Annotated in this window: 93 protein-coding genes (1 of these 93 cut by a window edge); 57 read left to right on the forward strand and 36 right to left on the reverse strand. The window is 67.6% G+C overall.

Annotated elements, in window-relative coordinates; all coding sequences use genetic code 11:
• The 5 genes in view from LTH96_RS12030 to LTH96_RS12050 are tightly spaced (at most 47 nt apart) and all read left to right on the forward strand, a layout consistent with a single transcriptional unit that may run on beyond the window.
• A protein-coding gene (locus tag LTH96_RS12030) for an NAD(P)H-quinone dehydrogenase (protein WP_241466296.1) crosses the window boundary here: on the forward strand, positions 1-1057 show its 3' portion. Its footprint begins 398 nt before the window's first position; the window shows 1057 of its 1455 coding nt (coding positions 399-1455); the start codon falls outside the window, past its left edge; it ends in the stop codon at positions 1055-1057.
• Positions 1058-1062: 5 nt separating this feature from the next.
• Positions 1063-2775 carry a DUF885 domain-containing protein gene (locus LTH96_RS12035; RefSeq protein WP_241466145.1) on the forward strand — a complete coding sequence of 571 codons (1713 nt, stop codon included), beginning with the start codon at positions 1063-1065 and terminating at the stop codon, positions 2773-2775.
• Complete coding sequence (locus tag LTH96_RS12040; protein ID WP_241466146.1) at positions 2772-3428, forward strand: GNAT family N-acetyltransferase; 657 nt, start codon at positions 2772-2774, stop codon at positions 3426-3428. Before LTH96_RS12035 ends, LTH96_RS12040 begins: the two co-directional genes overlap by 4 nt.
• A gap of 47 nt (positions 3429-3475) precedes the next feature.
• On the forward strand, positions 3476-4528 hold the full coding sequence (locus LTH96_RS12045) for a hypothetical protein (protein ID WP_241466148.1): 1053 nt from the start codon (positions 3476-3478) through the stop codon (positions 4526-4528).
• Positions 4529-4539: 11 nt separating this feature from the next.
• On the forward strand, positions 4540-5814 hold the full coding sequence (locus LTH96_RS12050) for a phosphotransferase (protein ID WP_241466150.1): 1275 nt from the start codon (positions 4540-4542) through the stop codon (positions 5812-5814).
• Between the two features lie 10 nt (positions 5815-5824).
• Here LTH96_RS12050 and LTH96_RS12055 read toward each other — a convergent pair whose 3' ends face one another.
• Complete coding sequence (locus LTH96_RS12055) at positions 5825-6283, reverse strand: GyrI-like domain-containing protein (protein ID WP_241466152.1); 459 nt, start codon at positions 6281-6283, stop codon at positions 5825-5827.
• A gap of 75 nt (positions 6284-6358) precedes the next feature.
• The gene (locus tag LTH96_RS12060; RefSeq protein WP_241466154.1) at positions 6359-8098 is read right to left on the reverse strand and encodes a hypothetical protein; all 1740 of its coding nucleotides are present in this window, start codon (positions 8096-8098) and stop codon (positions 6359-6361) included.
• Between the two features lie 46 nt (positions 8099-8144).
• Here LTH96_RS12060 and LTH96_RS12065 point away from each other — a divergent pair, with 46 nt between their 5' ends.
• From LTH96_RS12065 to LTH96_RS12075, 3 genes are all read left to right on the forward strand, one after another.
• Entirely contained in the window at positions 8145-9107 is a 963-nt protein-coding gene (locus LTH96_RS12065) for a glycine betaine ABC transporter substrate-binding protein (RefSeq protein ID WP_241466156.1), read from the forward strand.
• Positions 9108-9222: 115 nt separating this feature from the next.
• On the forward strand, positions 9223-10461 hold the full coding sequence (locus LTH96_RS12070; protein ID WP_241466158.1) for a pyridoxal phosphate-dependent aminotransferase: 1239 nt from the start codon (positions 9223-9225) through the stop codon (positions 10459-10461).
• Between the two features lie 119 nt (positions 10462-10580).
• Positions 10581-11819 carry a pyridoxal phosphate-dependent aminotransferase gene (locus tag LTH96_RS12075; protein ID WP_241466297.1) on the forward strand — a complete coding sequence of 413 codons (1239 nt, stop codon included), beginning with the start codon at positions 10581-10583 and terminating at the stop codon, positions 11817-11819.
• A 153-nt stretch (positions 11820-11972) separates the two neighbouring features.
• Here the strand turns inward: LTH96_RS12075 and LTH96_RS12080 are convergent, their stop codons facing one another.
• Together LTH96_RS12080 and xseA are read right to left on the reverse strand one after the other, a co-directional pair.
• Complete coding sequence (locus LTH96_RS12080) at positions 11973-12248, reverse strand: exodeoxyribonuclease VII small subunit (RefSeq protein WP_241466160.1); 276 nt, start codon at positions 12246-12248, stop codon at positions 11973-11975.
• A complete protein-coding gene (gene xseA / locus LTH96_RS12085; RefSeq protein WP_241466162.1) occupies positions 12245-13546 on the reverse strand; it encodes an exodeoxyribonuclease VII large subunit in 1302 nt (433 codons plus the stop codon). Before xseA ends, LTH96_RS12080 begins: the two co-directional genes overlap by 4 nt.
• Before the next feature lie 74 nt (positions 13547-13620).
• Here xseA and LTH96_RS12090 point away from each other — a divergent pair, with 74 nt between their 5' ends.
• The 5 genes from LTH96_RS12090 (at position 13621) to LTH96_RS12110 (ending at position 19737) form a co-directional block, all read left to right on the forward strand.
• Positions 13621-14574 carry a hypothetical protein gene (locus LTH96_RS12090; protein ID WP_241466164.1) on the forward strand — a complete coding sequence of 318 codons (954 nt, stop codon included), beginning with the start codon at positions 13621-13623 and terminating at the stop codon, positions 14572-14574.
• Between the two features lie 107 nt (positions 14575-14681).
• Positions 14682-15806 (forward strand): 4-hydroxy-3-methylbut-2-enyl diphosphate reductase, encoded by a 1125-nt coding sequence (locus LTH96_RS12095; protein WP_241466166.1) that lies wholly within the window; start codon positions 14682-14684, stop codon positions 15804-15806.
• 96 nt (positions 15807-15902) lie between these two features.
• Positions 15903-16667: a sulfite exporter TauE/SafE family protein gene (locus tag LTH96_RS12100; protein WP_241466167.1), complete on the forward strand. Its 765-nt coding sequence runs from the start codon at positions 15903-15905 to the stop codon at positions 16665-16667.
• A 28-nt stretch (positions 16668-16695) separates the two neighbouring features.
• Positions 16696-17883 carry an MFS transporter gene (locus LTH96_RS12105; protein ID WP_241466169.1) on the forward strand — a complete coding sequence of 396 codons (1188 nt, stop codon included), beginning with the start codon at positions 16696-16698 and terminating at the stop codon, positions 17881-17883.
• Between the two features lie 192 nt (positions 17884-18075).
• Entirely contained in the window at positions 18076-19737 is a 1662-nt protein-coding gene (locus LTH96_RS12110) for a DASS family sodium-coupled anion symporter (RefSeq protein WP_241466171.1), read from the forward strand.
• A 126-nt stretch (positions 19738-19863) separates the two neighbouring features.
• Here the strand turns inward: LTH96_RS12110 and rmuC are convergent, their stop codons facing one another.
• Complete coding sequence (gene rmuC, locus LTH96_RS12115; protein WP_241466172.1) at positions 19864-21081, reverse strand: DNA recombination protein RmuC; 1218 nt, start codon at positions 21079-21081, stop codon at positions 19864-19866.
• A gap of 101 nt (positions 21082-21182) precedes the next feature.
• Between rmuC and LTH96_RS12120 the strand changes: the two genes are divergently transcribed.
• Positions 21183-21944 carry a histidine phosphatase family protein gene (locus LTH96_RS12120; protein WP_241466180.1) on the forward strand — a complete coding sequence of 254 codons (762 nt, stop codon included), beginning with the start codon at positions 21183-21185 and terminating at the stop codon, positions 21942-21944.
• 127 nt (positions 21945-22071) lie between these two features.
• Here LTH96_RS12120 and LTH96_RS12125 read toward each other — a convergent pair whose 3' ends face one another.
• Genes LTH96_RS12125 through betT form a run of 3 tightly spaced genes read right to left on the reverse strand, consistent with a single transcriptional unit; the run spans position 22072 to position 27285 of the window.
• Positions 22072-23628, reverse strand: a complete 1557-nt coding sequence (locus tag LTH96_RS12125) for a GMC oxidoreductase (protein WP_241466182.1) — start codon at positions 23626-23628, stop codon at positions 22072-22074.
• 9 nt (positions 23629-23637) lie between these two features.
• Positions 23638-25131, reverse strand: coding sequence for an aldehyde dehydrogenase family protein (locus LTH96_RS12130; protein ID WP_241466184.1), 1494 nt, complete (start codon positions 25129-25131; stop codon positions 23638-23640).
• 9 nt (positions 25132-25140) lie between these two features.
• Positions 25141-27285 carry a choline BCCT transporter BetT gene (gene betT, locus LTH96_RS12135; RefSeq protein WP_241466186.1) on the reverse strand — a complete coding sequence of 715 codons (2145 nt, stop codon included), beginning with the start codon at positions 27283-27285 and terminating at the stop codon, positions 25141-25143.
• 255 nt (positions 27286-27540) lie between these two features.
• Here betT and ychF point away from each other — a divergent pair, with 255 nt between their 5' ends.
• A complete protein-coding gene (gene ychF / locus LTH96_RS12140) occupies positions 27541-28626 on the forward strand; it encodes a redox-regulated ATPase YchF (protein ID WP_241466188.1) in 1086 nt (361 codons plus the stop codon).
• A gap of 196 nt (positions 28627-28822) precedes the next feature.
• Positions 28823-30934 carry a DUF262 domain-containing protein gene (locus tag LTH96_RS12145; protein ID WP_241466190.1) on the forward strand — a complete coding sequence of 704 codons (2112 nt, stop codon included), beginning with the start codon at positions 28823-28825 and terminating at the stop codon, positions 30932-30934.
• 212 nt (positions 30935-31146) lie between these two features.
• Here the strand turns inward: LTH96_RS12145 and LTH96_RS12150 are convergent, their stop codons facing one another.
• Positions 31147-31707 (reverse strand): hypothetical protein, encoded by a 561-nt coding sequence (locus tag LTH96_RS12150; RefSeq protein ID WP_241466192.1) that lies wholly within the window; start codon positions 31705-31707, stop codon positions 31147-31149.
• Positions 31708-32205: 498 nt separating this feature from the next.
• A complete protein-coding gene (locus LTH96_RS12155) occupies positions 32206-33078 on the reverse strand; it encodes a deaminase (RefSeq protein ID WP_241466194.1) in 873 nt (290 codons plus the stop codon).
• A gap of 728 nt (positions 33079-33806) precedes the next feature.
• Here LTH96_RS12155 and LTH96_RS12160 point away from each other — a divergent pair.
• Positions 33807-35255 (forward strand): HEPN domain-containing protein, encoded by a 1449-nt coding sequence (locus tag LTH96_RS12160; protein WP_241466196.1) that lies wholly within the window; start codon positions 33807-33809, stop codon positions 35253-35255.
• A 413-nt stretch (positions 35256-35668) separates the two neighbouring features.
• On the opposite strand, the gene LTH96_RS12165 is transcribed toward LTH96_RS12160, so the two are convergent.
• Positions 35669-36901, reverse strand: coding sequence for a trans-acting enoyl reductase family protein (locus LTH96_RS12165; protein ID WP_241466198.1), 1233 nt, complete (start codon positions 36899-36901; stop codon positions 35669-35671).
• Positions 36902-37170: 269 nt separating this feature from the next.
• Between LTH96_RS12165 and LTH96_RS12170 the strand changes: the two genes are divergently transcribed.
• Positions 37171-37824 (forward strand): SDR family oxidoreductase, encoded by a 654-nt coding sequence (locus LTH96_RS12170; protein WP_241466200.1) that lies wholly within the window; start codon positions 37171-37173, stop codon positions 37822-37824.
• Between the two features lie 137 nt (positions 37825-37961).
• On the opposite strand, the gene LTH96_RS12175 is transcribed toward LTH96_RS12170, so the two are convergent.
• The 3 genes from LTH96_RS12175 to LTH96_RS12185 are packed head-to-tail and all read right to left on the reverse strand — an operon-like array spanning position 37962 to position 40000.
• Positions 37962-38729: an SCO1664 family protein gene (locus LTH96_RS12175; RefSeq protein ID WP_241466202.1), complete on the reverse strand. Its 768-nt coding sequence runs from the start codon at positions 38727-38729 to the stop codon at positions 37962-37964.
• Positions 38729-39283, reverse strand: a complete 555-nt coding sequence (locus LTH96_RS12180) for a DUF3090 domain-containing protein (protein ID WP_241466204.1) — start codon at positions 39281-39283, stop codon at positions 38729-38731. Before LTH96_RS12180 ends, LTH96_RS12175 begins: the two co-directional genes overlap by 1 nt.
• Positions 39284-39307: 24 nt before the next feature.
• Entirely contained in the window at positions 39308-40000 is a 693-nt protein-coding gene (locus LTH96_RS12185) for a histidine phosphatase family protein (RefSeq protein ID WP_241466206.1), read from the reverse strand.
• A gap of 239 nt (positions 40001-40239) precedes the next feature.
• Here LTH96_RS12185 and LTH96_RS12190 point away from each other — a divergent pair, with 239 nt between their 5' ends.
• From LTH96_RS12190 to LTH96_RS12215, 6 genes are all read left to right on the forward strand, one after another.
• Positions 40240-40779 carry a hypothetical protein gene (locus LTH96_RS12190; RefSeq protein WP_241466208.1) on the forward strand — a complete coding sequence of 180 codons (540 nt, stop codon included), beginning with the start codon at positions 40240-40242 and terminating at the stop codon, positions 40777-40779.
• On the forward strand, positions 40776-41444 hold the full coding sequence (locus LTH96_RS12195) for a GNAT family N-acetyltransferase (RefSeq protein WP_241466210.1): 669 nt from the start codon (positions 40776-40778) through the stop codon (positions 41442-41444). Before LTH96_RS12190 ends, LTH96_RS12195 begins: the two co-directional genes overlap by 4 nt.
• Complete coding sequence (locus tag LTH96_RS12200; RefSeq protein WP_241466212.1) at positions 41444-42034, forward strand: TetR/AcrR family transcriptional regulator; 591 nt, start codon at positions 41444-41446, stop codon at positions 42032-42034. Before LTH96_RS12195 ends, LTH96_RS12200 begins: the two co-directional genes overlap by 1 nt.
• A 4-nt stretch (positions 42035-42038) precedes the next feature.
• Positions 42039-42239: a DUF3817 domain-containing protein gene (locus tag LTH96_RS12205; RefSeq protein ID WP_241466214.1), complete on the forward strand. Its 201-nt coding sequence runs from the start codon at positions 42039-42041 to the stop codon at positions 42237-42239.
• A gap of 429 nt (positions 42240-42668) precedes the next feature.
• Positions 42669-43442, forward strand: coding sequence for a heliorhodopsin HeR (heR, locus tag LTH96_RS12210; RefSeq protein WP_241466216.1), 774 nt, complete (start codon positions 42669-42671; stop codon positions 43440-43442).
• A 96-nt stretch (positions 43443-43538) separates the two neighbouring features.
• Entirely contained in the window at positions 43539-44138 is a 600-nt protein-coding gene (locus LTH96_RS12215) for a hypothetical protein (RefSeq protein ID WP_241466218.1), read from the forward strand.
• Positions 44139-44184: 46 nt separating this feature from the next.
• Here the strand turns inward: LTH96_RS12215 and LTH96_RS12220 are convergent, their stop codons facing one another.
• From LTH96_RS12220 to LTH96_RS12245, 6 genes are all read right to left on the reverse strand, one after another.
• A complete protein-coding gene (locus LTH96_RS12220) occupies positions 44185-44961 on the reverse strand; it encodes an alpha/beta fold hydrolase (protein WP_241466220.1) in 777 nt (258 codons plus the stop codon).
• Positions 44962-44964: 3 nt separating this feature from the next.
• Positions 44965-45468: an SRPBCC family protein gene (locus LTH96_RS12225; protein WP_241466222.1), complete on the reverse strand. Its 504-nt coding sequence runs from the start codon at positions 45466-45468 to the stop codon at positions 44965-44967.
• Between the two features lie 31 nt (positions 45469-45499).
• Positions 45500-46606: a N(5)-(carboxyethyl)ornithine synthase gene (locus tag LTH96_RS12230; RefSeq protein ID WP_370642762.1), complete on the reverse strand. Its 1107-nt coding sequence runs from the start codon at positions 46604-46606 to the stop codon at positions 45500-45502.
• 190 nt (positions 46607-46796) lie between these two features.
• On the reverse strand, positions 46797-47237 hold the full coding sequence (gene arfB / locus LTH96_RS12235; RefSeq protein ID WP_241466226.1) for an alternative ribosome rescue aminoacyl-tRNA hydrolase ArfB: 441 nt from the start codon (positions 47235-47237) through the stop codon (positions 46797-46799).
• A gap of 48 nt (positions 47238-47285) precedes the next feature.
• Positions 47286-48374: a glycosyltransferase gene (locus LTH96_RS13370; RefSeq protein ID WP_241466228.1), complete on the reverse strand. Its 1089-nt coding sequence runs from the start codon at positions 48372-48374 to the stop codon at positions 47286-47288.
• Positions 48375-48503: 129 nt separating this feature from the next.
• On the reverse strand, positions 48504-49262 hold the full coding sequence (locus LTH96_RS12245) for a YqjF family protein (protein ID WP_241466230.1): 759 nt from the start codon (positions 49260-49262) through the stop codon (positions 48504-48506).
• Between the two features lie 208 nt (positions 49263-49470).
• Here LTH96_RS12245 and LTH96_RS12250 point away from each other — a divergent pair, with 208 nt between their 5' ends.
• From LTH96_RS12250 to LTH96_RS12265, 4 genes are all read left to right on the forward strand, one after another.
• On the forward strand, positions 49471-50286 hold the full coding sequence (locus LTH96_RS12250) for a glycosyltransferase family A protein (protein ID WP_241466231.1): 816 nt from the start codon (positions 49471-49473) through the stop codon (positions 50284-50286).
• Positions 50287-50390: 104 nt separating this feature from the next.
• Positions 50391-51221: an endonuclease/exonuclease/phosphatase family protein gene (locus LTH96_RS12255; RefSeq protein WP_241466233.1), complete on the forward strand. Its 831-nt coding sequence runs from the start codon at positions 50391-50393 to the stop codon at positions 51219-51221.
• 136 nt (positions 51222-51357) lie between these two features.
• A complete protein-coding gene (locus LTH96_RS12260) occupies positions 51358-52614 on the forward strand; it encodes an NAD(P)/FAD-dependent oxidoreductase (protein WP_241466235.1) in 1257 nt (418 codons plus the stop codon).
• Between the two features lie 4 nt (positions 52615-52618).
• A complete protein-coding gene (locus tag LTH96_RS12265; protein ID WP_241466237.1) occupies positions 52619-54280 on the forward strand; it encodes a cryptochrome/photolyase family protein in 1662 nt (553 codons plus the stop codon).
• A 7-nt stretch (positions 54281-54287) separates the two neighbouring features.
• Here the strand turns inward: LTH96_RS12265 and LTH96_RS12270 are convergent, their stop codons facing one another.
• Positions 54288-54941, reverse strand: coding sequence for a hypothetical protein (locus LTH96_RS12270; protein ID WP_241466239.1), 654 nt, complete (start codon positions 54939-54941; stop codon positions 54288-54290).
• On the opposite strand from LTH96_RS12270, the gene LTH96_RS12275 reads away from it, so the two are divergent.
• From LTH96_RS12275 to LTH96_RS12290, 4 genes are all read left to right on the forward strand, one after another.
• Positions 54932-55156 (forward strand): hypothetical protein, encoded by a 225-nt coding sequence (locus LTH96_RS12275; RefSeq protein ID WP_241466241.1) that lies wholly within the window; start codon positions 54932-54934, stop codon positions 55154-55156. The two genes, LTH96_RS12270 and LTH96_RS12275, sit on opposite strands and share 10 nt — an antisense overlap.
• Positions 55157-55236: 80 nt before the next feature.
• The gene (locus LTH96_RS12280; RefSeq protein ID WP_241466243.1) at positions 55237-55455 is read left to right on the forward strand and encodes a hypothetical protein; all 219 of its coding nucleotides are present in this window, start codon (positions 55237-55239) and stop codon (positions 55453-55455) included.
• 95 nt (positions 55456-55550) lie between these two features.
• Positions 55551-55691 (forward strand): hypothetical protein, encoded by a 141-nt coding sequence (locus tag LTH96_RS12285; protein ID WP_241466245.1) that lies wholly within the window; start codon positions 55551-55553, stop codon positions 55689-55691.
• A 3-nt stretch (positions 55692-55694) separates the two neighbouring features.
• A complete protein-coding gene (locus LTH96_RS12290) occupies positions 55695-56144 on the forward strand; it encodes a peptidoglycan recognition family protein (RefSeq protein WP_241466247.1) in 450 nt (149 codons plus the stop codon).
• Between the two features lie 14 nt (positions 56145-56158).
• On the opposite strand, the gene LTH96_RS12295 is transcribed toward LTH96_RS12290, so the two are convergent.
• Entirely contained in the window at positions 56159-57394 is a 1236-nt protein-coding gene (locus LTH96_RS12295; protein WP_241466249.1) for a glutamate--cysteine ligase, read from the reverse strand.
• A 270-nt stretch (positions 57395-57664) separates the two neighbouring features.
• The gene (locus tag LTH96_RS12300) at positions 57665-58474 is read right to left on the reverse strand and encodes an aldo/keto reductase (RefSeq protein WP_241466251.1); all 810 of its coding nucleotides are present in this window, start codon (positions 58472-58474) and stop codon (positions 57665-57667) included.
• A 340-nt stretch (positions 58475-58814) separates the two neighbouring features.
• Here LTH96_RS12300 and LTH96_RS12305 point away from each other — a divergent pair, with 340 nt between their 5' ends.
• The gene (locus LTH96_RS12305; RefSeq protein ID WP_342357761.1) at positions 58815-59726 is read left to right on the forward strand and encodes an NADP-dependent oxidoreductase; all 912 of its coding nucleotides are present in this window, start codon (positions 58815-58817) and stop codon (positions 59724-59726) included.
• Between the two features lie 152 nt (positions 59727-59878).
• Positions 59879-62095 carry a catalase gene (locus LTH96_RS12310; RefSeq protein WP_241466253.1) on the forward strand — a complete coding sequence of 739 codons (2217 nt, stop codon included), beginning with the start codon at positions 59879-59881 and terminating at the stop codon, positions 62093-62095.
• An 82-nt stretch (positions 62096-62177) separates the two neighbouring features.
• On the opposite strand, the gene LTH96_RS12315 is transcribed toward LTH96_RS12310, so the two are convergent.
• The 3 genes from LTH96_RS12315 to LTH96_RS12325 form a co-directional block, all read right to left on the reverse strand.
• Positions 62178-63344, reverse strand: a complete 1167-nt coding sequence (locus LTH96_RS12315) for an aromatic ring-hydroxylating dioxygenase subunit alpha (RefSeq protein WP_241466255.1) — start codon at positions 63342-63344, stop codon at positions 62178-62180.
• A gap of 85 nt (positions 63345-63429) precedes the next feature.
• On the reverse strand, positions 63430-64611 hold the full coding sequence (locus LTH96_RS12320; protein WP_241466258.1) for an NAD(P)/FAD-dependent oxidoreductase: 1182 nt from the start codon (positions 64609-64611) through the stop codon (positions 63430-63432).
• Positions 64608-64955 (reverse strand): bifunctional 3-phenylpropionate/cinnamic acid dioxygenase ferredoxin subunit, encoded by a 348-nt coding sequence (locus tag LTH96_RS12325; RefSeq protein WP_241466260.1) that lies wholly within the window; start codon positions 64953-64955, stop codon positions 64608-64610. Before LTH96_RS12325 ends, LTH96_RS12320 begins: the two co-directional genes overlap by 4 nt.
• Before the next feature lie 187 nt (positions 64956-65142).
• Between LTH96_RS12325 and LTH96_RS12330 the strand changes: the two genes are divergently transcribed.
• The 4 genes from LTH96_RS12330 to LTH96_RS12345 all read left to right on the forward strand — a co-directional run bounded on the left by LTH96_RS12330 (position 65143) and on the right by LTH96_RS12345 (position 70786).
• Positions 65143-65913 (forward strand): IclR family transcriptional regulator, encoded by a 771-nt coding sequence (locus LTH96_RS12330; protein ID WP_241466265.1) that lies wholly within the window; start codon positions 65143-65145, stop codon positions 65911-65913.
• Positions 65914-66063: 150 nt separating this feature from the next.
• Entirely contained in the window at positions 66064-68694 is a 2631-nt protein-coding gene (locus LTH96_RS12335) for an FAD-dependent oxidoreductase (protein ID WP_241466266.1), read from the forward strand.
• Positions 68691-69860: an N-methyl-L-tryptophan oxidase gene (gene solA / locus LTH96_RS12340; RefSeq protein WP_241466267.1), complete on the forward strand. Its 1170-nt coding sequence runs from the start codon at positions 68691-68693 to the stop codon at positions 69858-69860. The genes LTH96_RS12335 and solA overlap by 4 nt, the downstream gene beginning before the upstream one ends.
• Positions 69857-70786, forward strand: coding sequence for an aldo/keto reductase family oxidoreductase (locus LTH96_RS12345; RefSeq protein WP_241466268.1), 930 nt, complete (start codon positions 69857-69859; stop codon positions 70784-70786). Before solA ends, LTH96_RS12345 begins: the two co-directional genes overlap by 4 nt.
• Positions 70787-70853: 67 nt before the next feature.
• On the opposite strand, the gene LTH96_RS12350 is transcribed toward LTH96_RS12345, so the two are convergent.
• On the reverse strand, positions 70854-71486 hold the full coding sequence (locus LTH96_RS12350) for a YitT family protein (protein WP_241466269.1): 633 nt from the start codon (positions 71484-71486) through the stop codon (positions 70854-70856).
• Positions 71487-71656: 170 nt separating this feature from the next.
• On the opposite strand from LTH96_RS12350, the gene LTH96_RS12355 reads away from it, so the two are divergent.
• Both LTH96_RS12355 and LTH96_RS12360 read left to right on the forward strand, forming a co-directional pair.
• Positions 71657-72178, forward strand: coding sequence for a polyketide cyclase (locus LTH96_RS12355; RefSeq protein WP_370642760.1), 522 nt, complete (start codon positions 71657-71659; stop codon positions 72176-72178).
• A gap of 11 nt (positions 72179-72189) precedes the next feature.
• Positions 72190-72672 (forward strand): (deoxy)nucleoside triphosphate pyrophosphohydrolase, encoded by a 483-nt coding sequence (locus LTH96_RS12360; protein ID WP_241466270.1) that lies wholly within the window; start codon positions 72190-72192, stop codon positions 72670-72672.
• A gap of 325 nt (positions 72673-72997) precedes the next feature.
• Here the strand turns inward: LTH96_RS12360 and LTH96_RS12365 are convergent, their stop codons facing one another.
• Genes LTH96_RS12365 through LTH96_RS12385 form a run of 5 tightly spaced genes read right to left on the reverse strand, consistent with a single transcriptional unit; the run spans position 72998 to position 78008 of the window.
• On the reverse strand, positions 72998-73930 hold the full coding sequence (locus LTH96_RS12365; protein WP_241466271.1) for a lysylphosphatidylglycerol synthase transmembrane domain-containing protein: 933 nt from the start codon (positions 73928-73930) through the stop codon (positions 72998-73000).
• Positions 73931-73934: 4 nt separating this feature from the next.
• Positions 73935-74903 carry a class I SAM-dependent methyltransferase gene (locus LTH96_RS12370; protein WP_241466272.1) on the reverse strand — a complete coding sequence of 323 codons (969 nt, stop codon included), beginning with the start codon at positions 74901-74903 and terminating at the stop codon, positions 73935-73937.
• Entirely contained in the window at positions 74858-75910 is a 1053-nt protein-coding gene (locus LTH96_RS12375) for a glycosyltransferase family 4 protein (protein ID WP_241466273.1), read from the reverse strand. Before LTH96_RS12375 ends, LTH96_RS12370 begins: the two co-directional genes overlap by 46 nt.
• Positions 75910-76728, reverse strand: coding sequence for a CDP-alcohol phosphatidyltransferase family protein (locus tag LTH96_RS12380; RefSeq protein WP_241466274.1), 819 nt, complete (start codon positions 76726-76728; stop codon positions 75910-75912). The genes LTH96_RS12375 and LTH96_RS12380 overlap by 1 nt, the downstream gene beginning before the upstream one ends.
• 47 nt (positions 76729-76775) lie before the next feature.
• Positions 76776-78008, reverse strand: a complete 1233-nt coding sequence (locus LTH96_RS12385) for an ROK family protein (RefSeq protein WP_241466275.1) — start codon at positions 78006-78008, stop codon at positions 76776-76778.
• Between the two features lie 222 nt (positions 78009-78230).
• On the opposite strand from LTH96_RS12385, the gene LTH96_RS12390 reads away from it, so the two are divergent.
• The 4 genes from LTH96_RS12390 to pheT all read left to right on the forward strand — a co-directional run bounded on the left by LTH96_RS12390 (position 78231) and on the right by pheT (position 84826).
• Positions 78231-79922: an alpha-amylase family glycosyl hydrolase gene (locus tag LTH96_RS12390; RefSeq protein ID WP_241466276.1), complete on the forward strand. Its 1692-nt coding sequence runs from the start codon at positions 78231-78233 to the stop codon at positions 79920-79922.
• 126 nt (positions 79923-80048) lie between these two features.
• On the forward strand, positions 80049-81155 hold the full coding sequence (locus tag LTH96_RS12395; RefSeq protein ID WP_241466277.1) for a hypothetical protein: 1107 nt from the start codon (positions 80049-80051) through the stop codon (positions 81153-81155).
• A 50-nt stretch (positions 81156-81205) separates the two neighbouring features.
• Entirely contained in the window at positions 81206-82255 is a 1050-nt protein-coding gene (gene pheS, locus LTH96_RS12400; RefSeq protein WP_241466278.1) for a phenylalanine--tRNA ligase subunit alpha, read from the forward strand.
• Positions 82256-82258: 3 nt separating this feature from the next.
• Positions 82259-84826: a phenylalanine--tRNA ligase subunit beta gene (gene pheT, locus LTH96_RS12405; RefSeq protein WP_241466279.1), complete on the forward strand. Its 2568-nt coding sequence runs from the start codon at positions 82259-82261 to the stop codon at positions 84824-84826.
• Positions 84827-84890: 64 nt separating this feature from the next.
• Here the strand turns inward: pheT and LTH96_RS12410 are convergent, their stop codons facing one another.
• Positions 84891-86087 carry an amidohydrolase family protein gene (locus LTH96_RS12410; RefSeq protein ID WP_241466280.1) on the reverse strand — a complete coding sequence of 399 codons (1197 nt, stop codon included), beginning with the start codon at positions 86085-86087 and terminating at the stop codon, positions 84891-84893.
• A 35-nt stretch (positions 86088-86122) separates the two neighbouring features.
• Positions 86123-87130 carry a quinone oxidoreductase gene (locus LTH96_RS12415; protein ID WP_241466281.1) on the reverse strand — a complete coding sequence of 336 codons (1008 nt, stop codon included), beginning with the start codon at positions 87128-87130 and terminating at the stop codon, positions 86123-86125.
• 103 nt (positions 87131-87233) lie between these two features.
• Between LTH96_RS12415 and argC the strand changes: the two genes are divergently transcribed.
• The 6 genes from argC to LTH96_RS12445 are packed head-to-tail and all read left to right on the forward strand — an operon-like array spanning position 87234 to position 93204.
• Positions 87234-88265, forward strand: a complete 1032-nt coding sequence (gene argC, locus LTH96_RS12420; RefSeq protein ID WP_241466282.1) for an N-acetyl-gamma-glutamyl-phosphate reductase — start codon at positions 87234-87236, stop codon at positions 88263-88265.
• On the forward strand, positions 88262-89461 hold the full coding sequence (argJ, locus tag LTH96_RS12425; RefSeq protein ID WP_241466283.1) for a bifunctional glutamate N-acetyltransferase/amino-acid acetyltransferase ArgJ: 1200 nt from the start codon (positions 88262-88264) through the stop codon (positions 89459-89461). Before argC ends, argJ begins: the two co-directional genes overlap by 4 nt.
• 12 nt (positions 89462-89473) lie before the next feature.
• On the forward strand, positions 89474-90418 hold the full coding sequence (gene argB, locus LTH96_RS12430) for an acetylglutamate kinase (protein WP_241466284.1): 945 nt from the start codon (positions 89474-89476) through the stop codon (positions 90416-90418).
• On the forward strand, positions 90415-91731 hold the full coding sequence (locus LTH96_RS12435) for an acetylornithine transaminase (RefSeq protein WP_241466285.1): 1317 nt from the start codon (positions 90415-90417) through the stop codon (positions 91729-91731). Before argB ends, LTH96_RS12435 begins: the two co-directional genes overlap by 4 nt.
• A complete protein-coding gene (argF, locus tag LTH96_RS12440; RefSeq protein WP_241466286.1) occupies positions 91728-92702 on the forward strand; it encodes an ornithine carbamoyltransferase in 975 nt (324 codons plus the stop codon). Before LTH96_RS12435 ends, argF begins: the two co-directional genes overlap by 4 nt.
• Position 92703: 1 nt before the next feature.
• Positions 92704-93204, forward strand: a complete 501-nt coding sequence (locus tag LTH96_RS12445) for an arginine repressor (RefSeq protein ID WP_241466287.1) — start codon at positions 92704-92706, stop codon at positions 93202-93204.
• 75 nt (positions 93205-93279) lie between these two features.
• On the opposite strand, the gene LTH96_RS12450 is transcribed toward LTH96_RS12445, so the two are convergent.
• Entirely contained in the window at positions 93280-93738 is a 459-nt protein-coding gene (locus LTH96_RS12450; protein WP_241466288.1) for an ankyrin repeat domain-containing protein, read from the reverse strand.
• Between the two features lie 164 nt (positions 93739-93902).
• Here LTH96_RS12450 and LTH96_RS12455 point away from each other — a divergent pair, with 164 nt between their 5' ends.
• From LTH96_RS12455 to LTH96_RS12465, 3 genes are read left to right on the forward strand one after another with little or no spacing between them, the layout of a single operon-like run.
• Positions 93903-95141 carry an argininosuccinate synthase gene (locus LTH96_RS12455; RefSeq protein ID WP_241466289.1) on the forward strand — a complete coding sequence of 413 codons (1239 nt, stop codon included), beginning with the start codon at positions 93903-93905 and terminating at the stop codon, positions 95139-95141.
• A gap of 2 nt (positions 95142-95143) precedes the next feature.
• The gene (argH, locus tag LTH96_RS12460) at positions 95144-96610 is read left to right on the forward strand and encodes an argininosuccinate lyase (protein ID WP_241466290.1); all 1467 of its coding nucleotides are present in this window, start codon (positions 95144-95146) and stop codon (positions 96608-96610) included.
• 36 nt (positions 96611-96646) lie between these two features.
• Complete coding sequence (locus tag LTH96_RS12465) at positions 96647-97432, forward strand: lytic transglycosylase domain-containing protein (protein WP_241466291.1); 786 nt, start codon at positions 96647-96649, stop codon at positions 97430-97432.
• Here LTH96_RS12465 and ykgO read toward each other — a convergent pair.
• On the reverse strand, positions 97392-97514 hold the full coding sequence (ykgO, locus tag LTH96_RS12470; protein ID WP_084479720.1) for a type B 50S ribosomal protein L36: 123 nt from the start codon (positions 97512-97514) through the stop codon (positions 97392-97394). The two genes, LTH96_RS12465 and ykgO, sit on opposite strands and share 41 nt — an antisense overlap.
• A gap of 60 nt (positions 97515-97574) precedes the next feature.
• Here ykgO and LTH96_RS12475 point away from each other — a divergent pair, with 60 nt between their 5' ends.
• The 4 genes from LTH96_RS12475 to tyrS all read left to right on the forward strand — a co-directional run bounded on the left by LTH96_RS12475 (position 97575) and on the right by tyrS (position 103144).
• Positions 97575-98669, forward strand: a complete 1095-nt coding sequence (locus tag LTH96_RS12475; protein WP_241466292.1) for a GTP-binding protein — start codon at positions 97575-97577, stop codon at positions 98667-98669.
• 41 nt (positions 98670-98710) lie between these two features.
• Positions 98711-99373 (forward strand): DNA-3-methyladenine glycosylase, encoded by a 663-nt coding sequence (locus tag LTH96_RS12480; protein WP_241466293.1) that lies wholly within the window; start codon positions 98711-98713, stop codon positions 99371-99373.
• A 124-nt stretch (positions 99374-99497) separates the two neighbouring features.
• On the forward strand, positions 99498-101762 hold the full coding sequence (locus tag LTH96_RS12485; protein ID WP_241466300.1) for an AAA family ATPase: 2265 nt from the start codon (positions 99498-99500) through the stop codon (positions 101760-101762).
• A gap of 65 nt (positions 101763-101827) precedes the next feature.
• Complete coding sequence (gene tyrS, locus LTH96_RS12490; RefSeq protein WP_241466301.1) at positions 101828-103144, forward strand: tyrosine--tRNA ligase; 1317 nt, start codon at positions 101828-101830, stop codon at positions 103142-103144.
• Positions 103145-103861: the final 717 nt, after the last annotated feature.

Genomic DNA, 103861 nt, shown 5'->3' on the forward strand with positions numbered 1-103861 from the left:
CGGCAAGCTCGTGCCGCCGCACAGCATCGAGGTCACCTCTGGGGAACATGCCGGTGACGTGGTCGTCGCCGACGCGATCATCGTGGCGACCGGCGCTCACCCGCGCGAACTCGGCTCCGCAAAGCCGGACGGCGAACGGATCCTCAACTGGACCCAGGCCTACAACCTCACCGAGGTCCCGGAACACATGATCGTCGTCGGCTCCGGCGTCACCGGCGCCGAGTTCGCCTCGGCCTACCGTCGGCTCGGCGCCGAGGTCACGCTGGTCTCCTCCCGCGACCAGGTCCTGCCCGGGGAGGACGCCGACGCCGCCACGGTGCTGGAGAACTCCTTCAAACGCGTCGGAGTCCACGTCGCGTCACGGACCCGCGCCGAGTCCGTGGAGCGCACGGAGGACGGGGTCGATGTCCGGCTCACCAACGGTGAGGTGCTGCACGGCTCGCACTGCCTGATGGCGGTGGGCGGGATCCCGAACACCGCCGACCTCGGGCTCGAGGAGGCCGGGGTCGAGATCTCCGAATCCGGCCACGTCCAGGTGGACACCGTCTCGCGCACCACGGCCAACAACATCTACGCCGCAGGGGACTGCACCGGGGTGATGCCGCTGGCCTCCGTCGCGGCGATGCAGGGCCGTGTGGCCGTGGCCCATATGCAGGGCGAGAGCGTGAAGCCGCTGAAGCTCCACCAGGTCGCCTCAAACGTGTTCACCTCCCCGGAGATCGCCACGGTCGGGGTCACCCAGGAACAGGTCGACTCCGGAAAGTACCAGGCCGACGTGATCAAGCTCGACCTGGCCACCAACGCCCGGGCCAAGATGATGAACATCCGTGAAGGCTTCGTGAAGATCTTCTCGCGCAAGGGCTCCGGCACCGTGATCGGTGCCGTCGTCGTCGCCCCGCGCGCCTCCGAGCTGATCTTCCCGCTCGCGCTGGCCGTGACGCACAAGCTGCACGTCGACGACGTCGCCACCACCTTCACCGTCTACCCCTCGCTGACCGGCTCGATCTCCGAAGCCGCCCGCCGACTCCACCTTCACGTCACCGACCCGGAGGACTGACCCGCATGAGCAGCCCCACGCCCCCCGAACCGGTGAAGCCGGGAAGCGCGACGCCGCGCACCCCGACCGCGGTGGATGCCTTCGCCGAGGACTACTTCGAGCGGCTGCTCGCCCTGGACCCGGAGGAGGCGACGGTGCTTGGCCGCCCCGGCGTGGAGACCGAGTACGCCGACTACTCCCCGGCCGGACGCGAAGAAGTCGCGCAGCTGCAGCGCGAGACGCTGACCCGGCTGGCCGGGCTGACGCCAGCGGACCGCATCGACGAGGTGACCCTGCATGCGATGGCCGAGCGGATCGGGCTTGACGTCGCGCTGCACGATTCCGGGCGGACCGAGCTGAACAACCTGGCATCGGCACCGCAGGGAGTGCGGATGGTCCTTGAGCTGATGCCCGCGCAGACCGAGCAGGACTTCCTCCACATCGCCGGGCGGCTGCACAACCTGCCTGCCGCGCTCGAAGGCTACTGGGCCTCGCTCCAAGCCTCCGCCGAGCGAGGCCAGGTCCCCGCCGTACGCCAGGTCCAGGCGGTGGCGCAGCAGTGCCGCAGCTACGCCCGCGACGACGGCGCGCTCGCCGGCTACCTGCACAGCGGCCAGCAGGCCCAGGTCAGCGGGACCACGCAGGACGCCCTGGCCGCCGGCACCGCCGCCGCGCAGCAGGCCTACCGGCTGCTGGCGCGGCGCCTCGAGGAAAAGCTGCTGCCCCAGGCTCCGGCGGCCGACGCGGTGGGGATCGAGACGTACCGGCTGGCCAGCCGGTACTTCACCGGCACCGCGCTGGACCTCCAGGAGACCTACCGGTGGGGCCTGGAGGAGCTCGCCCGGCTCGTCGCCGCTCAGGAGGAGGTCGCCCAGCAGATCAGCCCCGGCGCCTCCGTGGAGGACGCCAAGGCGATCCTTGACGCGGATCCCACCCGGCAGCTCTCCGGGACGGCTGCGCTGCAGGAATGGATGCAGCGGCTCTCGGACGAGGCGATGGCGGCCCTGAAGGACGTGCACTTCGACATTCCGTCCCCCATGGACGCCCTGGAATGCATGATCGCGCCGACCCAGGACGGCGGGGTCTACTACACCGGACCCAGTGACGACTTCTCCCGGCCGGGCCGGATGTGGTGGTCGGTGCCTGAAGCGGACGAGCGCTTCACCACCTGGGCGGAGACCACCACCGTCTACCACGAGGGGGTCCCGGGGCATCATCTGCAGATCGCCACCGCCACCCTGGTGAAGGACCGGCTGAACTCGTGGCGGCGCCACGGCAGCTTCGTCTCCGGCTTCGCCGAGGGGTGGGCGCTCTACGCAGAGCAGCTCATGGCCGAACTGGGATTCCTCGCAGACCCCGGAGACCTGATGGGGATGTATGACATGCAGCGGATGCGCGCGGCCCGCGTGGTCTTCGACATCGGGGTTCACTGCGGCTTCGACGCCCCAGCAGAATGGGGCGGGAAGCCCTGGACCCCTGAGCAGGGCAAGGAGTTTCTGCGCGCCCACCTTCCGATCTCGCCGGCGCAGCTGGACTTCGAGTTCACCCGCTATCTCGGCTGGCCCGGTCAGGCGCCGTCGTACAAGGTCGGACAGCGTGTCTTCGAGCAGATCCGCGCCGAGCGTGAGGCGGTCGCCCGGGCAGCCGAGGAGCCATTCGACCTGCGTGCCTTCCACACCGAGCTGCTGGGACTCGGCATGATCGGGCTGGACACGATGCGATTCGCGATGCGGCCATGAGACTGCGCCCCGGCCGGAACCGTGACTGGCCGGTGAGCCCTGCGGTGCAGACCTCCGCCGGGCGGGTGGAGCTGCGCCCCCTGCGGCCCGAGGACGAGCATCGCTTCATGGCGCTGCGCGTGCTCAACAGCGAGTGGCTGCAGCCCTGGGACGCCACCACCCCCGAGAATCCCGATCCCCGCGATTCCGCCGCCAGCTTCCGGCAGATGGCTCGCCACCTGACCCGCAGCGCCCGGACCGGCACGCACCTGCCCTGGCTGATCTGGTTCACCGCCGACGGCGGAGCGCCCCGGCTGGTCGGTCAGCTGACGGTGGGCCCGATCATCGCCGGCTCCGCGCAGACCACCTCCCTGGGCTACTGGCTCGACGAGGGACATGCCGGGCGGGGGATCACCCCGATGGCCGTGGCGCTCGCGGTCGACCACCTCTTCTTCGAACGCGGACTGCACCGGGTGGAGATCGCCGTTCGTCCGGAGAACGCAGCGAGTCTGCGGGTGGTGGAGAAGCTGGGATTCCGGGAGGAAGGAATGCGCCTGCGGTTCCTGCACATCCACGGGGCCTGGCGCGACCACAGGTGCTTCGCGCTGACCCGGGAAGAGATCGGCGACGGTCTTGTGGCGCGTTGCCGCGGATCACAATCCGGTGTCGGATAGGCTCACCCTGTACTTCATGAAGGGCAAGGGGGCCAGAGATGCTGGGCATGGAACACACCGAGAGCGGTTTCCTCTCCGCTGTGCAGGGCCTGCCCATCCCCTCCTCCGCGCTCATCGCCCTGATCGCCGTGCTCTTCCTGGGCGCCCTGGTCCTGCGCGGACGGCGCCAGGCCAGCAGCTTCACCGAGGCCGCGCCCACGGTTCAGGACGGCCCGACGATCACTCGGGAAACCTCCCTGCGGTCGCTGCCGGCCTCCACCGAGCCGATGACCAGCACCACCGCCCACCCCGACACCCACCGAGGGGCGACAATGTCTTCCACCACTGAGTCCTCAGCCACCGCGTCTTCCACCACCGAGTCTTCCACCACCGAGTCTTCACGCTCGGCCTCCGGGTTCCAGCTGCACTGGGGTCGCACCCTGGTGGCGCTCCTCGGAGTGCTCGCTCTGCTCACCGCCGTCGTCACCGGGATCCTCGCGCCGCTCACCGCGGTGCCCGCAGCGCTGCCGCTCAGCGCCGCTGGCGTGTTCCTGCTCGCACTGGTGGCCATGAGGACCATGGCGGTGCTGCGCCGACGCAGCCGGCGTCGAGCGCGCGTGCAGTCCGCCATCGAAGAAGCGATGAATCCGCTGCAGTCCAGCCCCTGGGTGAATCCGGCCGACGCCGGGCTCTTCGACGCGCTGAGCGCCGACGACCGTGGCGCCGGGGGCCCGAACTCCTTGCAGCAGATCGACGAGGACGGACTTCCCGTGGGACTGGAACGCACCTTCGGGGCTGAGGTGCAGACCGCGGGCCCGGTCCTGGGCGATGCCGCTGAGCCGGTCGGCCCCTGGCAGCCGCGTTCCGTGCCGCGACCGAAATACCTGGACCTGGACAAGGCCGAGCGGATCGAGCCGGAGGCGCTCGCGGTGCAGACCCCCGTGCCGCGCAGCGACGTCAAGCTCACCCAGCGCCGCTTCCTGGACACGTCGGCCCCCGCTGAGCAGACCCCGGCGGCCCAGCAGAGCTCCACAGAGCAGAACCCCCCGGTGGACCAGATCAAGGCCCCGAAGCATGATTCGATGAACCTCGACGAAGTACTCAAGCGCCGGCGCGCCTGATGTCGCGAGGCATGACCCCAGCAGAGCTGGAGGCCAGGCAGCTGGCATTCATGGAGTCCTTCGACGCGCACCCGCCGATCGCGGAGGCGATTCAGCACACCGGCGTCTACGCCACCAGCGTGCACCTGGAATCGTTGCAGCACCGCCCGGGAGCGGGGGTGACCGGGGTCTACCGGGTGGCGACCGGACGCCCCGTGATGCCGCGCGGCGGACCTGCGGGGGCCTATACCGAGACCTCTGACCACGTGGACGAGCTCTATGTGGGCATGACCACCGAGCCGGTGCCCGCTGACGCTGACGGTGTCGTCCAGTCACACAGCCCCTATGGCCGGCTCTCGATCTGGCAGCACCCGCTGGACCCCTCGCTGCCAGGGCTGCGCATCGCGACCGACCCAGACTCGGTCCGCAATGTCTGGGGGGCAGGCCGGGACCTGGTCAGCCTGGAGACCATCAGCTATCGGCCGTTGCGTCGGGCCGTGATCGCCGCGGAGTTCGACGACGGCACCCGGCTGTTCCTGAAGGTCCTGCGTGAGCGTCGCGCCCATCATCTGCACACCCGGCACCAGCTGCTGCTCGACGCCGGGATCCCCGCCGCCGTGCCGGTGCGTGAGCCGGTGCTCGACGTCGTCGCCCTGCAGGAAGGCTCGGGGGAGTCCCTGGCAGAGTATTTCCTCGCCGACGGCGCCGCCGCCGCCGCGCCGGAGCAGTTCATCGATCTGCTCGAGAAGCTGCCCGCGGAGGTCATGACGCTTCCGGCACGAGAGGCCTGGACCGATCGGCTCTCGGCATACGCCTCGGCGGCCTCCTCGGCTCTGCCCGAGGCGGAGGACCGGATCCGCGCACTGGTGGAACACATCAGCGCTGCGCTCCCGCTGACCGATCGTGGCCCGGTGGTGCCCACCCACGGTGACTTCTATGAGGCCAATCTGCTGATGCGCGGCGGAGAGGTCTCGGCGCTGTTGGACGTGGATTCTCTGGGGCCGGGTCACCGGGTGGATGATCTCGCCTGTTTCCTGGGCCACCTTGCGGTGCTGCCCGCCGTGGACCCGCGCTATGTCCACGTCCCTGCCGCGTTCGAGCGCTTCGCTTCCGGATTCGCCGCCACCGTCGATGCGCAGGGGCTTCGGGTGCGCACCGCCTCCGTGGCGCTGTCCCTGGTGGCCGGTGCGCGCGACACCCGTCGGCGGCAGTGGCAGGCGCAGGCCGAGCATCGGCTCAGCTGTGCGGAGGCCGTGGTCGGTCTGCGCCCCGCGGGCCCGGCGCTGCCGGAGTGGCCGAGGCTCTAGAACTGAACGATCACGCCGTCGGCCAGCAGATCTGGGTGTGCCACTTCTCAGGATCAGGCTCGGCCCCTGGATCCGTGAGGTAGCTCTCCCACATCATGTCGCCGGGCGTGACGTCGGCGTCGACGAAGTAGCGTTCCAGCTCGGAGTACGTGCGCTCCAACGTGTCGTATGACCCGATGTGGATCGCTTCGACCACACGGCCACCGGGGAGACTGCCCGGAGCGACGGGTCCGTCCGGTGTGATGGGCGAGTCGACGGGAAATCCTGCCTCGACATCCACCGTGTCTCCCGGGCGACCGTGATATCTGCCGAACGGGGCACCCGTGGGGCTGACGCCCTGGGCTTGCAGCACTCGCATCGTCTCTTCAAACGCCCGAGAGAAGAAGTCGGTCAGTCCCGTCATCGGCACCCGCTCCCTGATGCCGGCGGTGTGCTTCTCGGAGAGCTGGGTGAGTCTGATGTCTGTCATAGGGTGATGCTCGTCGGGGAGACGCGCCACGGGTAGAGCCGAAAGTCCCTGCCGAGGATCCGACGGCCGAGCAGATCAGCTGCGCATCCTGCGCTTCAACCGGGTGAGCTTGCGGCGCAGGTCCGCCGCGGCCTCGGCCTTGCCCTGCCGCATCAGCGCCTCGATCTGACCCTCCAGGGCATCGGCCATCAGTGCAGGGCTGGCCTCGCGCTCGTCGGTGGACATCCGGAAGATCGTCTCGGCCTCATCGGCCCGCCCCATCTCCAGCAGCACCTTGGCCGCGAAGACCTCTGCGTCCCCGGCCGCATCCTCGTCTCCGGCCTCGGCGAACAGGTCAGCGGCTTCCAAGCCGGCGGCCACCGCCTTGGTTCCTTCACCCAGCGCCGTCCATCCGCGTGCCAGTGAATCGGTGATGTCCGCGCGCTGCCAGGTGGTCCCGTGTTCTCTCGCCAGAGCCAGCGCGCGATCCAGATGATCGATTCCGGTCTGGTCCTCGGCGCGGGTGAGCAGGTGCCCCAGAGAGTGGAGCGCCTGCAGCAGCACCAGCGGGTCCAGGTCCTCGCTGTGCTCGACCAGCTCGAGTCCACGTTCGTAGTGGCCGCGGGCCACCTCGAGGCGGTCCAGGGAGGCGGCCAGCGCCCCCGCGGCAAGATGGGCGCGCGCTGCCTCATCGGTCTCCTGGACCTCGCTGAAGAGCTCTGCGGCCTCGTTCCAATGCGACATCGCCTCCAGCGGCCGCTTCAGATGGGTCACCGCGTGGCCGAGCCCCATCAGCGCCCGGGCCCGGGTGGACCGGTCCTCCGCGGAGCCGCCCAGCCGCACGGAGAGGGCATCGAGCACCTTCTCCGCCTCGGGATAGTCGTCCAGTTCCAGGAGCTGCTGGCCCAGCGCCAGGCTCAGCAGTCGCGATTCACGGAACTCTCCGAGCTCGGCCTGCTGCACCGCGACCCGCCAGGCCAGGACCGAAGCCTCGCCGTCGTCTTCTTCTCCGGTGAGCCCAGCCAGCAGCGCGGCAGCTGAGGCGGCGCCCTTGCGCACCCTGGCCGCGGCGTAGAGCTCCACGGAGCGCAGCGCTGACTCGATGGCTTCGAGATTGCGGTCTTCGTGATGGTGGATCGTGGCCTGCAGCATCGCCATGGCGCCGTGCACTGCACGATTCGCCGGCGCGGCGAGGACCAGCCCAGCTGTGGTGAGCGCCTCGGCGATCTCACCGGAGAGCAGCAGGGTGTGCGCCAGGAACATTCTGGCGCCGGCCAGCGCCTCGGGCCGGTCGAGAGCGGTGAGGATCGCACAGGCCTCCTGCACCAGCGGCAGGGTGGGTTCGGGTCCTTCGTCCTGGAGCCTGCGCACGGCCAGGGAGGAGAGCACATCAGCGAGCTCCACGGTGACATTCCCGGACGCCTGGTCCTCCGCGCGCAGATCTTCGGCGACCCGGGACAGGATCTCACCCTCCACCCGGTCAGGTTCGCGCAGCAACATCGCGCCGAGGTCGTCTTCGACCCGGGCCTGCCGGAAGCGGCCCAGCTCGCGCAGCAGGCTCAGCCGCTGGGCGATGAAGGGAGCTGAAGCGGCGGAGTCCCCGCGCATCTCATGGACCCCGGCCAGGATGCGCAGCAGCATCAGCCGGTTCTCGGGATCCTCGCCGCCGGGAGAGCGCAGTCCGGCCTCAGCGGCCTCAGCGGCCGTGCGGAACCGCTCACCGTAGGCACCCTCGTATGCAAGGTCGAGCCAGCCCGCGGCGTCGTCGGCGGGCACAGTCGTCCCACCGGCGGCCTCGAGGAGTGCCGTCAGACGCGGAATCAGCGGACTCGTCATCTGCACCAGAGTAACGCCGATCGAGTGCCGTCGTAGAATGGCGCTCATGACTTCTTCCCCTCCGGCGCCTCGGCGTGTCCGCCGCGTCACGGGGTTCACCGCGATCACCGCCGCTGGGGTCATGGCTCTGACGAGCTGTTCGTCGCCGCCCCCCACGGAGGAGCCCACCGGCCGCGCCGCCGAGGGGGCCTGGACCATCGCAGTCGGGGATCACCCGCTGGATCAGACCATCGCCAATGTCTACGCTCTGGCGCTGAACTCCCGGGACACTCCCGCCGTGGTGGAGACCTCCGATCGCCGCCCCGCTGATGTGGTCGCCGAAGGTGAGACCGATCTGGTCCTCGGGCGATCCCTGACCTTAGCCCGGCAGCTCGATCCCGAGGCGTTCGCCGAGCTGGAGCAGCCGAGCTCGGCCGAGCTGCTCGGCGTGATCGAAGACAGCCTCGATGATCAGGCCCAGCTGCTGGACCCGATCGCTGCGGTGCTCGGCAGCTCCCTGGTGATCACCTCGATCACCGCCGAGCTCAATGACATCGCCACCGAGGGGGAGGTGGATGATCCCGCCTTCGCCGATGCCTGTGACGAGCTGCGCATCGGGGTGCGTCCGGACCTGCCCGCCCCGGAGCCTCTTCTGGCCGAGGTCTATGACTGCGATCCCGCCGAGATCGTCGTCGCGGGGGAGAACGAACTGCTCAACGCGGTGATCACCGCCGAGCTCGACGCCGCGATCGTCACGACCTCGCACCCCGACATCCAGGAGCAGGGGCTCATCGCGCTCACCGATGCTGAGCGCGCCTTCCCGCAGGAGCAGTACGTTCCGGTGGTCTCCGCGGAGATCGCCGAGGAGGTCCCCGGGGTGGCGGTGGAGCTGGCTCAGGCGTTGAACGAGGACGCCCTGGTCACGCTGCGCCGACTCATCGACGGGGATCAGGGGCTGACCCCGCAGGAGGCCGCGGAGTACTGGCTGGTCCAGGAGGGCTTCGTCGCGGAGCCCGAGGACTGGGGCTGACGAGGCTCGTAGCTGAGGGCAGACCGCTGGGTTCGCGCAGCTGTGCGCAACTCGCCGAACGGGTCGAGGCTTGTAACGTCCCGACGCGGACCGTGTCATAGGGCACAATCTGTTCATGGAGGAATTCGAGGACTTCACTCAGGCCCAGAAGCTCCGCAACGTGCGGTACGACGTGCGCGGACCCATCGCAGTGGAAGCCGCGCGACTAGAGCGCGCGGGCCACCGGATCACCAAGCTGAACATCGGCAATATGGCGCCCTTCGGCTTTGACGCGCCGGACTCGATCCTGGTGGACATGATCAAGAACCTTCCCAGCTCCCAGGGCTACTCCGAGTCCCAGGGCATCTACTCGGCCCGCACCGCGGTGGCCCAGTACTACCAGTCCCGCGGCATGCGCGATGCCGAGGTGTCGGACGTGATCCTGGGCAACGGGGTCTCCGAGCTGATCACGATGGTGCTGCAGGCGCTGCTCAACCCCGGCGACGAGGTCCTCATCCCAGCGCCGGACTACCCGCTGTGGACCGCGATCACCACCTTGTGCAGCGGACGCGCCGTCCACTACGTCTGCGACGAGGAGAACCACTGGTGGCCGGACCCGGAAGAGGTCGAGTCCAAGGTCACCGACCGGACCAAGGCCCTGGTGCTGATCAACCCGAACAATCCGACCGGGGCGGTCTACCCGCGCGAGATCCTCGAAGCCATGGTGGACATCGCCCGGCGGCACAATCTCCTGCTGCTCTCCGATGAGATCTACGAGAAGATCACCTTCGACGACGCGGAGATGATCAACGCCTGCACCCTGGCCGACGATGTCTTCACGATCACCTTCTCCGGGCTGTCCAAGACCTGGCGCGTGGCAGGATTCCGCTCGGGCTGGCTCTACATGTCGGGACCCAAGCACCGGGCCAAGAACTACATCGAGGGCCTGAACCTGATGTCGAACCTGCGCATGTGCCCCAACGTCCCGGCCCAGCACGCGATCCAGACCGCGCTCGGCGGCTACCAGTCCGTGGAGGAGTTCATCCGTCCCGGCGGCAGGCTCTACGAGCAGCGCAATGTCGCGCACAAGCTGCTCGCAGAGATCGAAGGCGTCGACGTCCACCAGGCCGACGGCGCGCTCTACCTCTTCCCGCGGCTGGACCCCGAGATCTATCCGATCCAGAACGATGAGACCTTCGTGATGGAGCTGCTGCGCCAGCAGAAGATCCTGGTCTCCCACGGTCGGGCGTTCAACTGGATCGATGACAACCACTTCAGGCTGGTGTCGCTGCCTCCGGTGGAGGAGCTGGAAGAGGCCATCGCCGGGATTGCGGACTTCCTGGCCTCCTACCGAGACGCGTTCGCCCGCACCTGAGCGGCCCGCCGCGAAGAATCGAGCAGGTGACGAGCTGAGCCGGTGACACGCTCAGCATGTGAAACAGGGGGGCTCTTTCGCCCCGGAAGGTGCAGGATAGGACAGTGCGCAACTCCAGGATGCAGGAATTCGAAGACTTCACCCAGTCGCCCAAGCTTCAGGACGTCCGGTACGACGTGCGCGGACCCATCGCGCAGGAGGCCGCCCGGCTGGAGCGCGAAGGGCATGCGATCACCCGGCTGAACATCGGCAACCCCGCGCCCTTCGGCTTCGAGGCGCCGGACTCGATCCGGATGGCGATGATCAGCAACCTCCACGACGCGCAGGGCTACTCCGACTCCCAGGGCATCTACTCGGCCCGGATCGCGGTGGCGCAGTACTACCAGGCGCGCGGGATGACCGAGGCCGATCCCTCAGACATCTACCTGGGCAACGGGGTCTCCGAGCTGATCTCGATGGTGCTCCAGGCGCTGCTCGCCCCCGGTGACGAGGTGCTCATCCCAGCTCCGGACTACCCGCTGTGGACCGGCGCCACGACGCTGGCCGGCGGCCGGGCTGTGCACTACATCTGCGACGAGGACAACAGCTGGTGGCCGGACCCGGAGGAGATCGAGTCCAAGGTCACCGCCCGCACCAAGGCCCTGGTCATCATCAACCCGAACAACCCGACCGGAGCGGTCTACCCGCGCGAGATCCTCGAAGCCATGGTGGACATCGCCCGGCGGCACAACCTGATGCTGCTCTCGGACGAGATCTACGAGAACATCACCTTCGACGACGCCGAGATGATCAACGCCTGCACGCTCTCCGACGACGTCTTCACGATCACCTTCTCCGGACTCTCGAAGACCTGGCGGGTCGCGGGCTTCCGCTCGGGCTGGATCTATGTCTCCGGCCCGACCCACCGTGCGAAGAACTACATGGAGGGGCTGACCCTCCTGATGAACATGCGCATGTGCGCCAATGTGCCGGCACAGCACGCGATCCAGGCGGCTCTGGGCGGGCATCAGTCCATCAAGGACCTGATCGACCCGGGCGGGCGGCTCTTCGAGCAGCGCGAGACCGCGTTCCGGCTGCTGCGTGAGATCGAGGGGGTGCAGGTGCACCAGGCCGACGGCGCGCTGTACCTCTTCCCGCGGCTGGACCCGGAGATCTATCCGATCGAGAACGACGAGAAGTTCGTCATCGAGCTGCTGCGTCAGCAGAAGATCCTGGTCTCCCACGGACGCGCGTTCAACTGGATCGATGACAACCACTTCCGACTGGTGACCCTGCCCGGGGTCGAAGACCTCGAGCACGCCATCGCCGGGATCGCGGAGTTCCTCGCGGACTACCGCGACGCCGCCGTCCGGGCCTGAGCAGTCGCCTCGGGCCGGCCTCGTTGGACGGTGAGACGGTGAGACGGTGAGACGGTGAGACGGTGAGACGGTGAGACGGTGCCGGCGGAGGCCTGCGCCGGCTGGGCTGCGGTCCATGGTGACCGGCCAGGCCCTCACCGGCCGCCCCGGAGCTCAGCTGTCCTCGGTCAGCTCCGCGCGGACTTCCTCCAGACGGGTCCTGGCGCCGTCGAGCCAGCGCTCGCACCGGTCGGCCAAGGCTTCACCGCGCTGCCACAGCGCCAGTGACTCCTCCAGCGGAGCGCCGCCGGTCTCGAGCTTGGTCACCACAGAGATGAGCTCCTCCCGGGCGCGCTCGTAGCTCATAGTCTCGATGTCCTCGGTCTGCGCGGTGCTGAACTCGGTGGACTTCGAGGTCGGTGCTCCTGTGGTGCTGCCGTCGTCGGTCATTGCGCTGCCTCTCGGTTCTGGATCTGTGCATCGTGTTCGGCCTGAGCGGCCCTGCGGTCTCTGGGGAAGATCTCCTCGGCGCGGGCGGTGAGCTCGCCGGAGGCGACCATGATGCTCAGCCGATCCCCGACGGCCACGGTGCCGGCGTCGCGCAGGACGTCCCAGCCTGTGCCGCCCTGGGTCTGCACCACGGCGTAGCCGCGGTCAAGGGTGGACTGCGGGGAGAGCGACCGGACCCGAGCCCGGGTCTGTGCGACCCAGTCGGTGTCGCGGCGCAACGCGGTCTCCATGCCGAAGAGCGAGCGACGCCGCAGCATCAGCAGCTCTTGGGCGCGCCCGGTGATCATGTCCTGGGGCTGGGCGAGCACCGGCCGGGATCGCAGCGCCTGAAGCCATTCGGTCTCGCGACCGATGAGCCGTTGGACGCCGGCTGACATGCGTTCGCGGGCGTGGGTGAGCTGATCGCGCTCCTGGGCCTCATCGACCACCAGCAGCTTCGCGGCGCCGGTGGGGGTGGAGGCGCGCATATCGGCGACCTCATCGAGCAGCGGGCGGTCCGCCTCGTGCCCGATGGCGGAGACGACCGGTGTGTGGGCCGCCGCCACGGCGCGGATCAGGCGTTCGTCGGAGAAGGGCAGCACCACCTCCTCCAGGGCGCCGCCGCCGCGGGCGATCACGATCACCTCCACCGCTGGGTCGGCGTCGAGTTCGGCCAGGGCCGCCGCGACCTCCTGGGGCGCGCCGGGTCCCTGGGTCGCGACCTCACGGATCTCGAACTGCGCGGCGGCCCAGCGGGCGTGGGTGTTGCGCAGGATGTCCTTCTTCGCGTCGGAGTTCCGGCCGGTGATCAGCCCGATCCGCAGCGGCAGCACCGGCAGCGGCTTCTTCCGATCCAACCGGAAGAGGCCCTCGGCGGCGAGGCGCTGCCTGAGCTGCTCGATCCGGGCCAGCAGGTCACCCAGTCCCACCGGCTTCATCTGCTGGGCCACCAGCGAGAGCCGCCCGGACTTCTCGTAGAGGTTCGGCTTGACCAGGGCCACCACCCGAGAGCCGGGCTGGACGGTCCCGCTGAGGCTGCCGGCGACGGTGCGCCAGGCCACCGTGGAGAACGAGACCTCCTGCTCCAGGTCCCGCAGGGTCATCCAGGCGTTGCCGTTGCGCAGGTTGAACTCCACCAGCTGGCCTTCGACCCAGGTCGGCGGTGCCGCCTCGATATGGGCCTTGAGCTTGCCGGAATAGGTGCTCAGCGCCCACGGCGTCTCCGCCGAGGTGTCCTGCGCCTGTGCCGGCTCGCTCATGTTCTGCCTTCGATCATCGACGGTCTCCCCGGAAGGTTCGCTATGGTGCTTACAGCCTATGCCACCCCCTTGACATGGTTGAAGGAGTTATCCACATGCGCCAGGTGCTCAGTGTCATCTCGCTGCTGCTGGCCGCGGTGCTGGCCGGCTCGGCGCTGGCGGGGTTCCAGGCCGACCAGCTCCTGCGCGAGGACGAGCCCATTCGGCAGATCGCCGGCGAGCTCCCGCAGCAGGAGGGGTTCAGCGAGCTGGTCTCCGAGACGCTGCTGGATCAGATGGAGTCTGAGCTGCCCGGAGGGCTGGCGAATCTGCTCGGTGACCGGGCAGACTCCGCCGTGGACTCCATCGTGGCCTCCATGTTGGAGAACGAGGAGATCGACGCCGCCTGGGACGAGACCCTGCAGGGCACCCGGGTGGACTACGCCGCGCAGCTGGAGACCATGTTCGATCAGGGCACCACAGGGCAGTCCAGCGACCTGGACCTCGCCGTGGATCTGAGCCCGATGGCGGAGGCCATGACCGGGCCGCTGCGCGAGGGTCTGGACTCGGCCCTGGGCTGGCTGCCCTTCCTGGACACCGCCAGCTTCGAGTTCCTCGCCCCCGAGGTGGTGGTGGACATCGAAGCCACCACCGGAGAGGGCGCCGATCCCTACACCTGGGCGCTGCTGGCCGAGGTCAGCAGACATTGGCTGGTGCTCGCGGTCCTGGCCGGGGTGATGGTCGCGGTGGGCCTTCTGCTGGGACCGGGCCGCAGCCGATGGGTGGCGCTGGCCCTCGGCGGCCTGCTCGGAGTGGGCCTGGGGCTCGGGATCGCGCTCACCGTCGCGGCAGCGGAGTTCGGCGCAGTGACCGATGCGGCCACCCAGTCCCTGGTGGACCACCTCGAGGTGCAGATCACCGCATGGGCCCAGCCGGCCTGGTGGGTCTTCAGCGGCGCGGCGGGCGCCGCCGTCGTCGTCGGACTGCTCGGCAGTGTAGCCGCGCGGAGCAGCCGAAGGGTGACCTCGCCGCGAGGCCTCGATCGGTGACCTTGGCCGGCGGCTTGATCCGGTGACCCGAACTGGGGCTTCACCCGGTGACTTCAACCAGGGACACGGTGTGACGGCCCCAGCCACCCGCCGGTAGACTCAGCCCCATGACTTCCACCGCCACCGCTCCCGACGCTTCGGCCCGGCGACAGCACATCGCTGTCCCCATGCCGATGGTGCCCCGCCGGCGCCGCAGCCCCGAGGAAGTGGCCGCAGAGTCCACCTTCACCGGTCCGCGCAAGGTGCTGCTCGCGGCGCCGCGCGGCTATTGCGCCGGGGTTGACCGCGCCGTCGTCGCCGTGGAGAAGGCGCTGGAGACCTACGGTGCTCCGGTCTACGTGCGCAAAGAGATCGTGCACAACCGACACGTCGTGGAGACCCTGCAGGAGAAGGGCGTCATCTTCGTCGAGGAGGCCGATGAGGTCCCCGAGGGTGCGCTGCTCGTCTTCTCGGCACACGGAGTCTCCCCGGCGGTCAAAGACCTGGCCGACAGTCGGAATCTGCAGACCATCGACGCGACCTGCCCGCTGGTCACCAAGGTTCACCGCGAGGCCGTGCGCTTCGCCAGGGACGACTACGAGATCCTGCTGATCGGCCACGAGGGCCACGAAGAGGTCGAGGGCACCTACGGCGAGGCGCCGGACAACACCACGATCGTCAACGGTCCCTGGGAGGTCGATGACCTCCAGGTGCGCAACCCTGATCAGCTGATCTGGCTCTCACAGACCACGCTCTCGGTGGACGAGACCATGGAGACCGTGCAGAAGCTGCGCGAGCGCTTCCCGAAGCTGCAGGATCCGCCCTCAGACGACATCTGCTACGCCACCTCCAACCGACAGGCCGCGATCAAGAAGGTCGCTCCGCAGTCGGATCTGGTGATCGTGGTGGGCTCCGAGAACTCCTCGAACTCCGTGCGGCTCAAAGAGGTCGCCAAGGAGTACGGCGCCGCCCGCGCCGAGCGCGTGGACTACGCCAACCAGGTCGATGAGGCCTGGTTCCAGGAGGCCGCGACGATCGGGGTGACCTCCGGAGCCTCGGTCCCCGAGGTCCTGGTCGACGACGTCCTCCGGCTGCTCGCCGACTACGGCTACGGCAAGGTCGAAGAGGTCATCACCGCCGAAGAGGACATCGTGTTCTCGCTGCCCAAGGAGATCCGCAAGGCGCTCACCCAGGCCGGCCACGACGACGTCGGCACCGGTGGCCGCAAGCGCAGCGCCTGCTCCACCTCCTGAGCCCCCAAGAGCCTCCGAGTTCCAGTTCTGGGCCCTGTTCGTGGGGGAGCGGTGCGCCCGGTCCGGGCATGACCTGGGCTGACATACGATGAGGAGATGACGGTGCTGGGCATGACTGCGGTGATCGCGGCCGCGGTGTTGATCGGCACCATCCTCCAACGGGTCTCCGGCACCGGTGTGGGCCTGGTGGTCGCCCCGGTGCTCTCCATCCTTCTCGGCCCCGCCTTCGGGGTGCTGGTGACCAATATGACCACCTTCGTCTCCGGCGGCCTGATCATGATCGCGGTCTGGTCCCATGTCAGCTGGCGGCGCTTCTGGCTGATCATGCCCGCCTCGGTGCTGGGCGCGATTCCCGGGGCCTGGGTCGTCGGGCAGCTCAGCGCCGGCTGGCTGTCGATCATCGTCGGCGCGATCGTGGTCTTCGCGCTGCTGGTGACCTTCGCGCTGCCGAAGCTGCCGCATCTGCCCGGCCGCGGCGCCGGACTCTTCGCAGGGCTGCTGGGCGGATTCTTCAACACCACCTCTGGCGTCGCCGGGCCGGTGATGGTCATCTACTCCCGGGTCTCGCGCTGGGACCATCGCAGCTTCGCGGCCACGCTGCAACCGATCTTCATGACCATGGGTGCGGTCTCGGTGATCACGAAGCTGCTGATGGGCTCGGTGGAGGTCAACGGTCAGGCCGGGCCTCCGCTGGGATGGCTGTTCCCGGTGATCGTGGTGACCGTGATCGTGGGAATCCTGCTCGGCACGCAGCTGGCCAAACGCGTGTCCATTCCCACCGCGCGGACGCTCGCGATGACGCTGGCCGGACTCGGAGGAGCGGGCGCGATCATCCGCGGCACCATGGACGTCCTGGCATGACGGGTGCGCACACCACAGGGGCGCTCCCATGACCGCGCAGAGCGCACACAGCCGCCGACTGCTCATCGCGCTGTTCTTCATCGGGGTGGCGACCTTCGCCCAGCTCTACTCGCCCCAGGGCCTGCTGCCGCTGATCGCGACGGAGCAGGAGGTCTCCGCCGACCGAGCGGCGCTGATGATCTCCACCGCCACCCTCGGGCTCGCCCTCGGCGTGATCCCCTGGTCCTATATCGGGGACGCCCACGGGCGGAAGAAGGCCATGATCTGGGCGATCAGCCTCGCCTGCTTCTTCGGGATCCTTGCGGTGCTCATGCCCGTCCTCTTCGTGAGCCAGGGCTTCGAGCTCACCCTGCTGATGCGCTTCATCGAGGGGTTCATGCTCGGCGGGGTGCCGGCACTGGCCGTGGCGTACCTCAACGAGGAGGTCAGTCCCAAGATCGCGGTGGCCGCGGCGGGCACGTATATCTCGGGGACCTCGCTGGGCGGTCTGACCGGTCGCATCGTGGCGGCCCCAGTGGGGGAGCAGCTCGGCTGGAAGATCGGGATGCTCACCGTGACGCTGATCGCCGTGGCCTGCGTGGTGGTGTTCCTGCGGCTGGCGCCCATCGCGCAGAACTTCACCCCGCGCCGGGTCCGGCTGCGCGAGATCGTGCCGGCGCTGACCGGGAACCTGCGCTCAGCCACCCTCTGGACCCTGTACCTGCAGGGCTTCCTCACCATGGGCGGCTTCGTGGCCATGTACAACTTCCTGGGCTTCCACCTCTCCGCTCCGCCGTATTCGATCCCGTTGTGGATCGTCTCCTTCGTCTTCCTCGCCTACCTGGCCGGCACCTGGTCCTCCCCGCGGGCCGGACGGCTGGCCGCGCGATACTCGCGCAAACCGGTGCTGATCGCAGGGAACCTGATCATGATCCTGGGCGTCGGACTGACCCTGGTGCCGCATCTGGCGGTGATCATCCTGGGCACCGTGGTGCTCACCGCAGGGTTCTTCGCCGCCCACGCCGTCGCCTCGGGCTGGGTCGGTGCGGCCGCCACGGCCGGTCGTGCCCAGTCGGCCTCGCTGTATAACCTGGGCTACTACGGCGGCTCCTCGATCTTCGGCTACCTCGGCGGAACCGCGCTGAACGCCGCGGGCTGGTCCGGGACGGTCCTGATGGTGCTCGGACTCGCCGGGCTCGCGACCGTGCTGGCCGTCGTGGTCCTGCCCAGGGACTGAGCGCCCCACACCTGAGCGCCCCACACCTGGGCGCCCAGGCACACCACGGCGCCCAGTTCGAGCAGGGTGACCACAGCTCGCTCGTCATCATTTCGGTTCAAGGTCGCAACTTATCCTGAGTCCCCGTAGACTCTGTGAGCCCTGTCACCAGATAGAGCGCACCCCAGCACCCCACCAGCAGGAGTACCGGCAATGACGACGCCTCCGCGTTCACGTGTCTCAGGCGACCACCTGAAGAAATACGACCCCCGCACGCAGTCGGAGGCCGAGTCCGAAGAGCTCTCAGTCGGTGCTCGCGCCGAGGGCCTCGAACGCCCGGCTCTGCTGCGCCGGATGATCGGCCTCATCGGCGGCGTCGTCCTGGCGCTCCTGGTCTACACCGTGATGCCCGGGGACATGGAGGTCTGGCCCCGGCTGACCGCCGCCACCGCGGTGCTGATGGCAGTGTGGTGGATGACCGAGGCCATCCCGATCCCGGCCACGGCGCTGCTGCCGCTGATCATCTTCCCGCTGCTGGTCCCCGCGGGGGACTTCGGCAGCGCCGAGGAGGCGGTGGGCGGGGTCTCCGTCGACGACGTGGGCGCCAGCTACGGAAACAACATCATCTTCCTGTTCATGGGCGGCTTCATGCTCGCCCTGGCCATGCAGCGCTGGAACCTGCACCGCAGGATCGCGCTGATGACCCTGCGCGCCATGGGCTCCAAGCCGGTGAACCTGATCGCCGGATTCATGATCGCCACCGGCTTCCTCTCCATGTGGGTCTCCAACACCGCCACCGCGGTGATGATGCTGCCCATCGGCGTCTCGGTGCTGATGCTGGTCAGCAAGATCATGAAGGGCGAGGACCCGGCCACGGCCAAGCACGCCGACGAGGAAGAGACGAACCAGGCGCTGAAGTCGAACTTCGGCACCGCCCTGATGCTCGGCATCGCCTACGCCGCATCCATCGGCTCCCTGGGCACCATCATCGGCACCCCGCCCAACGCGCTGCTGGCCGGTCACATGTCGGCCAACCACGACCTGACCATCGGCTTCGGCCAGTGGATGCTCGTGGGTGTGCCGATCTCGATCATCATGCTGGTCATCGCCTGGGTCCTGCTGACCCGGGTGCTCTTCCGCCCCGAGATCGACGACATCCCCGGCGGCGGTGACCTGATCCGTGACGAGCTGCGCAAGCTCGGTCCGATGTCCGCCGCCGAGGTGCGCGTGCTGGTCATCTTCGTGCTCGCCGCGGCCTCCTGGGTCTTCATCCCGCTGATCTCCACCAACCTGCTCGGCATGGAGGATCCGTTCATCTCCGATGCGGGCATCGCCATGGTCGTGGGTCTGCTGCTGTTCCTGCTCCCCGGCGGCGCCGCCAAGGGTGTGCGCCTGCTGGACTGGGAGTACGCCGCGAAGCTGCCCTGGGGCGTGCTGCTGCTCTTCGGCGGAGGCCTGGCCCTCTCGGCTCAGTTCGGCAACTCCGGGCTCTCCGTCTGGCTCGGCACGCAGGTCGAGGGCCTCGCCGGGATCCCGGTCTGGGTCCTGGTCCTGGTCGCGGCCTTGGGCATCCTGGTGCTCACCGAGATGACCTCGAACACGGCGACGGCGGCCACCTTCCTTCCGGTCGCCTCCGGCGTGGCGATGGGCACCGGTGTCGACCCGTTGATCCTCGCAGCCCCGGTGGCGCTGGCCGCGACCTGCGCCTTCATGCTGCCGGTGGCCACACCTCCGAACGCGATTGCCTACGGCTCCGGCTATGTGACCATCGGGCAGATGATCAAGGGCGGCGTCTGGCTCAACGTGGCCGGCGTCGTCATCATCACCGCGGTCTGCATGACCATCCTGGTCTGGGTCTTCGGCCTGACCCTGTAGCACCGAGGAGCTCCCACATGCCCGTCCTCTCGAGGAGCAGGGCACTTCACAACAGCGAAGTCAGGGGCAGTGAACCGCAGCGTCAGCGCGGATCGCTGCCCCTGACTCTTCACTGTCCTTGACTTTTCACTGCCCCTGATTGCGCTCAGACTCCAGCCGGGGACCCAGCGGGTTGACCTCGGTGCTCACCGTGGTGGTGCTCAGCGTCTCGCCGAGGTCCTCCAGCAGACCCTCCGCGGAGGTGGCGGTGGGCTCACCGACCTCCAGCCGGCTCATCGCCTCCACCTTGGGCAGCACCTGACGCTCGATGTTGCCGATCAGCGAGTTGTACGCCGTCACCGCCTGGCGCAGCCGGTCCCCGGTGCGGGCCAGATGTTCGCTCATCTTGGCCAGCCGGCGGTAGAGGTCGCGGGAATGATCCACGACCTCGCGGATGTTCTGCGCCAGCCGCTCCTGCCGCCAGGCCGCGGAGACGGCCTTGAGCGAGGCCAGCAGCGAGGCCGGGGAGACCAGGGTGACGCCCTTGGAGAGCGCGTCATCGAGCAGCATCGGGTCCGCCTCCATCGCCGCCGAGAGCAGAGACTCGGCAGGGACGAAGCAGAAGACCACATCGGGGGAGAGGTCCACCGCCTCCCAGTAGCGCTTCTTCGCCAGCTCATCCACCCGGGCACGCAGCGCCTTGGCCTGGGCCTTGGGGTCCGTGGCGTTCAAGGGGGCCTTCGCGTCCAGGACCAGCTGGCGTCCACCGGGCAGGTGCACCACCATGTCTGGGATCAGCAGCTGCCCGTCGGTCCCGCGTCCGCTGTGCTGCTCGGTGAAGTCCACATGGGGGAGCATCCCGGCGGACTCCACCACCCGGCGCAGCTGCACCTCGCCCCAGTGTCCGCGCGCCGAGGTCGAATGCAGGCTCCCGAGCAGCGCCTGGGTGGATTCGATGATCCGCGCATCGGTCTCTGCGGCGGAGGTCAGCTGCTGGGAGAGTCGGGAGTGCTGGGCGGCCCGCTCGGTCTCGAGCTCCTGGACCCGGCGGTGCATCTCGGTGACGCCCTGACGCACCGGGTGCAGCATCTCTACCAGCGTCTCGCGCTCCCTGGCCGCCTCGGAATCCTCCTCGCGCCGCCGCTCGAGCTCCCAGAGCCGGCCTTCTGCGGTGGCCAGCTCCTGCTGCGCCGACGCGAGCTGGGCCTGGGCGTCGACGAGGTCCGTCTGTGCGCCGTGCAGCTGACCGCGCAGCGCGGCGGCGTCCTCGGTGCCGCGGCGCAGCAGATAGAGCACCAGCCAGCTGCCCAGGACGCCGAGCAGAACACCGAGCAGGACAGCGGCGAAGAAGTACAGATTGGTCATGACACCCAGCATGTCACCGGGCACTGACATAGTGTGGCGCGAGAGAGCCTGAGGTTGAACCTCCCCCGAGAATCCGAACGCGAGAAAGCCCGAGGAGATCCATGATTCGCATCCTGCTGGTCCGCCATGGCGAGACCGAGTGGAACAAGGCGCACCGGCTGCAGGGCCATTCGGACATCGAGCTGTCCGACTCCGGGGCGCTGCAGGCGCGCACCACCGGCGCCTTCATCCGCGCGCAGCACCCCGCACAGGCTCATGTCTCCAGCCTGGTCCGCACCCAGCAGACCTTCGCCGAGTTCGGCCTGGATCTGACCCCGCGCATCTGGGACGAGCTGCGCGAGCAGAACCTGGGCGAGTGGGAGGGCGCCTATGCCGCGCAGATCCGGGACGCCGAGCCGGAGAACTTCGAGGGCTGGCGCGCCGGCAGCTACACCCCCGCCGATGGGGAGACCCACCAGGCGCTGCAGACCCGGATGACCGGAGCGTTCGCGGACATCGTGCGCGCCACCGCGGAGACCGCACCCACGTCCTCGGCGGATCTGAGCTTTGAGGTGCGCACCGCCGTCCTCGTCTCCCATGGTGCTGCGCTGCGGGTGCTCTTCGAAGGCCTGGGGCTCATCGACCGGACCCAGTTCATCCCGCTGACCCCGGCCTCGGTCACGGTGCTCGACATCCCGCTCACCAAGGGCCCGGTCTCCTCCTCGCTGCCGAACTCGGGTCTCGACGAGGACCACGACGACGACGCCGAGGCCCGCGCGATCCGGGCGCTCACCGACGCCCAGATCGCCGATCACGCCAGGCTGCGGCTGATCAACCTCTCCCCGGAGCTGCTGAACCCGGGTGAGAAGACGACCGCGATCTGAGCGGCAACACCGCCTGACACAGACGAGTGGGCGATCTGAGGGATTCTTTCGCCCCTGAAGGCAGGAAGACTCACTCAGATCGCCCACTCGATGCGGGGTGTCCCGGGAGGCCGGGCCGGTGCAAGACCTAGACGTTGGCCGCCTTGATCAGGTCCGCGCAGCGCTCACCGATCATCATGGTGGTGATGTTCGGGTTCACCGTGGTCAGCTCCGGCATCACCGAGGCATCGGCCACGCGCAGACCCTGCACGCCCTTGACCCGCAGCTGAGAGTCCACCGGTGACATCGCATCGTCATCGGCGCCCATCCGCACGGATCCGGCCGGATGATAGACGGTGTTGTGCGTGCGGGTCACATAGTCCGCCAGCTCCTCGTCGGTCTGCGTGTCAGGACCCGGGAAGAGCTCCTGCCCGGCCCAGTCCGCCATGGCGGGCTGCGCGGCGATCTGGCGGGCCAGCTTGATGCCCTCCACCGCCACGCGCATGTCATGGCCCTCGGCGTCGGTGAAGTAGCGCGGATCCACCTTGGGCTTGTCCCGATAGTCCTTGGAGCGCAGCCGCACCGTCCCGCGCGATTTCGCGTGGGTGACGTTCGGGGTCAGGCAGAAGGTGTTGTCCGCGGTCGGGTAGCCCTGGCGCAGAGTGTGCATGTCGAAGGGCACCGAGCCGTAGTGCATCATCAGGTCTGGGCGGTCCAGACCCTCACGGGTGGGCGCGAAGATCCCGATCTCCCACCACTGGTAGGAGTCCTCCACCATGGGCTGCCTGGCCTCCCAGGCGATGACCGCCTCGGGGTGGTCCTGCAGGTGCTCGCCCACGCCGGGGGAGTCCACGCGGGGGTTGATGCCGAATTCGGCCAGGTGCTGCGCCGGGCCGATCCCGGAGAGCATCAGCAGCTTCGGCGAGTCGATCGCGCCCGCGGAGAGCACGATCTCCTTGGTCGCGCTGATCCGGTGCGCCCGGCCGAACGCGTTGTTGACCGCGTCCACGCCGACCGCACGGTCGCCCTCGAAGACGATCTCGCGCACCCAGGTGTCGGTCAGCACGCTCAAGTTCGCCCGCTCCAGGATCGGGTGCAGGTAGGAGACCGACGACGACGCCCGGGTCCCGTCCTGGCGTCGGTTCACCTGGAAGAAGTTCGCACCCTTGAGCACGGTCTCCCCGGAGTTGAACTGTACCCGCGGGATGCCCTGTTCCTCACAGGCGTCCAGCAGCGCCACGCCACAGGGGTCATTCGGCGGGATGGTCATCAGATTCACGGGGCCGCTGCGGCCGTGGTGGTCGCCGGGGGCGTCATTGGTCTCCAGCCGCTTGAACAGCGGGTAGGTGGACTCGGCGTTCCAGCCGGTGGCCCCCATCGCCTCCCATTCGTCCATGTCCTCGCGCAGCGCCCAGAAGGCGATGCAGGAGTTGTGCGAGGAGCAGCCGCCGAGCACCTTGGCGCGGGCGTGGCGCATGAAGGAGTTGCCGTTCTCCTGGGCCTCGATTGGGTAGTCCCAGTCGAAGCCTGATTCCAACAGCTCCATCCAGCGGTTGAGCTGCAGGATCTCTGGCTTGTCTGCATCGGTGGGGCCTGCCTCCAGCAGGGCCACCGTGACGTTCGGGTCCTCGGACAGGCGGGCGGCGACGGCGGCGCCGCCGGATCCGCCGCCGATCACGACGTAGTCGAAAGTGGTGTTCTCCACAGGGTCTCCTTAGTTCTCCGGCATGCTGAACCAGCCGGTGACGGCGGGCTCGGTGTTCTCGTAGATGTGCTTGGACTCGCGGTACTCGTCCAGGCCCATATGACCCAGCTCGCGGCCGACGCCGGACTGTTTGAAGCCGCCCCACTCCGCCTGCGGCAGGTAGGGGTGGTAGTCGTTGATCCAGATGGTGCCGTGGCGCAGCCGTGAGGACACCCGGTGGGCGGTGCCGCGGTCGGATGTCCAGACCGCTCCGGCGAGGCCGTAGATGGTGTCGTTGGCGGTCTCGATGGCCTCGGCCTCGGTGGTGAAGGTCTCCACGGTGATGACCGGGCCGAAGCCCTCCTCTTCCACGACGGACATGCCGCGCTTGACGTCGTCGAGCACGGTGGGGGCGTAGAAGTACCCGTTGCGGTGCTCCTCGCCGCCGAAGTGGTGTCCGGTGCGCAGCGTGGCGCCCTCTTCGATGCCGCGCTGGGTGTAGTCGTACACCTTCTGGCGGTGCTCGGCGGAGATCAGCGGTCCGGTCTCGGCGGTCTCTTCGAAGGGCCCGCCCATCCGGATGTTCTCGGCGCGGCGGACCAGCTCGGTGACGAACTTCTCCTTGATCGACTCCTCGATGATCAGCCGGGTGCCTGCGGAGCAGACCAGGCCGGAGTCCACGAAGCCGGCGTTGAGCGCGTTGTCCACCGCGGCGTCGAAGTCGGCGTCGGCGAAGACCACATTGGGGTTCTTCCCGCCCAGCTCCAGGGCGACCTTCTTCACCGTCTCCGCAGCAGTCGCGGCGATCTTGCGTCCGGTGACCACACCTCCGGTGAAGGAGACCATGTCCACATCAGGGTGGGAGGCCAGCGGCGCACCGGCGGTGGCGCCGGCCCCGGTGATCAGGTTCGCCACACCGGCGGGCAGACCGAGGGAGTCATAGACGTCCATGATCAGCATGCCGGTGTGCGGGGTCAGCTCCGCGGGCTTGAGGATGAAGCTGTTGCCCGCGGCCAGGGCGGGCGCCATCTTCCAGGCGGCCTGCAGCAGCGGGTAGTTCCACGGGGTGATCATCGCGCAGACCCCGACCGGCTCGTAGACGACCCGGGAGAGCACCGTCGGGTCCCCGGCGTCGACCAGGCGACCTGACTCGGCATCGGCGAGCTTCCCGAAGTGCCGGTAGCAGGCGATGATGTCGTCCATGTCGATCTGCGCCTCGACGAACCGCTTGCCGGTGTCCAGCGCCTCGGCGCGAGCGAACTCGTCCTTGCGCGCCTCGATGGCGTCTGCCACGGCCAGGACGAAGGCGCCGCGCTCGGCGGCCGGGGTGTCGGCCCAGACGTGGGAGTCGAAGGCCTTGCGGGCGGCGGCGATCGCGGCGAGGGTGTCGGCCTCACCAGCTTCGGAGACGACACCCACTTCGGAGCCGTCTGCGGGGCAGTGGATGGTGCGCGTCTCGCCGGACTGGGCCGGAACCCATTGCCCGTCGATGAACAACGTTGAGACCTGCTCTGCTCTACTCATATGTGTTCCTCAGCTTCCGGTGGTGCGGTCATGGTCCCAGTCATCTGGGATGTTGCTGCCGGTGTGCAGCGATGAGGACTGCCCGCCTTCTTCGCTCATGGTCAGGAAGGCGAGGTGGCGCTCGTAGGAGTCCAGGACATCGGCGATGACCTGGTCCCGGGTGTAGCCCATCAGGTCATGGCCTTCCGAGCCCGTGGCAGAGAACGTCTCCACGCGGTAGTAGGTCTCCTCGGTCGGGCGCACGCTGCGCGCGAAGCTCGGCACCGAGTAGGCGATCGGGTAGACCTGGTACTTGAACTCGGTCTGCTCGCCGAAGTAGACGTGCAGATCGATGTGCGGAATCTGGGTTTCCGGAACCAGGCCCCGTTCGCAGCTGATGTCTGCGCCCTGGTCGCGCAGCTCCTCGGCGACGTCTTCCACCGCCGGGGCGGCCACGGTGTCGATGAACTCGGTGGCCTGTTTCGCGGTGGGGAAGTGCATCCCCCGGGCGAGACGACGGCGCCAGCTCAGGCCGCTGCGCTCGCCGGCGTCCTGGCTGCGCTCCGAGACCATCCAGGGCAGGGTGGCCTCACGCGATTCACGGTTGTAGCGCTCCATCTGCAGCGCTCGCCAGATGCCCATCATCAGCACATACATGACCACCGAGAACGGCAGCCCGATGATCACCGTGGCCATCTGCAAGGTGTAGACCCCGTCGAGCATCAGCACCGCCAGAGTCAGGGCACCGGTGGCCAGAGCCCAGAACACGCGGAGCCACGGGGCGCCGTCGTCGGAGTGGCTCAGCGGTTTCGAGGTGAAGTTCGCCATCACCAGGGCGCCGGAGTCGGCGGAGGTGATGTAGAACAGCAGACCGGTGATCACCGAGAGACCGATGGTGAAGGTCGCGCCGGGGTACTGCTCCAGGAGCAGGTAGTAGCTGGACTCGGGGGCCTCGACGGCGGCGGTGATGAACTCGGTGTTGCCGCTGAGGAACTCCCAGATCGCGCCGTTGCCGAAGATCGAGATCCACAGCAGGATGAACCCGAACGGGATGATCAGGGTGCCGATGATGAACTGGCGCAGGGTGCGGCCGCGGGAGATGCGGGCCAGGAAGAGCCCGACGAAGGGGGCCCAGGCGATCCACCATGCCCAGAAGAACAGCGTCCACCATTCGAGCCACTCACCTTCCGGCGGGTCATAGGCGAAGGTGTTCAGCAGCATCGAGGGGAAGAATGCGGCGAAGTCGCCGATGTTCTTCACCAGGGCGTTGAGCAGGTAGGTGGTCTGACCCGCGATCAGCACGTAGATCAGCAGGATGACGGCGAAGATGACATTGAGCTCGGAGAGCCGGCGGATGCCGCGATCCACGCCGGAGACGCTGGAGAAGATCACGACGATGACCGAGAGGACGATCAACCCGATCTGCGCACCGGTGCCCTGCTCGATGCCGAACAGCCACTCGAGGCCGTAGTTCAAGAAGACCACGCCGATGCCGAGGCTGGTGGCGATGCCGAAGATGGTGCCCACGACGGCCGCAATCTCGATGCCGTCGCCGGTGACGCCCTGGGCGCGCTTGCCGATGATCGGGTAGAGCGCGCTGCGGATGCTCAGCGGCAGGTGGTAGCGGTAGGCGAAGAGACCGAAGGCCATGCCCATCAGCGCGTACATCGCCCAGCCGGGGATGCCGTAGTGGAACAGCGTCCACAGCACGGCCATCTCGGTGGCCGCGGAGGAGCCCACCTCCACGCCGGGGGCTGTGGTGAGATTCGTGGCAGGTCCGGAGATCGCGAAGAACATCAGGTCCACGCCGATGCCGGCAGCGAAGAGCATCGCTGTCCAGGTGAAGAGGTTGTACTTCGGTGTGGAGTGGTCGGGTCCCATCTTGGTCCGGCCCACGCGGGAGAAGGCGACGATGAGGACGAAGACCACCACGATGCCTGCGGTGAGGATGTAGTACCAGCCGAGGTTCGCGCCGATCCAGAGGAAGACGGATTCGAGCGTGGTGTAGGCGGCGCCTGGTGCGAGCCAGGCCCACAGGGTGAAGGCGATGATGATCGCCGCTGAGCCGAGGAAGACCGGCAGATTTACTTTCGAGTGTGCAGGAGCACCTTTCGAGCCGTCCCCCTGGACATCGCTCGGGACGTCACTCGGGACGTCTTGCGTGGCCGATGCCATGAAATTATGTTCCTTCCAGTGCTGAGTCAGTGCGCTTGTGTATCAGTAGGTTCGAGTGATTGAGCCTCAGGCATCTTAGACACGGGTGAGTCGCGTCCGGGGCACCAGGGGGCGGTGAATGTGACCCGAATCTCCTGAATCTGTCGAGACTCGGTCCACATAGTGAACGGAGTCTCAGTCTATGGCGCGCTGGTCGGAGCCGGGAAGGCCCTGGAAGTCGCCGCAGGGGCTGTCCGGACGGTAGGTTAGGTGACCGTGGCTTTGACTATCGGAATCGTAGGACTACCCAATGTGGGCAAGTCGACCCTGTTCAACGCGCTGACTCGTCAGTCGATCTTGGCGGCGAACTATCCGTTCGCCACCATCGAGCCCAATGTGGGCATCGTGAATCTGCCTGACGAGCGGCTGGACGCGCTGGCGAAGATCTTCGGTTCGCAGAAGATCCTTCCCGCTACCGTCTCCTTCGTCGACATCGCCGGGATCGTCAAGGGCGCCTCCGAGGGGGAGGGGCTGGGCAACCAGTTCCTCGCCACGATTCGTGAGGCCCATGCGATCGCCCAGGTGGTCCGGGTGTTCGAGGACGAGAACGTCATCCACGTGGACGGCAAGGTGGATCCCACCTCAGATATGGAGACGATCAACACCGAGCTGATCCTCGCAGATCTCCAGACCATGGAGAACGCGATCCCGAAGCTGGAGAAGCAGGTCAAGGGGCGCAAGGCCGAGCAGGCCACCCTGGATGCCTACCTGGTTGCGCAGAAGACCCTGGAGCGTGGAGACACCATCTTCAGCTCCATCACCAAGGACAAGCTGGAGATGGAGCACCTGGCCCAGCTGAACCTGCTCACCGCCAAGCCCTTCATCTACGTGTTCAACGCCGATGAAGGCGTGCTGAACTCCGCCGAGAAGCAGGCCGAGCTCGCCGCCCTGGTGGCCCCGGCCGATGCGGTGTTCCTCGATGCCAAGCTCGAGGCCGACCTCGTCGAGCTCTCCGAGGAGGAGGCCCGCGAGATGCTCGAGCTCAACGGCCAGGATGAGTCCGGCATGGACCAGCTGGCCCGCGTAGGCTTCGCCACGCTCGGGCTGCAGACCTACCTCACCGCCGGTCCGAAAGAGACCCGCGCCTGGACGGTCAACAAGGGAGCGACGGCGCCCGAGGCGGCCGGCGTCATCCACACCGACTTCCAGCGCGGCTTCATCAAGGCCGAGATCGTCAACTTCGATGACCTGGTGGCTGCGGGGTCGATGGCCGAGGCCAAGTCCGCCGGCAAGGTCCGGATCGAAGGCAAGGAATACATCATGAAGGACGGCGACGTGGTTGAATTTAGATTCAACGTATAGCAAGAATCTCAAGTAGATTTTCGTCGACGCCGTCCCACGTAAATGGGTGCGCTTTCGCGCAGCAAGCGGTAATCCGTCCCCAGGGCGCATGCGGACTCGATCCGCATCGGGATCTCATCGTCTGGTGAAGGGCGTGCAAGCAAGGGCCCTGTACTTGCAGAGGAAGCGCGCCTGACGTTCCGGTAGGTTTGCATTCATGGAGACCTTCAAGCGGACGCCGCTGCAGCTGTTCAATCTGCCGCAGAATTTCGTTATCCCTTTGTTCCAGCGCCCCTATGTCTGGAAAGAAGTCGAGCAGTGGGAACCGCTGTGGAAGGACATACGTCGCGTCGCGGAACTCCGAATAGCTGAGCCGCATCTCAACGCCACACATTTTCTCGGGGCCGTGGTGATCCAGTCGCAGGAGGCGCAGAGCAGACGCCTGACCACATGGAACGTCATTGATGGACAGCAGCGGCTGACTACCGTGCAAGTCCTTGCACATGCGACCCGTTCCCTGCTCGCGCAGGCTGATCTTTCCAAGCTTGCCGGTCAGCTCGAGGATCTGACGCACAATTCTGAGAAGTATGTGGAGGACGGAGACAGTCCGCTTAAGCTCCGCCACCTGAACAAGGATCGAGAGCCCTTTGACGAGCTTTTGGCCGCAGAAACGCCTATCGACTACGAGGACCTCCTACACTCGGACTCACAGATCGTTGCCGCACACCAATACTTCACTACCGTTGTCGAGCAGTGGCTCGGGACGCAGGACACGAATGACTATGAGGGCAAGGCCAAGGAACTGACCAACGTCCTGCTCGACGGTCTGCAGCTCGTCTCGATCGAGCTGGAGGCGGCTGAGAACTCACAAGAGATCTTCGAGACACTCAACGCGCGGGGGACCCCCTTGACTGCGGCCGATTTGGTGCGGAACTTCGTGTTCCAGCGACTCGACGCCGAGGGTGCCGATACGAAGAAGGCGTACCGTGAGGACTGGCCCTTCGAGACGAAATTCTGGACGCAAGAGGTCAGCGTCGGCCGAAACCTCGTCAGCCGCAGTTCCCTTTTCCTCAACCAGTGGTTGGTCGCAAGGACCGGGGAGGAAATCAGTCCACAGGCCACCTTCAACCGGTTCAAGTCATGGGTGGAGCTTGAGTCGGCCCAAACCATGGCCGATTTGCTGCCGACGATCAAGCACCAAGCCCAGCAGTATGAGGCGTGGACCAATGCGGCTACACAACCTGGTGGGTCGCTGGATTCCGCGGCGATGGCTTTTTATCGAATGCGAGCGAGTGGCGTTGAGGTTCTAAAGCCGTTGTTGATCTGGTTGTACGAACCGGGACGGGATCTGCCACAGGACAGCACCGCGAGGATCGTTCAGGCTGCAGAAAGTTGGGTATACCGCCGCCAGATGCTGCGATTGTCTGGCAGCGATTTGGGACGCATCGTCGCGGACGTCATTGCGGCCAGCGTAGGCGTGTCCACCAACGAATTCCCAGAGCGAGTGATCGGTCATCTAGCTCGCCTCAATGTCACCAGCACCTATTGGCCCGGGGATGAAGAGGTCCGGCTGTCCTTGGGCACAGAGGCTGTGTACTTACGTTTTCCACGTGGGAGGCTGCGCATGTTTCTCGAGGCTATCGAGGACAACTATCGCGCCGAGACTGGTCAGCCGCAGGTTGAGCGCAAGGCGTACCCCATCGAACACATCTTGCCGCAGGGATGGAAGGACACCTGGCCGGTGGAGACACCTGAGGCCGAAGAGGCACGCCAGTTGAGGGTGCATCGACTGGGCAACTTGACCCTGCTGACAAAGTCACTGAACTCCAAAATCTCCAACGGTCCCTGGTCTGTTAAGCGCGCCGCTCTCCTGCAGCACAACACCATCACGCTCACCGGCCGGGTCGTAAGCGAGACGGAGGAGCACGACTGGGACGAGTCGCTGATCGACCATCGCGCTGCGGAGCTCATCGAGGCCATCCTCGATATATGGCCCGTACCCGATGGTCATCTCGGCAAGGTCGTGGACCCGCAGACGAAAGCTGGAGACTGGATAGAGCTCAAGCACCTGATCAAGGCTGGGCTCTTGAGAGGCGGCGACACGTTGTACGCAACCCATAGGGACTTCAAGGGCAAACAGGCGACGCTGACGATCGAAGGTGCGATCGAGCTGGACGGAAAACGGTACATGTCGCCCTCCGCGGCTGGTAACGCTCTGCGGAAGAAGGCGACGAACGGCTGGTACTTCTGGTCGGTGGGTGACGGACGACGACTTCGCGACGTTCGCGCTGAGTTCCAGAATGCCGTTCCCTCAGACATCGAGCCGTAGTGTCTTAACTGCTATCGAATGGGCATGCGTAGAGGTACGCCATGGGACACCACTGAAGGTCTTGCCCAACGTGAAGGGGTCTCAATCGCCACGGTGGCACGACCATGAACCGTCGCGGTGGCGCATCAGCTGACGCCCTACTCAGCCAATACGACCGTCAGGGAAGGGCTTTCCGACCAAGCGGCCGAGGCCCTACAAACGGAACGGATAACTCAGATTTCACACTGGTCACACAAGCCCGTTGCGGCCTTCTCCATGAAGTGGGTCTGACAAACATCACGCTGCGTCGTCGGCGCTTTCTTGAACTGGGACCGAGCTTTGGCGACCTGGGGTGTGAGGCTCGGGACTCCGCCGTCTGCAGGGAGATCGTCCGCGTACCGCTGGTAGCAGAGAAGGCGGTGTTGAGCGGCCAGGTCCTCCACGTGGGTACTGGGATCGTTCGGCACAGATTTGGGTGCTCTGGAGTATCCATCGCCAATGGTGCCGTTTTGATGAACGCATAGGGATGTCAGCGGCGGTTCACCAGCATCAGCTGCGCGCTGGGCTACCCGCTCGAGGAGTTTCCCGCTCCAGTTCCCAATCAACATCTTGGTCCGGATCCCTGAGTGCTCTTGAACGACCTCGGTGAGTTCCAAATAGGTGATCGTCCTGTTGAACTTTCCGGCGACGTTGATGAGGACCTCGTGGGCGATGGGGACCCAGGTTGTCAGGGCGTCGGTGAAGTCAGCCTTAGACCCATCCGCGACGAAGTATGTTCCATGCTTAGACGACATGATTCAGATCATAGAGGAGAACATTGACGAGCAATCGTTTCCGGTGCGCCATGCCGTCGGATGGCCAGCTGTGACAGCAACCTGATGCTCCGACTCATCCGTTTTGGCGATTGCAGGGTTACTAGATCAGTGCGCGCATTAGAGGTTATATGGCTACGGAATGTGGTGGAGTTCCGCTTCAACGTGTAGTAGCGTTCCGGTCCAACCTGTGGATCACGCACTCGGACGATGGCCAGTGTCACCTCGCCATGCGATCAATCTATGGACCCCCAATTTGCATTTGACCCCCTTGTCCCGGAGCGCTGTCGAGCGAGACTCTCACCGTGGGCGAAAAGTTGTCCATTACACGGAGAATGAGGAGTAGCTTGCGCGCGAATAGTCTCGCCGGCTTGCACGGGAGTTCAGAGTCGATGTGCACCGCGTCCGGCACGTCGCGCGCCGATCCTCTCGCCGTGCTCAGCAAGCATTTGGTGCAGGGACTTGGAGACGCTGAAGCGCCTAAACTTCCGGCTCGCTAGTGGCTAGTCGAATCTCCCATCTGATGGTGACTGAGACGTGACCGGTGCCGCCATAGTCAACCGTGGGTTCGATCGCGGTGACTTTGCAGAGAACATGTCCGTGGTGATTGCGCATGACACCGATAGACCCAACGTCAATCCTTGGGGAATGATCGCCGTAATCGAGCGCGTCTGGATCGTCGATTTCATCGAATTCATTCGCGTAGCGAGCTAGCGCGACGACACCGGACACGCCGCCATTAAGGTAGATGGCTGAAGCATCGCAATTGGTCCATTTGGTTTCCCACGAGGGAGCGTTGAGGTGCTCGTCGACACTGATGGTGAAGCGGCCGCCGTTAGTTGTGAAGTCAAACTTCGCACCTGCGGTCATTCCGACGCCGTTTGTGAACAATCGTGTGAAGTTTTCGCTGGCTTCGCGCGCCTGCTGGCGGAGGTCCGCCGGAAAATCTCGGAGCCGGACGCCGTGGTCGCGCAGGTACTTCCAGCCAAGGCGGTTGACTTGAGGATTGGGGTCGTATTGACCGATGTGAACGATGGCTATGCCTGCATCCGCAATGAGCTTCGCACAGGGGGCCCGCAGCGTCCTGGAGTTCGCACACGGCTCCAGCGTTGTGTACATGGAAGCTCCTGAGAGGTTCGTGTTGGACGCGCAGGCTTTCTGGAGGGCTACTTGCTCTGCGTGAAGACCTTTGACCTCATCCTTGTAACCAGTGGCCAGGATGTTGTCGCCTCGGGCGATAACAGCGCCGACACGAGCGTTCCCTGGAGACTTCCGGGCCTCTTCAATCGCTCGCGTCGAGAGCGTTCGATTCAAGGGTTTACTTCCCGAACGCGGTTCCCTCGAAGTCCCCATGCGCTCATAGTGACATTCATATACCAAGTTCTTAAATCTATGGCTCAGTGGGGTCAATTGGCACGCTTAGACCGCAGAGCAGGTGGCCTTAGGCATGTCGGAAGGGGCGGACGGTCACGGCCTAGTCCGACCGCGGAACGGATTAGACGGTCTGAATTTGCGGACTAGACCCTCTTCCGTGAAGGAACGCGGGTGAGTTCAGCTTCAAGGTCTAACCCATTAACATCACACGACCCGACGATGCCCGGCGGCTCCTGTAGACAGCGGAAGGGGTTCCCAACTCGAGCCTTCTCCGCCGCGTTGCACGCGTCGCATCGTTAGACCCAGAGGGAAATCCCACGAATTGGTCGGCTAATCGGTACGCGTGTCCACACGCTATCTGGCAATGAAGGCAACGTGTCGTTCGGATCCCTCGCTACCAGCGCGAGTACTCCTGGCTCAGAGCGTAGTGGGAGAAACGCTTCGAGGATTTGGTCTGAGCAGGCGGTGCGCACTTCCTGAGCACGATCATCACGCTGGACCAGACCACGGACATGCTCCAGGAGAACAACCTGCAGGTGGTGGATGGCCTGGGGCGACTAACGAGGCTGATACTACTCTTGGCGGCCGTCTACTTTGATGTCGAAGAGACAGGTTGAAAATATTGATGGCGCTGGGGTTGCTTGACGAGTAGAGGCCGCAGGGAGCGCGGCAATTTGAGTGTGGATACTAGGCTGAAATCTATGAGAATGAGTGACGAGCAACGAATCAAAGGGTGGTGGCACCTTCCCTCTGCGAACGATACTCGGGTCCCCGGCATTCTGACCTGGAGCCAAGATGGAGGAGCTGAACTGGAGCTGATTGGTGGATTCTCCACCAATGCGAAGTATGAGCAAGCTGCTGAGAAGTCGTGGACGGCCGCAGAGACCTGGGATCGCAGTAGCCAACGAGGGACAATTTACGGCGAGACCGTCGCGGGGAAATTGATCACGTTGTGGGAAGCTGAGCTTGGCAATTACACGACGGACGTAAACAACCAGCCATTGGAACAGTTTTGGCGCTCTTCCTGGCTGTGTGTGGGTGCTCAGTTACCCTCGCCGGAAGAGCCAGTTTTCCAAAGCGTGACTGTCGTTCTCGATGACCTTTCTTACTTGACGGGCGACGGCAGGTTTAGTCCCCCGCGGTGGATCAGGATGGAGGGGGTAGACACGCCTGGCGAACAGACTGAGGACGGGAGTGAGCTTATGCCGTACGCGCTCCCTGTGATCGGAGGTCGCAGAGCGGCGTGGGCAAGCGGTTCGACAGAGGACGCTACCTACTTCATAGACACTTTCGCCACCCGTCCGTTCGTCTCCCCTGCTACGGAGATGATGCCCAACCTCAAACTTGACTTAATGATGAGGCGCACCCGCACTGGACGACGTGTGGAGCTCTCGGAGGGTGCGCGAGTGCGCATCAATCCAACGGGCAGTGCATTTAAAGCCGTCGACGTGCCTTCAAGAATTAGTCCCCTACTTGAACTTCTCCGCTTGGCGACCTTCGGCAGCAGTGCCGTCACTTCAATGAGCGCCATAACAGGAGACGGACACGAGGTTTCGCTGCTGTGCCGTCTTGGTCAACACAGTGCTCCTGATGCACGGACCCAGAATGATCGGATGGTCTTCACCTTCGACGACGTCAGTTTGGAAAGTTATCTGGAGGCGTGGCAGCGGCTAGGTTCTAAACCGCAAGGGCGCTATGCGTGGAACTTGGCAGTAGGCCTGATTGGACACTCACCGAAACTGGTCGAAGAGCACATCAGCCAGGTACTAGCGGCCGCAGAAGGCCTGCATCGATGGTGTCTATCCGGGTCTCGGAATACCAAGCTTGAGGATCGGTTGATCGATTTGCATGGAAGATTACCCGAGAGTCTTCGGACGGGGTTAGACCTTGATGCTGGGAAGTGGGCGGACTGGGCCGTCTGGATGCGAAATCACGTTGATCACGGAGGCGCAGAGAAGCATCGTGAAGTTGGCGACTTTTACCATTTAAAGGTCATCGCGGACTGCGTGCGTCTGGTTACTTACCTGGGGCTACTGACGGAACTTGGGATTCCCGTCAAAAAAATGGAGGAGGCTCTGTTGAATCATCCGCGAATAAGCGTACTTCGGGAGCGTTGCCAAGAACTTGGGGCTTTGCCCGATAGTCAAAAGCCCTAGAGTCGGTAGCCTATCAAGCCTTTCACGGAGAGCGTGGAGAAGGTCGACGAGCTGCTCTCGTTCGCTACAGGTTATTCAGCTACGGAACGTGGTGGAGTTCAGGTTCAACGTTTAGCATCAGCCCCTGACCACAGACTTCATCTCTTTCCGATCGTTCTCGTCGTGGTCAGGTTTGGCCACTGAATCCGCGCCGTTAGAGAGTTCACTCACGCCATCGAGCTGTGACTTGCCCGTGGAGGGCAGCGGAAGGTTCCAGTAGGGGGCCGGTGACTGGTTTCACGGTCCACGTAAAACTCCTGCTTTTCGAGCTCATTCGCTTGTCTGCCTGAGGACACGGCTTGCTTTCCGTCCTGCTCAGCGGGCCTCCAACTTTTCTCTAGACGTTAAGCACGCCCAGTGCCTCACTTCCGGCGTCAGGTGAGGGACGTGATTTCATAGGTATGGCCTGCCTCGCGCAGCCGCTCAACCAGAATGTTACCGAGGGCGGTCGCCGGGGTCAGCGATCCTGTGGCGGGCGGCAGACGGTCGCCGTCGAGGGCAAGTGAGAGCGCTGTCTCTCCGGCCATCACGGCGGTGGCGGCGTATCCCGGATCGCCGGGCCCGGCTGCGATGGCACGATAGCGCTGGCCGCTCTCCGTGGAAGCAGTCACCTGGGAACGGAACCAGCCTGAGCGCCGCGCGGCCTCGCTCGGGCCCGCACCGGGCGACGGAAGGACACGGTCCAGTAATTTCCTCGTCAAGGGTAGGGCCAGTGCGGCTCCGAACAGCCGCAGGCCAAGCGCCGTCGCCCCGGCGGTGACGGCGCCGACAGGCCCTCGCCCCATACCCATCACTTCGCCGTACCGCAGGGACCGACCGTAGGCCCAACCCTGGAGGGCATTGCTGCGACGTACGATCCGCGTATTCGCCGACGCCATGATGAAGGGCGCGGCCCACGGGCCGTCATCCGAACGGCTGATCCACCCCAGATCCGGAGGTTGCCGGGTCGCGGGCTCCGCCGTCCGGTCTGGACTGAGGGAGTAGGGATCGCCCGCGAGCGATCGCAGCACAGGGTCCGTCCTCATACCGTCGAGCTGACCACGCATGGACTCGATGGTGCCGCCGCTGAAACCGCCCTTCGCCCGGGCGACGAGCTGCACCTCGGTCAGTCCGCCCGCGCCATCAGCCTGCGCGGCCTGGTGCAGGAGGAGCACCGCGAGGTCCGACGGGACGGAGTCATAGCCGCACGCATGGACGATCCGTGCACCTGTACTCCTCGCAAGGGCATCCCAACGGTCGATAGCTTCACGGACGAAGGACACCTCGCCCGTCAGGTCCCCGTAGTGGGTGCCGGCGCGGGCACACGCCTTGACAACCGACAGTCCATATTTCGCGTAGGGACCCACCGTGGTGAAGAGAACTCTGGTGCCCGTGGCCATGGCCGCGAGCGAGTCAGGGCGCCCCGTATCGGCCTCAATGATGGCCCAGTCATGAGCGGCGACAGGCAGTCTGGACCGTACGGCTTCGAGCTTTACCCTCGACCTCCCCGCGAGTCCCACTCGCAGGTCCGGTGGAGCGTGGTGCGCAAGGTATCCAGCAACCAGTTCCCCGACAAAGCCGGTCGCACCAAAGAGGACGAGGTCGTGGTCGCGCGTTGGGGACTCCATGCCGGCAGTCTTCCACAGCAGACCGGCACCGGCACCGGAAAGTGAATCCCTCTCCTAGCGCTGAAGCGCTCCGTCACCCCAGAACCAGATCACAGATCATCATTAGTTCGCGAGGCGTGGTGCCCTGCCCAGTCCTCCAACCGCAGAGGTTACCCGGTGACGCGACGTGGTGGAGTTCAGGTTTAACGTGTAGCTCAATGAATTTCGAGACGGCCCCAGCGAACCGACTAGGGCTGGGCTACCTGCCGCACGTGATCTAGGGTCTATCCATGACGAATCTTCAGGGTGCGGTTGTTCTGGTAGTCGGCGCCACCGGCGGGCTCGGCTCGCGGATCGCCGATCGGCTGGAGAGCAACGGCGCCATTGTTTCCCGGTCGTCGAAGTCTGCTGGGCACGATCTGCGAGAACTCTCGGTGATTCGGGAGGTGCTGGATGCCACGATTGCACAGCACGGGCGCCTCGACGGGCTGGTGGTTGCGTCCGGGGTCGTCGCCTTCGGCGCCGCTTCGGAGATTGAACCTGCCACGGTGGATGAGCTGTTCGCTGTGAACACGACCGGTGCGATCCAGCTCATCACCCAGAGCCAGTCCTACCTCGCGGCCTCGGCACAGGACGGCCGGGAGCCCTTCGTGGTGACACTGAGCGGCGTCGTCGCTGAGACACCGGTCGCAGGACTGGCAGCATATTCGGCGTCGAAAGCTGGGCTCGCGGCCTTCGTCGTCGCAGCGGCGCGCGAGTATCGTCGCGCGGGCATCCGACTCCTGGATGCCCGCCCTGGCCACACCGGCACCTCGCTGTCCGAGCACCCGATCGCCGGGTCAGCGCCGCGATTCGGAGCGCCGCTGGATCCAGACCTCGTTGCAGCGCGGATCATCACTGCGATCGTCAATGGCGAGAAGGATCTGCCCAGCACCGCCTTCTAGGCGCAGCCGAGATGATGAGACTGAGCTTCGTATGCGAAAGGCCCGACTCGAGAGTGCGAGCCTGGCCTTACGAATACAGCGCCAGAGATTCGGATGGACTCCGAAGTGGGTTCATTGCTGAGGGCCGGGCGACTTCCTCAGAACAGTGGCCAGGGAACCGCCGACATCTCACCGGCGGGAGCCGGAAACCGCCCCGTCAGGCGCAACCTGGAGCAGCGCGCAGCGAGCGCTGCGACTTCTTCGGCACTGAGCAGGTCCGCCAGGTTTCGGCCCAGGTCACCGTGCAGTCCTTCGCTGACCCGATCGATGCCCTCGCGCTCCTCGGCGGTCAGAGCGTCTCCCAGCCATCCCCAGAGGACCGTGCGCAGCTTGTGGTCACGGTGGAAGGTGAGCCCATGGTCCACGCCGTGCCGGTGGCCGTCCGTCATCGCAAGAATGTGGTCGCCTTTGCGGTCGGCGTTGTTGACGACCAGGTCGAACACGGCCATGTGCCGCAGCGCTGGCGAGTCTTCGTGAATGAGCGTGATCATCCGCCCGTTTTCGTCTCGCCCCTCGAGAACGTGTTTCCAGCCCGCCTTCGGCACGTGGTCCGTCGCGACCAGATCGACGGCGCTGTGATCGGGGTCTTGCTCCTGCCAGAGCTGTACCATTCCTTCGCCCAAGGGACCATCGCGCAGCCAGGTGTGCGGGACCACGCCCCAGCCGAGGGCCTGCGAGACGAGGTAGGCGGCGATCTCCCGGTGCGCCAGGGTTCCGTCGGGAAAGTCCCACAGCGGGCTTTCGCCGGCTATCGGCTTATAGACCACGGTCACGTCGCCGATGCTGCCCAGGAACGTCGCATTGGAAGCCGTCCTGATGCGCCCGGTGAGCGTCAGCTCCGCAGTCACCAGGTCCGTCGCCGCCATCAGCCCTCGGCAACGGTGCAGGTATGTCCCTCGGCGTCCACGGGGTAACCACAGAGCGGGCACGCCGGGCGCCCGGCGCCCACGACCTCGAGGGTGCGCTTTGCGAATGCACGGGCGGTGCCGACCGGCAGTCGCACCAGCAGCATCTCGGTCACCTGAGCGTCGTCTTGGTCAGGCGAATCACCATATCCATCAACATCGGCGTCCGTGATGGGGTGGGCCTCGATCACGATCTGGGCCGTGGTCGGGTCCCAGCCCAGGCTCATGGCACCGGTGCGGAAATCCTCCTCAACAGCCTCGAGCTGGTCGTTGTCGACAAGTTCAACGGGAGTGCTCGTGGGAACGCTGTAGCGGTTGCCCTCGACGGTGATGAGCTGGTCGAGGATCTCATCGATCTTCTCCGCGAGCAGAGCCGACTGCTGCTTCTCGAGCGCGATGCTCACCAGCTGCTTCCCTGAGCGCACCTGCAGGTAAAACGTGCGCGCCCCCGGAGGGCCGATGGTGCCGACGACGGCCCGATCGGGCCAGTCGAACTCGTGAACACGTGTAGGCATGTCAGTATTCTAGGCGTTCTAGATTCACGGCGTCTTGTGCCCTGCGCCGCCGCCCACCGGCGCATCCCCAGAGTGGATGCCCTTCGACAGCCACGAAAGATCACCCGCGTCGGTGTTGGTCGCGTGGACGCTCGGTCGGCCAGCGCCGTAGCGCACGATCGACACGGATGCGGGGCCCACGTTGATGCGCTGGAACAGGTCAAGGTGCATGCCGAGCGCGTCGGCGAGGATCGACTTGATGATGTCACCGTGGCTGACCGCTGCCCACACGGCCTCGGGTCCATGCTCGGCTTCGAGGGCTGCATCGTGGCGGCGAATCGCTGCCACCGACCGAGCCTGCATCGCGGCCATCGATTCACCGTCGGGAAAGACGACGGCGGATGGCTGCGACTGCACCAGCGGCCACAGATCCTCGGTCGCGAGATCGGTGAGCATGCGGCCCTGCCACTGGCCGTAATCGCATTCGGTGAGATCGGGGTCGACCGGCGCGTATGGCGTGCCCGCCTGGCGATCGAGGATGTGCTGGGCGGTCTGTTGACAACGCTCAAGGGGGCTCGACACCACCGCGACCAGAGGAACGGCCGCGAGCCGGTCTCCGGTGTGAGCCGCTTGGTCGCGCCCGAACTGGTCCAGGCTGACGCCGACGGCCCTGCCGGCCAGCAGCCCAGTGGCATTTGCTATGGAGCGGCCGTGCCGCACGAGAATCACTGTCGCCATCCAGTCAGCCTAACCACCCGGGCGACGCAACGCGGTGGAGGTTCCAGTGCCGGTGGGGCCAAGTCAGACTTTCAGGACCACGAGATTGCGTGAGTGAGGCCCCGGCCTGCAATCACCCAAACCAGGGCGGGCACTCCATTCCGTCTAGCCCTCGCTCTCGCACTCCGGCACGCACGCACGATCCGGCCCATCAGATGTGCACTCTCGACGCCATACCGACCAGTCGGTACTGTCGCCTCATGGGTACTCTCCGCATACCCTCCTCGCTTCACGATGTCTTCGGCGCGCACCAGTCGGCCGCGTCAATCACGCTCGTGCTGCTCGCCGTGCCGATTGCCGTGCTCGCCGTGCTGCCGGCCTTGCTCACCGTCGAGCTCTGGCGAGCCGTGCTGGCCGCGCTGCTCGTCGCCGACATCGCGGCAGGAGTTGTCGCCAACTTCACGCGAGGCACGAACGACCACTATGCGGTGAGCGCCAAGCGCCGAGCGGTCTTCATCGCGGTGCATGTACACCTGCCCATCGTCGCCTTGCTTCTCGGGCTGCCCTTGTTCCCTGCGCTCATCGGGTGGGCACTCACGATCGCGGCAGGCACCGCCGTCGTGTTGCTGCAGGGCTCGCCCGTGCAGCGACCTGCGGCCGGGTTGGGCATAGTCATCGTGCTCGGCGCGACTGCCCTGGTTGCCGAGACGACGTCCGTGCTGCTGTTCATCACGGCGCTGTTCGCGATCAAGGTCGTGCTGTCGTTCGCCGTCGACCACAGCGGGGCGACGGGGCCGTGACCCTGGCAGACGTCACGCTGCGCCCCGCTGAATGCCGGGATCGCGATGGTGCGGCCCGCATGTTGGCGCAGGCCTTCGTGCACGATCCCCTCATCGCCGCCGCGACCAGCACCACGCAGCACCCGCAGGCCGCTCGCGAGGCAGTGTTCCGCGCCTCCATCGTCGGTACCCTGAACGCCGGCGGCGAGCTCGTTCTCGCCGAGCGCGCGGGCACCATCATCGGCGCGGCCCTCATCGCCGACCCGCAGAGCGGCACCCTGGCGAGAACACTGCGGGCCAGGGGCGCACGGATGATCTCGGGCGCACGCTTTCTCCTGCTCGCCCGCCACCTCGCGCCGGGGGCCTTGACGCTCCTCAACGACGCCGACCTCGCCTCGCGCAGGCTGGCGCCTCCTCACCCCCACCACGTGCTCGTCGCCGTGGGAGTCACCGAATCCGCTCGAGGTCTCGGGGTCGGTCGACTACTGGTCGACCACACGCTGCAGCGTGCGCGCCAAGACTCCCGGTCGTGGGGGGTCAGGCTCGAGACTGAGAGCCCCGGCAACGCCGAACTCTATGCCCGCTGGGGCTTCACCCTGCTCGGCGTCGTTCCCGTTGCGCAGTGCGAGGTGCACGTCATGGCGCAGGCCGGCACTCCCGACGGGGAGAACGACGAGGTGCCGTGATGTCAGACGCCAGAGCGAGTATCGTCGACGCAGCGTTTCGGTTGTTTCTCGAGAACGGCTACGACGGCGCGAGCCTGGCGCGTATTCTCGCTGAGGTGCCCTACTCGAAGGGGGCCCTGTACCACCACTTCGAGAGCAAGGAGGCTCTGCTCGAGGCCGTGATCGAACGGTTCTTCACTGACTCGCTCACCGACCCGCAACAGCCTCGACCCACGACCCCGGTCGCCCTCACTCACCGGCTCGTCGACGATTACGTCGACTCGATCGAGAGCATCGCGCAGTTCGCACCCCCACTCTCGTACTACGCCTTCCTCATCGCCGTTGCGCCTCGCGTGCAGCCTGCGCTAGAGGCCGCTGCCGACCACATCGAAGCCGAACTCACCGCATCTCTGGCGTCGGTCGTGCCCGGCGAGAACCCCGCCGCCGCCCGAACGCTGGCCGGCGACGTCATGGCGCTCGTCGAAGGCTCGGGCCTTCTCACGGTGCTGCAGCATCGCGTGCCCGACCGGGCCCAGTTGCACGCTCGCGTCGACCGTCTTCTGCGCGCCCACTTCGCTGCACGAGGCCTCGCTGTGGAGGTGATCTCATGAACTCATGACACCGAAGAAGCTCTCCCGTGTCGTCGCCATTTCCGAAGCGATCACCTGGACCCTGCTCTTCGCCGGCCTCATCATTCGCGCTACGACGGGTTTCGCACCGGTAGTGACGATCAGCGGCCGCATCCACGGCTTCGTCACTCTCGCCCACAGCGCCACTGCGGTGCTCACCGCCGTCAACCAGGCTCTTCGTACTTGACCGGGCAGCTCGCTTCTCCGGGCTGTCTCCCGGCGGTGTTGGCGGGTGCAGGCCAGGTCGTGGAGCTCGATGCCGGCGAGGCTGGCGGTCCGCAGATAATCACAAGAAGTCCGGCCGAGACCGACGATCGCCGATGACGCCCAACGGCGCCGAAAATGCGTTTCCGCAGGTTGGACCGCATTTCTCGGTGTCGGCCAACGGTGACCACCAACAGCCGAAACCCCGCGTGATCGTTCCGCTTCAACGTCTGATCGTGTGACTTCCTGGTGGGGGAATCAGCGGCGATCGCCGCAGGCGGGACCGGGCTGGACGGTGAGGATCGCTGGCTCGGCGTCTCCAGCGACCGACGGGGCTGCCTTCCAGTCCCTGGACGGCCAACCTGGCCGCTGACTACTCTAGGAGGAAGAGTGAGCCGACGATCGGAGCGCCGTGACTACGACTGAGATCGACGCAGGGCGCTACACCGGCCTGCGCAGGTACAACATCATTGCCGCAGTCGTTCACGCGGCCCAAGCCGTGGCGGTGGTTCTGCTCGCCACCGACTTCACCCTTCCGGTCACGGGCAGCTACCCCGCCGGTCCACCCGGCACCCCTCCAGGTGAGGCGGTCACCCTGTGGGACCTGCCGATCCCCTTGGCGATTGCGGCGTTCTTGTTCCTGTCCGCTCTGTTCCACGCCATCGTGGCCTCGCCGCCGTTCTTCGGTCGCTACCGCGCGGGGCTGGCGAACGGGCACAACTACTTCCGCTGGGTGGAGTACTCACTGTCCAGCTCGCTGATGATCGTGATCATCGCCCAGCTGGTCGGCATCTTCGATGTGGTCGCGCTGCTGGCGCTGTTCGGCGTCAACGCCTCGATGATCCTCTTCGGCTGGCTCCAGGAGCGCTACCACGAGCCCGGCGACGGCGGATGGCTGCCGTTCGTCTTCGGGTGCATCGCCGGGATCGTGCCCTGGGTCGGCATCGTGATCTACACCCTGGCTCCTGGCTCCACCACCGGGGCCGAGCCGCCAGGATTCGTCTATGCGATCATCGTCTCGCTGTTCCTGTTCTTCAACGTGTTCGCCGTGGTCCAGTGGCTGCAGTACCGCCCGGTCGGACGGTTCCGCGACTACCTGCTGGGGGAGCGGCTCTACATCACGCTCAGCCTCACGGCCAAGTCCGCGCTGGCGTGGCAGATCTTCGCCGGCACCCTCGCCGCCTGAGCCCACTTGCTGGTCGTGGCGCCGCGCCGCGAGCACGCCGCGCCGCCGCAACCCTCCTGCTGTCACCCTGAGCCTGGCCGATGATGGGGGTATCAGATGACTGCTCGGGTCGAGTCCCTCAGGCGCAGCTGGGCAGAATTCGTCGGGCCAGAGGCCACCCGCGCAAACAACACGCTAGCGGTCAGTTCCGGGATCATCGGCCTCTTCTACTCCTACCGGTCAGCGAAGCGCGCTGGCGCGGGACGGTTCTCCCAGGCGGCATTGGGCGCCCTGGCTCTGGATCTGTTCGGCGGCGCCTACGTCAACAACACCCGGGCGTGCGTCCGCTGGTATGAACGCGCCGGGCAGGGGACACGCGAGCACTGCGCGTTCGCTGCCCTTCATGTACACCCGTTGATCGTGGGCGCCGTGGATCAGCGCATCGGGGAGCGGAGCAACGGTGTGAGCTGGGCGTCTGCTCACTACGGCTACATGATGCTAGCCACAGCGATCACCCGCAGCTGTCCGTCTCGGCGACGGAGTCTCGGGGCGATCCTCAAAGTGGGTGGTCTGCTTCTTGATCACGCGTTGCGAAGGTCGGCGGTCGCCCCGTGGTTCGCGTGGACCTACTATCCGAAGCTGTTCTTGGGACACGCCGCGGGTTCCCTCTGGCCCGACGAAGACCTCGGCGTCGAGCACTTCGACTCCTACGTCTAACCGGCTCCGTGGACCGACTGCCGCAGAGCGGGGGATTCAACCTGTGTCAGACCCGTTCCGCAGGCTCCCAGGTCCCCGTATCGGCGAATTCGCGAATGAGCCTGCTGAACAGATCCGGGTCCTCGATGTTCCAAGGATGGTGCATCTTCGGAGCGATCCACGTCTGCAGCTGTGGAAGCGACTGACGCAGAACCGGGAAGCCATCGCGCACCGAACGCTGTTCCTTCTCTCCGGCAATCGCCAGGACTGGCCCTGAGTAATGGAACCGACTTGCGGGCATGCACCCTGCGGCGACTTCCCGGTAGGTCAGCCGGTTCGTCTCCGCGGAGACCCGCACGGCGGAATCCACGAACAACTCCCTGCTGTCGGGCGGGACCCCGAAGGCCATCGCCTGGGCGTTCCAGTACCAGCGTCTGCGCAGGAGCGGAATCTGCGGGGGGATCAGGAGGCGTTCGATCCTGGTCAGTCCGGCGACTGGAGCTCCGGTGACCACGGTGCTGCGTACAAGCTCCGGGTGGCGATGCAGCAGGCGCACGACCACGAGACCGCCGAGTGACAGTCCCACCACATGGGCGCGGCCATCAAGTGCGTGCGCGCGGATGACCCCGGCGACGTCGTCGGCGGCTCCGGCCAGCCCTGGCCACGGCTCCCGATAGCGCTCGCCGAGGCCTGGCAGGTCCGGGGTGAGGAGGTGGCGGTCGGGGAGACGCTCCACCTGGGGTGCCCACATCCAGCTCCCGGTGCTGTTTCCGGGGAGGAAGATGATGGTCTCGCCATCCTGTGGCCCGTGCTCCAGCGGCCATTGATGGGAATCCGCTGTCAAGGCTCAGCTCTCCAGTGCCTCGTAAGGCGCCGAAAGCCTGGGGTAGTAGTCATTCCACTCCACACCCGCGGGATCCGCTCCACCCAGGACCGCCGAGAGTCGGTCGAGGTAGTACTCCCACCCGGGGCCGATGCTGCCCAGCGGGTCATCGCCGATCCGCTGGGCGAAGAGCAGGGTGGTGATGCCGTCCTGGTGGCTCAGCTCGAAGCGCAGGTGCCAGACAGCCGGTCCGACGCTGGTCTGCACGGTAAGGCTGCGCGGTGGGCTGCATTCCAGGATTTCGCACTCCTCCGGCGGAGCGTCCTCGCCCTCTGCGGTCATCAAGAAAGTGACCTTCCCGCTGGCGGGATCTCCCTCCCAGCGCCCGATCCACTTCCCGAGCTGCGCGGAGTCCGTCATCGCCGCCCAGATGGTCTCGAGCGGCTCCGCGAAACGGCGCTGAAGCTGGAGCTCCCTGCCGTGAGGCCCGATGCCGAGGGTCCCCGTCGCTGCTGGTCCTGTGGTCATCTGAGGGTCACCTTCTCTAGGCGGTCCGGCCCTATGCAGTCCGCGTGTGCGGATATGCCGGCTCACGATGCTGGAAGCTCAGGATGTTCGGGTTCTGGATCACGCCCTCGTTGATCTCGATCGCGCGGGAGATGATCGGACTCGTCGCCCAGGTGGCCTGGCCTTCCATCACGGTGCGCAGGAACGGCAGGATCGCCGCGCTGACCTCCCAGGTGGCTGAGTTCCACAGGTATGACGGGCTGTGGTCGACGGCGTAGTAGTTGACCCCTCGTCCAACGGTGAACATCGGATCGTCGAACGTCGTGGTCTGCGCCCACTCGAAGCCCATCCCCGGGTCACACGACACGTCGATGATCAGGCTGCCTCCAGAGAAGAGCTCCAGGTCCTGGGTCCGCAGATACGTCAGCGGCGCGGTGACGTCTTGGAGCGTGCAGTTGACGACGATGTCATGCGATGCCAGGAACTCGGGCAGCGGGACATCCCCGGCTGAGGTGAGGACCTCGCTCAGAGGTGACGTGCCCGACGCTGTCTTGAGCTGGGTGATCTGGGCGGTGTGGATCGGCGAGCCGACCGCCGTCGCACCGCGCTGGGTCAGGACTTGGATGTCATGGATTCCCTGCGCCTTGAGCGCCGTCACCGCACCTCGGGCCGTGGCTCCGAAGCCGATCACCACCGCGCTGAGCCGGGGACCGTAGTCCCCGGTCGAGCCGGTCAGGCTCAGTGCGTGCAGCACGGAGCAGTAGCCGGCAAGCTCGTTGTTCTTGTGGAACACGTGAAGATTGAAATCACCCCGAGGGGTCCAATGGTTCATCGCCTCGAAGGCGATCAGCGTGAGCCGGTTGTCGATCGCAGTCTGCGTCAATCCGGCATCCTGGACGCAGTGCGGCCAGCCCCACAGGATGCCGCCTTCGGGAACCGCCGCCACGTCTGCCGCCTGCGGCTTGGGCAGGAGCAGGACATCAGCAGATGCAATGACCTCGGCACGTTCAGCGACCCTGCCCACGCGGGACTCCACGTAATCGGGTGCCAACTGGAAGTCAGACCCGTAGCCCCGCTCGACGATCATCCGGGCGCGCAGGTCCGGGTCGATCTGGTCCAGGTGGTGGGGGTGAATCGGCAGGCGCCGTTCGTTCTCCATCGAAGAGTTCGCGAGCACCCCGAGACTCAGCAATTCGCGGCTCGGGGAGGACGCCTCCGAGGTCTCGGCGGAGGCAGCGGTGGAAGAGGAAGTGGTGCTTGACATCGATATTCCCGTCTTGAGGGAGCCCTGGTCGGCTCCTTCCCCGACTGTACGCCGATCTCCCACAGCGGATCACGAGTTGCTGACCTCAGTCGCGACCAGGTCGGCGCCGGTTCGCCTTGATCTCTGAGCGTTCACGCTTGCCTGCGAGCCGACGCCGGTGCGACCCCCGCGTGCGCCGCGTGGGACGTCGGATGATCGGGGGAGCGATGGCCTCACGGAGCAGCTCGGAGAGGCGTTCACGTGCCGCGGTCCGATTGCGCCGCTGGGAGCGGTGCTCGGCGGCGCTGATGGTGAGCACCGTGCCGGCCAGCCGGGCAGCCAGCCGATCCAGGGCAAGTCTGCGCTGGACCTCGGTGAGCGACGTCGTCGTTGCCAGGTCGAGGCTGAGCTGGACGCGGGAGTCGGTGGTGTTGACGCCCTGACCGCCGGGCCCGGAGGCGTGGGAGAACTGCTCGTGCAGCTCACCTGCCGGGATGAGCAGGCCATGGGGTGCCCCGGGCCCCGGGGGTACGCGCAGATTCTCCACGCCTTCCAGTCTGCCGCACCGCGGCCGAGGGCTCACGCGCAGGTCGGCTCACGCCAGTCCTTCGATGATCCGCAGCGCGCTGCCGGTGCCGTCCTCGTGCGCCATCGTGTCTGCGGCCGCGCGGACCCTAGGGCGGAAGTCTTCAGCGGCACCCAGTGCCGCGCTCAGTCGATCTGCGGTGAGCTTGCGCTGCGGGATCGGATCGGCTGCGAGACCCTTCTCCCGCAGCCGCGCGGCCCAGAACGGCTGATCGGCGATGAACGGAACCAGCACCGACACAGCCCCGGCCGCCGTCGCCGCATGGACGGTGCCGATGCCGCCGTGATGCACCGCGGCCGTGGCTTCCGGCAGCACTGCGGCGTGGGCCACGGCATCGGTGACCAGGATGTCGTCGTCGCGCAGCTCAGAAGGTACCTCGAGGCCGCCGAGCCCGGTCGCCAACAGCCCACGGAAACCCGCGGCGCGGATCCCGCCGATGACCTCCCGTGCCCGAGCATGTGGGTTCCCGGCCGCCATCGAGCCGAATCCGGCGTAGACGAAGTTGCCCTCGGCCATGAACTCGGCCACCTCCGGAGACACGATCTCCGGACCATCCAGCTTCCACGGCCCGGTCATGTGCACCGTGTCGTCCCAGTTGGCGGGACGGTGGAGCAGCGCGGGACTGATCGGCATCAGCGTGGAGGCGGGCGGTGTGGGGCTCCTGGTGAAGCTGCCGACCATGCGCGACACGTCCTTCAGATCCCTGCGGAACATCGCCTCGCCTGCGCTGGCGAGACGGTAGGTGGAGCGGTTGAACCGGCCGAGATCTCGAGTGATGGTTCCAGCGGCGGGGAACGCGCTGGTGGGTGTCAACGCGGGCACTATCTCGACTCGAATGTGGGGGATCGAGAGTGCGTCCGCGACCAGCCCGGCAGAGAGGATCTTCGGGTGCGCCACGAGGACATCGGGCTCGAAGTCCAAGGCGGCCCTGGCGGACTCGATGATCACCGCCCGCATGAGCGGTTGGATGATCGAACGATAGGAGCGAAGCGCGGCGGCCGCTGAGACCCCCTGCTGGGTGATCATGGCCGTGTAGTCCACGCTCATGCTCACGACATCGAGCCCATTGAGGTCGACTCCTGAGTTATCGGGAACCACCAAACGCACCTCATGGCCCGCGCTCACGGCGCGCCTGGTCAGCGCCGCGAACGGTTCAACGTCGCCGCGCGAGCCAGCGGCAGCCAGAAGCAGTCGCATCGCATCCACCCACCCTCTGGTCTGGCCGATCTAGCCCAGCCGCTGACCCCGCTGCGGCGGAGCAAAGACCGTGGTCACCGCCGGGGCGTAGAGCACCGAATCGGGTGCCCGCGTGCTGAGCCCGGGGAAGCCCGCCGCGGCCAGCAGCCCGTCCTCGAGGTGGACCAGCTCCGCGTGCTGCAACGGCCACGGCTCATGGCTGTTCCTGCAATAGATGGTGCGCCCCAGATGCCGCTCATGGAAGCCCCAGCGGGCGGTCAGAAATTCCGCCACCGGGTCCTGAGCCAGCTCAGCGTCGGCCGCGGGGTCAGGAATCGGACGAACCCGCAGCGTGGAGGCGGCGTCGCGCTGGCCATGCCGGCGCGTCGTGTACTCGACCTCGCCGTCGGAGGCCTGGATCTTCATCGACGCCCACTGATACCGCAGCCCGAACGCCGCCCGCGCGACCAGCACCGGGATCAGGTGGGAGGCTTCCAGGCTGCGGAAGACCACTCCGCGGCGGCCGTGCTCGTCGATGGAGTAGAGCCGCACATTGACCTCCGGAAAGTCACCGAGCCACGGAATGCTCGGCCCGCCGAAGAAGGAGCTCTTCGACATCTGGAACCCGATGAGCCCCACCCAGGAGCTGCCGTCCAGCACGTCCGGGGAACAGCCTTCAGGCATATACGGCGCGACGGCGCCGGGGTCGACCCGCCAATGCACGAAGGACACCTCGCTCCACCGCTGCCTCAGCACGGCGGGGCCGCCCAGCGGTGGAGCCTCTCGAGAGAGTGCGTTGAAAGCCATCATGAAACCTCATCATCGGCGCAGGGAGGTCGATGCTCGAAAGAGCAGCGGCAGTTCATCAGCATCTTATCCAGCGTGGATCTGCTCAGGGCACGGTGCCGCGCGTCCGGGACTCATACGGCGTAGATTTGTCCAGTAGTGCAGGAGTGAAATGTGCTGACTTCTCAAGACGGGCGGCGAGGGCTGCGATCAAGTAAGGGCCGGGGCCGATATGAGCATCAACGACGAGAATCTCGACGAGCGCGCAGCGCCGAACACCGCGCCGGTCACCGTGTCGGTGGTCATCCCGGTCAAGGACGACAGCGCAGAACTGACCGTCTGCCTCGCGGCGCTGGCGGCACAGACCCGGACCGCGGACGAGATCATCGTGGTCGACAACGCCTCTGTCGATGACTCCGCCGCGGCCGCCCGCGCTGCCGGCGCGACGGTGCTGAGCTGCCTGCAGCCGGGGATCCCCGCCGCGAGCGCCACCGGCTACGACGCCGCCACTTCTGACCTGATCCTCCGGCTCGATGCTGACTGTGTGCCGGAACCGCGATGGATCCAGGATGTGGTCTCCGCCTTCGAGCAGCAGCCCCACGTCGCCGCCTTGACCGGTCCTGCCAAGTTCATCGACGGACCGGTGCTGCTGCGGCGTCCACTGGTGCATGCCTATCTCTTCGCCTACAGAAACTTCTCCCGGCCCGCGCTGGGGCATCGGCCGCTGTTCGGCTCCAACATGGCCATGCGGCGCGAAGCGTGGGAGCAGGTACGGCTCTCCGTGCACCGCGACGACCCCGAGATCCACGACGATCTGGACCTGGCCTTCCACCTCGGAGAGCGTCATCGTCTCGGCGCGATGGGCGGAGAGCCGATGGGCATCTCGATGCGCCCCTTCAGGGACGCCAGAGCCTTCCAGCGCCGGATCAAGCGCGGATTCCGGTCCGTGACGGTGCATTGGCCACACGACTTCCCGCCCTTCCGATGGCGCCGGGCGTCTCTGCGCAGACGCGGTCATGCTTCGGAATCGGGACGCGCACGCACATGAGTGCGCCTGACGCGCACGCGGATCCCCGCCCGACGGCCGTCCATCCAGCCGTCGCCCCTGACGCTGCCCTGATCGGGCCCATGCCGGCCCCAAGGCTCCACGTCATGAGCTGGAACATCCGGCGGCGCACCTTCGCCTTCCATCCGCGCCGAGCCGATCGATGGGAGCGCCGGGCCCCCGGACTGCGCAGCCTGCTGCAGACCGAACGTCCGACTCTGCTCGGCGTCCAGGAAGCCCTCGCCGATCAGGTGAGGTTCGTCGCCGACGCGCTGGGCGGCTCCTACCGATCCGTCGGGCACGGGCGGGGGCCTCAAGGGGGAGGGGAGGCCTCGCCGCTCTACTACGACACAGACCGCCTCGAACTCCTGGACTGGGAGCAGAGCGCCCTCTCGGACACCCCGCACCACCCGGGTTCCCGAACCTGGGGAAATCTCATCCCGCGCAGCCTGGTCTCGGCGAGATTCCGGGACCGTGCCACATCCACGGCCTTCCTCGCGATGAACACCCACCTCGACCACCTCTCCCACCGCTCCCGGCTTCGTGCCGCGCAGAGCATCCGGCACCGGGTGACCACCAGTACGCTGCCGGTGGTGCTCACGGCGGATATGAACGCTCAGCCCAGCAGCGCACCGATTGCGGAGCTTCTCCGCGGCGAGGCGCTCGCCGACACCTGGGCCGCGGCTGCGCAACGCGACAGCGAGGAATGGGGGACCTTCGCCAACTATCGTGAACCGCGCCTCGACCGCCGCAGGATCGACTGGATCATGGCCTCACCGGAGTTGGGCGTGGCCCGCGCGGCGATCAATCCGGTGCGCCATCGCAGCGGGTGGGCCTCGGATCACCTGCCGGTCCAGGCGGTGCTGCACCTTCCCCGCCCCGGCAGACATCACCATCACGGTGATTCTGCTGATCGCGGCCTGGAGCAACGTCATTGACCTCTACACGCGCATCCCGAACTGGGATCTGCTGGTGCACTTCCTCTGCACACGTGTCCTGGCCGTTCCTCCTGTCGAACCGACGCGTGTCAGACGTTCGGCCTAGACTGACCACCACGCGACGGGATGGGGACTCATGGACACCGACGTCATAGTCATCGGCGCAGGACTCGCCGGGCTGCAGTGCGCCCGCCGCCTGCAGCGCAACGGACACCGGGTCACAGTGCTCGAAGCCGGGGACGCCGTCGGAGGACGGGTGCGCACCGACCTGATCGAGGGCTTTCGCTGCGACCGCGGGTTCCAGGTGCTGAACCCGGCCTACCCTGCCGTGCAGGATTGGATCGACATCGGTTCGCTCGGCCTTCAAGCATTCGGGGTCGGCGCCGTGATCCGCACCTCCACGACCACCACCACGCTGGCCCATCCGCTGCGGCACCCGCAGCATGCCCTGTCCACGCTGCGGAGCAAGCACACCCCGCCCTCAGACCTGCTCGCCTTCGCCCGCTGGATCGCCCCGACCCTGCGACAGTCCGCCACCGGGCCACGTCCCGCGCAGGATCAGACGCTGCACGACTCCTTCGAGGAGGCCGGCCTCACCGGACGGCTGCGACGGGACGTGCTCGACACCTTCCTGGCCGGCGTCCTCGCCGACAGCACCGGGGAGAGCTCGGCGAACTATGTTCGCCTGCTGGTCCGCTACTTCGCCCTCGGCGCCCCCGGGCTGCCCCGCGGAGGGATGCAGGCGCTCCCCGAACAGATGGAGACCTGGCTTCACGAACCGGTGCGGCTGAACACGTCCGCCCGGGACCTGCGGCACAGCGGCGACGGCGTCCAGGTCAGCACCGACGCCGGGCCGCTGCGCGCCCGGGCCGCCGTCGTCGCCGTCGGACCGCAGGACATCCACGAGCTCACCGGCCAGCCGGCGCTGCCCACCCATGGTCTGACCACCTGGTGGTTCCGCGCCCCGGAGCTGCCCCAGCCCGGACCCTTCCTGATGCTCGACGCCAGCCGGCGCGGCGGAGGCCCCGCCGGTCCGATCTGGAACACCGCTGTGGTCTCGCAGGCCGCTCCTTCCTACGCCCCGGAGGGTCAGCACCTGATCCAGGCGACCACGCTGCTGGACCGTCCCGACGGCCTCGCCGAGGAGGCCGCCGTGCGCCGGGATCTGGAGCGGCTATACCAGGGATCCACCGCAGACTGGGAGCTGCTCACCCATCACCTCGTGGAGCACACGCTCCCGGTCCAACACCCGCCCCTGCTTCAGGCCCGTCCCCAGCAGCTGGGGGATCGCGTGCTCATCGCCGGTGATCACCGCGACCATGGCTCGATCCAGGGGGCGCTGGTCTCCGGCGACCAGGCCGCGCAGTCGCTGACCAGACTGCTCGCCGGCTGAGCCCATGACGAGTCCTCCCGTGCTTCGTCTGGTGCTGCCCCACCAGCTCTTCAAGGAGCACCTCGACGTCGACCCTGACACGGTGTTCGTGCTGATCGAACATGACCTGCTGTTCCGGCAGTACTCCTTCCACGCTCAGAAGCTGGTCCTGCACCGCGCCTCGATGGACCAGTTCGCGCGGCGCCTGCGGGCCCGCGGTCACCAGGTGTCGGTGCTGCGCAGCCAGGCCGACCGCAGCTCCCACGCACAGCTGGTGGAGCTGATCCAGAAACTGGCCCCGGCACGGGTGACCGTCTACGACGTGGTCGATGACTGGCTGGAGCAGGATCTGCGCGCCGCGCTCGATGAGGGCGGATGCTGGCTGCGTGAGCAGGATGTGCTGGAGACGCCGAACTTCCTGACCAGCCGCGCGCAGGTCGATGACTGGTTCGGGTCCCACGGTGCCCGGATGCACGAGTTCTACGTCTGGCAGCGCCGCCGGTTCAAGCTCCTGCTCGACGCCGACGGGGAACCTGTCGGTGGGAAATGGTCCTTCGATGCGGAGAACCGCAAGAAGCTGCCGCGCGGGTACACGCCGCCCACGGTGGGGCGCTTCGCGAGTCATCCGATCCTGCAGCGGGACGGAATGTTCGATCTCGACGCGCTGAGGCGCGATGATGACAGCGGCAAAAGTTCTGAAAGTACTGAACGTACAGTCAGTGCCGAAACAGTCCAAGGGTCTGGCACTTCAGCCGATGACGACGGCGCGGCCGACGACGTCCAGCGGGCCATCGCCTGGGTGCGCGACGAGTTCCCCGACGCCCCGGGGGATCCCGCGCTGTTCGCCTGGCCCGTCAGCGCGGAGGAGGCGCGCGAGCATCTCCGCGAGTTCGTCCGGGAGCGTCTGAACGACTTCGGCCCCTATGAGGATGCGATCTCAGCGGAGCACCCATTCATCGCTCATGGGCTGCTGACCCCGGCGCTGAACATCGGACTGTTGGATCCCCGTGAGGTGGTGCAGACGGTTCTCGAGGCTGCCGACGAGTCCACCCCGCTGGCCTCCGTGGAGGGATTCATCCGTCAGGTCATCGGCTGGCGGGAGTACATGCGCGCCACCTATCGCACCCGGGGGCGTCAGCTGCGCAGCGCCAATCGGCTGGAGCACCACAACACATTGGGAACGGGCTGGTGGGATGCCAGCACCGGCCTGGCCCCGGTGGACCTGGTGATCTCCCGCGTCCTGGCGACCGGGTATGCCCACCACATCGAACGCCTGATGGTGCTGGGCAATGCCATGTCGCTGCTGCGGATCCACCCGGACGCGGTCTACGAGTGGTTCATGGAGCTCTTCATCGACGCCTACGACTGGGTGATGGTGCCCAACGTCTATGCCATGAGCCAGTTCGCGGCGGGAGAGGCGATCACCACCAAGCCCTATGTCTCTGGCAGCAACTACCTGCGCAAGATGTCGGACCTGCCCAAGGGGGACTGGGCACAGGAGTGGGACGGGCTCTACTGGACGTTCATCAGGGACCATCGCGAGATCTTCGAAGCTAACCCGCGCGCCCGCATGGTGGTCTCGCTGCTGGACAAGATGGACCAGGAGAAGCGACGCGCCCATCACGAGCGTGCTCAGCACCTGCTGGAACCCGGGCAGCCCAGCAGGCTGCTCCAACAGCCAGGGTGATGCCGATTCAGCTGCCGTCTGGAGCGGCCCCGCCGCGCTGCGTCCCTTCACGCTTCAGGGCTGCACTCCAGCTGCCGTAGGTGTTGCGGATGCTCGGGCCAGAGGGAAGATCGGTGCGCCCACGCTGCTGCTGGGCCTTCCGCCAGTCCACGTAGCTCTGATAGCTGGTGGTGAAACCCTCCCTGGCTCCTTGGCCGGTGAAGTCCCGCAGCGCCGCGCCGAACTGAGCTGGAGTGAACCGGGCCGTGCCGAAACCGGAGGGCCGCGCTCGGCTCGAAGGGGCCAGCCCGACATTTTTCAGCGCCGCGCTCCAGGACCCATCGGCACGCTTGAGGATCGTGCTCGCGCCGATGGGCCAGACGTTCCGGCCCCTGTTCGGCGCTGCCGACTGGGCGGCGAGGAGATGACTGCGCAGCTCCTCGTACTTCTTCGCCGAAAGGCTCAGCGACGGGTCGCCGGCCACTGCGTCGCGACCTGCCCGCACGGCGTCGAGCACCTCATTGACGCTGTCCCCCGCACCCTGGTCCTGCAACATGCGAGTGACGGTGTCACGCAGATCATCGGCGAGTGCGGGGGACTGGCTGCTCGGAATGCGCCCCACCCCGATCGCATAGAACAGGCTGGCCGTGATGGCGCTCTGGCTCACTGGTGATGCGGCCATACGGTTCACCCTCCACGTTGCTGTTGATCTGCGGACTCCGGACGCTGCGGGATCGGGCGCAGCTGCCATGCGCGGAGTCTATAGGCTGGCCCGATGGTCGAATCAGAGGCGCTCAGCTGGGGCTGCTCGGGTCGGGCGCGGTGCTGCTGATCATGCAGATCCTCAGCATCGTGCTGGTGCTGGTGTCATTGGGCCCCGTGAACCTGCTGCTGTGAAGCGAATCGGTGCTGCACCCCTGAACACGCCCTGGAAGGTTCACTTTGTGGACCCCCTGAGCGCCCGGTAGGTTGCGAGAATGCATCTTTCCCGTCGCACTTTGATAACAGCCGCCGCCGCTGGGGCCACCGCCGCCGGAGTCACGGTCGCCTCGGCACTGCCCGCCTCGGCGGCTCCGGGACGGTTCCGCACTCGGCCGCGCCCGCGCATGCGGCGCCAGCCCACCGACTATGACCGCACGCGGAAGCGGCAGAACCCTTCGAACAACCTCGGCTGCCCGCTGGGGAGGGGATTCTGATCGCCTCCCCGCAGGTCGGCTCCAGGAGCGCTCTGGGAAGCACTGACACCGCGGACCGCTGCTGGGCCTGGGTCGGGGAAAGCAGCGGCGAGTCTGTGACGATCCTCGGCGAATGGTTCTCCGCCAGCGCCCGCACCACCGAACAGCTTCCGGCCCTGCTCGCCGGAGCGCAGCTCGAGCTCTCCGCGCAGGACGCGGACACGCTCACCGCCGTCTCACACGATATGGAGAACTGACCCGTGAAACAGAACGTGATCTGGAAGACCTCCCCGAACTCCACCGTGGGTCGGGGCGGGACCGCCGTGGACCGCATCGTCATCCACTACATCGTGGGAAACCTGGCTGCCTGTGACGCCACCTTCCTGAACCCCAACTCCCAGGTCAGTGCGCACTACGGGATCGGCGAGGGGCGCATCCACCAGTACGTCAGCGTGCACAACACCGCCTGGCACTCCGGGAACTGGGCCTTCAATCAGCGCAGCATCGGGATCGAGCACTCCGCGGACCCCGAGCGCGCGCCCACCACGCAGACGCTGAACATGTCGATCCAACGCTGTGTGACGCTGTGCCGGCAGTTCAACCTGAATCCGCGCACCGCCATCGTCCCGCACGAGTCTGTGGTCCCCACCGCCTGCCCGGGCACCGTGGACTGGGAGTACATCCGGGACCGCACCGCCGCCCTGATCTGAGCGGTGCGGGTGGGCTACAGCCAGTCCTCCCCGGCGTTCACCGACTCCCGATTCAGCAAGGCCAGATTCGCTGACTCTCGAGCCGACGCATCCCGATTCAGAGCTCCCGGATCGGACGCACCCTGGTCGAAGGGTCCCTCACTGACGGCGCCCGGATGGCTGACATTGTGGGTGGCGTGCAGCGCGGCGGCGATCACGTCGCGGGGGTCACCGGCGTGACGGAAGGCCTCCCTCTGGTGGTACGCACCGGTCCCGTTGCGCAGAATCTCGCTGATCAGCGCATCCACCTGGCGGTCCTCTCCGTACTCCGAGAGCACCGGTGCGACGGTGTCGAGCAGGTGGGTCACCACTTCCCCGGCCGGAGCTGGCATCGCGGTGAAGGGATCCACCAGCAGAGACTCGATTCCGCAGCGACTGGCCCGCCAGGTCCACGCCCGCAGCACTGCGGTATCCACCGGCAGCGGGGGAACACCGGCGCGCCAATCTCGCGCAGCAGTCTCCACCAGGGCGCGAGTCAGGGTGGCGATCACGGCGGCGTGGCTGGCGAACAGGCAGACATCGGGGACCCGCACCTCCACCGTGGAATGACGTTCGCAGATTCGGGCGTCGAAATAGATCATGCCGTCATCCAGCGGCACCCGGGAGCGCAGCAGGGATTCGCGCTGCCGGTCGTAGGCGTCGATGGACTCGAAGAGATCGGGTGGCCCGGTGTTCGGCCAGCGGCCCCAGGTCTGATAGCGGTAGCTATGGAATGCGGTGTCGCTGTCGTCCCAGAAAGGGGAGTTGCTGCTGAGCGCAAGCAGCGTGGGCAGCCAGACCCGGATCCGGTCCAGCACCGCCACAGCCTCCGCCCGGGAGTGCACCTGCACATGGACGTGCATCCCACCGGTCAGTTGCTGCAGTGCCGTGATGCCCGCCCATCCAGCCATCTGCTGAAACCTCTGGTGCGGGACCAGGTGTGGAGTCACTGCCCCGGGAGCGGTGGCCAGGGCCACCACACGGCCTCCGACGTCGGCGGCACAGGAGTCCGCCCAGGCGCGGCCCGAGCGGATCGTCGCCAGCTGTTGACTCAACGTGGTCTGCGGCGGGTGGACCACCTCAAGCTGTTCCTGCTGCAGCTCTGAGGCCAGTTCATGCCCGGTCTCGGTCCGGACGCCGTGCCGCTCCGCGACCTGCCACCCCAGCGGCAGCAGCTCCAGCTCAGAGTCGTCCACCAGCAGCAGCTCTTCTTCAACGCCAAAGGTTCGCACGGACAGGTCCCTCACCCTCGAGAGTCATTCGGGTACGGCGACGAGACCGGCGGACAGTCACACCCCCGTGCTGACCGCGCCGGTCTTCGCCCCCGCTGATGAGGCGAGCGTACCTGCGAACCTCAACTCGCAGAAGAGTCGAAAGTACTATGGGAAGGTGGTCCTCGCTAAGGCGCAGGTCAGACCCATTCAGCGGCAGAAACCTGCCACTTTTCATGCGTCAGTCTCGGCGTGCGCACCTTGCAGCATGCCCGCCAGAAGGGGCGAGGATCATCCGGTGAAGGTATCCGGGTGACCGCCGCGGCGGCCGTCCTCGCCCTTGTCCAGCGTTGCGATGGCGGTCATGTCCTGATCGCTGAGCTCAAAGCTGTGGATGTCCATGTTCGTCGCGATCCGCTCTGCGGAATTGCTCTTCGGGATCGCGACGACGCCGCGCTGCAGGTGCCAGCGCAGCATCACCTGGGCCGCAGTCACCCCGAGCCGCTGCGCGATCTGGGTGAGCACCGGATCACCGAACTGATCCGTGCGGGCCAACGGGCTCCAGGCCTGCACCACGATTCCGCGCTCCTGGCAGAAGCGGCGGGCGTCGTCGTTGGGGAAGTAGGGGTGCATCTCGATCTGGTTCACCGCCGGGGCCACACCGGAGGCTTCGATGAGGCGCTCCAGCTGGGCGGGCTGGAAGTTCGAGACGCCGACGGCGCGGGCTCGGCCGTCCTCGGCGAGCTCTAACATGGCCTTCCATGTGTCCACATAGTCGATGTCCAGCATCGGCATCGGCCAGTGCATGAGGAACAGGTCCACATAGTCGAAGCCCAGCGTCACCAGCGACTCCGTGAACGTCTCCCGGACGGCGGTGGGCGCGTGATTCCCGTTGTTCAGCTTCGTGGTGAGAAAGACCGCGGCTCGGTCGACCCCGGAGCGCCTGACCGCCTCGCCGACCTCCGCCTCATTGCCATACATCTGCGCCGTGTCCAACAGCCGGTAGCCGGCATGCAGGGCGGACATCATCGCTTCGGTGGTGGCCTTGCCGGTGCCGAAGCCGATCTCTGGCATCTGAGTTCCTGAGTTGAGCTCGATCATGCGGCGATCCTACGCTCTCAGCACGCTGCGGAGGTGGCGCTGGCCTGCACCGAGCCGGGTGAGATGAAGCCCAGAACCGCGGCGAAGCCGGTGAGCACTGCCAGCTGCCCGGGGTCGGATTCCGACTCTGGGACACCCGGCGCAGTGCGTGAACGACTTCTCCTGGAGAGTTCACGGTGCCCCGCTCAGCCGAGGCCGTCCCGGAGCGGCTGGTGGCATCGCTGAGGTCGGTCGTGGCCTCGCCCGCGCCCTCGAACTGGAGCTGAGCGTGACCGGCAGGGATCTGCAGCGGCGCGGAATAGAAACCGCTCACCGGGGGGTTGCCATGACCATGCGTGCAATGAGCTATTCCAAATACGGCGACCCCCAGACCCTCGAACTGACCGAACTCCCGCTGCCCAAGGTGGCGCCCGGAGCCGTCCTGATCAAGATCGAACGCGCCTCGGTGAACCCGGTGGACTGGAAGCTCATGTCCGGCGGGCTGGATCAGCTCATCGACGTCGTCTTCCCGGTGATCCCCGGCTGGGACGTCTCCGGGGTCATCGAGACCACCGGCCCCGACGTGCCGGAGTTCACCGCCGGTGACCGCGTCGCCGCCTACGCCCGCAAGGACTTCACCCACGGGGGGACCTACGCCGAGTACGTCTCGGTGCCTGCCGCCTCCGTGGCACGGGTCCCCGACGGGGTGGACTTCGACTCCGCCGCCGGACTGCCGCTCGCCGGCCTCACCGCGCTGCGCTCGCTGGAGACCCTCGAGATCACCGCCGAGGACACGCTGCTGATCCATGCCGCCTCCGGCGGGGTGGGCCACCTGGCCGCTCAGCTTGCAGTCGAGCGCGGGGCCACCGTGCTGGGCACCGCGTCGGAGCACAACCACGCGAAGCTGCGCGAACTCGGCGTGACACCGCTGACCTATGGCGAAGGCCTGGCCGACCGGGTCCGCGAAGCCGCGCCCCAGGGCGTCACCGCTGTGGCCGACTTCGTCGGGGAGGTCCTTGACGACACGCTGGCAGTGCTGGCCGACGGTGGCCGGCACATCTCCGTGGCCGACCCCTCCGTCGAGGAGCACGGCGGCCACTGGATCTGGGTCCGCCCTGATGGAGACCGGCTGCGCTCGCTGCTGGAGAAGGTCGCCGCAGACAACCTGCGCGTGGCCGTGGATCGCGTCTTCCCGCTGGCAGAATCCGCCGCGGCCATGGAGGCCAACCAGTCGGGATCCAACGGCAAGATCCTCATCGATACCACCCGTTGAAGCGCCGACGGTCGGCACCGCGCCTCACGCGTCGTGCCGACCACCAGCCAGCGGGTCTAGCCTGACCACGCGAGGTCTCATCCCAGGGGGAGAGGGCCAACCGGTTCTTCTGTGAGACCAGCTCTGGTCGAAAACCACAGAGAAGAGTTGCGATGAATGACATCCATATTCCAGGCGCGCCACAGGCCGAACCTCCCACGGAGGGCCAGCCGGTCGAGCCGCGCGAGCCGCTTCCGCCCAAGCAGGACCAGCGCGCGGCAGCACCGGTCAGCCCCACGGGCGCCGAAGTGCCGGGCAGTGACACGGGACGCGTGCAGCAGGGCAGGTACCTGACCACCGCGCAGGGAGCCCGCGTCCGCGACACCGACCACTCATTGAAGGCCGGCAGCCGGGGACCGACTCTGTTGCAGGACCACCACCTGCGCGAGAAGATCATGCACTTCGATCACGAGCGGATCCCGGAGCGCGTGGTCCACGCCCGCGGCGCCGCCGCGCACGGCGTCTTCGAGTCCTACGGCACCGCCGGTCACCTGACCTCAGCGAAGTTTCTGACGGAGAAGGCCACGACCGAAGTGTTCACCCGCTTCTCCACCGTGCTGGGCAGCCGAGGCTCCGCTGACACGGTGCGTGACACCCGTGGCTTCTCCACGAAGTTCTACACCGACGAGGGCAACTATGACCTCGTGGGCAACAACATTCCGGTGTTCTTCATCCAGGACGGGATCAAGTTCCCGGACATCATCCACGCCGGCAAGCCCCACCCGGACCGGGAGATCCCACAGGCGCAGAGCGCGCACGACACCTTCTGGGACTTCGTCTCGCTGCACACCGAGGCGCAGCACCACACCATCTGGAACATGTCCGACCGCGGCATTCCGCGCTCGCTGCGCATGATGGAAGGCTTCGGCGTCCACACCTTCCGGCTGATCAACGCCGCGGGCGAATCTTCGCTGGTGAAGTTCCACTGGAAGCCCAAGCTGGGCGTGCACTCCATCACCTGGGAGGAAGCGCTGATGACCAACGGTGTGGACCCGGACTTCCACCGCCGGGACCTCGCCGACGCCATCGAGGCCGGCGCCTTCCCGGAATGGGAGCTCGGCGTGCAGGTCTTCCCCGACACCGAGGATCAGATGTTCGAAGGCATCGACCTGTTGGACCCCACCAAGTTCATCCCCGAGGAGCTCGCCGAGGTGCAGATGCTCGGCAAGATGACCCTGAACAAGAACCCGCAGAACTACTTCGCGGAGACCGAACAGGTGGCCTTCCACCCGGGACACCTGGTCCCCGGCATCGAGGTCACCAATGACCCGCTGCTGCAGGCCCGGCTGTTCTCCTACCTGGACACCCAGATCACCCGCCTGGGCGGCCCGAACTTCGCGCAGATTCCGATCAACCGGCCCCGCGCGGCGGTCAATGACATGCTCCGCGACGGCTTCCACCAGAGCGCCGACCACGCCGGAGTGGCCCCATACCACCCGAACTCCTTCGACGGCGGCAACCCATACCCGGTCAAGGACATCTCGGCCGAGTCCGGCGTGCCCAGCGCGCTGATCGACTTCCCGGAACCCGTGGCGGCCAGCGTGAAGGTGCGGGAGAACCCGCAGAGCTTCGATGACCACTACACCCAGGTCACGATGTTCTACCGCAGCCTCACCCGCACCGAGCAGCTGCACGTGATCCAGGCGTACACCTTCGAGCTGGCCAAGTGCTACGAGCCTAGGATCAAGGAGCGCCAGCTGCAGCAGCTGACCCACATCGATGCGGACCTCGCCGCCGGAGTGGCCGAGGGCCTCGGCCTTCCGGTGCCCGAGCCGCTCCAGACTCCGGTCGAGCCAGAGGTGCTCAGCCCCACGCTGTCCCAGATCGGCGGCACCTGGCCGATCGAAGGTCGGCTGGTCGGCGTGGTGGTCGATGAGTCCAGCGACATCGACGCGATCCAGAAGATCCGCAGGGCCATCGATGCCCAGGACATGGTCCCGCTGGTGGTCGCCCCCACCGGTGCGCCGCTGTCCGACGGCACCCCGGCCCAGCGGACCTACCTCACCGCACGGTCCATCGAGTTCGATGCGATCGTCTTCCTCACCGCGACCGCCGCCGGCGCCGCCGGCGCCGCCGGGGCCAGCCCGGACACCGACCACAAGCTCGGTGACCCCACCGGTGACCCGCAGGTCGATCCGCGGCTGACGCTGATGGCCGCCGAGGCCTATCGCCACGGCAAGGCAGTGGTGTTCCCCGCGGGCACCCCGTTGCTGGCCGCCAGCGGCGTCTCCCCCACGGCGCCCGGCGTCCTGGTGGGCACACCCGAGAAGCTCACGGGCGAGCTCTTCACGCTCATGGGCGCCCACCGCGCCTGGGAGCGCTTCGCCTGATCCCAGCGGGACCAGCTGGTCCCAGCTGGTCGTCCTCAGCGACGGCTGCGCTGCATCAGCCTTTCGGCCCCTCCGTGAGACGTCACCGACCTCTCGCGAAGGGGCCGATCTGTTGTGCCCACCACTGGTGGAACTCCGCGATGTGGTGCTCGCTGGGGACCAGCGCCCCGCCGTCGTCGTAGGCCTTCGAGGACATCGACGGCTGGGTCTGCTCGCAGGCCTCGAAGTCCTGGAGGTTGACCCGGTGGAAGAGCTCCACCGACCGGGAGACGTCCAGCTGCTTCTCCACGACCTCGGGCAGGAACAGCCAGTCGCATTCCACGATGGTCTTCGCCGCTGACACCGGGTACATCCGGTGGAAGATCACGTGATCGGGCACGGTGTTGATGAACACCTGCGGGCGCACGGTGATCGCATAGTACTTGCGGTCCTGCGCTTCTGCGATGGCCGGCAGCGCCGCGACGCCGGCGGAGCCGTCCACGGTGAAGCCCTCGACCTGCGCGCCGAAGGAGGCGCCGTGGATCTCGTCCTGCGCCTGGGAGGCCCAGCCCTGCGCGAACTCCGGGATGACCTCGGTGAGCTCGGGGTGGATGGTGGCGCAGTGGTAGCACTCCATGAAGTTCTCGATGATCAGCTTCCAGTTCGCCGCGACCTCGTAGCGCCGGGTCTGCCCGACCCGAAGCTTCTCGATGCCGTAGTTCTCCAAGCTCTGGACCTCTCCGAAGCGCGTGGAGACCTCCGTCATCACGGTCTCCTCGAACGACGGCGGGGCTGAGCTCCCCGCCGCAGGGCTCACACAGAGCCAGATGTAGCCCAGCCATTCGCGCACGTGGACGGTCTTGAGCCCATGTTCTCCGCGATCGACATCGGGCATCGAGGTCAGGTTCGGGGCGGCGACGAGTTCGCCCTCCAGGGCATAGGTCCAGGCGTGATAGCCGCACTGCAGGGTCTTGGACCTGCCCTCCGCGGTGGTGCAGACCCGCATGCCGCGGTGTCGGCAGACGTTCAGATACGCCTTGATCCCGGCCTTGCGGGTGCGCACCACGATGATCTCCTCCCGGCCCACCGTGACCGTGCGCCACTGTCCGGGGCTTGCCAGGCTGTCTGCGCGGAGCACGGCGTTCCACATCTTCTCGAAGATCTCGGCCTGCTCACGAATGAAGATCTCCGGGTCGGTATAGGCGACCCCGGCGGGGGTCGGTTTCAACGAGGTGCCGGTCAGCGGGGTGTCGAGCTGGTCGATGATCATCGGTTCGTCCTTCGTGAGGGGCTCAGCAGGTCGGGGGTCCACCAGGTCAGGAGGGCCCAGCGGATTCAAGAAGATGCGGGAAGGCTCAGGCAGCCAGGACGGCCGGGCGGATGCGGCGGGACTTGCGCCAGCGCACCACCTCGCGCAGCCGGTTCATGCCCAGGATCCCGATCTCGGTGCCTCCGCGCAGGTAGCTCACCAGCAGGTCGTTTCCTTCGATGCTTCCAGCCAGCACCTGGACCTCGTCGGCGAGCGCGAGCATGCCGGCGGCCTGGATGGTCACGTGATGCTGGTCTGACCAGAGGTAGGGCTCCTGCATGGGGGAGGGGGACCCGCCGAGCAGCGCGGCGGCCAGCGCCTGAGCCTGATCCACGGTCTCCTGCCAGTGCCCCACTGGACGCAGCCCGGTGCGCTGGGCCGACCACAGTGCGCAGTCTCCTGCGGTCCAGACCCCCGGGATCCCGGTGAATCCGGTGTCGTCGGCGAGCACCGCCTGAGTGCCGGGATCCAGGGCGAGGGCGCTGCGACTCAGCCACTCGGTGGCTGGACTCGCGCCGATCGCGCTGATCACGACGTCGGCCGGGATCCCTCGGCCGTCACTGAGCGTGACCACCTGATCCGCCTGCGGATCACCGGGTGCCCGAGTCACGCCCAGCGCGCGGGCAGCGCCGGTGAAGCGCACGCCGTGCTGCTCATGCAGACTGTGCAGCGCGCGCGCCACCGGCCGACCCAGTCGGCGCAGCCCGGGCAGATCCTCACCGGCGATGACCGTCACGCTGCCGGCCCCGCGGGTGGTGCACGTCGCGGCGGTCTCCAGCGCCAGGAAGCCTCCTCCGATCACCGCAACCCGGGCGCCGGCCAGTGGAGCTGCGCGCAGTGCGGCGGCGTCCTCCACGCTGCGGATCGCATGACCGCCCAGGCGCCGCGCCTCGGCGCCGGTGGCGATCACCACCGCGTCGCCGAGGTAGAAGGTGCCCGAGGCGGTCTGCACCCCCAGCGGCTCCGTGGAGAGCGCGGTCACCGCATCGGATCTGACCCAGCGCGCATCCAGCGGATCGGAGGGGTCATCGAGGTAGAGATCGCACAGATCCGTGGTTCCGCACAGAAAGGCCTTGCTCAGTGCCGGGCGGTCATAGGCCGGATGGGCCTCCGCGCCGAGGATCGTGATCGGACCGGCGTGACCCTGGGCGCGCACCTGGCGCGCCGTGTGATAGCCGGCGAGGCCGGCGCCGATGATGAGCAGGTGACCTTCTTCAGCGAGACTCATGCGACCTCCACCCCCGGAGGCAGCTTCGGCGCCGCCGTGGAGAGCTCCACCAGGACCTCCCCGTCACGGACGGTGACCTGATGGGCCCGCACTCCACGCTTGGCGGGCGGCTGGTCCACCTCTCCGGTGGTCAGCGAGAAGGTGCTCTCATGCAGCGGGCACTCCACGCGGCAGTCCTCCACCCAGCCCGCCGCCAGCGAGGCGTCCTGATGGGTGCAGGTGTCATCCAGGGCGTGGACGGTGCCCTCCTCGGTGAGGAACACGGCGATCGGTGGACTCACGCTGGTGACTCGCAGGCCTTCGCCGGGAACCAGGTCATCGATGGAACAGGCTCGGAAACTCAATTGCCTTCACCGCCACTCAAGGATACTGTTGCATATAGTGCAACAACGTTCGTGATGCACAACAAAAGTATGCAAGGTCGCCCCGAGGGTGCGTCAAGGGTTTGGCCGAAATTGAAGACGAATTCATCGGAGCGAAACGAAGTCCGAACAACACGACATCAGGCCGACAGGAGTCAGGGGTGCTCACATGAGTGAAGTTCAGTCCGTGGATCGCGCGGCGCAGATCCTGCAGCTGCTCAGTGTCGAGTCCCCGCTCAGCGTCAGTGAGATCTCCCGGCGCCTGCAGGTTCACCGGTCCACCGCCTCCCGGCTGATGGCGACGCTGGAGTCCCATGACCTGGTCGAGCAGGAGGGTCAGCGCGGAGCGTACCGGCTCGGGTTCGGGCTGCTCCGCCTGGCCAGCGCGGTGAGCGCCCGGGTGGACCTCTCCCGCGATGCCCAGGTGTGCTGCGACGCCGCTGCGGCTTCGCTGAACGAGACGGTCAACGTTGCGATCCTCGACGCCGGGTATGCGGTGACCATCACGCAGACGGTGGGGCAGCGGATGGTTGGCGTGGCCCGGCAGTACGTGGGTCAGCGCGCTCCGCTGCATGCCACCTCCACCGGCAAGGTGCTGCTGGCGCATTCCCCGGCCAGCGAGCAGGACCGGGTCCTCGGCGGAGCGTTGGAGGCATTCACCGCCTCCACCATCACTGCGACCGAGGTGCTGGCCGCCGAGCTGACCGCGGTGCGCCAGCGGGGCTGGGCCTCTGCGGTGGCTGAGTGGGAAGAGGGCATCAACGCCTTGGCGGTGCCGGTCCGCGGACCGCAGGGTGGAGTGGTGGCGGCGTTCTCCACCACGGCACCGGCGTTCAGGCTGCCGGAGTCTGCCTTCGTCGAGCATGTGGCGATGCTGCGCGATGCCGCCGGGGAGCTCGAGCATCGACTGGGCTTCCTTCCTCATCCGAACCACCCCTGACGGCACGGCTCCGTTGCGGGGGACGCGTCCCCGGCGGATCAATTCTGACCGACCCCTTGTCCGGGCCTCGAGGTATCCCTAGGCTGGTGCGTAATACACCATAGTGTTGCGAACTAAGCAACAGTAGGTGGCGGCTGAGGGAGCAGGGACATGGCGCAGCACTCCGGGGGTCCGCGCGTGGTGATCGTGGGCCTCGGCGTCGTCGGCGCGGCGGTGGCTGATGAACTGGTGCTGCGCGGCTGGACCGACGTCACCGTGGTGGAGCAGGGGCCCCTGTTCGAGACCGGCGGCTCGAGTTCACATGCTCCTGGCTTCGTCTTCCAGACCTCCCCGAACCGCGCGATGACGCAGCTGGCTCAGCGCACGCTGAGGAAGCTCGACGGCTTGAGCGTGAACGGGGAGTGGGTCTCCAAGCGGGTGGGCGGCATCGAGCTCGCCACCACCGAGGAGCGGCTGCGCGAGCTGCGCCGCCGACAGGGCTTCGCGCAGTCCTGGGGCGTGCCGGCCCAGCTGATCCCACCGGAGCAGATCGCCGCGCTCTGGCCCGGGCTGGACACCACCGGACTGCTCGGCGGGCTGCACACCCCGACCGACGCCGTGGTGAAGGGTGTGCGCGCGGTGGAGTTCCAGGCCCGGCGAGCCGAGACCGGGGGAGCCACGCTGCTGCCCTGGACCCGGGTCTCTGCGGTGAACACCTCAGGCTCACAGGTGACCGGAGTCCAGATCTGTCCCGTCGATGTCGAGGGATCCGGCGTCGACACGAGCGAGACCCTGCCCGCCGACGTCGTCCTGCTCTGCGCCGGACTCTGGGGACCGGGGATGGCGCGCGATCAGCTGGGGCTGGAGCTGCCGATGCTGCCTGTGGAGCACGGATTCGGGTTCAGCCTGCCCGTCTCCACCGGGGTCGACGCGGCCACCGAGGTCGTGAAGCCGATGCTGCGGCATCAGGACTGCGCGATGTACCTGCGCGAGTGGGGGGATCGGATCGCCGTGGGCGCCTATGAGCATCGACCGCTGCCGGTGGCCCCGGATCAGATCGCCGCCGCGGAGGACTTCGCCCGCACCGGGATCCACCCGGCCGTGCACCCCTTCACCGCCGAGGACTTCACCCCCACCTGGGCCGAGGCGCAGCGCCTGCTGCCCCAGCTGGCCAGGGGCGGGGAGGGTGCGGCGGGACTGGACGCCGCGCGCAGCTTCAACGGGATCTTCTCCTTCACCCCCGACGGCGGTCCCCTGCTGGGGCCCGTGCCGGGCACCGCCGGGCTGTGGATGGCCCAATCGGTCTGGGTCACCCAGTCGGCCGGCGTCGGTGAGGTGATGGCGGACTGGATGACCACCGGAGACCCCGGCATCGACACCCACGGTCTGGACCTGGGTCGCTTCGACCCCGCGGTGGTCTCCTCCCGCTGGGCCCAGGAGCAGGGCGAGGAGTCCTACGACGAGGTCTACGACATCATCCACCCCAAGGCCACCACCCTGCGGATGCGCGGGCTGCGCACCTCGGCCTTCCACCCGCGGCAGCAGGAGCTCGGCGCGGTCTTCGAATCCGCCGCCGGCTGGGAGCGGCCGCTGTGGTTCGAGTCCAACCAGGGACTGGGCGAGGCGCGGCTCGGCGACCAGCCGCTCCCGGATCGAGACGCCTGGTCGGGCAGGCACTGGAGCCCGATCGCGGCCCGCGAGGCCCGGCACCTGCGCGAACACGTGGGGCTGGTGGACATGTCCTCGCTGTCGCGACTGCAGCTGCACAGCACAGGCCACAGCACCACCGACGGCGCTCAACCCTGCACCGCCGTCGATGCCGACGCTGATCCAGAAGGGCACGGCGCCACCGCCTTCCTGCTGGACCTGCACGCCCGCGGGCTGCTCAGCCGGCGCCCGAGCAGGACCGTGGGCGGCATCGTCTATGCGTTGCTGCTCGATGAGCGAGGACGTGTGCTCTCCGACATCACCCTGGCCCGGACCGGGCCGCAGAGCTATCACCTGGGCATCAACGGCCCCCTGGACACCGCCTGGCTCCGCGCCCGGATCGCGGAGCATCAGCCGGCCGCAGGGGAGACCCTGCAGCTCACCGATGCCGGCACCGGCGCCTGCGGCCTGGGCCTGTGGGGACCACAGGCGCGCACCGTGCTGCAGAAGCTCGTCGCGGAGGACCTCTCCGATGAGCACTTCAAGTTCTACCGTGCCCGGCAGCTGCGGGTGGCAGGGGTTCCGGTGCTCGCCCTGCGGCTGAGCTACGTCGGGGAGCTCGGCTGGGAGCTCTACGCCCCGGCGGAGTTCGGCAGGTTCCTCTGGGACGCGCTGATGGACGCCGGCCAGGCGCAGCAGATCCGCCCCGTGGGGCGGCGCGCGTTCGAGAGCCTGCGGCTGGAGAAGGGCTTCCGACTCTGGGGAACCGACATGACCCGGGAGCACACCCCCGTCGAGGCCGGGGTGGACTTCGCCGTCACCGGGGAGGCGGCGAAGAAGCTCGCCGCGCTCGGGGCTGATGTGCCGCGGCGCCGTCTGCAGTGTCTGGTGCTGGAAGACCCGGCGCAGGTGCTCCTCGGGCACGAACCGGTCTTCGCCCCCGGCGGGACCGACCCGCTGGGCTATGTCACCAGCGCGGATCAGGGTTATACGGTGGGAGAGTCCATCGCCTACGCCTGGCTGGAGGGTGCGGCCCAGGGTGCGGCACGCAGCATCGGAGATCCGGTGGAGATCGCCTGTTTCGGGGAACGGCTGCCGGCCGTCGTCGCCGCGGAGCCGCGCTTCGATCCGGGCAGCACCAGGATGAGGGGATGAGCATGCAGGGTTCAGCCGACTATGACGTGATCGTGATCGGACTGGGATCCATGGGCGGTGCCGCGGCGAACGCGCTCGCCGAACGGGGCGCCCGGGTGCTGGGACTGGAGACCTACCAGCCGGGGCACGACCAGGGGTCCGCCCACGGCGGGACTCGGATCATCCGACAGTCCTATTTCGAGGACTCCGCCTATGTGCCGCTGCTCTTCAGCTCCTATGCCGGATTCCGCAAGCTGGAAGAGGAGTCTGGACGCGACCTGATGCAGCTCTGCGGGGGCATCTACATCGGGCACCCGGAATCCAAGACCTTCGCCGGCTCGCATGCGGCAGCCCTGGAACACGGGCTCGACCATGAGGTGCTCACCGCCGCCCAGATCCGCGAACGCTTCCCGACCATGGACCCCCACGACGAGGCCATGGGCCTCTATGAGGCCAACGCCGGCTATGTGCGACCAGAAGAGACGGTCCGCGCCAACGCCGAGGTCGCCGCACGCAAGGGCGCCGAGCTGCACTTCGAAGAACCGGTCCGCTGGTGGTCCGCCGACGGAGAGGGCGTCACCGTGCGCACCAGCGCGGGCAGCTACCGGGCCGCGCGGCTGGTGATCACCCCCGGCGCCTGGGCGCCAGAGCTGCTCGCCGGGATGCGGCTTCCGCTGAGCGTGGAGCGGATGGTCTTCCACTGGTTCGCCCCCGACTTCGACGCCGTCCCCTACCCCGCCTGGAGCGAGGAACAGCATCCGGTCTACGTGGAGCAGACGTGTGAGAACCTGCAGATCTACGGGTTCCCGATGACCGACGGACCCGACGGGGGCTTCAAGCTCGGCTTCTTCCGTGAAGGCATCCCCACCACTGCGAACACCATCGATCGCAGCATCTACCCGGCCGAGAACGTGCGCATGCAGGCCCGCGCGCGGGAGCTGTTCCCACACCTGAGCGGGGATGTGGTCCAGGCCAAGACCTGTCTGTACACGGTGACCCCGGACGAGCACTTCGTCATCGGCCTGCATCCTGAGCATCCCCAGGTCTCGGTGGCCTGCGGCTTCTCCGGCCACGGCTTCAAATTCGTGCCGGTGGTCGGAGAGATCCTGGCCGATCTGGCGCTGGACGGGCACACCGCGCACCCCATCGGGCTCTTCGACCCGCAGCGCAGTAGTCTGCAGGGATGAGGACCATCGAACTGCCCGCCGCCGGACGCTCCACCTCCCAGCTGGTGCTGGGACTGATGCGGATCGCGGACAAGACCGACCAACAGGTCCGGGAGCTCTATGACCGTGCCCGAGCGGCCGGGGTGGACTTCCTTGATCATGCCGACATCTATGGGGAGACCCCGCACCAGTGCGAACGCCGTTTCGCCGAGGCGGTCAAGCTCACCAGCGCCGAACGCGACGAGGTGCTGATCCAGTCCAAGGTCGGCATCGTCAAGGACGGCCCCTTCTACGACTTCTCCTATGAGCACATCATCACCGAGGTGGAGGAATCGCTGCGGTCGCTGCAGACCGATCACCTCGACCTCCTGCTCCTGCACCGGCCCGACCCCCTGGTCGAGCCCGCCGAGGTGGCCCGGGCCTTCGACGAGCTCCAGTCCGCCGGGAAGGTGCGCCACTTCGGAGTCTCCAACCACACGGTGGGACAGATCGAGCTGCTCCGCACCGCGGTGACCCAGCCGCTGGTGGTCAACCAGATTCAGCTATCCCTGGTCCACGCCCCGATCCTCACCGAGGGCGCCCAGGCCAACACCCTGGGCCAGACCGGCGCGGTCACCCCGGCCGGGGCCGACATCGTCGAGTACTGCCGCCGGCACGCGATCACGCTCCAGGCATGGTCGCCGTTTCAGTCACCCAGCGGGGTGTTCCTGGACAACCCGGACTACCCCGAGCTCAACACTGTGCTGGAGCGGCTGGCGCAGCAGCACGGGGTCACTCCGACCGGGATCGCCACAGCCTGGCTGACCCGGCACCCCGCCGACATCCAGGTGGTGCTCGGCACCACCCAGGGCAGCCGGGTGGAAGAGGCCGCCGCTGGGTCCGAGATCAGGCTTTCGCGCCGGGAGTGGTACGAGCTGCTGGTCGCGGCCGGGCACCGGCTTCCCTGAGGGCTGGAACCTCTGAGCTTCATCAGCTTCTGAGGACACCGTGTCTCTGCCCGACGCGGGGCGCAGCTCAGGCGCGGTAGCGTCCGGGGCGATGGTTCAGCGCCAGCACCAGGTTCAGCAGCACCGCGCCCAGCGCGGAGTAGAGCACATTCAGCGGGGCGACGACGGTCAGCGCCAGCAGGATGACCACCACGTCCAGGCTCATCTGCACATATCCGGCGCGCAGACCCAGCCGCTCCTGCGCCACGAGGGCCACGATGTTGAACCCGCCCAGGCTCGCCCCGTGGCGGAAGATCGCGAGCAGCCCCATGCCGATCACGATATTGCCCGCCGGCACCCCGTAGAGCGGGTTGAGCTCGGGCAGGGCCAGCATCGGTCCGTGCAGCAGCGCGTAGCCCGAGACGATCGCGACGGCGGCAACGGTCTTGAGCGTGAAGGTCCAGCCCTTCTTCCAGATGGCCAGCGCGAAGAAGGGCACATTCACCAGCAGGAAGAGCCAGGAGAAGTTCAACGGGGTCGCGTAGGTCAGCAGCAGCGCAAGCCCTGCGGTGCCCCCGGTGACCGCCTCGGACTGCTGGAGCACATAGAGGCCCAGGGACGCGAGGAAGGTGCCGATCAGCACGCCGAAGACGTCTTCGGCGGGTGAATGCGGGATGGTTCTCTCCTCTGGCCAAGGAGGAACGTTCTGGGATCCGGACATGAGCGTCAGCCTATAGCGGGTCAACCCCGGTTCAGCGCGGAACAACGGGCTAAGTGAGCACCGTCACGGCGGCCGGGTGGTTGCGTATGGCATTCATCTGTAGGCGCCGCGCAGCATCGGCGGCGTAAGCTGGAGCTCCAAGACTTCAACGGCGAATCGAGGACACCCCCATGGATCCTGTGACACCTGCGCATGCGGCCCAGTACGGCGAGAACGGCGCAGAGGATCTCTCTTATGATCCCGAGTTCTGCGGACGTGTGGTCTGCGCGCGCGACGTCATCCGCGCGCTGCCCATGGTGGTCTTCGAGTTCCTCGCGGACCCCGCGCTGCAGGTCGAGTTCGACGGCAATGACAACCTCGCGAAGGCCGAGGCCGGCCAGCGGGTGCGCGGCGTCGGCGATGTCTTCCGCATGGAGCTCACCAACGGCAAGGTGCGGGAGAACCACGTGGTGGAGTTCCTCGAGGGGCAGCTCATCGCCTGGAAGCCCTCCACCCTGGGTGAGGCGCCAGCCGGTCATCTCTGGCGCTGGTCGCTGGCGGCCACCGAGGACGGTGGCACCGAGGTCACCCACACCTATGACTGGTCCCAGCTGCATGACGAGCAGCGGCTTGCCCGTGCCAGGTCCACGAGCTCCGCGACTCTGGCCCGATCTGTTGCGCGCCTGAAGACCGTGGTGGAGACCTCCGCCTAAGCTTGGGCTCCATGGAGAGCCAGACCGTCACGCAGTTCACCGAGACCGCCACGCAGTTCAGCAAGACCGTGGTCGCCGCCGCCCTGATGCGTCAGCGGCCCGGTCACGACGTCGAGCTCTTCATCGCCCGCAGAACCGCCCCGGAGCCCGTGGCGGGCATGTGGGAGTTTCCCGGCGGCAAGCTCGAGCCCGGTGAGACGCTGCACCAGGGGCTGCACCGCGAGCTGAGCGAGGAGCTCGGCGTCGCCGTGGCTCTGCATGCGGAAGTCATCGGCAATGGGCACGGCGCCTACTTCGCCGAGGCCGGCTGGTGGCTGAAGGATACGACGGCGATGCGGCTCTTCCGCGGGGAGGTCCTCGCCGGTGAGCCGTTCCCACTTCAAGACCATGACCGTGTGGACTGGGTCCCGGTCACCGCGCGGCTGCTGGACTACCCGTGGATTCCGGCGGACCGACCGATCGTGGAACAGATCATCAGGGACCGAGACTCCTGAGCAAAACGTATGACGGGCGTCTGAGCAGGACCTTCGCCGCATCTCGCGTGGGGAGATGCGCGCAGAGGCAGTGAGGAGGGCCCCTGCGCGCATCGCGCTTCCCATCGCGCAAGGCCATTAGAACACCTATTCTACAGCCCGGCAAGCGTCCAGGTTGAAACGTCGAAGTTCTGTTCTATCGACGCTTTCTGTGAGAAATCTGTCAGAACGCAGGTTCGATGCGAACGCGCTGTCCCGAGTTCCGGCCGGCACCCCGACCGGTGTCTCGGGCGCCGTTCCAGACGGTGTTCCAACCGGATCTCCAGCCGGTCCCTGAGCCGGTCCTTCAGGCGGAGCCTCGACCCTCGCGCCGGTCCCTGACCCGCCGGGCCCGCTCCAGCCGGGGGAGCACGCGCAGGGCCAGGATGATCGCCCCGGGCAGGGTGGAGGCCAGCGCCAGCAGGCCATAGCTGATCGAAGCCGTCACGCCGAGGTGCGGGGCGAATCCGGCGAGCGAGAATGCCCATGCGGCCGCGGCTTCACGGGGTCCCCAGCCGCCGAATCCCAGCGGGACCGACATTCCGGCGATCGCGACTGCCGCCAGTCCGGGGGCCCAGGCCAGCGGAATCGTGGGGGTCACCACGAGAATCGTCAGCGCGAACAGTGCGGCGAAGGCCGCCCATCCGGTGGCGGAGAGCAGCACCACCTGAATGAGGTCACCACGAGAGAGCGGCTTCAGCCAGCGCCAGGCCACGACGACGGCGGCGGTCGCGACGCCCAACGAGGCGAGCCCCGCGAGCGGCGCCAGCACCAGGAGGGTCAGTCCAGCAGCGATGAACGCCACCGCGGTGCCCATCAGCCGCTCAGCGGCCATGGCCGCGAACGCCCGGCGCAGCGCGCTGCCGCCAGCCTCGACCTCGGCGTCGCTGCTGTCGTCGGCCGCCCGCAGCGCGTCCCCTGCCAGCCCCCCGGGGAGCACCCCGTTGAGGAAGGCCGCCTGCCAGCAGCGTGCGATCGCGGGGCCGACGCCGATGCTGATCCGGTGGTGGCGGGCGATCACGCGCCAGCGCAGGGCCTGGGTGAGCACACCGATCCCGCCGAGCAGCGCTGCGGCGGGGAAGATCCACACCGGGAGCAGCCTGAACGCGTCCACGAACGGGGTCATGCCCCACTGGGCGGCGAGGAAGCCGAAGATGCCCAGCGTGATCGCGACCTGCAGCCCGGCGAAGAGGAAGGTGTGTCCCCTGCGGACGGTCTGGCTGCGCTGGTCGAGGCTCATCGCGTCACCGGGTGGAGGTGCCTGGCAGACTCAACAGGTCGAGATGTCCCACGCTGACCCGCAGCTCGCCCTGCGACAGCTGCGACTCGCGCGCCGAGAGCCAGTCCTGAGCGACGCCTGCCAGCGACGGGTCATGTTCCACAGCCACAGCGGCGCGATCGCGGAGATACCGCTGGATCAGCGCCGCCTCCGTGGAGTCCAGCGCCCAGTCGGTCGCGATCAGTGTGACCTCTGCGCCGCGATCGCGCAGCAGCTGCGCCACGGTGTGGGCGGCGTCGGGCCCCAGCAGGCCGTCTCGGCGCTGGTGGGCGTCGAAGGCGTCGGTGATGACCGCGTCGCTGGGGTGGCCGGGCTGGATCTCCACGTTCCCGGTCACGGTGAGGCTCAGCAGCGCCGAGACGTGAGCCCCGGCCGCGGGGCCGGCGATCGCGTCGGCGAGCACCTCGGCCTCGCTGGGGCTGAGCAGGTCCAGCAGTGCCGAGCAGGTCACCAGCTGGACCTGCTCGCCACGGGTCAGGCGCGGGAGGTCCTCGATGGTGCCCAGCACCCGGGTGGTCTCACCGGGCCCGGCGGCGGAGGGGTCCTCCGCGGCGACCTCGAGGAGATCCGCGTCATGGTCGAGCAGCGTCCAGTGCTGCGCGACGGACAGTCGTGGGGCCAGCCAGGCCTGGTTGGACCCGGTGCCGGCCCCGACGTCGATGACGTGCACGGAGGAGGGTGGCGGCACGGGTGCCGGGGCGGGCACGGAGCCGGCGTCGTCGGTATCTGAACCGGCGGTGTCCGAGCCGGTCGCAGCTGAGCCGGTGGGGACGGGCAGCAGCTCGTCCAGCCGTGCGATCAGCGTCTCGATCAGCGGGGCGGCCTTCTCGCGGGCCTGGTGATCGGCGCGGCGGCGCTGACCCAGCCAATCGGCGGGCACCGGCCGCGTCACCATTCGATCGCCGTTCTGAGATCCTGCGCTGCGTGTGACCATGTCCGAAGTCTAGCCCGGTGCGCCTGCGCGGCGCGGCGCCATTGCTGGCGCAGATGCGCATCGCTGGACCAGGCGCGCAGCAGGTCTGACCAGGCGCTGGGGTCGTATGGATCCAGCGCGGCCCCGGGGGTCGGGAGCTCGGACCGAGGCCCTGTCGGGTCACCGCACAGGGCGTCCTGCGCACCGGTCCCGGCTCCCACCAGTGCGGGGATCCCGCGGGCGAGCGCCTCGGTGACCACCATCCCGTAGGTCTCGGCCAGGGAGGGAAGCACCAGGAGGTCCGTCTCACCCCACAGGGTCTCCAGCTGCTGCCCGGACACGGGGCCGATCACTGCGGCACGTCCGTCGGGCAGCGCGTCGGCGGCGGCGCGGACCCGCCCCGCATAGCCGGGATCCTGACCTTCCGGCCCGGCGATCACCACGCTCCAGGGCAGTGCGGTGAGCACTCCGAGGGCCTGCAGCAGGCCCAGCGGGTTCTTCCGCGGGGTCACCGCTCCGAGGAAGAGCAGCCGCGCCGGCAGGCTGCCCGCCGCCAGCGCAGCAGGGTCGACCCCGGGCTCCGCCACCGAGACCTGTCCCAGTCCGTAACGAGACTGCAGGTCATCGTGCGCCCACCCGCTGGTGCACACGACGACGTGCGCGGCGCTCACCGCTGCGGCCTCGCCGGCGGCAAGCCGCTGCTGCTCGCCGGGGGTCAGCCCCGACTCGGCCGGCAGCGGCAGATGCACCAGCATCGCGACCCGCGTGCCCGCAGCGGCGGCGACGCGGAGCTCCTCCGGGGCGGCGGAGGCGATGATCCCGTCGATCAGCACCCGCCGGTGCTGCCGCAGGCGCTGCGCCAGGATTCGACGGTCCGCGGGGGCGGGTCGGGGCCAGGCTCCGGGGACTGGGACCTCTTCGACGTCGAGGCCCATAGTCCGCCATTGTGCGAGCACCCGCTGGTTATAGGCCAGCCCGCCGCTGGGTCCGGGAAGGTCGGCGGGCACGATGAACGCGTATCGCGCCATCAGCGCGTCTTCCCGGTGCGGGCGGAGCGTTCCAGGCCGATGGCGTCCCGGGCGAAGGAGAGGACCAGCAGGGTCAGCGCGATCGCGGTCACGGCCGCGGCGAGGGGGACAGGGGTGATCGGCAGCAGCGCGACCCACAGCACCGAGGCCTGGATCGCGGCCACGGTCCGGCGGAACAGGCTGTAGCGCAGCTCCCCGCGCAGCGCCGGGCGGATTCGGGCAGCGGCTGCGAAGAGGTAGCGCATCGCGCCGATCGCCACCGCCCACCAGCCCACGGTGGCCGCCGCGATGAGCGACACCACCAGGAGCGCGGCCGCATCGGCCTCCATGTCCAACCGCGCACCCGAGGCGCTGGAGCTGCGCGTGTGCCGGGCCACCCAGCCATCGACGGCGTCGAGCAGCAGTGCGACACCGATGACCACCGCCAGGACCCAGCTGCGGGCGGGGATCGCCTCGGCGAATATCAGCACCGCGGCGGCGGTGAGCACCCCGATCAGTCCCACGCGGAGCAGGGTCACCCGGTCAGCGGTGGTCACCGCGCGGGGCCGGCGCCGCAGCAATGAGACGGCCGCGACGGCCGGGGCGATGAGCGCGACGGCCATGATCACCACGGCGGTCCCCGCATTCGGAGCGAGAGTCAGGGCCAGCACCAGCGCGACGGCACCGGGGGCGAGGATCAGGACGACGGCGTCCCACGCCACCCGGCCGCGACCGGTGCCTCGCGCAGATGCGCCCGCATCAGGTCCTCCGGCGGCTGAGGACCCAGCTCCAGGCGTCCGGCCCCCGTGTCGATCGGGGCCGCGCCCTGTCTTCTCCATGTCAGATAACCTAGCCGGGATTCGGACCACCGGCAGGGACTCTGCGCTCAATGCCCAGGTCCGCTGTTCAACGCCCGGTCCTGTATCCGGTCCACCGCGAGCCGGAGCGCTCCACGCCGGACCGCGTCGGCCCCGAGCGTCGAAGCTTCGATCTGCAGCCACGGCGCATAGAGGTACTGGGCGAGCTTCTGCTTCGCGAGCGCGGCCACGTCGGTCAGCGCCGGAGCGATGGCTCCGGAGACCAGGATCCGATCCAGATCGAGCAGGCCGGAGAGCACCACGCAGATCCGCGCCAGCCGGTCCGCGAGCTGGTCGATGATCTCCCGCGCGAGCGGATCTCCCTGCGCCGCCGCAGCGAAGACATGCTCCGAGGTCACCGCCTCGGCAGTCACCTCACCCAGCGGACCGGCAAGCTCTGGGGTCTTCTGCAGGGCCTCTCGGGCGAGGTGGCGGGCCCACCAGCCCAGCCCGTTCGCGGACTCGACGCCGTGCACCAGATCGAGCATGCCGAGCTCGCCGATGCCGCCGCGCGGCTGGTGCAGCAGACGCCCCTCCATCACGATCCCGGCGCCGAGGCGCTCCCCGGAGAGGATCACGGCGAAGGAGTCGTGCAGGGAGCTGGACTGCAGGTCCAGCTCCGCCAGGGCGGCGAGATTGGCGTCATTGTCCACCGCGCAGTCCCAGCCGTGCTCGGCCCCCAGGGAGATCAGCTCGGGGTTCATCAGGCTCCAGAAGGGATTCAGCCCCTTGGGGGAGTGCCCTGACGAGTCCACCGGCGCGGGCACTGCGATGACCAGGCACGCGACGTCGGCGTGGGCGAGCCCGGCCTGCGCCAGGGCCGCGTCGACCGTGTCCAGGATCGTGCGTCGTCGCTCCTGGGCCGGCTGCGGCGGGGCGTCGGATCCCTGTGGATTCGACTCTCGGGTGGCGCAGCCGACCTCGACGCCGCGCAGGTTCGCCACCGCCGCGGTGACCTGGTGCAGGCCGGCGTCGACGCCGATCACATGGCAGGCATCTTCACGGAAGGCGTACCGCAGGGCCGGGCGGCCCTTGGTGTACTGACCGGCCTGGCGGGAGTTCTCGGACACCTCCAGCCAGCCCTGCTCGGTGAGCTCTCGGCACAGCGTCAGGATCGTGGCCCGGGTGAGTCCGGTCGCGTGCATCAGCTCCGTGGCGGTGCTGGGCTCGCGGCCCCACATGCAGCTCAGCACGCGCTGCGCATTGAGCTGGCGGATCAGCTGGGAAGAACCAGCCGGCGCAGGAGGACGCGTCTGACTCATGGGTGGCCTGCTTCCGAACTGTCTTGTCGAGGAGGAATCCTCCGCACATTATTGCATCGCTTATATTAAGTCTTTATATTAAAGCGGGATTGGAGTTGCCAGGGTTCGACAGCACATGGCTGCGCGCTCTCCGGGCTCACCCAGGGCGCCGTCCAACGATCTCCTCGCAACCTGGATCCAGGTTGCGAGACCCACCCGAAACAACGAGAGGACGAGAACCCCTTGTCATTCGCCTCCACCGCAGAATCGCCGACAGCAGCCGCCGGACTCGGCAGCGACCCCCAGTGGTGGCGCCAGGCCGCGGTCTACCAGATCTACCCGCGCTCCTTCGCCGATGCCGACGGCAACGGCATCGGAGACCTGCGCGGCATCACCTCGCGGGTGGGGTATCTGCAGGACCTCGGGATCGACGCCGTCTGGCTCAGTCCCTTCTACCCCTCGGCGCTGGCCGACGGCGGCTACGACGTGGACGACTACCGTGACGTCGACCCCAAGATCGGCACGCTGGAAGACTTCGACACCATGATCGACGCGCTGCACCGCGCGGGGATCCGACTGATCGTGGACATCGTGCCCAACCACACCTCGGACCGCCACGAATGGTTCCTCGAGGCGCTGAAGTCGCCGAAGGGATCGGCCGCCCGGGAGCGCTACATCTTCCGCGACGGCACCGGCGCAGCGGGAGAGCAGCCGCCGTCGGACTGGACCTCGATCTTCGGCGGGCCCGCCTGGACCAGGATCACCGAACCCGATGGCTCCCCAGGTCAGTGGTTCCTGCACAGCTTCGCGAAGGAACAGCCGGACCTGAACTGGCACAACCGCGAGGTCCACGAGGACTTCCTGCAGACTCTGCGCTTCTGGTCCGACCGCGGCGTGGACGGATTCCGGGTCGACGTCGCACACGGATTGTCCAAGGACCTGCCGGCGAACCTGCCCAGCCAGGCCGAGCTGGACGCCACGCCGAAGGACGGTGCCCACCCCATCTGGGACCGGGACGAGGTCCACGAGATCTACCGCGAATGGCGCGGAGTCTTCAACGAGTACGACCCGCCGAAGATCGGCGTGGCAGAGGCCTGGGTGGATTCGGCCCGCCGGCCGAAGTACGCCTCCGCCGAGGGGCTGGGCCAGGCATTCAACTTCGACCTGCTCGAGGCCAGCTTCGACGCTGCGCAGTTCCGCGAGACGGTGACCTTCAACCTGGAGCTGGCGGCCAAGTCCGGGTCCTCCAGCACCTGGGTGCTCTCGAACCACGACGTGGTGCGCCACGCAACCCGCTACGGACTCCCGCCCAAGGCGCCGCAGGAGGACAAGGCCGGCACTCACTGGCTGCTCACCGCCGGCACCTCTCCGGAGCTGGAAGCCGAGGCCGGGCTGCGCCGGGCCCGGGCCGCCTCGCTGTTCGAGCTTGCGCTGCCCGGCAGCGCCTACCTCTACCAGGGGGAGGAGCTGGGGCTGCACGAGGTCGCCGAGATCCCTGACACCGACCGACAGGACCCGACGTTCTTCCGCAGCCCCGGGTTCAGCGTCGGCCGCGATGGCTGCCGGGTCCCAATGCCCTGGTCCAGTGCAGGGGGGAGCTTAGGGTTCGGTGAGGGCGATGCCCATCTGCCCCAGCCAGGGTGGTTCGCCCGCTACAGCGTGCAGGCGCAGGACACGGTCGAGGACTCGACCCTGAACCTCTACCGGCGTGCGCTGCAGCTGCGCCGCGAGCTGCAGGGCGAGGACGCGCTGGAGTGGATTGAGCTGCCCGGTTCTGAGGTGCTGGCCTTCCGGCGCCCCGGGGGATGGCTCTGTGTGACCAACTTCGGCGTCGAGGCGGTCCCGCTGCCCGACGGGGAGGTGCTGGTGAGCTCGCAGCCGCTCGCTGTGGACGTGCTGCCGGGGGAGACCACGGTCTGGCTGCGTGAGCACTGACCTCTCCGGGCATCCCTCGATCGCTGCGCGACAGACGCGTGGGCCCTGAGTCTGCGTTCTGTGCGGCGGTTCCGCTGCGCAGCCCCGATGCGAGGGCCGCCGCCCTTCACCGGTAGCGTGAAAGTCATGGACGCCACCGCCCCGACCTCCCAGACCCGGCGCCCGGGCCTCATGCTCGGTGCCATGCTGCTCGCCGTGACACTCCCGGCCTGTGGCTCGAGTGCCGGGGCGCCGGAAGATGCCTCCTCCGAGCAGTCTGATGTCGCTCCCGAGGGGGATGACGCCGGAGATGCCGCCGAGGCAGCTGACGCGGATGCGGAAGGCGGGGCGGATGAAGACTCGACCGGCGCTGCAGACCCAGCGGACGGGGAAGACTCAGCCGACCAGGAAGACTCAGCACCCGACGCACAGGCCGACGCACAGGCCGAGGCCGAGCCGGCCGAGCTCCCCGGTGGGGGCGACACGCTCTTCCCCGACCGGCGCTTCCTCGCCGCCTATGGTGCCCCCGGGATCCCCGCGCTCGGGGTCCTGGGTGAGGGCGAGCCGGAGGACGCCGCCGAGCGGGTGAAGTTCTACGCCGAGCAGTACCAGGAGCACTCCGAGGAGCCGGTCCAGCCGGCCTTCGAGATCATCACCTCCATCGCCACCAACGAGCCCGGGCTGGACGGCAACTACAGCAACGCCCTGGATCCCGAGGTCATCGAGCCCTGGGTGGACCTGGCCGCCGAGGAGGACATCTATGTGGTCCTCGACCTGCAGCCCGGCCACGCCAGCTTCCTGGACCAGGCCCAGAGATATGAGGAGTTCCTGGCCCAGCCCCACGTGGGCCTCGCCCTGGACCCCGAATGGCGGCTCAGCGAGGGACAGCGGCACATGGAGCAGATCGGTTCGGTCAGCGCCGAGGAGATCAACGAGGTCGCCGACTGGCTGGCCGGACTGACCGCGGAGCATGAGCTTCCGCAGAAGCTGCTGGTGCTGCACCAGTTCAATCACGCCATGATCTCCAGCCGCGAGGAGATCGACACCTCCCACGAAGAGCTGGCCATCCTGCTCCACGCCGACGGCCACGGCACCCCTCAGATGAAGACCGAGACCTACGAGACCCTGCAGCAGGGTCTCAGCGAAGACATCTGGCTCGGCTGGAAGAACTTCTACGACGAGGACTCACCGACCTTCACCTCGGAGCAGACCTTTGACGTCGACCCCAAACCGTGGTTCGTCTCCTACCAGTGACCCGCATAAACTGACCGGGATTGTTTCCACCCACCTGACCCGGGAGCAGAATGTCCACGCCCGAAACACCGCATCCGCTGGATGAATCCGCCATCGACCATGCTGTGCAGCAGGCCGTCGACGCCTTCGCCGCAGCCCGCGACCTCGACGAGCTCAAGGCCGCTCGGCTCGCGCACACCGGAGACAAGGCACCCCTGGTGCTGGCCAACCGGGCGATCGGATCGCTGGAGAAGACCGAGAAGGCGGCCGCGGGCAAGCTGCTCGGCGGCGCTCGCGGGACGATGCAGAAGGCCCTCGCCGCGCGCACCGAGGTGCTCGAGGTCGAGCACGCGGAGCGGATCCTGGTGGAGGAGACCGTCGACGTCACCGCAGCTCACCGTCGTCGTCCCCTGGGTGCCCGGCACCCGCTCTCGGTGCTGCAGGAGCGGGTCTCGGACGTCTTCATCGCCATGGGCTGGGAGATCGCAGAGGGCCCCGAGGTGGAATCCGAGTGGTTCAACTTCGATGCGCTGAACATCGCGCCGGACCACCCATCCAGAGAGATGCAGGACACCTTCTTCGTGGAGCCCCCCGAGGCCCACCTGGTGCTGCGCACCCACACCTCCCCGGTGCAGATCCGGTCGCTGCTGAGCCGCGAGCTGCCGGTCTACGTGCTCTGCCCCGGCAAGACCTTCCGCACCGACGAGCTCGATGCCACCCACACCCCGGTGTTCCACCAGTTCGAGGGCCTCGCCGTGGACAAGGGCCTCACCATGGCCGATCTCAAAGGCACCCTGGAACACTTCGCCCGGCAGATGTTCGGCCCCGACGCCGCCATCCGGCTGCGCCCGAGCTACTTCCCCTTCACCGAACCCTCCGCGGAGCTCGACGTCTGGCACGCGCAGGCCAAGGGCGGCCCGCGCTGGGTCGAATGGGGCGGCTGCGGCATGATGAACCCCGCCGTGCTGCGCGCCGCCGGGGTGGACCCGGAGGAGTACACCGGCTTCGCCTTCGGCATGGGCATCGAGCGCACCCTGATGTTCCGCAACGGCGTCCCCGACATGCGCGACATGATCGAAGGCGACATCCGCTTCAGCCAGCACTTCGGAATGGAGGTCTGAGACATGCGCATTCCGCTTTCTTGGATACGTGAATACACCCGGTTCCCCGCGTCGGGCACCGCCGAGGACCTGATGGCCGAGCTGGTCAAGGTCGGGCTCGAGGAGGAGGACGTACACCGTCCCACCGATGAGCTGAGCGGCCCGATAGTCGTCGGCGAGGTGCTGGAGAAGATCCCCGAACCCCAGTCCAACGGCAAGACCATCAACTGGTGCCAGGTCCGCGTGGTCCCCGAGGGGGCCGCCCAGACCCTGACCCACGAGGGCATCGACCCCTCGGGCGTCCAGGGCGTCGTCTGCGGCGCGCACAACTTCGAGGTCGGCGACAAGGTCGTGGTGACCCTCCCCGGAGCGGTGCTCCCCGGCGATTTCCGGATCGCCGCGCGCAAGACCTACGGCCACGTCTCCGCCGGCATGATCGCCTCGGTGCGCGAACTCGGCATCGGCGAGGACCACGACGGGATCCTGGTGCTCTCCACCCTCGGGCTCGACCCGGAGCCGGGCACCGACGCCATGGAGCTGCTGGGCCTCTACGACTCCGCCGCGGAGATCAACGTGACCCCCGACCGGGGCTACGCCTTCTCGCTGCGCGGGATCGCCCGCGAGTACTCCCACGCCACCGGCTCGCCGTTCATCGACCCCGCTGCCCAGATCAGCACGGGGAAGATCAACACCGACGACGACGACGCCGCCGCCCGTCCCGGTCACGAGGTCACGCTCACCGATCACACCCCCATCTACGGGGTGGACGGCTGCAGCCGCTTCGTCACGCACAAGGTCACCGGGATCAACCCGGAGGCTCCCACCCCGCCGTGGATGGCCTCCCGGCTGCGCCTGGCCGGAATGCGGTCGATCAGCATCGCCGTGGACGTCTCCAACTACGTGATGCTCGAACTGGGACAGCCCAACCACTGCTACGACGCGGCCAAGCTCGACGCCGGCATCGAGGTCCGCCGCGCCGCGCCCGGCGAGAAGCTCACCACCCTGGACGAGAAGGTCCGCACCCTCAACGCCGAGGACCTGGTGATCACGGATCAGTCCGGCCCCATCGGGATCGCCGGCGTGATGGGCGGAGCCCGCACCGAAGTGGACGCCACCACCTCCACCGTCATCGTCGAAGCCGCGCACTTCGACCCGATCAGCATCAGCCGCAGCAAGCGCCGGCACAAGCTGCCCTCGGAGGCGTCGAAGCGCTTCGAACGCGGCGTGGACCCGCTGCTGCCCCCGCTCGCCGCGCAGCGCGTGGTGGACCTGCTGGTGCAGCTCGCCGGCGGCACCGACACCCGTGAGGTCACCGATGCGGGCGCCCCCGTGCTGCCGCAGCCCATCCGCCTGGACCCGGCCCTGCCGGAGAGGCTCACCGGGGTGCCCTACACCCGGGAGCAGATCAGCTCCACCCTCGGCGCCATCGGCGCCGAGCTCCGCCAGGAGGGGGAGCACCTGCTGGTGACCCCGCCGAGCTGGCGACCAGACCTGACCATCCCCGCAGCCCTGGTGGAGGAGATCGCCAGGCTCGTCGGCTATGACCAGATCCCCTCCCGGCTTCCGGTGCCGCCGGCCGGCCGCGGACTCACCACCTCCCAGCAGCGCCGACGCGGCGTCTACGCCGGGATGGCCGCCGCAGGGTTCACCGAGGTGCTCAGCTACCCCTTCTACTCCGAGGCCGCCAACACCCGCTTCGGGCAGGCCGAGGAGACCGGGAAGCCGATGCCCATGCTGCGCCTGGCGAACCCGATCGCCAGCCAGCACCCGGCGCTGCGCACCACCGTGCTTCCCGGGCTGCTCGAGGCGCTGCGCCGCAACGTCTCCCGCGGCTTCACCGACGTCGCCCTCTTCGAAGCCGGAGCGGTCTTCCACCCGAAGTCCCAGCTCGGCTCCGCCGCCATCCCTGACCTGGGGGTCTACCCGGGCGAAGAGGTGCTGGCAGAGCTCGACGCCGGCATCCCCGATCAGCCGCTGCACATCGCGGCCGCGCTCAGCGGCGCCGAGGCGGCCGAGCTGCCTGGTGTGCCGGGGCGCCGTCGTGATTGGGCAGACGCGGTGGACGCCGCGCAGAAGGTCGCTGACCTGCTGCGCGTGCAGCTCGAGGTGGTGCAGGGCCAGCATCAGGCCTTCCACCCCGGCCGCACCGCCGAGATCCGGTTCAACGGAGAGCGCGTCGGCCATGCCGGTGAGCTGCACCCGAAGGTCATCGAGGAGCTGGACCTGCCCGCCCGCACCTCGGTGATGGAGCTCGACCTCTCCGCGCTGATCAACGGCTCCCCGGCACAGATCAGCGCCGAGCCGATCTCCACCTTCCCGCCCACCACCCAGGACGTGTCGCTGATCGTGGCTCACGCGCTTCCGGCCGCCGAGCTCGAGGCCACCCTGACCGAGGGTGCAGGCGAGCTGCTGGAGAACATCGAGCTCTTCGACGTGTACTCCGGTGAGCACATCGAGGCTGGACACAAGTCGCTGGCCTTCGCACTGCGCTTCCGCGCCGAGGACCGCACGCTCACCGCCGAGGAGGCCTCCGAGGCTCGCGCCGGCGCCGTCGCACTGGCGCAGCAGCGCCACAGTGCTGTTCAGAGATAGCAGCGCCGTCCAGCGGCAGCCACAGGCGGTTCGTTCCTGATGTCGCAGATGGTCCGGCAGGCGCTCAGTCTGCCGGGCCATCTCGCTGTGGAGCACCCGAGCCTGGTCCGTCGAGCCACTGGCCGCGGTGCATCACCTCGCGCACCGTCCACGCCTGATCCAGCAGCACCAGGTCCGCACGTCCACCGGGGAGCAGCCTGCCGACGTCGTCGATCCCGATCATCTCTGCGGGGTTGGCGGTGGCGGCCATCAGCGCCTGGGCCGGGGTGATCCCGGCGTTCAGGATGCTGCGGCGCACCGCCTCGGCGAGTGTCACGGCCGAACCCGCGATCGCGCCCAGCGTCCCGTCGGGCTCCACGAGCCGGGCGACGCCGCGCGCGACGTCCACAATCGCAGCGCCCAGGGCGTAGCGGCCCTCCGGTGCGGCAGCGCCTGCCATCGCGTCGGACACCAGGACCAACCGCCGGGACCCGCCGTTGCGGGCCGCCGAGTGCCAGACATAGCGGACCATCTCCGGGTCCAGGTGCACCCCATCGTGGATCAGCTCCAAGAAGGCCGTGGGGTCTTCGAGCAGCGCCAGCGCCGGGCCGGGGTCGCGGTGATGCAGCCCCGACATCGCGTTGAACAGATGAGTCGCGGCGCTCGCCCCGGCGGTCAGGGCGGCCCGGGTCTGCGCGCCGTCGGCTCCGGTGTGCCCGATTCCCACGGTCCACCCTGCGGCCCGCAGTCGGGCAGCGGCCCCGGTGGCGCCGGGCAGCTCGGGCGCGAGGGTCACGTATCTGATCAGATCCGCCGCAGCGTGCTCAAGCACCGCCGAGACGGCCGCGGGCGTCGGATCGCTGAGCATGGACGCCTCATGGGCGCCACGGTGGGCGATGCTCAGCCACGGCCCCTCCAGATGGACCCCGGCCAGCTCGTCAGCCTCCACCAGAGGGCGCAGCTGCTCCGCCTGGTCCAGCAGCGTCGGGATCGGCGCACTGACCAGGGAGGCGAGCATGGTGGTGGAGCCCCGCCGGCGGTGCGCCGCCAGGACCGTCCGCGCAGCCCCAGCGCCCTCGGTGAAGGCCGAGCCGCCGCCGCCGTGGGCATGGACGTCGACGAACCCGGGTGCCAGCACCTGGTCGGTGAGGTGCAGATCCGGGCGCGCAGGAGGGTGGCCGTGGCCGGCGTCGAGGATTCTCCCCTCGGCCAGGCGCAGCCAGTACGGCCCGATGGACCCCTCCGGGGTCAGCGCCGCCTCGGCGAAGAGCAGCCGGGTCACCGAAGGATTCCCGGGATCAGCACGGTGAGCGCCGCTTATGGCTTCAGCAGCAGCTTGCCGGTGGTCCGGCGGTTCTCCAGGTCATCGTGCGCCCGGCCCGCCTCGGCGAGCGGGTAGCTGGCGCCGATGCTGAGCTTCAGATCGCCGCTGGTCAGTGCGCGGAAGAGCTCTGCGTAGCGCCAGGTGCGCTCCTCGGCGTTGCGCAGGTACCAGTGCGTGGCCGGACGGGTGACGTAGAGTCCGCCGCGGCGGTTGAGCTCCTGCGGATCCAGCGGGGGCACCTGGCCGGAGGCGCCGCCGTAGAGCACGAACATCCCGCGGATCGCCAGGGAGTCCAAGGACCCGAGGTAGGTGTCCTTGCCGACGCCGTCGAAGACGGCGGCCACACCCTCGCCCTTGGTGATCTCGCGAACCCGCTCGGCGAAGTTCTCATAGCCCATCACGTAGTCCGCTCCGGCGGCCTGAGCGATCTGGGCCTTCTCCTCGGTCGAGCAGGTGGTGATCACCCGTGCGCCCTTGGCCTTGAGCAGCTGGGTCAGGATCTGGCCCACCCCTCCGGCACCGGCGTGGGTCAGCACGGTCTCCCCGGGGGAGACCCGGTAGGTGGAGTTGACCAGGTAGTGGGCGGTGATGCCCTGCAGCGGCAGAGCCGCCGCCTGCTCATCGGTGACCTCATCCGGGACGCGCACGGCCTTGCCTGCATCGACCAAGAAGTGCGAGGCGTAGGTGCCGGTGGAGGCCTCCAGGGTGGTGATCCGCTGCCCGACGGAGAGTGACTCCACGCCCTCGCCGACGGCGAGGACGCGGCCGGCGCCTTCGGTGCCAGGGGTGAAGGGATACTCCACCGGATACACACCGCTGCGCTGGTAGGTCTCGATGAAGTTGACCCCTGCTGCGGCAGTCTCCACCAGCACCTGGTTCGGTCCAGGCTCAGGCAGCGGCGCCTGAGCCTCGACGAGCACCTCGGGGCCCCCTGCCTGCTCGGCATGCACCACTCGTGCTCTGTCGGGCAGATCTTCTGGGAAAACGCTCTGTTCATTCATGGCGGCAAGCGTACCCAACGCAGGCCCGGAGCGGCGAAGTCGGCGGGCCCGACTTATGCATAATTATTGGAGATGACGCATATATCTGCCTAGACTGCTGGGCATGACCTATTCGATCGCTGTCTCCGGAGCCTCAGGCTACGCCGGGGGAGAAGTCCTGCGGCTGCTGGCCGGCCACCCCGAGGTGGAGATCGGCGCAGTCACCGCCCACTCGAGTGCGGGGGAGCGGCTGGGAGCGGTGCAGCCGCACCTGGTCACGCTGGCGGACCGGGTGCTCATCGACACCACCGCGGAGAATCTCGCCGGACACGACGTCGTCTTCCTGGCCCTGCCGCACGGCGCCTCGGCGGAGATCGCCGCCCAGCTCGGCGAGGACACTATCGTGATCGACGCCGCCGCTGACCACCGGCTGGAATCGGCTGCCGCCTGGGAGAAGTTCTACGGCTCCGCCCATCAGGGGACCTGGCCCTACGGGCTGCCCGAGCTGCCCGGACAGCGGGCCAAGCTCGCCGGCGCCCGGCGCATCGCGGTGCCCGGCTGCTACCCCACCACCATCATGCTCGGCCTCGCCCCGGCCCTGGCCGCCGGACTTCTCCAGCCCGATGACATCGTGATCGTCGCGGCCACCGGCAGCTCCGGTGCAGGCAAGGCGCTCAAACCACACCTGCTCAGCGCCGAGGTCATCGGCGGGATGAGCCCCTACGGTGTCGGCGGGGTGCACCGGCACACCCCGGAGATCGAGCAGGGCCTCGGCCACGCGGCCGGTGTTGACGTCCAGGTCTCCTTCACCCCCACCCTGGCCCCGATGGCCCGCGGCATCCTGGCCACCTCCACCGCGAAGCTCGCCCCCGGCACCACCGAGGCCGCGCTGCGCGCGGCCTACCGCGAGCACTACGACGGCGAGGCCTTCGTCCACCTGCTGCCCGAGGGCCAGTGGCCGGCCACCAAACAGGTGGTGGGCTCCAACCACGTGACGCTGCAGCTGGCGGTGGACGAACACGCCGGGCGCGCCGTCGTCGTCTCGGCCGCGGACAACCTGACCAAGGGCACCGCCGGCGGCGCCGTGCAGTCCATGAACATCGCCCTGGGTCTCCCCGAGACCACCGGGCTCAACCTGCTGGGAGTCTCCCCATGAGTGTCACCGCCGCGACAGGATTCAGCGCCGCAGGCGTCGCCGCCGGGCTGAAGTCCGTCGATGCCCAGGGCGACCCGCCGCGCGACGTCGCGCTGGTGCTCAACCACGGGCCGGACAAGCACGCCGCGGCGGTGTTCACCACCAACCGGGTGGCCGCCGCACCGGTGCTCTGGTCCCAGCAGGTCATCGCCGACGGTCGCGCCGACGCCGTGGTGCTGAACTCCGGCGGCGCCAATGCCTGTACCGGGGCACCGGGCTTCGCCGACACCCACCAGACCGCCGAGGTGGTGGCCGAGAAGCTCCAGGCCACCGGGGCGGACATCTCCGCCGGAGACGTGTTGGTCTGCTCCACCGGACTCATCGGGGTGCGCCTGGACATGCCCGCACTGCTGGGCGGGATCGACGCCGCGGTGGCCCAGCTCGAAACCGCCGACGCCGCCGGGCAGCGGGCGGCGCAGGCGATCATGACCACCGACTCGGTCATGAAGATCTCCACGGCTTCCGCCGTGGACTTCACCGTGGGCGGGATGGCCAAGGGTGCTGGCATGCTCGCCCCCGGAATGGCCACCATGCTCTCGGTGGTCACCACCGACGCCGTCATCGCCCAGCCGGACCTCGACGCGGCGCTGCGCGAAGCGGTCCGGCTCAGCTTCAACCGTGCGGACTCCGATGGCTGCATGTCCACCAATGACACGGTGATCGCCATGGCCTCCGGCGCGCACCCGCAGGCAGACCCCTCCGGGGTGGACCTGGCAGAGTTCCAGGCCGCGCTGAACCAGGTGTGCCAGGACCTCGCGACCCAGCTCATCGCCGACGCCGAGGGCGCCCACCACGAGATCGCGATCACCACGATCAACGCCGCCACCGAGGAGCAGGCCGAGACCGCCGGGCGCTCCGTGGCCCGCTCCAACCTCTTCAAGACCGCGATCTTCGGACAGGACCCCAACTGGGGCCGGATCCTCTCCGCGGTCGGCACCACCGACGTGGACTTCGACCCCTCCACCATCGACGTCAGCGTCAACGGCGTGTGGATCTGCCGCGCCGGCGGGATCGGCGACGACCGGGAGCTGGTGGACCTGAGCGGCCGCCACGTGAAGGTGGTCATCGATCTGAAGGCCGGTCCGGCCGAGGCGACGATCCTCACCAACGACCTGACCCATGACTATGTGCATGAGAACTCTGCCTACTCCAGCTGAAGAAGGACCCCGATGACCTCCAGCATGAAACCGCGCGACGCCGGGAGCCTGAGCTCCGCCGGTGAGAAGGCCTCCGTCCTGGTCGAGGCGCTGCCCTGGATCCAGAAGTTCGCCGGAGAGACCATCGTGATCAAGTACGGCGGCAACGCCATGATCAACGACGAGCTCCGCCGCGCCTTCGCCGAGGACGTGGTCTTCCTGCGCCACGTCGGGGTCAACCCGGTGGTGGTGCACGGGGGAGGCCCGCAGATCAACGCGATGCTGGAGACCCTCGGCATCGAGTCCGAGTTCCGCGCCGGGCAGCGGGTCACCACCCCCGAAGCCATGGACGTGGTCCGGATGGTGCTCACCGGGCAGGTCGGGCGCGAGCTCATCGGACTGATCAACAGCCACGGCCCCTACGCGGTGGGCCTCTCCGGCGAGGACGCCGCGCTGCTGCGCGCCACCCGCACCACCGTGGAGATCGACGGCGAGACCGTGGACCTCGGCCTCGTCGGCGAGGTCAGCGGGGTCAACCCCGATGCGATCACCGACCTGCTCGCCGCCGGGCGGATCCCGGTGATCTCGACCATCGCCCCTGAGTTCGACTCCACCGCCGCCGACGCCGCTCCCACCGGCGAGGTGCTCAACGTCAACGCCGATCTCGCGGCGGCCGCCGTCGCCTCGGCGCTCGGTGCGGCCAAGCTGGTGATGCTCACCGATGTGGAGGGCCTCTACGCCAACTGGCCGGACAAGTCCTCGCTGATCTCCTCACTCAGCGCCACCGACCTGCGTGCCATGCTGCCCAGCCTGGAATCGGGGATGATCCCGAAGATGACAGCGGCGCTGAAGGCCGTGGAGGCCGGCGTTCCACGTGCCCACGTGGTCGATGGCCGGGCGCCGCATTCGATGCTCCTGGAGATCGTCACCACCGAGGGCGTCGGCACCCAGATCGTTCCCGACGGGGAGGCCCTATGAGCCAGCAGAACACGCCCGAGCCGAACACCGCTGACCTCAGCACCGCCGATCTCAGCAGCGCCGATCTCAGCAGCGCCGACCTCAACAGCGCCGCGCTCGCCGTCGAGGACGGTGATCAGCTGCTGGCCCGGTACACCGAGTCGCTGCTCGGCGTCTTCGGGACCCCGCAGCGGGTGCTGGTCCGCGGCTCAGGCGCCACCGTCTTCGACGCCGACGGCCGGGAGTACCTCGACCTGCTCGGCGGCATCGCGGTCAACGCCCTGGGCCACGCCCACCCGCTGATCACCAGCGTGGTCTCCGCCCAGCTGAGCACCCTGGGGCACATCTCGAACTTCTTCACCAGCCCCACCCAGATCGCGCTCGCCGAGAAGCTGCGGCACCTCGCCCAGGCACCCGCCGGCTCCAAGGCGTTCTTCACCAACTCCGGCGCCGAGGCCAACGAGGCCGCGTTCAAACTGGCACGCCGCCATGGCGGCAGCGAACGGCCCCGGATCATCGCCCTGGAGCACGGCTTCCACGGACGCACCATGGGTGCGCTGGCGATGACCCACAAGCCCAGCTATCGCGAACCCTTCGAGCCCCTGCCCGGCGGAGTCGAATGGGTCCCGGCCGGAGACGCCGAGGCGCTGCGCGCGGCGGTGGATGAGACCGTGGCCGCCGTGATCATCGAACCCGTCCAGGGCGAGGCCGGAGTCCACGGCCACCCGGCCGGATACCTGAAGGCGGCACGCGAGATCACCCGCGCCGCCGGGGCGCTGCTGATCTTCGACGAGGTGCAGACCGGCATCGGCCGCACCGGCTCCTGGTTCGCCTCCGCGCCGGCAGATTCGACCCCGGTGCTCCCGGACGCGATGACCCTGGCCAAGGGCCTCGGCGGCGGGTTCCCGATCGGGGCGATGCTCACCTTCGGGGAACACCCCAGCTCGCTGCTGAACCCCGGCCAGCACGGCACCACCTTCGGCGGAAACCCCGCCGCCACCGCGGCCGCCCTGGCCACCCTGCACGTCATCGAGTCCACCGACCTGCTCCGCCATGTCCGGGAGGTCAGCGCCTACACGGCCAGCCGGCTCGCCGCGCTGGACTTCGTCACCGAAGTGCGCGCACACGGGCTGCTGATCGGATTCGACCTCGCGGCCGCACCGGGTGAGACGCTGGCCCCCGCGATGGTCGCCGCGGCCCTGGAGGCCGGGTTCATCATCAACGCCACCGGCCCTTCGACGCTGCGCCTGGCCCCGCCGCTGATCATCACCGCGGAGCAGATCCAGCTGTTCATCGACGCCCTTCCCGAGATCCACCGCAGGAGCACCTCATGACCGTCCGTCACTTCCTCACCGACCTGGACCTCAGCCCCGTCGAGCTGGACCAGGTGCTGACCCTCGCCGGACATATGAAGGCCAACCCCTATGCGATCAAGGCACTGGCCGGCCCGCAGACGGCTGCGGTGTTCTTCGACAAGACCTCCACCCGGACCCGCTTCTCCTTCGTCGCCGGGATCTCCGCGCTCGGCGGCGCCCCGCTGGTGGTGAACCCCGGCGAGTCCCAGCTCGGGCACAAGGAGACCATCGCCGACACCGCCCGGGTGCTCGACCGCATGGTCAGCCTGATCATCTGGCGCACCTACGCCCAGTCAGGCCTGGAGGAGATGGCCCAGCACAGCGCGGTCCCGGTCATCAACGCGCTCTCCGACGACTACCATCCCTGCCAGCTGCTCGCCGATCTGCTGACCCTGCGCGAACACCTCGGCACCACCCAGGGCCGCTCCCTGGCCTACCTGGGAGACGCGGCGAACAACATGGCGAACTCCTACCTGCTCGCCGGGGTCAACGCCGGCATGGACGTGCGCATCGCCGGCCCCGAAGGCTTCCTGCCCGAGCAGCACATCATCGACGCCGCACAGGCCCGCGCCGCGCAGACCGGCGGCAAGGTGCTGATCACCACCGATCCGGTCCAGGCGCTGGACGGCGCCGACGCGGTGGCCACCGACACCTGGGTCTCCATGGGGCAGGAGGAGGAGAAGCAGCAGCGGCTCCAGCTCTTCGGGGACTACCGGGTCGACGCCGCCGCCATGGCCCACGCCGCGCCGGGCGCCGTCGTCCTGCACTGTCTCCCGGCCTACCGCGGGGTGGAGATCAGCGCCGAGGTCATCGACGGGCCGCAATCGGTGGTCTGGGACCAGGCGGAGAACCGGCTGCACGCGCAGAAGGCGCTGATGGCCTGGCTGCTGGTGCGCTCCGGGCTGGCCGACGAACAGACCGCGGAACTGGTCCGCGCGGGGGAGCGCTGAGATGTCGCCGACCACCAAGACCGCCCGGCACGCGAAGATCCGCGAGCTGATCTCGCGCTCCCAGGTCCGCTCTCAGGCCGAGCTCGCCGAACGCCTCGCCGACGCCGGCGTCACGGTCACCCAGGGGACGCTCTCGCGTGACCTGGTCGAGATCGGAGCCGCCCGGGTGCGCGGAGTCCAGGGCGGGCTGATCTACGCGGTGCCCTCCGACGGCCACGACCGTGAGCTGCAGGCCGACCAGACCGAGGCGACGACGACGGCGCGGCTGATCGCACTGTGCAAGGACCTCTTGGTCTCTGCCGAGCCCAGCGCGAACCTGGTCATCCTGCGCACCCCTCCCGGAGCGGCGCAGTTCCTGGCCAGCGCGGTGGACCACGCCGGGATCCCGGAGGTCCTGGGGTGCATCGCCGGAGACGACACGATCATGGTGGTCACCACCGAGCCGGACGGGGGAGCGGCGGTCGCGCGGCGCTTCACCGGCTTCGCCGAGGGCCGCAGCTGAGGCAGCCTCGGGCGGAGGCGCAGCGCCGGTCGGCGGCACAGGGGCCCCTCGGCTGCTCGGCCTGAGAGGGGCGACTCAGCGCTGGTGGCTGTCCAGGATGGCGCGCATCGAGTCCAGGCCGAAGATCTCGGCCACCGCGTAGGCGCTCTGCCGCCCCAGGCGGGGGTCTGAGCCGGCGTCGAGCAGCGCCTTCGTGGCCGGTACGTTCTGTCGGAACACCGCGCAGCCCAGAGCGGTCTGACCTTGATCGTTGATCCGGTCCACATCTGCGCCGCGGGCCAGGAGCCCTTCGGCCTGCTCGGTGTGGTCGTTGTAGACGGAGAGGATGAGCAGCGTGTCACCCTTCTCGTTGCTCAGGTTCACCGGCAGGCCGCGATCCACGAGGTCAAGCAGCTCCTCGGTCTTGCCCGCCCGGGCGACGCCGAACATCGAGGCCAGGAACTCCATCTGCTCCTCGGTCAGCTCAGGCGCCCCGCCGGTGGAAGGCTGCTGGTTCGCCGGGAGATCGGCCGAGTGCTGGGAGTCCTGTGACATGGCCGCAAGTCTATCTGAGACAGGGCCGGCGACCTGATCCGCTGGGGGCGCGGAGAGGATAACCTGACGGGGACCCCGAACCTCACCGACACGTTTATGCAGACCTGCGAATAATTATGTAGGCTGTCGTCGAGCCAAAGTTCCGTTCCCCAAGGAGATTCGTTGTGACTGATCGTATTGTTCTCGCCTATTCCGGCGGCCTCGACACCTCTGTGGCCATCGGCTGGATCGCCGAAGCCACAGGCCAGGAGGTCGTCGCCGTCGCCGTCGACGTCGGCCAGGGCGGTGAATCACTGGAGACGGTGCGTCAGCGCGCCCTGGACTGCGGCGCCGTGGAGGCCTATGTCGCCGACGCCCGTGACGAGTTCGCCGATCAGTACTGCATGCCCACGCTGAAGGCCAACGGCCTCTATATGGACTCCTACCCGCTGGTCTCCGCGATCTCTCGTCCGGTGATCACCAAGCACCTGGTCGCCGCCGCCCAGCAGTTCGGCGCCACCACGGTGGCCCACGGCTGCACCGGCAAGGGCAACGACCAGGTCCGCTTCGAGGTCGGCATCCAGACCCTGGGCCCGGAGCTCAAGTGCATCGCCCCGGTCCGCGACCTCGCCCTGACCCGCGAGCTGGCCATCGAATACGCCGAGAAGCACAACCTGCCGATCGAGACCACCAAGAAGAACCCCTTCTCGATCGACCAGAACGTCTGGGGCCGCGCCGTGGAGACCGGCTTCCTGGAAGACATCTGGAACGGACCCACCAAGGACGTCTACGAGTACACCGAGGACCCCTCCTTCCCGCCCTCAGCCGACGTCGTCACCATCACCTTCGACCAGGGCGTCCCGGTGGCCCTCGACGGACAGACCGTGACCGCGCTCGAGGCCATCGAGCAGCTCAACCGCCGCGCCGGTGCGCAGGGCGTGGGCCGGATCGACATCGTCGAGGACCGCCTGGTGGGGATCAAGTCCCGCGAGATCTACGAGGCCCCCGGCGCGATGGCGCTGATCGCCGCGCACCGCGAGCTCGAGAACATCACCCTGGAGCGCGAGCAGGCCCGGTTCAAGAAGACGGTGGACCAGCGCTGGACCGAGCTGGTCTATGACGGCCAGTGGTTCTCCCCGCTCAAGCGCAACCTCGACGCCTTCATCGACGAGACCCAGAAGTACGTCTCCGGCGAGATCCGGCTCGAGCTGCACGGCGGCCGCGCCACCGTGCAGGGCCGCCGCTCCGAGACCAGCCTGTATGACTTCAACCTGGCCACCTACGACGCCGGCGACGCCTTCGATCAGTCCAGCGCCCGCGGATTCATCGACATCTTCGGCCTGTCCTCCAAGGTGGCCTCCCAGCGCGAGCAGCGCATCCACGGCAAGCCGGACTTCTCCGGCCTCGGCAACCTGGACCGCTGAGCATGAACCCGGAGAGCACCAAGCACGGCACCAACGAGGGCGCGCTCTGGGGCGGAAGGTTCGCCTCAGGGCCGGCAGATGCGCTGGCCGCGCTGAGCAAGTCCACGCACTTCGACTTCCGGCTGGCCCGCTATGACATCGCCGGATCCCGCGCGCACGCCAGGGTGCTGCACCGCACCGGTCTGCTTGATGACGTCGAGCTGCACGGGATGCTTTCTGCCCTCGACCAGCTCGAGGCCGACGTGCTCTCCGGGGACTTCGCTCCGGCGCAGAGCGACGAAGACGTGCACGGGGCGCTGGAGCGCGGACTGCTTGCCCGCGCCGGCGAGGACCTGGGCGGGAAGCTGCGCGCCGGACGCTCGCGCAATGACCAGATCGCCACCATGGGGCGGATGTTCCTGCGTGATCATGCCCGGGTCATCGGCGCCGGGGTGCTCGGCACCATCGAGGCGCTGATCACTCAGGCCGAGGCCCACCCGAATGCGCCGATGCCGGGCCGGACGCATCTGCAGCATGCGCAGCCGGTGCTGCTGAGTCACCACCTGTTGGCCCACGCCTGGGCGCTGCTGCGTGATCTGCAGCGGATCGTGGACTGGGACCGGCGGGCGGCCACCTCGCCCTACGGCTCCGGCGCCCTGGCCGGATCCTCGCTGGGTCTGGACCCGCAGCGCGTGGCCGAGGAGCTCGGCTTCGGCCAGGCGGCCTGGAACTCCATCGACGGCACCGCGGCGCGCGATGTCTACGCGGAGTTCTCCTGGGTCAGCGCCATGATCGGCGTGGATCTCTCCCGGATCAGCGAGGAGATCATCTTCTGGGCCACCAAGGAGGCCGGCTTCGTCACCCTCGATGATGCCTTCTCCACCGGCAGCTCGATCATGCCGCAGAAGAAGAACCCCGACGTGGCCGAGCTCGCCCGCGGCAAGTCCGGTCGCCTCATCGGTGACCTGACCGGGCTGCTGGCCACGCTCAAGGGCCTGCCGCTGGCCTATAACCGGGACCTGCAGGAGGACAAGGAGCCGCTCTTCGACGCGGTGGACACCCTGGAGCTGCTGCTTCCGGCGGTCTCCGGGATGATCGCCACCCTGGTCTTCCACACCGACCGGATGGCCGAGCTGGCCCCGCGCGGCTTCGCACTCGCCACCGACATCGCCGAATGGCTGGTCCGCCAGGGCGTGCCCTTCCGAGTGGCACATGAGCTCTCCGGCGAAGCCGTCCGGGTGGCTGAAGCGCGCGACGTCGAACTCTGGGACCTCACCGACGAAGAGCTCAGCGGCATCTCTGTCCAGCTGACCCCGGCGGTGCGTGAGGTGCTGACCACCTTCGGATCGCTGAACTCACGATCCTCCCGCGGCGGCACGGCGCCGTCAGCGGTGGCCGAGCAGCTCGAGGAGCTCACGCTGCAGCTGAGCCCGATCAAGGAGTTCATCCGCTCCGCGGGCAGCAATGTCGGTCCAGACAGCGTCAGCTGAGCTGTTCGCTGAACCGGGCGCTGGAGTGAACCCCACATGACCCAGGCCGCTTCGAGGCGGCGCAGAGCCGTCCCGGCCGTCCTGGCCGGGGCGGCTCTGCTTGCGCTCACCGGATGCGCCGAGCCTCGGCAGGCCCCGGTCCTGGAGTACCCCAGCGCCCCCGCTCAGCGGCTCCCAGAAGCGGCCGCGCCCGCCGAGGCCCCCGCGCCCGGGCAGCCATGGGCCCCCATCGCCGGGCTCGCCGACGAGCAGTGGCTCGAGGCGGTGGCGGACCGCACCGGCATCCCGCAGCGCGCCCTCGCCGCCTACACCGGAGCGGCGCTGCTGGTCGAGCAGACCCGACCCGAATGCGGACTGGGCTGGAACACCCTGGCCGGCATCGGGCAGGTCGAATCCCAGCACGGCACCTACGCGGACGCCCAGGTTCAGCCAGACGGTCAGGTCGCCCCCGCCATCATCGGCATCCCGCTGGACGGGTCCCCGGGCCTGGCCGAGATCCCCGACACCGACGGCGGCGCACTGGACGGGGACACCGAGTGGGACCGGGCGGTGGGGCCGATGCAGTTCATCCCGGCCACCTGGGAGCTCTACGCCCAGGACGGCTCACGCAGCGGAGCCTCAGATCCGCATCAGTTCGACGACGCCGCGCTCACCGCCGCCGTCTACCTGTGCGAGAGCGGGGAAGACCTGACCAGTGACGAGGGCTGGGTGGACGCCGTCGTCGCCTATAACCAGTCGATGGAGTACGTCAACGACGTCGCCGCCCACGCCCAGGACTACGTCAGCCCTGACGGGCCTTCAGCCGCGGATTCTTCTTATTGATCACGTAGGTGCGCCCCCGGCGTCGCACCACCTGTGATCCCGGCTTGTTCTTCAATGCACGCAGTGAATTGCGGACCTTCATTATGACCTCCTAGTGAGAATGAGTAGCATTAGCGTTAACAATACTCGAAGGGAGTCGGCGATGACGATGTCAGGCGAGGTGCCAGCTGTGCAGGTGGTCGCGGTGATGGGGGCCTGCGGTCCTGAGCGGAAGGACTTCGCCGCAGCACTGGCCCAGCGGCGCGGCGCCGTGCTGCTGCAGGCTGATCGCCTCGCGACGGATGAGACGGCGCTGGATTCTGCGCTGCGGCTGCTGCGGCTCGTGCCCGACAGGCCCGAGCTGGTGGTCGAGTATCCACTGGCCAGCGCCATCACCGAGGTCATCGGCTCGCTGACGGCGTCAGACGGGCTGAGCGGTCTGGACCGTGACCACGGGCCGCAGCCCCAGCTCACCGAGGTCATCTGTGTCGTGGATGCCGCTCACCTGCTCGACGACCTCGCATCCGATGACTACGTGGTGCTCGAGGCTGACCAGCACGGGAGGCACCCGGGGGAGCTGGCCTACGTCTGCCGCGCCGAAGTCATCGTCAAGCAGATCGAATATGCCTCCACGGTCATGATGGTGAACTGGCGCCTGATCGACCCGGGTGAGCTGGCCATTCTGGTGGCGCTGGTGGCCCACCTGAGTCCGCACGCGCAGGTGCGGTTCAGCGGAGATCCTGGGGCTCGGACTCTGCGTTCGAAGGTGCCCGGCTATTCGGGGGAGGAGTCCCGTGCCGGTTGGACCTGCCTCTTGAACGGCGACTTCCAGCCACGCCATCGGCACGCCCGCGTCTCGGCCTTCCGCTATGAACAGCTCCGCCCCTTCCACCCCGGCCGCCTCAAACAGCTGTTGGATCTACGCGTCGAGGTCGAGGAGTTCGGCCGCGTGATCCGCTCCGCAGGATTCGCCCGGCTCGCCACCCGAGGCCACATCACCGCGCAGTGGGAGCACATCGGGCAGATCATCTCGCTGGCTCCGCTGGCCTTCGATCATCAGCTCGAGGACCCCGAGGAGATGCTCGCCTTCGGTCAGGACATCGCCTTCATCGGGATGGACCTCGACGCCGAAGGACTCACAGCGGCCTTGGACGAGGCCACGCTCACCGATGTCGAGCTCACCGACGGTCCGCAGCTCTGGCGCACCTTCAGCGACCCCTTCCCGGTCTGGGAGTCGGTCACCGAGGCCGAAGACTGAGCCGAGCACCGGCCCGGGACCAGGTCTGCCATCATGGGCAGATGGACTCTGCGCGACTGAACGCCCTCTTCGACGCCCACGCCACCGAGCTGGCTCCGGCGCTGCTGGGCTGTGAGCTCACCGTGCTGACGGAGGGCGGGTCCGTGCGGGTGCGGCTGACGGAGGTCGAGGCCTACGGGGACCAGGGCGAGGATCCTGGCGCGCACAGCTACAACGGCAAGACCGCTCGCAATGCGGCGCTCTTCGGACCTCCCCGGCACACCTACGTCTACCTCAACTACGGGATCCACCGCTGCCTGAACTTCGCCTGCGCCGACGAGGGCACCGCGGGAGGCGTGCTGCTGCGCGCCGGCGAGGTCCTTGCCGGCCGTGAGCTGGCGATCGAGCGCCGCGGCGGCCGCGACACCGGAGCGAAGCTGCTCTCAGGGCCCGGCCGGCTGGGCCAGGGACTGGGCATCACCCTGCCGATGGACGCGCTGCCCGTGCACCTGAGGAACTCCGCCGCCAGCGCTGACCCCGCACGGTTCACCCTGACCCCGCCCGCCGAGCCGGTGAACCCCGAGCAGATCCGCAGCGGCGCGCGCGTCGGAGTCTCCGGGGCCGGCGGCAGCATCGGCTATCCCTGGCGCTACTGGCTCGACGCCGACCCCACGGTCTCGGCCTACCGCCCCGGACGCAATGTTCCTGCGGAGGTCAGCCCCTGACCCGGCTGGAATCTCGACAGATTCGGTTCAGCGGAATAGAGGTATGCTTGGTGGTCAGCAAATTCGCGACGGAGAGCTGCGCTGCTTGATGAGTGATTCACAGTCCTCGGCCACGGCCGAGATCATGCCTGAAGACGACGACGTTCCGGTGCCCGGCCTCGAAGCCGGAGTGGAGGAGGAGCGCGAGTACGTCGGCGTGCTCTACTCCCGGCTCGATGAGCTCCGCGCGGAGAAAGAGGTCCAGCTCGCCAAGGTGCGCCGGGTCGGCTCCAGCGGCACCATGCAGAACGCCTCCGAGCGCGACGCCTTCGCCGCGATGTACGAGGACCGGCTCGCGCAGCTCAATGCGGTCGACGATCGGCTGGTCTTCGGCCGCCTCGATCACGACTCGGGAGAGTGCCGCTATATCGGGCGCATCGGACTGACCTCCGCGAGTCACCAGCGGCTGATGCTGGACTGGCGCGCCCCCGAGGCCGGCGTCTTCTACCAGGCGACCGCCTTCGAACGCCAAGGCGTGCGCCGTCGTCGACATCTGATGCTCAAGCGCCGTGAGGTGCACGGGGTGGAGGACGACATCCTCGACGCGACCATGTTGGAGGAGGCCAGCCACAACCATGGCGACGGCGCCCTGCTGGCCGCGCTGACCGCACGACGCACCGGGCAGATGGGCGACATCGTCGCGACCATCCAGTCCGAGCAGGACCGCATCATCCGCGCCGAGCTGCCCGGCGTCATGGTGGTCCAGGGCGGACCCGGCACCGGCAAGACCGCCGTGGCGCTGCACCGTGCGGCCTACCTGCTCTACAGCCACCGCGACCGGCTGAAGTCCGCCGGCGTGCTGATCGTGGGCCCGAACTCCACCTTCATGTCCTATATCGACCGGGTGCTGCCCTCCCTGGGTGAGACCGGTGTGGTGCTGTCCTCCCTCTCAGAGCTCTTCCCCGGGGTGCGCGGCACCGAGGAGAGGGACTCGCGGGTCGAAGAGATCAAGGGACGCCTGGACTGGGTCCAGATCATCGACGCCGCCGTCACCCACCGCCAGCGCACCCTCCCGGATGTCCGCGACGTCACCGTCGACGGCACCCGCGTCGGGGTCACCCCGAAGATGGTCAATCGGGCCCTCGAGCGGGCCCGCGCCACCGGCAAGCCTTATAACGAGGCGCGCACCACCTTCGTCAAGGTTCTGGTCAAGGAGATCGCCGAGAAGCTCGAACGAATCATCGAGAAGCGCTCCGAGGGCAACGACGCCGACCGGTCCTACCTGCTCGAAGACGTCCGCAGCGCTCGCGACGTCCGGGTGCTGCTGAACCTGTGCTGGATGCCGCGCAGCCCGCAGGGACTGCTCGAAGATCTCTACGCCAAGCCGAAGTACCTGGCCGACGTCGCGCCCGAGCTCACCGCTGCGGAGCGGGACCTGCTGCAGCGCCAGCCCGGCAGCCCGTTCACGAGCGCAGATGTTCCGCTGCTGGATGAGGCCGCAGAGCTGCTGGGCACCCTGGATGAATCGGCCGGGCGCGAGGCCGCACGACAGAAGGCCGCTGCGGCCCGCTCGTTGGACAACGCCCAGCGCGCAGTGGAGAACGCCACCCCGCAGCTCGAGGAGATGGGCATCGAAGGGTTCCTCGACGCCCAGGCAGTGGTGGACATGAACGCCGAGTCCGGCCCCCGGCTGACCGCGGCCGAACGCGCCCAGGTGGACCGCAGCTGGACCTACGGCCACGTGGTGGTCGATGAGGCGCAGGAGCTCTCGCCGATGCAGTGGCACGTGCTGATGCGCCGCTGCCCGCTGAAGTCCTTCACCATCGTCGGTGACATCGCCCAGGGCTCCTCGCCGTCGGCCGCGTCGAGCTGGCAGGAGGCCATGGCGCCCTTCGTGGGCAAGCGGATGCGCGTGGAGGAGCTCACGGTCAACTACCGCACACCCGGCACCATCGTGGAACTCGCCGAGCGGGTCGCCCAGGCCAATGGGCTCCAGACCACCTCGCTGCGCACCGTGCGCGAAGGGGACTACCCGCCGGTGATCGAGAAGGTCCAGGCCGATCAGCTCATCACCGCCGCCACCGCCGCGGTGCGCGCAGAACATGAGCGAGTGGGGGAGGGGCTCGTCGCGGCGATCGTGCCGCAGCGGCTGCTCGCCGCCGCCCGCCGCGCACTGGTGACCGAGTTCGGTCCACGCGTGGGTAGGGGTGCCGGTTCATTGACCGAGGACATCCTGGCGCTCTCCGCCGACGAGGCCAAGGGCCTGGAGTTCGACGCCGTGGTGCTGATCGAGCCGGCAGAGATCCTTGAGGAGACCGCCGGACGGGTGGGCAGCCTCTACGTCGCCCTCACCCGACCCACCCATGCGCTGCACGTCCTGGCCGCCCGGGAACTCCCGGCCGGGTTCTGACCGATTCTGCCGCGTTCTGGCGGACCAGGCCCGAGATGATTGGTAACGTACCTGCTGTGACCCAGATGAGCCTCGAATCCACGAACCCGGCGCTGGCCGCTCAGCGCAACGACGACAGCTTCGAGTCGCTCTGGCAGGAGCTGAACTGGCGGGGACTCGTCCATGTCTCCACCGATGCAGACGCGCTGGAGCAGGCGCTCTCGGGTGAGCCCATCGTCTATTACTGCGGCTTCGACCCCACGGCGGCCTCCCTGCACCTGGGCCACCTGGTGCAGCTTCTGACCATGCGCCGCATCCAGCTGGCAGGGCACAAGCCGCTCGCGCTGGTGGGCGGTTCCACCGGTCTGATCGGAGATCCGAGGCCGTCGAGCGAACGCACGCTGAACACCCCCGAGGTCGTCTCCGGGTGGGTGGATTCCCTGCAGCAGCAGATCAAGCACTACATCTCCTTCGACGGGGAGAGTGCGGCCACCATGGTGAACAACCTGGACTGGACCGAAGGTGTGAGCGCGATCGAGTTCCTGCGTGACATCGGGAAGTACTTCCGTGTGGGCACGATGATCAAGAAGGACATCGTGGCCAAGCGGCTGAACTCCGATGAGGGCATCTCCTACACCGAGTTCAGCTACCAGATCCTGCAGGGCTTCGACTACCTGCAGCTCTTCCGCCAGTACCACTGCACGTTGCAGTTCGGGGGCTCGGATCAGTGGGGCAATCTGACCTCCGGCACCGAGCTGGTCCGCCGCGCCGAAGGTGCCCAGGTGCACGCACTGGGCACACCTCTGATCACCAACTCCGACGGCACCAAGTTCGGCAAGTCCGAGGGCAACGCCATCTGGCTCGAGCCGCAGCTGTGCTCGCCCTATGCCTTCTACCAGTTCTGGCTCAACCAGTCCGACGCCGATGTGATCGACAGGCTCAAGGTCTTCACCTTCCGGACCCGGGAAGAGATCGCCGAGCTTGAGCGCTCGGTGCAGGATGCACCCTTCAAGCGAGAGGCCCAGCGAGCACTCGCCTGGGACGTGACCTCCCTGGTGCATGGCGAAGATGCCACAAGGAAGGTGATCGACGCTTCCGGTGCGATCTTCGGCAAGGGGGAGCTGACCCTGATCGATGAGCCCACCCTGCAGGCGGTGGCCTCCGAGCTTCCCCATGCACACGTGCCTGCCGGGGAAGCGACTGCAGTCCGACTGCTGGTGGACACCGGCCTGGTCAAGTCCAATGGAGAGGCACGTCGGGCGATCAGCGACGGCGGCGCCTACGTCAACAACGAGAAGATCACCGATGCCGATGCGCCGGTGGCCGACTCGATGTGGCTGCACGAGAAGTTCCTGCTGGTCCGGCGCGGCAAGAAGAACCTCGCGCTGGTCCATCGGGGATGAGTCCGGGTTCGATGTGAAAACCGCCAGGTCACGGGGATCCAGGGGTGTGATGCAGGTCGCACTGGTTTTGGTTTGCGGACTCGGCGGGGCGTGTGTAAAGTTCTATCTCGTGCTCAAGGGGGCACGGCGGGAAGCTGAGGCGGACCGCGAAGATCCCCGGATTTGATAACCACATAGCTTCTCCCCACACAGGATCTGTTCCTTGTTGCGGTGCGCTGGCCCTCTGGGGTTGGTCATCGGCTCAAGCGAGGTGTTCCCGGGGGGTTCGAGACCACGGTTTGTGTGGTGTTCATGCAGAGTTGACCTCGAGTTGACGAAGACGAACACCGCGACGTAGAGTTGAGAACCGCGCAGACGACGAGTTCGAGTCGATCGCAGCGAGTATTCGCTGGGAATGATTCATTCGAAGTCGGGTCAGGACGGCGGAAACGCTGAATTGACGAAGCGGGAGCTTGTTGGTAAGCTTACAAAGTTGCTTCGGAGCGATTCAGAGAAAAACTTCTGATGGTGCCGGTAGCGGTTGTTGTTTGAGAACTCAATAGTGTGCCAAGTTTGTTGATACCAAATTATTTATTTGGTTATAACAGCGACATTATCACCCCCGTGATAATGATCGCAAATTTAGCCAAGGATTCATTAACTGGTGTCCGTGGTTGATGATGGATGGATCGTGAGGGCCTTGTTTTTCTGGCAGGGTCTGGTCTGTTTGTTGTTGAT

Source organism: Nesterenkonia sp. LB17 (assembly GCF_022565915.1).
Taxonomy (GTDB): domain Bacteria; phylum Actinomycetota; class Actinomycetes; order Actinomycetales; family Micrococcaceae; genus Nesterenkonia.

Coding starts and splice junctions, on each gene's coding strand:
- tyrS (WP_241466301.1), top strand. CDS start 101,828: ATGAGCCTCGAATCCACGAACCCGGCGCTGGCCGCTCAGCGCAACGAC.
- LTH96_RS12370 (WP_241466272.1), bottom strand. CDS start 74,903: ATGGTCACACGCAGCGCAGGATCTCAGAACGGCGATCGAATGGTGACG.
- LTH96_RS12315 (WP_241466255.1), bottom strand. CDS start 63,344: ATGATCATCGACCAGCTCGACACCCCGCTGACCGGCACCTCGTTGAAA.
- LTH96_RS12120 (WP_241466180.1), top strand. CDS start 21,183: ATGATTCGCATCCTGCTGGTCCGCCATGGCGAGACCGAGTGGAACAAG.
- LTH96_RS12205 (WP_241466214.1), top strand. CDS start 42,039: ATGACACCGAAGAAGCTCTCCCGTGTCGTCGCCATTTCCGAAGCGATC.
- LTH96_RS12155 (WP_241466194.1), bottom strand. CDS start 33,078: ATGGGGACTTCGAGGGAACCGCGTTCGGGAAGTAAACCCTTGAATCGA.
- LTH96_RS12280 (WP_241466243.1), top strand. CDS start 55,237: ATGCATCTTTCCCGTCGCACTTTGATAACAGCCGCCGCCGCTGGGGCC.
- LTH96_RS12145 (WP_241466190.1), top strand. CDS start 28,823: ATGGAGACCTTCAAGCGGACGCCGCTGCAGCTGTTCAATCTGCCGCAG.
- LTH96_RS12435 (WP_241466285.1), top strand. CDS start 90,415: ATGAGCCAGCAGAACACGCCCGAGCCGAACACCGCTGACCTCAGCACC.
- LTH96_RS12450 (WP_241466288.1), bottom strand. CDS start 93,738: ATGTCACAGGACTCCCAGCACTCGGCCGATCTCCCGGCGAACCAGCAG.
- LTH96_RS12045 (WP_241466148.1), top strand. CDS start 3,476: ATGGAACACACCGAGAGCGGTTTCCTCTCCGCTGTGCAGGGCCTGCCC.
- LTH96_RS12330 (WP_241466265.1), top strand. CDS start 65,143: ATGAGTGAAGTTCAGTCCGTGGATCGCGCGGCGCAGATCCTGCAGCTG.
- LTH96_RS12360 (WP_241466270.1), top strand. CDS start 72,190: ATGGAGAGCCAGACCGTCACGCAGTTCACCGAGACCGCCACGCAGTTC.
- LTH96_RS12380 (WP_241466274.1), bottom strand. CDS start 76,728: ATGGAGAAGACAGGGCGCGGCCCCGATCGACACGGGGGCCGGACGCCT.
- LTH96_RS12065 (WP_241466156.1), top strand. CDS start 8,145: ATGACTTCTTCCCCTCCGGCGCCTCGGCGTGTCCGCCGCGTCACGGGG.
- LTH96_RS12250 (WP_241466231.1), top strand. CDS start 49,471: ATGAGCATCAACGACGAGAATCTCGACGAGCGCGCAGCGCCGAACACC.
- LTH96_RS12480 (WP_241466293.1), top strand. CDS start 98,711: ATGGACTCTGCGCGACTGAACGCCCTCTTCGACGCCCACGCCACCGAG.
- LTH96_RS12395 (WP_241466277.1), top strand. CDS start 80,049: ATGGACGCCACCGCCCCGACCTCCCAGACCCGGCGCCCGGGCCTCATG.
- LTH96_RS12365 (WP_241466271.1), bottom strand. CDS start 73,930: ATGAGCCTCGACCAGCGCAGCCAGACCGTCCGCAGGGGACACACCTTC.
- LTH96_RS12130 (WP_241466184.1), bottom strand. CDS start 25,131: ATGAGTAGAGCAGAGCAGGTCTCAACGTTGTTCATCGACGGGCAATGG.
- argC (WP_241466282.1), top strand. CDS start 87,234: ATGACCTATTCGATCGCTGTCTCCGGAGCCTCAGGCTACGCCGGGGGA.
- LTH96_RS12200 (WP_241466212.1), top strand. CDS start 41,444: ATGTCAGACGCCAGAGCGAGTATCGTCGACGCAGCGTTTCGGTTGTTT.
- LTH96_RS12255 (WP_241466233.1), top strand. CDS start 50,391: ATGAGCTGGAACATCCGGCGGCGCACCTTCGCCTTCCATCCGCGCCGA.
- LTH96_RS12150 (WP_241466192.1), bottom strand. CDS start 31,707: ATGTCGTCTAAGCATGGAACATACTTCGTCGCGGATGGGTCTAAGGCT.
- LTH96_RS12300 (WP_241466251.1), bottom strand. CDS start 58,474: ATGATCGAGCTCAACTCAGGAACTCAGATGCCAGAGATCGGCTTCGGC.
- LTH96_RS12385 (WP_241466275.1), bottom strand. CDS start 78,008: ATGAGTCAGACGCGTCCTCCTGCGCCGGCTGGTTCTTCCCAGCTGATC.
- LTH96_RS12215 (WP_241466218.1), top strand. CDS start 43,539: ATGACTGCTCGGGTCGAGTCCCTCAGGCGCAGCTGGGCAGAATTCGTC.
- LTH96_RS12190 (WP_241466208.1), top strand. CDS start 40,240: ATGGGTACTCTCCGCATACCCTCCTCGCTTCACGATGTCTTCGGCGCG.
- argB (WP_241466284.1), top strand. CDS start 89,474: ATGACCTCCAGCATGAAACCGCGCGACGCCGGGAGCCTGAGCTCCGCC.
- LTH96_RS12080 (WP_241466160.1), bottom strand. CDS start 12,248: ATGACCGACGACGGCAGCACCACAGGAGCACCGACCTCGAAGTCCACC.
- LTH96_RS12075 (WP_241466297.1), top strand. CDS start 10,581: ATGCAGGAATTCGAAGACTTCACCCAGTCGCCCAAGCTTCAGGACGTC.
- LTH96_RS12105 (WP_241466169.1), top strand. CDS start 16,696: ATGACCGCGCAGAGCGCACACAGCCGCCGACTGCTCATCGCGCTGTTC.
- argJ (WP_241466283.1), top strand. CDS start 88,262: ATGAGTGTCACCGCCGCGACAGGATTCAGCGCCGCAGGCGTCGCCGCC.
- LTH96_RS12415 (WP_241466281.1), bottom strand. CDS start 87,130: ATGAATGAACAGAGCGTTTTCCCAGAAGATCTGCCCGACAGAGCACGA.
- LTH96_RS12245 (WP_241466230.1), bottom strand. CDS start 49,262: ATGATGGCTTTCAACGCACTCTCTCGAGAGGCTCCACCGCTGGGCGGC.
- LTH96_RS12100 (WP_241466167.1), top strand. CDS start 15,903: ATGACGGTGCTGGGCATGACTGCGGTGATCGCGGCCGCGGTGTTGATC.
- xseA (WP_241466162.1), bottom strand. CDS start 13,546: ATGAGCGAGCCGGCACAGGCGCAGGACACCTCGGCGGAGACGCCGTGG.
- LTH96_RS12185 (WP_241466206.1), bottom strand. CDS start 40,000: ATGGCGACAGTGATTCTCGTGCGGCACGGCCGCTCCATAGCAAATGCC.
- argF (WP_241466286.1), top strand. CDS start 91,728: ATGACCGTCCGTCACTTCCTCACCGACCTGGACCTCAGCCCCGTCGAG.
- LTH96_RS12445 (WP_241466287.1), top strand. CDS start 92,704: ATGTCGCCGACCACCAAGACCGCCCGGCACGCGAAGATCCGCGAGCTG.
- solA (WP_241466267.1), top strand. CDS start 68,691: ATGAGCATGCAGGGTTCAGCCGACTATGACGTGATCGTGATCGGACTG.
- LTH96_RS12310 (WP_241466253.1), top strand. CDS start 59,879: ATGAATGACATCCATATTCCAGGCGCGCCACAGGCCGAACCTCCCACG.
- rmuC (WP_241466172.1), bottom strand. CDS start 21,081: ATGACCAATCTGTACTTCTTCGCCGCTGTCCTGCTCGGTGTTCTGCTC.
- LTH96_RS12305 (WP_342357761.1), top strand. CDS start 58,815: ATGAGCTATTCCAAATACGGCGACCCCCAGACCCTCGAACTGACCGAA.
- pheS (WP_241466278.1), top strand. CDS start 81,206: ATGTCCACGCCCGAAACACCGCATCCGCTGGATGAATCCGCCATCGAC.
- LTH96_RS12475 (WP_241466292.1), top strand. CDS start 97,575: ATGACGATGTCAGGCGAGGTGCCAGCTGTGCAGGTGGTCGCGGTGATG.
- LTH96_RS12095 (WP_241466166.1), top strand. CDS start 14,682: ATGACTTCCACCGCCACCGCTCCCGACGCTTCGGCCCGGCGACAGCAC.
- LTH96_RS12375 (WP_241466273.1), bottom strand. CDS start 75,910: ATGGCGCGATACGCGTTCATCGTGCCCGCCGACCTTCCCGGACCCAGC.
- LTH96_RS12050 (WP_241466150.1), top strand. CDS start 4,540: ATGACCCCAGCAGAGCTGGAGGCCAGGCAGCTGGCATTCATGGAGTCC.
- argH (WP_241466290.1), top strand. CDS start 95,144: ATGAACCCGGAGAGCACCAAGCACGGCACCAACGAGGGCGCGCTCTGG.
- LTH96_RS12270 (WP_241466239.1), bottom strand. CDS start 54,941: ATGGCCGCATCACCAGTGAGCCAGAGCGCCATCACGGCCAGCCTGTTC.
- LTH96_RS12335 (WP_241466266.1), top strand. CDS start 66,064: ATGGCGCAGCACTCCGGGGGTCCGCGCGTGGTGATCGTGGGCCTCGGC.
- LTH96_RS12230 (WP_370642762.1), bottom strand. CDS start 46,606: ATGGAGAACGAACGGCGCCTGCCGATTCACCCCCACCACCTGGACCAG.
- LTH96_RS12055 (WP_241466152.1), bottom strand. CDS start 6,283: ATGACAGACATCAGACTCACCCAGCTCTCCGAGAAGCACACCGCCGGC.
- LTH96_RS12275 (WP_241466241.1), top strand. CDS start 54,932: ATGCGGCCATACGGTTCACCCTCCACGTTGCTGTTGATCTGCGGACTC.
- LTH96_RS12345 (WP_241466268.1), top strand. CDS start 69,857: ATGAGGACCATCGAACTGCCCGCCGCCGGACGCTCCACCTCCCAGCTG.
- LTH96_RS12060 (WP_241466154.1), bottom strand. CDS start 8,098: ATGACGAGTCCGCTGATTCCGCGTCTGACGGCACTCCTCGAGGCCGCC.
- betT (WP_241466186.1), bottom strand. CDS start 27,285: ATGGCATCGGCCACGCAAGACGTCCCGAGTGACGTCCCGAGCGATGTC.
- LTH96_RS12070 (WP_241466158.1), top strand. CDS start 9,223: ATGGAGGAATTCGAGGACTTCACTCAGGCCCAGAAGCTCCGCAACGTG.
- LTH96_RS12265 (WP_241466237.1), top strand. CDS start 52,619: ATGACGAGTCCTCCCGTGCTTCGTCTGGTGCTGCCCCACCAGCTCTTC.
- LTH96_RS12040 (WP_241466146.1), top strand. CDS start 2,772: ATGAGACTGCGCCCCGGCCGGAACCGTGACTGGCCGGTGAGCCCTGCG.
- LTH96_RS12110 (WP_241466171.1), top strand. CDS start 18,076: ATGACGACGCCTCCGCGTTCACGTGTCTCAGGCGACCACCTGAAGAAA.
- pheT (WP_241466279.1), top strand. CDS start 82,259: ATGCGCATTCCGCTTTCTTGGATACGTGAATACACCCGGTTCCCCGCG.
- ykgO (WP_084479720.1), bottom strand. CDS start 97,514: ATGAAGGTCCGCAATTCACTGCGTGCATTGAAGAACAAGCCGGGATCA.
- LTH96_RS12485 (WP_241466300.1), top strand. CDS start 99,498: ATGCCTGAAGACGACGACGTTCCGGTGCCCGGCCTCGAAGCCGGAGTG.
- LTH96_RS12165 (WP_241466198.1), bottom strand. CDS start 36,901: ATGGAGTCCCCAACGCGCGACCACGACCTCGTCCTCTTTGGTGCGACC.
- LTH96_RS12225 (WP_241466222.1), bottom strand. CDS start 45,468: ATGACCACAGGACCAGCAGCGACGGGGACCCTCGGCATCGGGCCTCAC.
- LTH96_RS12160 (WP_241466196.1), top strand. CDS start 33,807: ATGAGTGACGAGCAACGAATCAAAGGGTGGTGGCACCTTCCCTCTGCG.
- LTH96_RS12465 (WP_241466291.1), top strand. CDS start 96,647: ATGACCCAGGCCGCTTCGAGGCGGCGCAGAGCCGTCCCGGCCGTCCTG.
- LTH96_RS12035 (WP_241466145.1), top strand. CDS start 1,063: ATGAGCAGCCCCACGCCCCCCGAACCGGTGAAGCCGGGAAGCGCGACG.
- LTH96_RS12170 (WP_241466200.1), top strand. CDS start 37,171: ATGACGAATCTTCAGGGTGCGGTTGTTCTGGTAGTCGGCGCCACCGGC.
- LTH96_RS12260 (WP_241466235.1), top strand. CDS start 51,358: ATGGACACCGACGTCATAGTCATCGGCGCAGGACTCGCCGGGCTGCAG.
- LTH96_RS12175 (WP_241466202.1), bottom strand. CDS start 38,729: ATGGCGGCGACGGACCTGGTGACTGCGGAGCTGACGCTCACCGGGCGC.
- LTH96_RS12355 (WP_370642760.1), top strand. CDS start 71,657: ATGGATCCTGTGACACCTGCGCATGCGGCCCAGTACGGCGAGAACGGC.
- LTH96_RS12090 (WP_241466164.1), top strand. CDS start 13,621: ATGGTTGAAGGAGTTATCCACATGCGCCAGGTGCTCAGTGTCATCTCG.
- LTH96_RS12180 (WP_241466204.1), bottom strand. CDS start 39,283: ATGCCTACACGTGTTCACGAGTTCGACTGGCCCGATCGGGCCGTCGTC.
- LTH96_RS12350 (WP_241466269.1), bottom strand. CDS start 71,486: ATGTCCGGATCCCAGAACGTTCCTCCTTGGCCAGAGGAGAGAACCATC.
- LTH96_RS12320 (WP_241466258.1), bottom strand. CDS start 64,611: ATGAGTCTCGCTGAAGAAGGTCACCTGCTCATCATCGGCGCCGGCCTC.